Genomic DNA, 115343 nt, shown 5'->3' with positions numbered 1-115343 from the left:
GTAAACGACAGCAGCCGCCGTAAGCAGGATCAGTGCTTTTTCTGCTTTATTCCAGCATTTGCGGAACGCATCACAGGCTGTTTTTCCCTCCCGGCTGCTGTCCAATAGCCAGAAACAGACCGGCAGGAACAAGGCCAGACCTCCGGACATGGGAATATAAAACAACGCCTGCGAGGTTGCCACCATAAATACCGTGCACATCATGGGCAGCACCAGCAGCGCTGCTGTGCCATAGAAAGTGTTTTCCCAATCTTTCCGGCGTATGAGCCGAACCAGTCTGCACGCAAGCGCGGCACCCACCACACAAAAAATCAAAGCAAATACAACTGCAGTTTCCTGCAGCATATTGTGTTTTACAAGGGTACCAAAGAAATACCGATAAAAAAGCTCATAGCACTTTTCAACGCTGGAAGGAAGATTTTTCAGAATTCCAGACACTGAAATATCTGCACCACCCTGGTAATCGGCCATCGCCGTTCCCGTCGCCCACAGTGTAATCTTTAAGATCAGCAGATACAGCACTGCGCCGGATGCAGCACTTGCCAGGCTTTTGCAAATATATTCCCGAATCTTTTGTTTTTCTCCATTCTGGAAAAGTAGTAGGAGAAAATAGGCCAGCAGCACCAGACAGAAACAGGCAAGGTTCGTCTGGTACAGGCCAAGGCTCAGTGCCAAAAGCACCGCTGCCGGCACAATGCTGCTTACGGCTGATTTTCCCCGGATCACGTGCTCTGTAGCCAGCATTGCAAAGAAAAACGAAAATCCGTACTCCGGTGCAATGAAGTGAAACGAAAGATAGCACCCGACCACAACATTGGAAACATAGCATAAACCTGCGAGCCAGTCAATGCAGGATGTTCTCATCCATGCCGGTTTGAAGAGCATATGAAGCCTGGTGACTCCAAGAGAAACCAGCACCAAGCATACCACCGCATTGATGGGTTCTAGCTGCAGACTGAAACGCAGAAAACTGGTCACCAGCCAGAACCATCGCCCATTGGAAAGCTCCCATGCTCCCGCCATGTACTCAGCCGTTGTCCACAGACCATCCACTGTGTTCGTCAGCTTCAAGCTGATCAGCGGAAAATAGACCATCACCGCAAAGCCCAGCATCACAAAGAAATATTTCTTATCCAACTCCCGCAGCCAGTGTCTGATATCCGCTTTTATTTCTACAGACATGATATTCCTCCATCCATAAACTTCTGCTTTTCAGTATATCAAACTCTTCCACATGGTTCAATAAAAAAATCCCCTGCCGGGCAGTCGGCAGAGGATCTTGCGTTTTTTCCAGAGTGCTTTATTTTGCCACGATTTCTGCAGCCAGTGCATCCATCTGCGCTTCGGCAGCAGCATTGGCAGCACTGCGGATGGTGACCACAGTATCACACACGGCGATGTTCTTCATGCTTTCCAGCTCGGCGCGCATGAGCTTTGCGGCCATGGGTGCCCATGTGCCATTCTCCATCAGACCGACCGTGCGGTTCTGGAAGTTCTTGGTCTTGAGGTGGGTCAGCAGATTTTCCATCGGCGGGAAGAGGAAGCCGTCGTAGGTGGCGCAGGCCAGCACGATCTTTCCGCAGCGGAAGGCTTCGGTGACGGCATAGGACACATCCGTGCGGGTCAGGTCCATCTCCACTACCTTTGCGCCCTTTGCACGCAGCTTTTCTGCCATGAGGTGGGCTGCTGCACGGGTGTGGCCGTGGATGGAAGCACTTGCCACAAGGATCTTTTCCGGCTCCTCGGGCTTGTAGCTGGACCAGATGTCGTAGTAGTTCAGGTACTTGCCCAGATCTCCGGTCAGCACCGGGCCGTGCAGCGGGCAAATGGTCTGGATGTCCAGAGCCGCGGCCTTTTTCAGCAGCGCCTGCACCTGCGGGCCGTATTTCCCCACGATGTTCAGGTAGTAGCGGCGGGCTTCGCTGGCCCAGTCGGCCTTTTCGTCAAACTTTGCCACAGCGCCAAAGCGACCGAAGCCATCCGCGGAGAACAGCACCTTTTCGGTGGATTCATAGCTGACCATGACCTCCGGCCAGTGCACCATGGGGGCAAACACAAAGGTCAGGGTGTGGGTGCCAAGGCTCAGGCTCTCGCCGTCCTTCACCACTACACGGCGCTCCTTGGCAATGGCATCAGCGCCAAAGAACTGTTCCATATACAAAAAGGTCTTGGCGTTGCCCACCACCTGCATCTCAGGGTAGAGTGCCGCCAGCTTTGCAATGTTGGCACCGTGGTCCGGCTCCATGTGGGAGACCACCAGATAATCCGGCTTACGGCCTGCCAGAGCTTCGGTCAGGTTTTCCAGCCACGGCTCGGTAGCGCGGGCATCCACCGTATCCAGAACGGCGGTCTTTTCGTCCAGAATGACATAGGAATTATAGCTCACGCCGGTGGGCACCGGATACTGGCTCTCGAACAGGTCGATGGTGGTATCATCCACGCCAACGCCCAAAATGGCTTCACTGATCTTGTTTACGCTCATAATGCTCGGTCTCCTTATTTATATTTTTATGCAGTGCCGCGTTTCTGCGGCGATTGTTTCTGAGAACAGTTCCTATCATACCACATCGTCAGAAAAATCGCAAGGGATAACGTGGGAATATTCTGCACATCAGAGCTCTTCCCCATTCTCCGGCAGCTTTGCCGTTACCGGCCTGCCCGGCTCAGCATCCAGTTCCAGCAGAGCGGCAGCAGCGCTTTCGTCCATGGTCTGCACCGCGCGCAGCTTGCGGCTGATGGCACGGCTGCGCACGCCAATGAGATTATCCAGCTCTTCGTCGGTCTGGCGCAGGCGCTGCTGCATCTTGGAAAGCCCCTGCCCGAACTTGTCAAATTCGGTCTTCACCGCACCCAGCAGCTGCCATACCTCACCGGAGCGCCTCTGGATGGCAAGGGTCTTGAAGCCCATCTGCAGGCTGTTGAGCAGCGCTGCCATGGTGCTGGGGCCTGCAATGTTCACCTGATAGTCCCGCTGCAGCACTTCCAGCAGGCCCGCGTTCACCACCTCGGCATACAAACCCTCGAAGGGCAGGAACAGGATACCGAAGGCCGTGGTGTAGGGCGGCTCCACATATTTTTCCCGGATGTCCTTGGCCTCGGCCCGCAGCACCAGTTCCAGTGCGTGGCGGGCGTTCTCCACGGCCTGCGCGTCGCCGGATGCCTGCGCATCCTGTAAATGGGCATAGGTGTCGCCGGGGAACTTGGAGTCGATGGGCAGCCACACCGTGCCGCCGTCCGCGCCGGGCATCCGGATGGCGTACTCCACCCGCTGGGTGCTGCCCGGAATAGTGGCCACGTTGGTGTCGTACTGTTCCGGGGCAAGGATCTCTTCCAGAATGGCTCCCAGCTGGATCTCACCCAGAATACCGCGGGTCTTCACACCGGAAAGCACCTGTTTCAGCCCGCCCACATCAGCGGCAAGGTTCTGCATTTCGCCAAGACCCTTGTACACCTGTTCCAGCTGGTCGTTCACCGCCTTGAAGCTTTCGGTCACCCGCTTCTGCAACGCATCCTGCAGCTGTTCGTCCACCGTATGGCGGATCTCGTCCAGCTTCTGGGCGTTCTGGGCCTGCAGGGCAGTCATGCCCTCGGCAAGGGTGCGGCGCATCTCTTCCAGCTTGCGGGCGTTGGAGGCTTCCAGCCCCTGCAGGCGCTGCTCCATGGTCTGCTGCTGGGTGCCCTGCCCTGCGGCAAGGGCGGTGCTCATGCTCTGCACCGAAGCCTGCAGCGTTTCACTGATGTGGCCCATAGCGGCAAGGTTCTGCTGCGCCATCTCTGCCAGCTTTGCGTCCATCTGGCGGTTCTGCGCTTCCAGCTGCTGACGCAGCCATTCCTTCCGTTCTGCATCGTCCCGGTTTGCGGCAGGCTTTGCCGAGCGGTACAGCAGCAGGGCCATCATCAGGCAGATGGCCACCAGAAGCACCGTGTAAAGAAACGCTAAAAATTCCATAATGTCTCCTATTGCAAAATCCGGGCTTTGCAGCTGCACAGCCCGGATCTGCGTACTTTATATTATTTTGTCTGTTCTTCCCAGAAGGCAGCGGCTTCGTCCAGCCAGCCATCTGCAGCCGTGCCGCGGCCAAGGCCGATGCCATGGGCTGCGTGGTCATATACCACTTCTTTGTAAGGTACGCCATGCGCGGCCAGTGCCTTGCTGAGGGCCGGCCCCTGCAGCGGCCAACACAGCAGGTTCAAGGTCAGGTCATCCCTGCCATACCAGAAGTACACCGGCGGATAGTCCTCTGTGATCAGGTCGGCAAGGCTGTATTCATAGTAGAACCGGCCGCACACAAAGGGGTCGATGCCCACACGGTAGATCGGTGTGATCTCGGAAAACTGCACGATGGGATACGCCAGGATCACTGCGCCGGGCTTGGGCAGGCCATAGTTTTTATAGCCCAGAGCGTCCGATGCAAACAGGCCCGCCAGATGTCCGCCGGAAGAATAGCCGATCAGGGCGTAGCTTTCCGTCTGCACGCCGAACTGCTGTGCGTGGCCGATGATGTACTTCACCGCCCGTGCAATGTCCTCTATGGGTCCGTTGTTGTCGTTGTCCGGGTAGGCGCGGTAGCGCATCACGAACACCGCATAGCCTTTCTGGTGCAGCTGGTAAGCTGTGGAGATGCACTCCTTTAACTCCGCCGTGCGGTTGAAGATGTTGCCGGAGAGCACCAGCGCATACTTTGCATCCGGCGTGCTGGCCGGGTAGTAATAGAACTCCACATTGTTGCGGGAGCTGTCCTCGGCGATCTCCTGCTCCGAGTAGAGCTTATAGGTGATCTGCACGCCCGCATTGTAATTGCGGATGAGCAGGTTCAGACCATCGGCACAATCCTGTGCCACATGGCTGCTCACATATTTTTCCAGCGTCTGGTCATTGCACCAGTCCTCGGTGCCGGGCAGGTTCTGCTCCTTGGAATAGGTCCAAACGCCTGCGCCAAGGATGCTGGGGTTCGAGCGGATCTCGCCCATGGTGGTCTGCGGCGTGATATCCGGCTCGCCATACTCTGCTGCAAATGCGGGCAGCGCCATCATCAGCAGAAGACAGATACAGGCTGCTGCGGTGCATATCCTGTGTTTCAACTCAACATCTCCTTTTCAGCCGACCTGTTCCTCCCAGAAGGCAGCTGCTTCATTCAGCCAGCCATCCGCAGCCGTGCCGCGGCCAATCGAGACCGCATGGGGTGCATCCGCAAAGGCCGTTCTCTGGTACGCCACACCGTGTTTCTGCAGAGCCTGTTCAAACGCTTCGTAAAAGCTTGTGTCTGGCCCGAGGATCGTGTCATTGTCGCCCCGCCAGAAATAAATCGGCGGGTAATCGTCATCCACTGCCTGATTCAGGTCGGTCCAGTAATAGCGCCATCCGCATGCGGTCGGATCATATACGATGTGATACACCGGCTTTATAATAGAGAAATCAACGATCGGGTACCCCAGAATCAGTGCGCCCGGCTTCTGGGCACCAAAGGCTCCGTAGCCGCGCTTCTGGCTGGCAAATATGCCCGCGACCTGCGCGCCGGACGAGTAGGCAACGATCGCGTAATCCTCCGGCTGCACCCGGAGCTGTTCCGCATGGGCGGTAATAAAGTTCACCGCATTGCCAAGATCCTGCAGCGGTGCATTGTCGCCAAGGTCGGTCCATGCGCGGTAGCGCAGAACAAACACGGTATAGCCTTTTTCATGCAGTTCCCACGCTGTCGGCAGGCCCTCGCCAAATGTGCCGTTGATGGTCAGCGCATTGCCGCCCATCACGATCGCATATTTGCCATCGGGATCGCTTCCCGGAAAATAAAACAGCTGTACACATCCGAGCGAAGGATCCACCTCGGTCTCCTCCGGGCTGTAGACCTGCCACGTCACCTGAACTCCGTCCTTCACATTCTGTGCCGCAAGGTTCAGCGCCGCCGTTGTTTCCGGCACCGTCTGCCCCCATGCGTATTCCTGCAGGGTCTGGTTTTCCAGTCGGCTGCGGGTCCATTGGGTCCCCTCGCCGAAGGAGCCATACAAAAACAGCCCGCTCTGCTGCATCACAGGGTCGCTGCGGATCTCCTGCATCGTCATGTCCGGTGTGATGTTGGCCTGACCAAGCTTCTCCGCAAACGCCGGCTGTGCCAGCAGGATCATCAGGCCAATACCAAACATCACCGTGCGCAATCGTTTTCTCACAGCAATCCCCCGTTTATCTCTTTATTTGCACTGTTTTTCCCAGAATGCCGTTGCCTGCCGGATCCAGCCGTCCGCATCGGTGTGATGGCCCGGGCCAATAGCATGGGGTGCGTTCTCGTACACATGGCACTCATAAACAGCCCCGCTCTCCCGGAGCTTGCGCTCCAGCAGCGGCCCCTGCTGGGAGTAGCACATGCGCTGCATATAAAGATCATTTTTGCCGTAGAAGAAATAGGTAGGGGTAAAGTTTTCGTTCACCACATCCGAAATATCGGTCCAGTAGTAACGCCAGCCAAGCACCAGCGGGTCAATGGCCAGCTGATATAGCGGCTTCACCTCAAAGAAATCGTTGATGGGGTAACCCAGCAGCAGCGCTGCAGGCTGTGGGAGGCCAAATGCCTTATAGCCGAACTTTTCGTTGTCCGAGCCGATCAGGCCCACGATGTGTCCGCCGGAAGAAAAGCCCATCAGCGCATAGTTTTCGCGCTGAACGCCAAACTGATCTGCATTTTCGGTCAGGTACTTTACGGCATTGGCAATATCGTACAGTGGCGCATTGTCGGATGCATTCAGGAAAGAGCGGTACCGCAGCACAAAAGCCGCATAGCCCAGCTCGTGCAGCTGGTTGGCAATGGATGCGCCCTCGTTCAGCTCTGCGGTGGTGTTGCCGCCGTTGCCGGGCACCACGATGGCGTACTTTGCGTTGGCTGTTTTAGCCGGGAAATAATACAGCTGCACCATGCCCAGAGAAGAATTTTCCGCAATTTCTTCCGGGGTATACACCTGCCATGTGATCTGTACGCCCCTGTTGTAGTTTTCGATCACAAGGTTCATGCCTTCGGCGGCATCCTCGGCAGCCGCGTAGCTTACATAGCCCTCAATGGGCGTATCATCGTACTGCGTGCTGCCTTCGATCCATTCGTTGCAGTAGGTATAGTAGCCGGAGCCTTTGATGCTGGGGTTCTCCCGCAGCTCTTTCATGGTCGTCTCTGTTGTGATGTTCGGCTCGCCGTACTCTGCAGCAAATGCCGAAAGCGATACGCACGCCAGCATTCCCAGCGCACACACCATCGTTCTGATCCACTTCATTTTGGGACATCCTCCATTCTGCAGCGGCGTATCCTGCCGTGCTTTTCTTTGTTATGATTTATTGTATCACAAACCTTCCGCTTGTCAAAGAAATTTCTGTGCAGTACGGCGCTTGTACCGCACCGCAAATTCTGCTATACTGGAGCCGGATATTTTTGAGAGTTGAGGGCGCGGAAAGCTATGCACTTTCCGCCGGGATCGAAATATGAGTAAAATCGAGATCCGGCCCATGGAGCCGGAAGACTGGAGCGCTGTTTCCAGAATTTATTTGGAGGGCATTGCTACAGAACATGCCACTTTTCAGACCACCTGTCCGCCGTATTCTGCGTGGGATGCTTCCCACGCAAAAGAATGCCGACTGGTACTGCTGGCCGACGGCGTGATCGCCGGGTGGACGGCGTTGCGCCGGGTGGACCCGCGCTGGTGCTACCGCGGCGTTGCCGAGGTGAGTATTTACGTGGGTGAGCAGTTCCGGGGCCATGGCCTTGGCTATCATCTGCTGACCGAGCTGTGCCATCAGGCAGAAAAGGCCGGCTACTGGACACTGCAGTCCACCGTGCTGCAGGACAACGCTGCCAGCCGCGCCCTGCACACAAAATGCGGCTTTCGCTTAGTGGGCCGCCGGGAACGCATTGCCCGCGACTGTCACGGCCGCTGGCTGGACACATTCTTAATGGAATACCGCGCTGCCGCCAATGAACCGGAAGGCTATAAAAAGCTGTAAGATGCAAAAGAACTCCACACCCTGTGAGGTGCGGAGTTCTTTTTTGTCCATTGATAAAATGATAAAGGTAAAAACAAGCTTACCACTCTTCGCCGTCGATGTCCACGCTGCCGTCCACCACGGCACCGGCGCGGGAACGCTGGAACATGCTTTCCACCACGGCGCAGTACTTATCGGCCAGACAGACGATGACGGCTTCGCGGCAGGTGGGCACATGACGGAAGGTCAGCGGCCACATGTGGCTTGCAATGATGCTCTGTTCCTTTGTGGTAATGCTGAACACCCGCTTTGCATTGACGCAGGCATAACCCGGATGGGAGAAGCCGTGCATCTCAAACAGGCGGCGCAGGCCGTGAAAGGTACCGGTGGTGTGCCAGTCGTACAGATAAAAATCATGCAGCAGGGCACCCACTGCCAGCGAGGTCTCGTCAGCGTGCAGATGCAGACGGCGGTTGAGCCAGAAGCTCACCAGCGCCACATTCTTGCAATGCTGGTAGGTGGTGACAGAACCGTGCTGGATGTACTCCCGCATCCGCTGCACATCCGGGTGATGATCGTATTTTTCAACGATGGCATAAAGCTGTTCGCGCTCGATCTCAGAAAGCTGCATGCTGCAAAATTTCCTTTCGCTTTAAGGTGATGTTTTCAGGAGCGGAGCTGGACCGGATTGGAATTGCCGAAGTTCTCTGCACTGGAAGGGTTCTCCCGCTTGAGAGAAAGATCTACCAGATACTGCTTGCCGTCGCCCAGTTCTTCCAGCTGGGCCAGTTTTGCCTTTGCGGCGGCTTCGTCCGGGTACCACTGGATCAGGAAGAAATTTTCTTCCTCTACACCGTAGTACAGCCACTGGCCGTCGGCACGCAGCCAGTCGTCCAGATGATCCACTTCTTCGCCGTCCGGCAGGCCAAGGCCTTCTTCGGCATAAAGGTTTTCCGGTTCCACCTGCAGCATTTCGATCACCTGAATGGAGCTTTGCAGGTATTCGTCCTGCGAAACTGTCTTGTCCGAAAGCTCCCATCCAGTGAGAAAAGCCTGCATCATCAGGTCGCGCACAGAGATGCGCGGCAGGGTCGGGTCCATAACCATAGGTATTTCCTTCTTCCTTTAGTTTGTCCCTGCTGACCAGTATACGTCAAAGGCTTATGCAAGTCAACAGTTTAATTGTGAATTTTTTGTAGGTTCGTTCAAATATATCCAGACTTAACAGACGGAAAAGGCAAAAGTGTCTCCCAGCCATTCCACTGCCAGTTCCACCCAGTGATGCCGGTGGCGGCTGGGCTGGTCCACCTCTGCTGTGCTGATGCTGGTACCGTGCACCCCCTTTTCAAACAGATGCGCCTCGCATGGCACACCCGCCCGGTGCAGAGCGTTCACCAGCATCAGGGTGTTCTCCACCGGAACGGTGGCATCCTCCATGGTGGTCCATACGAACACCGGCGGCATCTGCGGCGTGATCTTATCCTCCAGCCCGAACACCTGCTGTGCCGCCGGGTCGGCGCTGCCCGCCAGCTGCACAAAGCTGCCGCGGTGGGCATACTGCCCTGCCGTGACCACCGGATAGCCCAGAATGACCGCATTGGGCCGGGGCTGGGCCGCTTCGCCGGGAATGTCCAGCACAGCACCGGAAAGGGCCAGGTGGCCGCCCGCTGAAAAGCCGCACACGGCAATTTTTTCCGGCAGGATATGCCACTGGGCCGCGTGCTGCCGCACAAGACCGATAGCCTCGGCCAGCTGGCGCAGCGGCATGTAGTCCTTTGCCTTTTCGCAGATGGCGTAGTCCAGCACAGCGGTGTGGTACCCCGCCGCCGCAAACTGCAGCGCCACCGGGTCGCCCTCACGGGCACTCACATGGGTATAGCCGCCGCCGGGCACCACCAGCACCAATGGCCGGTCAAACACATTCGGCATCCGCTCACAGCAATCACGCAGATAAACGGTCAGCGTCCCACCGCCGGCCAGTTCCAGCTGTTTCAGCTGCATGATATTTCCTCCTTTTACAGCATCCTTTGCGGTTCATTATAGCACAAAACGAACCATTTTTTAAACTTTTTATGAAAGCCCTTGATTTTTGCTTTTTGTCGGTGTATATTAGCACTCGAAAGTTACGAGTGCTAAGTATTCAAAAGTAATATCCTATTCCGAGTGCTTGGTGCCGAATACAGATAAAAAGAGGTTTTGCATTATGGCTAAGAAAGAATTTCAGGCTGAAAGCAAAAAGCTGATGGATATGATGATCAACTCCATCTACACCAATAAGGAAATTTTCCTGCGCGAGCTGATCTCCAACGCATCGGATGCCATCGATAAGCTCTATTATAAGAGCCTGACCGATCCTTCTGTGGGCATGAACAAGGGCGATTTCCGCATCCTCATCACCCGCGATCAGGAGAACCGTATCCTGACCATTGAGGATAACGGCATCGGCATGACCAAAGAGGAACTTGAGCAGAATCTGGGCACCATTGCTCACTCCGGTTCTCTGGACTTCAAGAAGGACAACAAGGACGAGAACATCGATATCATCGGCCAGTTTGGTGTCGGCTTCTACTCTTCCTTCATGGTAGCCGATAAAGTCACCGTCATTTCCAAGGCTTATGGCTCGGATGAAGCATGGCAGTGGGAGTCCTCCGGTGTGGACGGCTACGAAATGACCCCCGCCCAGAAGGACACCGCAGGCACCCAGATCATCCTGCACATCAAGCCGGATACTGAGACGGACCACTACGACAACTTCCTCGATGAGTACGGCATCGTGGCCATCGTGAAGAAGTACAGCGACTATGTGCGCTATCCCATCCAGATGGAGCGCCAGCACGAGCGCCAGAAGCCGGAACCCGATCCCAAGCCGGAGGACTATAAGCCCGAATGGGAGACTTACACCGAGCTGGAAACTCTGAACAGCATGGTGCCCATCTGGAAAAAGCAGAAGAGCGAAGTGACCGACGAGGAGTACGCGAACTTCTATAAGGAAAAGTTTGGCGATTATACCGACCCCGCCCGCGTCATCGTCAGCCGCACCGAGGGCACTGCAAATTATAATGCCCTGCTGTTCGTGCCCAGCCACCGTCCCTACGATTTCTACACCAAGGATTATGAAAAGGGTCTGGCCCTGTACGCATCCGGCGTGCTCATCATGGAGAAGTGCGCCGACCTGCTGCCCGATTACTTCAGCTTCGTCAAGGGCATTGTGGACAGTCAGGATCTGAGCCTGAACATCAGCCGCGAGATGCTGCAGAAGGACAACCAGCTCAAGCTGATCCACAACGCTCTGGAAAAAAAGATCAAGAACGAGCTGCACGCCATGCTGGCCAATGACCGCGAGAAGTACGAGGAATTCTGGAAAGAGTTCGGCCGTCAGATCAAGTTCGGTGCTTACTCCGACTACGGCATGCACGCCGAGCTGCTGCGCGACCTGCTGCTGTTCTGGTCTGCCAAGGAGCAGAAGATGGTCACTCTGCAGGAGTATGTGGACAAGATGCCCGCTGAGCAGAAGTATATCTACTTTGCTGCCGGTGATTCTACCGACCGTCTGGCAAAGCTGCCCGCCGCTGAGCTGGTCATGGATAAGGGCTATGACGTCCTGCTGCTGACCGAGGATGTGGATGAGTTCTGCCTGCAGATCCTGCGCACCTATCCCCGCAAGGATGCCGAGGGCAAGGACGGCACCGTGGAGTTCAAGAATGTCAACAGCGGTGATCTGGGCCTTGAGACCGAGGAAGAGAAGAAGGCCGCCGAGGACGCTACCGCTGAGAACAAGAACCTGTTCGATGCCATGAAGGACGCACTGGACGGCAAGGTGAAAGAGGTCAAGGTCTCTACCCGCCTGAAGGATCACCCTGTGTGCCTGAGTGCTGACGGCCCGCTGTCCATTGAGATGGAAAAAGTGCTGTCCAAGCAGCCCGGCAGCGAAGGCGTAAAGAGCGATAAGGTTCTGGAACTGAATGTCAACCACCCCGTGTTTGCCGTGCTGAAGGCCGCACAGGAGGCCGGTGACACCGACAAGCTCAAGAAGTACAGTGCTCTGCTGTACGCACAGGCTCAGCTGATCGAAGGCCTGCCGGTGGATGATCCCGCCGCCTACGCCGAGGCCGTCTGCAGTCTGATGAAGTAACTTTTTCCGGTAGGCAGCAGACTTACTCCCCTGCCGCTTCCACGCACATCAATATTTCCCCCTTAACAAAAAGGCCGTGCTCCGCTATAATAGAGTGGAACGCGGTCTTTTTCTGTTCTTTTGCCGGACAGTCAGGATAAATTGAGAGGTTTTTGCTCATGCAGCCCAAAAAACATTATTTTGCCCACATTCCCACCATTGCCATCTTTATTGTGTTTGCCATGTCGGCACCGCTGGGCGTGCTGCTGTTCATCTTAAAAAGCATCGATAAAAATGCTGAAAAAGAAGAAAGAGCCGCAGCACAGGCGCAGGCAGACTATCGTTCCGACCTCGGCCCCGCCCCTGCGCAGACGGCACCCCGGCAGGATCCCGAGGCCGCCTGCGGCACTGACCGCCCCACCGCAGAACAGAAGAGCGCTCAAAACTGGCACAAGACCATTGCCGTGATCTGCACCATTCTGGGTGCTGTCTTCCTGTTTACCGGTGCGGAGGAACTGATCGACTGCCTGTTCGACTTTCCGGACTTCGACGATCTGCTCCCTGCATTGGCCACGACCATTGGCGGAGCCGGCGCACTGCTGACCGGCCTGCGCATGGATCGTACCCGCAAGCTGGAACGCCTGTTGGACAAGATCGCAGGCGACCGCGACAATATTCCGCTGGACGAGCTGTTTGCTGCCGCGGGCATCGATGCCGCAAAGGGGCGCACCGTGGTGGAAAGTGCTATTTCCCACGGTTACTTCGGTGCAGATGCTTACATTGATAACCGCACCAATACTCTGGTAGTGCGCGGCGCGGCTCCCCAGCCGCCCCGGAAACCGAAGCCTGCGCCCGCCCCAGAACCTGCACCAGCGGACCAATATACCGCAATTCTGCAGCAGCTGCGGCAGGTCAACGATGCCATCCCGGACCCCGTGATGACCACCAAGATCAGCCGTCTGGAAGCGGTCAGTGCCCGCATCTTTGAGCTGGCAAAGCAGGACCCCGGCAAAAAGGCTCAGCTGCAGAAATTCATGGACTACTATCTGCCCACCGCCCTCAAGCTGCTGAACACCTACGCCAGCCTTCCTGCGCAGGATGTGCAGGGGGAAAACATCGCCGATGTCAAAAAGAACATCGAGCGCAGCATGGACCTGCTGGTGACCGCCTTTGAAAATCAGCTGGACAAGCTGTTCCAGTCCGACGCACTGGACGTTTCGGCAGATGTGGCCGCACTGGAAGGGATGCTGAACATGGACGGCCTGACCGGAAACGAGTTTACAAAATAATATTTGGGGAAACAGGGAAAAGGCCCATGCGCTTTTTCCCTGTTTTTTCAAAGCGCAAATCTCCATGTTGTGCAGGCCTCGTCCGTCCCACGCAAAGCCGTGGATTTGCAGGCATTTTCGCCAATGGTTTTTCCGTTTTATATCTAATTTTATTTCAACCGTCAAATTCCACTCTGTGCGCCAATTTCAGTCTTTTTGCAACTTTTCATCCAGATGCAACAATAACACATGGTTTTTTCTGTCCGGATTTTATATGATAAGGACAGAAGTGTGCAGAGCATCCTGTATGCGGCCCTGCACTGCAGTTCCAACCCGCTCAAAAGGAGGATTATCCTATGATGAAATCTGTTTCCGCATGGAAGCAGGAGCTTTCCAGCGGCGCTCACGCTGCCCGGCTGGCAGCACTTTACTGCTGTGCGCCCGACGAAACTCCTGCACAGGCTGCCCGCTACGAAGCTGTTCTGAATGGTCTGGATGCCACCTTTGGCCCCCATGCTGAAGCTGGTCTTTACAGTGCCCCCGGCCGCACCGAGATCGGCGGCAACCACACCGACCACCAGCATGGCCGCGTGCTGGCCGGCAGCGTGAATATTGATATGATCGCTGCCGCCGCGCCCAACACCCTGAACCAGCTGCGCGTGCAGAGCGAAGGCTACGACCTGTGTGTGATCGGCCTTGATGACCTTGCTGCCCGCAAGGAAGAGGAAAACACTACCCTCTCTCTGCTGCGCGGCGAATGCGAAGCCTTCCGTCAGCGCGGCGCAAAGCTGGCCGGTCTGGATGTGTACATTTCCTCCAACGTGCCCAAGGGCAGCGGCGTTTCTTCCTCCGCCGCCTTTGAAGTGCTGATCGGCGTGATCCTGAATGACTGCTTCATGACCGATAAAGTCTCCCCCATCGAGATCGCGCAGATCGGCCAGTGGGCAGAGAACGTCTACTTTGGCAAGCCCTGCGGCCTGATGGATCAGATGGCTTCCAGCGTTGGCAACATTATTACCATTGATTTTGCGGACCCTGCCCACCCGGATGTGGAGCCGGTGGCCGTGGATTTCTCCAAGGCAGGCCTTGCCCTGTGCATTCTGGATTCCTGCGCAGATCATGCCGACCTGACCGACGAATATGCCGCTGTGCCCGCCGAGTGCCGCGCCGTGGCTGCTGTGTGCGGCGGCGAAGTGCTGCGGGATGTGCCGTTTGAGACCTTCCTTGCAAAGCTTCCGGAGTGCCGCAAGCAGTGCGGCGACCGTGCCGTGCTGCGCGCCTTCCATATCTATGCTGATAACGACCGCGTGGCAAAACAGGTAGCTGCCCTGCGCGAGGGCGATTTTGACACTTTCCTGCGTCTGGTCAACGAGTCCGGCCACAGCAGCTGGGAATACCTGCAGAACGTGATCCCCGCCGGTTACAAGGAGCATCAGGAGATGGGCGTGACCATTGCAGCTGCCAAGCATTATCTGAACGGCAAGGGCGCTGTGCGCGTGCACGGCGGCGGCTTTGCCGGTACGGCTCAGGCCTTTGTACCGGTGGAAATGCTGGCCGACTTCAAGGCCCACATGGAAGCCATCCTTGGTGAGGGCCGCTGCCATGTGCTGAGCATCCGCCCGGAAGGAGGCGCAGTGCTGTGATTTCTACCGCCATTCAGCAGCTCGTGAATTACGGGCTGGACACCGGCCTTATCCTGCCCGATGATGAAATTTACATCCGCAACCAGCTGCTTATGACCATGCAGCTGGACGACTTTACCGCGCCGGAGGGCGAGGTGTGCTATACCGATCTGGAAAGCATCCTCAAAACGCTGGTAGATGATGCCGTTGCCCGCGGTGTGTGCGAGGACAACTCCACCGCCCGCGACCTGTTCGACACAAAGCTCATGGGCGTACTGACCCCGCGGCCCAGCATCGTGCGCGCCAATTTCGAGGAACGCTACGAAAGCGAAGGCCCGCAGGCCGCAACCGACTGGTTCTATAAATTCAGTCAGGACACCGATTATATCCGCCGCTACCGCATCAAGCGCGACCTGAAATGGGTCACCAAGACCCCCTACGGCGATCTGGATATCACCATCAACCTCTCGAAGCCCGAAAAAGACCCCAAGGCCATTGCCGCCGCCAAACTGGCTCCCCAGAGCGCCTACCCCAAGTGCCAGCTCTGCGCCGAGAACGAAGGCTATGCAGGCCGCATGAACCACCCCGCCCGCGAGAATCACCGCATCATCCCTCTCACCATCAACGACAGCGCTTGGAACCTGCAGTACAGCCCCTACGTCTACTACAACGAGCACTGCATCGTGTTCAACAACCAGCACACTCCCATGAAGATCGAGCGTGCTACCTTCCGCAAGCTGCTGGATTTCGTGGGCCTGTTCCCCCACTATTTCGTGGGCAGCAACGCCGACCTGCCCATCGTGGGCGGCAGCATTCTCAGCCACGACCATTTCCAGGGCGGCCACTATGAATTCGCTATGGCAAAGGCTCCCATCGAGAAGAAATGGGTCTTCCCCGGTTTTGAGGATGTGGATGCCGGTATCGTGCACTGGCCCATGAGCTGCATCCGCCTGACCAGCGAGGATGATGCCCGTCTTGTGGAGCTGGCCGATAAAATTCTGACCGCATGGCGCGGCTACTCGGACGAAAAATGCTTCATCTTTGCCGAGACCGACGGCGAGCCACATAACACCATCACCCCCATTGCCCGGATGCGGGACGGCAAGTATCAGCTGGATCTGGTGCTGCGCAACAACATCACCACCCCGGAGCATCCGCTGGGCGTGTTCCATCCCCATGCAAAGCTGCATCACATCAAAAAGGAAAACATCGGTCTGATCGAGGTCATGGGCCTTGCCGTGCTGCCCAGCCGTCTGAAAAAGGAGCTGTTTGAGCTGGCCGATGCACTGGTGGCCCGCACCCCGGTGAGCCAGTACCCGGAAGAACTGCAGAAGCACGCCGAGTGGGCCGAGGATATTCTTGCCCGCCACCCGGAACTGAACGGCGACACCGTGCACCTCATCCTGCAGGACGAGGTGGGCCATGTGTTCGCTCAGGTATTGGCCGATGCCGGTGTCTATAAAATGGACGAGGCTGGCCGCACAGGCTTTGTGCGGTTCCTTGCAAGCGTGCAATAATCTATTAAAAAACGCTCTCCCCCTTTCCCCCGCCGGTATGCCTTGCCGACGGGGGATTTTTATTGTTCAGCGGAGGTCCCAAGACGTTTTCCGTCCCGTAACATAGCACAAAAAAGCCGCCTTTCGTGCCAATTAGCACAAAAAGCGGCTTTTTATCGTCTTATTTCAGGAGCAAAGAGCCTTGCGGAAGGTTATTCCGGCAGATCCTCTTCGTTCTCCAAGCTGTGCCAGACGTTCTGGACATCATCATTGTCTTCCAGCGCATCCAGCAGCTTGCCCATCAGCTTCAGCTGGTCGGGGTCGGTCAGGCGGGTGGTGGTCATGGGCACCATGGCCAGATCGTCGGAGAGGATCTCGTAGCCCTTCTCCTCCATGGCCTTGACCACAGCAGAATAGTTCTCGGGATCGGTGGTGATCTCGGCTGCATCCTCGCTGGCATCGAAGTCCTCGGCACCAGCATCCAGAGCATCCATCATAGCCTCGTCGGCATCCTTATCTTCCAGAGAGATGTCAATGACACCCTTCTGGCTGAACAGGAAGCCCACGCAGCCCATAGCACCCAGATTGCCGCCGTTCTTGTCGAAGTAGTGGCGCAGGTCGGCAGCGGTACGGTTGCGGTTGTCGGTCAGGGTCTCCACCATGACAGCAACGCCGCCGGGGCCGTAGCCTTCGTAGGTGATTGCTTCGTACTCGGTCTTATCGCCGCCCTCAGCCTTCTTGATGATGCGCTGGATGTTATCGTTGGGCACGCTCATGCGCTTTGCCTTGGCGATCAGGTCAGCCAGCTTGCTGTTGGAAGCAGGGTTCGGGCCGCCGGTACGGACGGCAACGCTGATCTCGCGGCCGATCTTGGTAAAGACCTTTGCCTTTGCGCCATCGGTCTTTTCCTTCTTGCGCTTAATATTGTTCCATTTGCTATGTCCAGACATGGGAAAGAGCCTCCTGTATATTCTCAAATCTCCGCCTGCGGGCAGACGGGCTGTGGTCGCCCGCATTGTGGCAGCACACAAAATCTAACTCTATTATTGTAGCACAACCGGGCAGAGCGTTCAAGCCTTATCCGCCCGGTTTTCAGCATTCTGCGCGAAAAAATGCGCTTTTTCTGCCCGTTCACAGCAGCCGCAGCGCCTTGGGATAATGGTTTTTCACCCGCCCGCCGGATACCTTGCCGCCGCCCAGCGGCCAGCCGTCCACCGTCACGCAGCACCAGCCGTCAGCAGCGATGCGGGCTTCCACCTCACGGCCGGAAAGATACTCCACGCAGCGCGGGTCATCAAGGGTGAGTTCTTCGCGGTTTACGCACTGTGCGCCAAATGCCGTGAACAGATGGTGCTCCGGCACAAAGCGGCCTTTCTGCACGCTGCCCACAAATACGCCCGCCCGCAGCACATGCAGGTTCGTCTGCGGGAACGGCACCGGCAGCAGCACACCGCCGCCGTGCACCACAGCCGGGCGGTCTGCCAGCGCCGGGAAATACTGCCTGGCAAACGCGTGCCATGCTGCAAGGCTCTGGGCAGGACTTGTCTCCCCTGCCTGTGCTTCGCGGCTGCGCTTTTCACCCTGCACCGCTTCCCGGCAGGCACGGGCATTCTCGCGGCGGGCACTGCGGGCATCCGGGGTCTTGGCAGGCTTGCCGCCCTTCCCCTTGGCCTTTTTGCCCGCAGCTTCCGCTGCTGCCAGCCAGAGCTGTTCTTCGGCAGTGTACTCGCCCTCTGCGGGCAGAACGCGCGGAGTGCCAGCTTTGACGAGCCGGGCCATAAAGTGGCCCTCGCCGCCCTGACAGGGCCAGATACGGCGCACCTTGCTCACATCCAGCGGCAGGCCGCCGGTGCGGTTGGCTTCGCCCTCACTGCCAAAGGTGTAGTCCACATTTCCCAAGGCATCCGCAAGGGTGAACTCCGGGTGGCGCTGCAGGAACGCCGCCACCTGTCCCTCGTCCTCCTCGGGTGCAAAGGTGCAGGTGGAATACACCAGCTGCCCGCCCGGGGCCAGCACAGCGGCTGCACAGTCCAGAATTTCTGCACCCAGCTCAGCACACTGCTTCACCAGCGCTTCACAGTGCTGCTGACGGGCCACCGGCTCCTTGCGGAACATTCCCTCGCCGGAACAGGGCGCGTCCACCAGCACCCGGTCAAAAAATTCCGGCAGCGCATCCGCAATGCGGGCAGGTGCTTCGTTCAGCACCACTGCATTGGGCACGCCCATGCGTTCCAGATTGCTTTTCAGGATATCCGCACGAGCTGCAACGTATTCGTTGCTCACCAGCACACCCCGGCCCTGCAGCGCCGCCGCCAGCTGGCTGCTTTTGCCGCCGGGCGCGGCGCACATGTCCAGCACACGCATCCCGGGCTGCACGCCCAGCAGGGGTGCCGCCGAGGACGCAGACGGCTCCTGCGAGTAGAACACGCCCGCATGGTGGTACGGATGCCGCCCGGGCCGGAATTTCAAATCATCCGGCTGATGCACCACGAATGCCGCCTTGCAAAAGGGCGATGCTTCCAGTGGGAAATCGGCTTTTGCGGCAAACTGCTCCGGTGAGCTGCGCAGGGCCGACACCGTTACGCCGCGCTCCGCCGTTTCCTGCGGGGCTGCATACAGGACATCGAACCGGTCTCCCAGCAGAGCGCGCTCCCGCTGTTCAAAATATTCCATGGGCATTCTGCATTCCTCCTGTGGGATGTATAAAGCCGCCGTCTGCGGCCAAACTAGGTCTTGTGAGGGGCACACCGCCCCGCACGGAAAACCGAAAGGAGATCATTCACTATGGCAACCGAAAACCGCAGCAATAACTGCAAGAATCAGACCTCGAACCGCACGTCCAACCAGACCACCAACAGCGCCACCAACGAGCACAAGCATCCCAACCAGTACACCAAGGGTGCCGACGATGAGAGCGCCAAGAACTCCACGAGCAGCCGTTCCAGCAACGCCAAAAACAGCCGCTGACGCTGCCCTTCGCGCCTGATGGACCACGGGCGCGAACCTCTGATCTTTCTCAAATCGCAAAGCCCGCTGCCCTCCGGCACTGTTTTCCAGTGCGGAAAGCAGCGGGCTTTCGCGTCAGAAGTTGTTTTTATAGTCAGGGTGCGCCGAATGGGCGCGGCTTTTTGCCGCCAGCCAAGGCGGTTTTCCGCAGCAATCCTAATGGATTGCAAGGAAGAGCAACGCAGTATGGCAGCAAAAAGACCGTTCAGGCGGTGTGCAATGATTATGAAAGCAACTTCTCAGGTCTTGTTGGGGTCGAACTGCTGCCACAGTGTTTCAAACAGCTCGTGCACACGGCCCAGCTGACCGTTCAGATACAGCCAGCCCAGCAGGCACTCGAAGCCGGTGGAAGCACGGTATTCCTCCGGGGAAGCGTGTTTTGCCACGCTGGCCTTGCTGGCGTTGCGGCCTCGCTTGAACACGGCCAGTTCGTCCTCAGTGAACAGCGGCTCCAGCAGCTGTTCCTCCCGGAACTGTGCCCGGGCCGAGACGTATTTGACCTTTTCTGCGTTGAGCTTTCCGGCAGACAGGCGGTGGTGCTCCACCAGACGCTGTCTCACCAGCAGTTCCAGTACGCTGTCGCCCACAAAGGCCAGCGCCAAGGGGCTAAGCTCCCGCGGGTCGATCTTTTCAGGTTCGTTCATAAATATTCTCCAACCCTCTCAGACTCGCATCCGCTCGCCAGCTCCCCCGAAAGGGGGAGCTTTTATTGCACGTACTTTTTTGATGCGTGAAACCTCGCCCTTCGGAAGAGGTGGCAGCGCGGCAGCGTTGACGGAGAGGGTTCTTCTTTAGAAGATATAATCGAACTGGTAATCGCCAATGAGAATGGTGTCGTTCTCCTGCACGCCCTTTGCCACCAGAGCGTCCAGAATGCCGCTCTCGCCCAGCTGACGCTGGAAGAACTGCAGGCTTTCGTAGTCGTCCACATTGCTGCCGGCCAGAATGTATTCCAGCCACGGGGCTTCCACGCTCCATACATGGGCTTCCATGCGCTTGATCTCAAACGCACGGTCGTTGGCCTTGGGTTCGGGCTTCTTGTACTCGGGAGCAAACACCGGCACCGGCGGGATATCCTTCAGGCGGTTATACACGAGGCCCGGCAGTTCCTTCACGCCCTGCATCGTAGCGGCAGAGATAGGCACAAAGGTCAAGCCCTTGCCCTCCACATACTTGCGGAAAGCTTCGATCTGCTCCTCGGTGGCCAGATCGCACTTGTTGCCAATGACGATCTGCGGGCGCTCAGCCAGCACAGGGCTGAACTTTGCCAGCTCCTCGTTGATCTTTTCAAAATCTTCAATGGGTTCACGGCACTCGCTGCCAGAAACATCCACCACATGCAGCAGCAGGCGGCAGCGCTCCACATGGCGCAGGAAGTCATGTCCCAGACCGATGCCCTCGCTGGCACCCTCGATCAGGCCGGGGATGTCGGCGCAGACAAAGCTTGCACCCTCCGCCACGGATACAACGCCCAGCGTGGGCACCAGCGTGGTGAAGTGGTAGTTTGCGATCTTAGGCTTGGCTGCGCTGATGGTGGAAATGAGGGTGGACTTACCCACATTGGGGAAGCCGATCAGACCCACATCGGCGATCAGCTTCAGCTCCAGCGTCACCTGAATGTCTTCGCCGGGCATACCGGGCTTTGCAAACTTGGGGATCTGTCGGGTGGGAGTGGCAAAATGTGCATTGCCGTAGCCGCCGCGGCCACCCTTTGCAATGGTGACTGGGGTGTGGTCGGACAGGTCCGCAATGACAAGGCCGCTCTCGGCGTCCTTGATGACGGTGCCCAGCGGCACCTTGATGACAAGGTTCTCCGCGTTTTTGCCGTGGCACAGGCTTGCACCGCCCTTGCCACCCTCCGGGGCCACATACTTGCGCTTATAGCGGAAATCCATCAGGGTGGTCAGGTGATCGTCCACCACAAAGATGATATCGCCGCCGCGGCCGCCGTCGCCGCCGTCCGGGCCGCCAGCGGCCACGAATTTTTCACGGTGAAAGCTCACCGCACCGTCGCCGCCCTTGCCCGCGTGGAGCCATATCGTGGCGATGTCGATAAAGTTGGTTTGTGCTGCCATACAGCCCCTCCTTAGTTTTATATGTTCGTTTATTCCCCTTCCCTTGCCGGGAACTCCTTCCGGCATCGCTGCACGATGCCACCTCCCTCAAGGAGGGAGGCTTTAAGGCCCCCTCCCCGAGGGGGCTGTCGCCACAGGCGACTGGGGGAGTTTCTACCAGACAGTCAAAAAGAGAATTCTTCATCAAAAAGAGCCGGGCCACGAGGGTCCGGCTCTCTACGTTTTGCAGTTATCCGAAAGAAGTTACTGCTTGACGCTGCACTTCTTGCCGTCTTTACCCACGCGCTCGAAACGGACGGTACCGTCCACCAGAGCAAACAGGGTGTCATCGCTGCCCTTGCCAACGTTCTCACCCGGCATGATGTGGGTGCCACGCTGACGAACCAGGATGTTGCCGGCCAGAACGAACTGACCGTCTGCACGCTTGGTGCCCAGACGCTGTGCTGCGGAATCGCGGCCGTTCTTGGTGCTGCCTACGCCCTTTTTATGTGCCATTGTAATTTACCTCCTTAGCCGTTGATCGCAGTGATCTCAACCTTGGTGAAGGGCTGACGATGGCCCATACGGCGAGCACTGTGCTTCTTTGCGCGATAGGTGATGATGTTCAGCTTCTTGCCCTTGCCATTCTTGATGACCTTGGCAGTAACGGTAGCACCCTCAACAACGGGAGCGCCAACCTTCACAGAACCCTCCTCGCCAATAGCGAGAACCTGATCAAACTTCACTTCGGAGTCGGCCTCAACGTCCAGCTTTTCGATGTAGACGATGTCGCCCTGCTCCACGCGGTACTGCTTACCGCCGGTAACAATGATTGCGTACATTTTGTTCATTCCTTTTCGTTGTACTCGCTGGTCGTAAAGGCAGGCCCTTACACTGGGCCATTTCAGGCGCCCACACCACGCGGCTAGAATAGTATAGCAAAAAAACGATGGAAATGCAAGAGGAATTTTCCTCTTTCCGAAGGATTTTTTATTTTTCCGTCTTTCCGCTTTCCGCGATGGTGCGTTTTACTTCGGCATTATACGCTTCGGTGCGCTCCACGAAGAGCTTACGCGGGCTGGAGGCCAGCAGTTCAGTATCTGTATCCGTCATCAGACCGATAACAGCTTTTTCTTTGCTCAGCTTATTGACTGCGGCTTTGTTGTCCGCCGTCATTGCCAGCTTTACCATCAGGGGCTTGTCCTTGAACTTGTGGGTGAAGTAAATTTCCGCAGCCACACCGACTACCACAGCGATACCTGCCACCAGCTGGGATGCCCGCAGACCAATGGAGGGCACCAGCATCAGACTGTCGGTGCGCAGGGCTTCGATCCAGAAGCGGCCCGCGCCGTACCAGATCATATACCGCAGGGCAATGTCACCGTTGAACTTGCGCTTTTTAATGTAACGGAACAGCAGGAGAAAGCCCACGAAGCACCAGATGCTTTCGTACAGGAAGGTGGGATGCACCGGCAGATTCGGGTCAATGGTCACGCCGCTCTGGGCCGTGACTGTGCTGCCCATCAGGTAAGCGCGGGTCGTTTCGCTGAACATGCCCCACGGCAGGGTGGTGTTGCAGCCGAAGGCCTCCTGATTGAAGAAGTTGCCCCAGCGGCCGCAGCCCTGTCCCAGCAGAAAGCCCATAGCGGTCAGGTCGAACATGGGCAGCACCGGCACGCCCCGCCGTTTGCAGGCCAAGCCGCCGAACAGAAAGCCGCCGATGATGCCACCGTAGATGGCAAGGCCGCCATCCCGAATGGCGATCATCTCCCAGATGCTTTCGTATTTAAAGGGTGCCATGGCCACATAGTAGGCGCGGGCGCTGACAATGCCCAGCACGATGCCAATCAGGATCACGTCCACCATGCTGTCCGGGTCCACGCCGAACTCGATGCTGTGGCGGAACGCAAATACCAGCGCCAGACAGATGCCAAAGGCAATGCACACGCCATACCAGTAAATATTGAACCCGCCAATGGAAAGGGCCACGCGGTTGATCTCAAAGCTCAGGCCCAGCCCCGGGAACTGCACCAGATTTGTCATTCTGCTTCCTCCTCGTTCTCGGCCAGCGGCGCAGTGCCATCTGGCAAAATATCCATCACAGCCATGCGGTCGGTGCTGAGGATGTGCTGCAGCGCAGCGTCCGCATCCTCGGCAGTCAGCCCTGCCAGCATGGTGATCTGCTGCGCCACCGTCTGGCCGGAGAGGGCAAAGTCTGCCATCTGGCTGGCCGAGTCCTCCACATTTTCCAGATTTTCGATCAGCTGGCCGTACTTTTCGTTCTTGCACAGGGTAAAGATCTCCCGGTCCACACCCGCGGCACGGATGCGGGCGATCTCGTCCAGAAGCATCTGCTTCACGGCATCGGGGGCATCGCTCTCGCCGGTGAACAGGATGCAGCAGCAGCCGTCCACCCGCAGCACTTCCCCGCCAAAGCCGGGGTTCACAAGGCCACTGTCGTACAGGCGGCGGTACAGCGGCGACATGCCGCCTGTAATGCAGCTCAGGATCAGATCATACAGCGCTTCAGTACGCAGATCGTTCGGGGGCAACGGCTTCTCCTTGAAGCCCACGCCGAAGCAGGGCTTGGACACCGGCATTTTCAGGGTCTTATGGGCTGCCGCCAGCGTCATGGGTTCCGGCTTCCACAGCCGCTGCACCCTTTCGGTGCTGCGCGGTCTCATCAGGCCGTGGCGCTCACAGGCAGCCAGGATCTGCTCCATGGTAGTGTCGCCGGCAGCCGCCAGCACCATATTGCCCGGTGCATAGAAGGCTTTGCAGCTGTCGTAAAGCATCTCCGGCGTGATCTCAGCAATGCTCTCCACCGTGCCCGCGATATCGCTGCGGATGGGATGCTCGTGGTACAAGCACTCGAACAGGCCGGTGATAAGCCGCCAGTCCGGGCTGTCATCGTACATTTTGATCTCCTGTCCGATGATGCCCTGCTCCTTGGCGATGGTCTGCTCGGTAAAGTACGGATGAGTCACCATGCCCAGCAGCACATCCAAGCTTTCGTCCAGCTGCTGGGTCGCAGTGAACAGGTAGCAGGTGCGGTCAAAGCTGGTAAATGCGTTGGCATTGGCACCGGTCTTGGCATACTTTGCAAAGGCATCGCCGTCCTGATCTTCAAACATCTTGTGCTCGAGGAAGTGTGCCACGCCTGCAGGCAGATGCACCTCTTTGCCGTCCAGCCGGAAATCCCGGTCAATGGAGCCAAAGCGGGTAGCAAAAATGACATGGGTGCTGGAATAACCCGGCATGGGCCGCACGATAACGGTCAGTCCGGAGGGCAGGGTCTGCCACTGGTCAGCCACGGTCTTTTCCAGCAGGGTCTGGTTATTCTGCGGCATGAGCGGCCACCTCCTTTGTGAGCAGATAGCTGACCGAGAGGGTCAGTTTGCGCAGGATGGCGCGCACGTCGTCCTTGGTCACGGCCTGCAGAGCGGCGCGGGCTTCGGCGGGTGTCTGCACCTTGGCCGGGTCGCCGCCGCGCAGCACTTCAATGTAATACCATGTCTCGATGCCGCCCAAGGTATCCTCTACCCCCTGCATCCCGCTCAGCAGACCCCGACGGCAGTCCTCAAATTCATCGTCGGTGATGGGGCCATCGCACAGGTCGGCCAGTTCCTTCAAGATGGCCTGCTCTGCCCGGGCTGCGTCGGCGTGCTCCACGCCGCTGTTCACAGCCATGCTTCCGGTAAAGCTCTGGAACGAGGACGAGCAGTAGTAGCACAGATGGTCACGCTCGCGCACATTCAGGAACAGGCGGCTGGTCACACTGCCGCCGTACAGCGCCATGGCAAGGCGCACAGCAGCCAGCTGTTCGGTGCGCATGGGTTCGCCCAGCGTGAACAGCATACAGAGCTTCGCCTGCACCATATCATAGGTTTCGGTTTTGTGCACCGGCTCCCGGCGGGGCATGGCAATGTTTTCCGCCAGCGGCAGCGGTGCGCGGTCAATTGCCGCAAGCTCTGCCAGCAGTGCATCCTTTACCGCAGCGGTCTGCTCTGCCGTGCAGCCCAGCACAAGCAGTTCAATGTTGGCGGTGCGCAGCATCTCGTAATAGGCTGTGGTAAGCTGTTCCGGTGTCAGACCTTCCACCTCTTCCAGATAGCCCTCCTGCCGCACACCCGCCGGGCTGTCGCCAAAGAATTCCCGGTTGGCCTGATGCAGGCAGTAAAGGCGCTTATCGTTGATTTCATCTTCCAGCGCCTTTTTCAGCATCTGCTTTTCAATGCCCACGGCTTCCGGATCAAAAGTGCCGCCCACAAAATACGGGTGAAAGGCCGCACCCAGTGCAATGGATGCATATTCCCTTGTAAGGGTCTCCCCTTCCAGCGCAAACTGATCCTTGATGCCGGTAACACTAACACACAGGTTGTGGCTGCAGCCCATGGGCCGGGCATCCACTGTGAGGTCTGCACCGTAGAGCTTGGCCAGCTTTTTGGTCAGGCGGGTCATATCCGGACAGTCGGCATAGCCGCGCTCCAGCACCAGCGGCAGCAGCGCATGTGCTGTGGCCGTTTCCCGCTTTGCCGGAAAGGCAAAGTGGACGCTGATGCGGCAGCGGTTGAATTTTTCCGCCGGGTCACAGGAAAGATGCACGCCCGGCGCAATGAGAGTACGTTCCAATTTGTTCCTCCGCCCTGCTTTCACAGGGAGCTTTTATTTTTATGATGCCTTCTGCAAGGCAAGAAATTCTTCCAGACTCAGGCCGCTGGCACGGATGGCAAGGGCATTTTCAACGCCCACATACCGCCAGTGCCACGGCTCAAACACCACGCCGGTAGCAGCCTGCCTGTCCTGCGGATAGCGCAGGATAAAGCCGTATTCGGCGGCGTAGGCGGTGAGCCACTCGTAGGCGCGGGTCGTATCAAAGCCGGTATCACGGGTCGGGTAGTCCGTACTGAGGATATCCGCCGCATAGCCGGTGCCGTGATCGTTGCATTCCGCAGGCGGCTGGATATCTGCCGCAAGGCTGGCGGCTTCTTCCTCGGTTTTGCCCTTTTCCAGATACTGCTGCTTCTGCGTCTCATAGGCCGCGCTGCGGGCATCTGCGTCCTGATAGCCTGCCGTCAGCACCAGTGCAACGCCGTCCTCGGCCGCAGCCGCAGCCATTTTCTGGTAGGCTGCAGCTGCTTCGGCTTCCAGTTGGATACCGCTGGCTTCATCGGCATCGGCAAGGGCCGGAGAGGGTTCCTCGGCAAAAGGCAGATTGGTGTTCACCAGCACAAAGCGCTCATCGTCAGCATCAAAGCTGTAGCCGGTGCCATCGTAGCTGGCCGCTTCAAAGCTCTGCGGCCCTGCAAGCATGGCGTTCACCTTTGGCAGCAGCCAGAGGATGCCTTTGGTCATAAGCGCCACAATGGCGGCGCAGACGAGAATGAGAATGGCCCAGTTGCGGGCCAGACGCAGCCGCTTGCGGCGCTTCCACTGAGCGCGGGTCAGGCGGGGCTTTGCAGCATTTCTATCAGTCGGTTCCATGGTGCGTTGCAGCTCCTTTTGCAGAATTTGCAGCGCACTGCGCCGCACAGATACAGTGTATATTATACACCCCTTTGCATTTTGTGTAAACGCCGGAAGTGTAAAATAAGTATGACCGAAAAAACTCCTTCCGTCTGCTCGCACGCTCGCATCCACCTCCCTCAATGAGGGAGGCTCTGGCGAAACAGAAAAGTTTCCCGCTCTGCCAAAGGCCCCCTCTCAGAGGGGGCTGTCGCCGCAGGCGACTGGAGGAGTTTTCCACGCAAAAATGCCGCACCACCTAAAAGGCGATGCGGCATTCCTATATTTTTATTTAATCAAACAGCATATCGTGGATCGCAGAAACAGCCTTGTCGGCATCGTCGCGGTTGATGATGCAGGAGATCTTGATCTCGCTGGTGGAGATCATCTTGATGTTGATGTTGTTGTTGGACAGTGCCTCAAACATCTTGGAAGCAACGCCGCTGTGGCTCTGCATACCGGCACCCACAATGGAGACCTTGGCGCAGGTGGTGTCCACGCTCACATCGTTGAAGTGTGCGCTCTCCTTCAGCACGCGCATGGCCAGATCGGCTTCGCCCTCAGAGCAGGTAAAGCTGATATCCTTCTTGCCGTCACGGCCGGTGGACTGCAGGATGATGTCCACGTTGATGTTCTTCTGGGCCAGCAGACCGAAGATCTTGAAGCTCATGCCCGGCTCATCGGGAACGTTCAGAATCGTGATAACAGCAACATCAGTGTCTTTTGCGACACCCTTGATCAGCATACCTTCCATGTCTTTTGTAACCTCCTTGACCACCGTACCGGGCACGGGATTCAGGCTGGAGAGCACCTCCAGCTCCACATTATACTTTTTGGCCAGCTCCACGCTGCGGTTGTTCAGCACCTGTGCACCCAGAGATGCCAGCTCCAGCATCTCGTCAAAGGTGATCTCATCCAGCTTGCGGGTGTTGCGCACCTTGCGCGGGTCGGCCGTGTAAACGCCTTCCACATCGGTAAAGATCTGGCAGCGGTCTGCGTGCAGGGCTGCTGCAATGGCAACAGCGCTGGTGTCGGAGCCGCCGCGGCCCAGAGTGGTGATGTCATCCATCTTGTTCAGGCCCTGGAAGCCCGCCACAACAACCACACGGTTGCGCTCCAGCTCAGAAGAGATGCGCTCTGTCTCCAAGCGGGTGATGCGCGCCTTGGTATAGGCGCGGTCGGTGCGGAAGCCAGCCTGCCAGCCGGTCAGGCTGATGGCATGGCAGCCCAGCTCATTCAGTGCCATGGCCAGCAGCGAAATGCTGATCTGCTCGCCGCTAGCCAGCAGCATATCCATTTCACGGGCCGAAGGGTTGTGGGTGATCTCCCCAGCCTTGGCGATCAGGTCATCGGTGGTATCGCCCTGAGCGGACACCACCACAACTACGTCATTGCCCGCGTTGTGGGTGTTTGCCACAATGCGTGCCACGTTGAAGATACGGTCACGGTCCTTCACCGAAGAACCGCCGAACTTCTGTACGATCAACGCCATATCTTGTCACTCTCCTCTTTTTGTCCCTTTGTCAAAAGGGGGTACACCGGGCGGAAGCGGTCAGCAGCGCCTTGCACTTCCCTTACCCATTTATCATTCCACCGTTGCGCCGGTGTTATCGGCATCCAAACGCAGCAATGTAAATGCTTCACATCCGTCCAGACCTTCCAGCAGCTCCAGACCCTTTTCCAGCTTGGAATAGAACTTTTCGGCCTCCGCCTTTTCCGCTACGGCCATCACGGTGCTGCCCGCACCGGAAACGTAAACAGCCTTTGCACCGCACAGGCGTGCCATATCGAACACTTCCTTAGAGCCGGGCATCAGCGGCATACGGTAGGGCTGATGCAGCTTATCCTCGGTGGCAATGGCCAGCAGGTCGTGTCTGCCCTCGCAGAAGGCGGCGGGCACCAGCGCAGCGCGCGAAAGGTTATATACCGCGTCCTTGTGGGAGACTTCTTTGGGCAGGGCCGCACGAGCGGCTTCCGTCAGCAGCTTGTAGTCCGGCACGATGGCGGCAAAGCACAGCGTTTCATCCACATTGCGCTTGACCGAGTACACCTTGCCATCCTCGAACACGCTGCTGGTCAGACCGCCCAGAAGAGCCGGGGCCACGTTATCCGGGTGGCCCTCGATGGAGGTGGCCAGCGTGAGCAGCTCCTGCGTGTTGAGCACATCGCCCAGCATCCGGTTGGCACCCAGCAGTCCCGCAATGATGCAGGCCGAAGAAGAACCAAGGCCGCGCGCCATGGGGATGGGATTCGTCTGGGTGATCTTGAGGGGCGGGATCTGCTTGCCCACCTTCTCAAACAGCCCCTTTGCCGAACGGTACACGAGGTTCGATTCACCGCGCGGGATGCGGGTACCGTCCGCAGACGAGATATCCAGCACTTCGCTCTCTTCAAAGGTGACCGTATTATACAGCGTCACCGCCAGACCCAGCGCATCAAAGCCGGAGCCGATGTTTGCACTGGTGGCCGGGACAGAAACCTTGATCTTCATAGCTGCCGCACCTTTCCTTATTCCGTTATCAGTTTTCTTCCGGCAGACGCTTGAGCACCAGCTTCACGCTGCCGCCCACGGCTTCCACCTTGCGGGCTGCTTCGGCCAGTGCCTTTTCGTCGGCGCGCTCCACAAAGTAAGCGCAGCCTTCGTAGCGTTCGTCCACCACCCTGCCATAGCCGTAGATGGCTTCCACCACCGCCGGAGCAATGCCTGCTACACGCACATAATATGCAGCAGGAGCCGGGTCGGTGAGCATTCCCTCCACCGGCTCAGCAGGCTGCCAGAACAGGCTGTCGTGCACTTTGGAGCCATGCTTCAGGGCATCCACAACGTCGGCCACCACGGCGCTGGCGGTGGGCAGCTTGCCTGCGCCCTTGCCGTAGAACACCACGTCGCCCAGCATATCGCCCTTGACCAGCACTGCATTGAACACATCGTCCACGCTGGCCAGCTGGTTTGCCTTGGGCACCAGACACGGCTCCACACCGGCAGCCACGCTGCCGTCCTTGCCGCGCTTCATCCATGCGATCAGCTTGATCACACAGCCCAGCTTTTCCGCCGCTTCCACATCTGCCGTGGTAATGGCACGGATGCCGCGGGTGGGAATGTTCTGGGGGTAGATCTGATGGCCGCACACCAGCGAGGACAGAATGGCGATCTTGCGGCAGGCATCACGGCCGTCCACATCGTCGCTGGGGTCCTTCGTCTCGGCGTAGCCCAGCTCTTGCGCGATCTTCAGCGCATCGTCAAAGCCCAGATTTTCGCGCACCATCTTGGTGAGCATGAAGTTGGTGGTGCCATTCACGATGCCCTCCACCTCGGTGATGACGTTTGCCGCCAGACACTGGTGCATCGGGGTAATGATGGGCGTACCGCCGCCCACAGAAGCCTCGAACAGGAAGGCACAGCCGTGCTCTTTGGCAAGGCCCAGCAGCTCTGCGCCGTAGGTGGCCACCATCTCCTTGTTGGAGGTGCATACGCTGCGGCCGCTCTCAAGGCAGGCCTTTACATACGGATACGCAAAGCGGGTGCCGCCGATGGTCTCCACCACCACCTTGATCTCCGGGTCTTCCAGAATGGTATCGAAGTTCTTTATAAACAGGTGTGCATCCGGATGGTTTGAAAAATCCTTCGGGTCAAGGATGTACTTGACCTCCACCGGCTCACCTGCACGGCGGGAGACACCCGCAGCGTTGCGGCACAGTACCTCGTACACGCCGCTGCCCACCGTGCCAAAGCCCAGAATTGCAATTTTAGCCATTGTTGTTCTCCCTCGTTTTCTGAAGACTGCTTACAGATTGTACCCGCAGTGCACGCCTACCACCATACGCTGACGCGAAAGTTTTTCGGTCAGTTCTTCGGGGGTCATCTGCATGGTATCGGTGCGGATGGTGACTGCCACCAGTGCGGCACCGTTTTCCGGTGTGGACTGGTTGATGGTCACAATGCTTGCACCTGCGGCGCTGATGCCGGCCAGCAGGCTCTGCAGTGCACCGGTCTCGTCCCGCAGAGTAGCCATGACGGTGATCACCTCACGGCCATTCTCGGAGTCAAAAATGCAATCCTTATACTTATAAAAAGCGCTGCGCGAAAGATCGACTGCGCGGGTGGCTGCGGAAATGCTGCGTGCCTCCCCGCTGGCCAGAAGTTCCTTGGCACGCACCACCTTGAGAAAAACCTCAGGCAGCACCTGCGCATCTACCAGATAAAAGCGGCGTTCCAACTTGTTCACCTCACAAACACAAGTGTTCTTGCAGTGAATATAATAGCATCCGGCCCCCTGCAATGCAAGAGGTCGGATGCGTTTTTGTCAGATTATCCAGTTTTGCTGCGGCAAGCGCGGTATTTCCTTGCCGGATTCACTCCGCGCCGGTGCCGATAGTACGCCTTTTGTCCTTCATATGGCTACAGATCAGTCTGTATCCTGATTACCTGTATCCGCAGGAATGACAGCCTGCTCCGGTGCCGCAGTCTCCGCAGGTGCAGCCGCTGCAGGAGCTGCTGCATGGGAGTAGTTGCAGGTACCAGGCAGATCATCGGCGCGGTAGTAGCCCACGGCGGTGCTGGGGCAGGAGCCGCCTGCCAGCAGGCCGCTCTGGGTGCAGTAGCGGCGCTCCACCACACCGGCAGAGGTCGGGAATGCCTTATACGGCAGGTCTGCCTGCACCTGTTCCATCAGCGCCTTCCACGCCATAACACAGGTACGGGTCTTGGCCTGCTGCTTACCCAGCGTCTTGGTCATATCATAGGGTGCATCGTAGCCCCACCACACGGCGGTAACGTAGTACGGCGTGCCGCCCACGAACCACAGATCCTTTTCGTCGCTGGCGGTACCGGTCTTGCCAAAGGCTTCCATGCCGTTGGAGTTGGGGTAGCGGCCGCCGGCGGTACCCACGCTGGAGTACAGCACGTTCTTCAGCAGGCGGTTCATCACATAAGCGGTATCCGGGGTCAGGGCCTGATAGCTGGTGGAGTTGTTCTCCAGATAGATATTGCCGTCACGGTCCAGCACGCGGGTATACAGGTGCGGGGTGGTGTACTGGCCATCGTAGAAGATCTGGAACGCAGCTGCCAGCGCCGTGGGCGTAACGCCATGGGTCTGACTGCCCATGACCATCTGCGCCAGACCCACATCGTTTACCGGGTCCAGCGTGTTCAGCTGCAGGGTGTTGTACACAAAATTGAAGATGTTGCTTGCGCCCACCAGATCACCCACACGCACCGCAATGGTGTTCAGCGAGCGGGCCAGACCGTTCCACAGCGGCACATCACTGTTGTCGCCGTAGTTGCCGCCATAGTTGCGGGGCCAGCTGCGCCATGCGTTGGGATAAGCGCGCAGCTGCTTGTCGGAAAGGCCCATCAGGCCGTTCTTGCGGCAGTAATCTTCATCGCGGATCACCATATCCTGCTTCTGATACAAGGGCGAGTTGTTGAGCATGGTGGACCAGTTCACCAGACCATACTCTACACCCAGTGCATACGCACCGATAGGCTTGATGGTAGAACCCGTCTGACGAGTGACACTGTAGGCACGGTTCAGCGAGAGGCTCTTGTTCTTTTCGCCCAGACCACCCACAACGGCGATCACATTGCCGTCATAGTCCAGTGTGACCATGGCTGCCTGAGTACGCACATTGCGGTAATAGTAAACGGTACCGTCGTCGCCGGTGCGGGTTTTGGGCGTACCGTCCTCGTTCATCACCTGTACATCGTCGTCCGAGATAGAGGTCACCTCTTCCTCATGCCAGCCGGCCGGGAAGTAGGCATCATCCGTGTTGAGCATCAGGTTTTCCATGGCGGACTGCACCTTGGTGTTCACAGTCGACTCAACGGTAAAGCCGCCGGTGTACAGCAGCTTCTGTGCCTCGGATTCCGAAATGTTTTCCTTGTCCATGATGTCCTGCACCAGCTCGGTGAACAGTGCATCGGTAAAGTAAGAGGTAACGGAAGAATTCTTCTTGGTATCCTCTTCCTCGGCCAGTACCAGCGGCTGGGCCGCTGCGTTGCGGTAGTCCTCTTCGCTGATCACACCCTGCTGCCACATGTTGTACATGAGGAAGTTACGGCGGTTGATCAGGTTTTCGGGGTTGGTGTATGGGTTATAGTTGGTGGGATTTTTGGTGATGGACGCAATGGTCGCACACTCCCACAGGGTCAGCTGGCTGACATCCTTATTAAAGTATTCGTTGGCCGCAGTCTGCACGCCCTGAATGGTGCCGGTAAAGCTGATGGTGTTCAGGTACGCTTCCAGAATGGTCTCCTTGGAATAGCTGCGGCTCAGGCAGAGGGCGCGGTAGATCTCGCGCAGCTTGCGCAGTGCGCCTTCAATGCCGCTGGCGCTCTTGTCGTCGGTCAGGTTCTTGATCAGCTGCTGCTCCAGCGTGGATGCACCCTGCTTGGAGCTGTAGATGGGCAGCAGGTATTCGTTGACCATTGCGCCGATGGTGCGCTTGAAGTTGACGCCGGGCTCGTTGTAAAAGTCCTTATCCTCGGTGCAGATGAACGCATACTGCAGGTTCGTGGGGATCTGCTCCAGATCCGCCCACACGCGGTGGCTGTTGGAAGAGCGCAGCGTGGCATACTCCACCTGTGCACCGGTGTCCGGGTCGGTGGCCATCACCACACTGGACTGGCTCAGCTCAATGTTGTCCAGATCCAGCAGGTCGCCGTCGTTGGCGGTAGCCTGCACCACGTAATACACAGCACCCACTGCCACCAGACTGCCTGCCATGATGCCCAGACAAATCAGTGTAGCAATGGTTCGGCCAATGAAGCGCAGAATGGGATGTCTGCCCTTTTCACGGGGTTCCTTTGGTTCTTTGGGTTCCCGGCCGTGTTTGGGTTCCGGCTGGGACTCCCGGCGGCTGTTGCTCACATTTACCTTCCGCCCCGCCGGTGCCGGGGAATGCCCCTCACCGGCACGGTTGATCTTTCTCATATCGGAGATAGAAATCGCCTCCTAACATTCAGGCTGCTTTTTCAGCGCCATGCGCTGGTACTTTTCCATCAAAGCGCACAGAACTGCACGCAATACCATATTATAGCACGTGCACAGAACGCGGGCAAGAACCAATCTTCGGCCCTGATAGGTCTAATCATCTGTAGTATAACACAATCTGCCGGACAAAGTACAGCATTCCCGTGTGAAAATTGACTGCGCCCCCCTGTTTTGGGGCATACTTCAGCCGGAAAGGAGCGTGTTTCTCCATGCGCAAACTGTGCACCTGCCTGTTCTACGGGCTGTGCGTATTCACCATCGTGTTCAGCCTGTTCTGGATGGCCCTGCCCAAGCTCAGCCTTCCGGTGCCCGACCCCGGCAGCGAAGCACCGCCTTCCTCCGCAGCAGACCTTGCCGCACAGGCCATGCCGGAGCTTGCTGCCCAAAGCTACCGCCTGTGCGACAAAGGCGGGCGCGTGGCCGTTTACCGCTGCGGCACCAATGGCCAGCCGGATGTGCTTGTCACCGTCACCGGCATCTACACCAATCTTCTGCCGGAGAACGATGCCGTGCGCATCAAGCGCGGTGTGACCGTGTACAGCGAACGGGAACTGGACCTGCTGCTGGAAGATCTGGGCGATTGAGTGCAGAATGCTCAATTTTTATCTACTTTTGCTGATTATTTTTATTGACATCCCAATGTAAAAATTATATAATGATAATAGATGTAAAGTTTCTTAACCGCCTGCAGCGATCATAAAAGGAAGTGCGTCCTCATGTCAGAACAGATCACCCTCCATTACCAGTGCCGTCTTTGCGGCAAGCAGCTGGACCGCGGTATCCACCTCGGCCCGCCCAGCCCCGGCACCTGCAGCAAAGCCGCCAAGGTGGACGGCTTTCACGGGCCGCACCGCTGGGTCATTGTCTCTTTGCCCAAAAGTGCCTGATTTTTAACGCAAAAAAACCTCCGGGAAAAGCGTCCCGGAGGTTTTTCTTAGTTTCAGGCTTCCATTTCTTCCAGCGGAGCAAGGTAGGTCTTGCGGCACTCCTCGTATTCCAGCATGTAGTCCTTGGTGGGGTTGTGGTGCATGATGCTCTTGAGGGTGTGGGAGTCGTAGTCCTCGCCGGCATCCATGCCGATCAGGCGGGCAGCAACGTTGGAGCAGTGATCCGAGATGCGCTCTGCATTGTTCAGCACATCCAGGAACACGACACCCGTATCAATGGAGCACACGCCGTCCTTCAGGCGCAGGATGTGCTGGTCGCGCAGGCGCTCCGCCATCACATCGATCACCTCTTCCAGCGGTTCCACCTGAGCCGCCAGACGCATATCGCTGTTTTCAAAGGCATCGTTGGTCAGGTTCAGGATGCGGTTCAGCGCATTCTCCAGCAGCTGCAGCTCCTTGGTGGCGTTTTCACTGAAGGACGCTTCCTTTTCCTGCAGTTCTTCTGCCTTTTCCATAATGTTCACCGCATAGTCGCCGATGCGCTCGAACTCGGTAACAAAATTCAGCAGTTCGGTCACAGTGTGGCTCTCATCGTCGCCCAGCTCCTGATCGGTCATCTTGATCAGATAGTTGGAGATTGCCACCTCCATGCGGTCGATCAGGTTTTCACGCACCCGGATGGCGCTGACGGTATCCTCGTCCATCTTCAGCAGCAGCGGTGCAGCCAGATTCACATTGCGGGCAGCACGGCGGGACATCTTGATCACAGCGCTCTTAGCCTGCTGCAGGGCCACAGCCGGGCTCTTGAACAGGCGCTCGTCCAGCACCGGCATGCTCAGCTCCTGTGCTTCCTCGGCGCTGTCCGGCACAGTGAGCAGTGCCAGCTTGGACAGCACACCGCTGCAGGGCAGGAACAGCAGCATGGCGCACACGCTGGAAAGGGTGTGGATGTTTGCGATGGTGCTCTTGTTCATCACGTCGTTCCACATGGGGATGCCAACGGTAAACTGCACCGCATACACCAGCGCCAGCAGGATCACGCTGCCAATGATGTTGAAGTACAGATGGATCAGTGCAGCGCGCTTGCCGTCCTTGGAGGAGCCGCCAATGGTGAGCAGCGGCGTAAAGGCCGTGCCGATGTGTGCGCCCAGAATAATGGGGATGGCAGAGCTGAAGGTGACCAGACCCGTGCTGGACAGTGCCTGCAGGATACCCACCGATGCCGAGGAGGACTGGATGATCACCGTGACCACCACGCCCACCAGAATGCCCAGAACGGGATTCGTCATGGTAACGAACAGATTCTGGAACACAGCGCTCTCACGCAGAGGAGCCACACCGGTGTCCATCAGGCTCATGCCGGTAAACAGGATGCCGAAGCCCAGCATGATCTGGCCGATGTTCTTCCTTTTAGCGCTGCGCAGGAACACATAAAAAATGCAGCCGATAAACGCCACCACGGGCGCAAAGGTCTTGGGCTGGATCAGTGTCAGCCAGAGACTGTCACCGGAGATATCCGCCATGCGGATCAGCTGGCCGGTAACAGTGGTACCAATGTTTGCACCCATAATGACACCTACCGACTGCGTAAGGGTCATGATGCCGGAGTTTACCAGACCGACACAAATAACGACCGTGCCGGCCGAGGACTGGATGACACCCGTGATGAGGGTGCCAAAAATAACGCCCTTGAGCGTTGAGGAGGTCAGCTTTTGCAGCACGCCCTGCATTTTGCCGCCGGCCAGTTTTTCCAGACCAGCGCCCATAATGGACATGCCGTACAGAAACAGCGCAATTCCACCCAACAGAGAGGTAATGTGTGTGATATCCATAACGATACTCCTAAAAACGATCTTCCTTTTGATCCTTGTACATCTGCCCTGCCCGCACACCGGGCCTGCTTGATCCGGCAGATGCTGCGGCCTGCCGCTCTGCTGCACAGAACGGCGCACAATGACCGCGCTTGGATCTATTATATCATTTTTTATCCTGTCACAACAAGGTTTATTTTACAAGAAAATCACTTTTTCTACACATTTTTTCGTCTCTTAATGAATTCGTGCTCTTTCCTTTTCAATTATTTTACATCAATTTTACATTTGCGCTGAAATCCCTGCCTGTTTGCGGGCGCTTACTCTGCCAGTTCTTCCATTGCTTCCCGCACCGTATCGGCCGAAAACAGGAACACTCCGCTGCCGGTGTATACTTCCACATGGCTTCCGACATAACGCAGTTCAAAATCTTTCATCCGTGTTCCCTCCTGTATCTCGTTTTTTGCAGCTTTTCAGAACGTTTTTGTTCCATGGCTGTATTATCGCACACAGCAGGTACTATAAATCGGATTTTCAACGCATTTTACAGACAAAAAGCCGCCCGGCTTCAGATACGGAACCGGGCGGCTGGCCACCTATTTATATCGTTCAATGCACAGCGGCATATTCCGGGATGCGCTGCTCATGGGCCTGCTGCTCTGTGCGGGCCTTCTCATAGCAGTAACGGATGATCGCCTGCCTGCGCACGATGCCAATGAAGATGCCGCGGTCATCCACAACCGGCACAAAGTTCTGGTTCATGGCCGCTTCGATCAGCTGATCCATGCTGGTGGTCACGGTGACAGCCTTGTAGTCGCGCTTGTGCGGGAAGGCCGAAATGGGGACATCCTCAGCCGCTTCCAGATCCAGACCATGGAACTTTTTCAGCCCCCAGAGAATGTCGCCCTCGGTCAGGGTGCCCACATATTTTCCCTGCCGGTTGAGCACCGGAATGGACGCGTAGCGGTTATTCTCCCACTTTTCCAGCGTCTGCCGAAGGGTGAAATCGTCGTAAACATACATCAGATCCTGCTTGGGTGAAAGGAAAAACAGAATATTCATGACAACAGCTCCTAAACATTGTTCCACGCGCCGTGCGCAAAAAATAACGCAGTTCATCCGCACAAGCGGGACCCTGCGCCGCAGTCCCTATCCTTGTTTCTATTTTAGCACTTTTTCATAGTCGGATAAAGAGTTATCACCCACCTTTTATATTTTTTTAACAGATTGTTTGCTTTCTTTCGTCATACTTTCGGTTTTGATAAAAAACAATCAGTGTCCGTTATGCTATCACCTTCCCGGTGCGAAGCCGCCCGAACCATGCCGTCAATGCAGAAACCTGCGCAAAAAGTTGATATACCAGCATTTTGCGCTGTACAAGCGCGCCCCAAAGTTGTATAATAATGTGGGTGTTTCTCGGCGCAGTATGTGTATCTGTCCGCCGCTGCGCCCCAGACCTTGAATGTGTTTTATGAAAATAACATAAAGGAGCAGAGCGACTATGATCACTTCCCGTTTCCCTCTGGGGGATGTCAGCTTTACGTCCGGGTATTTTGCTACTCTGGTAGGTGAAGCAGCCAAACAGTGTTACGGTGTTGCCGCAATGGCACCCCGTGATATGACCGATGCCGTCAGAAGCATGGTGCACGGTTCTGATTACCCGGAAAAGGGTGTCCGTGTCACGCAGGAGGATGGTCGTCTGGTGATCGAACTGCACATTGCAGTGAGCTATGGCCTGAACATTTCTACCGCCGCACGCAGCATCTCTCACCGCGTCAAGGACGAGGTGGAGCAGGCTACCGGCCTGAAGGTTGCCCGCGTTGTGGTTTCGGTAGACGATGTGATCGCCTGATTTTTGTTGGTTCATCCGAATGCGCCGGGCTTTTCCGGCAAGTACAAGGAGTAAAAAAGAATGATTTCTGGTAAGATTTTGCGTGACGCCATTATCTCTGGCGCCAACAACATCAACAATCAGCGCTCCCGCGTGGACGAGCTGAACGTTTTCCCTGTTCCTGATGGCGACACTGGCACCAACATGGGCATGACCGTGGGTGCTTCTGTGCGCGAGCTGGAAGCATTGGACGACAGCTGCACCGTGGGTGAGGCTTCCAAGACCGCTGCTTCCGCCATGCTGCGCGGTGCACGCGGCAACTCCGGTGTTATCACCAGCCTGCTGTTCCGCGGCTTCTCCAAGGCGCTGGAAGGTAAGAAGGAAGCCACCGCTGCCGACATTGTCGAGGCCCTGAAGAAGGGTGTCGAGGGTGCTTATAAGGCCGTTATGAAGCCCACCGAGGGCACCATCCTCACGGTTGCACGCATTGCCTCTGAGGAAGCTGCTGCCTGCGGTGCCGAGGATGTGCCCGCTCTGTGGGATGTGGTGATGACCGCCGGCCAGAAGGCTCTGGAGGACACCCCCAACCTGCTGCCTGTTCTGAAGAAGGCCGGCGTTGTGGATGCCGGCGGTCAGGGCATCATGATTATCTTTGAGGGCATGGGCAAGGTGTTCCATGGCGAAGGCATCGTGGCAGGCGGCGAGGCTGCTCCCAATAAGGCAAAGCTCTCCACCGAGAACGCCGGCAAGGGCGTGTTCACCGACGACCTGATGAAGGTGGAGGACATCAAGAACGGCTACTGCACCCAGTTCCTGATCAACAAGTATGAGGGTGCAAGCGCCGCAAAGATGCGTGCCTTTGCAGAATCCAACGGCGACAGTGTGGTGTGCATCGAGGATGACGATGTAATCAACCTGCATGTGCACACCGCTGATCCCGGCAAGATCCTGAGCGAAGCCATCAAGTATGGCTACCTGACCAACTTCAAGATCGAGAACATGCACGAGCAGTTCCTGGCCCGCCAGAAGCAGGGCAAGAGCCTGGAAAAGCAGGCTTCTGCTGAGAAGGCTCCTTCTCAGTCCAGCGAGTTCGTCTACGCTGCTGTGGACCCCAGCCGTGACTATGGCTTTGTTGCCGTTGCCGCCGGTGAAGGCCTGAAGGCCGTGTTCACCGATCTGGCTGCAGACGCAGTGGTCTCCGGTGGTCAGACCATGAACCCAGCCACCGAGGATATCCTCGCCGCCATCCAGAGCGTGCCCGCAAAGACCGTGTTCGTGCTGCCCAACAACAAGAACATCATCATGGCTGCTGAGCAGGCCCAGAAGCTGGCCGACCGTCAGGTGGTCGTTCTGCCTACCCGCACCGTGCCCATGGGCATCACTGCCATGCTGAACTTTGATCCCTCTGTGAACGCCGAGACCAACACCATCAACATGATGGCTGCTGCCGACAAGGTGTCCACCGGTCTGATCACCTATGCTGCCCGCGACAGTGAGTACGACGGCAAGCGCATCAAGAAGGGCGAGATCATGGCTCTGGAGAACGGCAAGATCGTTTCCACCTCCAACGATATCACCAAAGCTACCTACCGTCTGGCACGCGGCATGTGCAAGAAGGATTCCAGCTTCGTCACCATCATCTCCGGCTGCGACGTGAGCGATGAGGATGCCGAGAAAGTGACCGAGATCGTAAAGGCAAAGTGCCCGAACCACGTTGAGGTCAGCCACATCCGCGGCGGCCAGCCCGTTTACTATTATATGATCAGCGTGGAGTAAACACTCCCCCGTTCTGCTGAATTTTTAAGCACCTGCGATTTTTGCCGCGGGTGCTTTTTTAAAGCAAAAGTGCCTGCACAGCTAAAGCCGTGCAGGCACTTTTGTTTTCAGAATCCTTAGAAGAAGCTTACCTGACTGCTCTCCGGCAGGTCGCCCAGAGCGCCCACCTGACGCAGACGGTCCAGAATGCTGCTGCCGACACCGGAAGCCTGCTGCAGCTCTTCCACCGAGATATATTCTTCGCCGTGGATGGTCACCTTTTCCAGTGCATCGGCGGCAGCACCGCCAAGACCCTTCAGCGAAGAGAAAGGCAGACGTACCTTGCCGTCCTCCACCACATACTTGGAGCCGCGGCTCTTGCCCAGCTCAATGGGCAAAAACTCGTAGCCGCGCACCAGCATCTCGTTGACGAGCTGCAGGCTGACCAGCACATCCTCGTCCTTGGCGTTCTTCTCTTCCTTCAGGCGGCGCTTGACCTCTTCCATGTGGGCGCGGGCCACTGCCGCACCGCCCACAGCGGCTTCGTAGTCGATGTCGTCGCCGCGTACGGTAAAGTATACCGCATAGAACTCCGGCGGACGGTAGATCTTGAACCACATCAGACGAATGGCCGACATCAGGTAGGCCACGGCATGGGCCTTGGGGAACATATACTTGATCTTGCGGCAGCTCTCGATGTACCAGTCCGGCACCTCGTGCTCCCGCATGGCTTCCTCCCAGCCATCCTTGAAGCCGCCCTTGGCCACCTTGCCCTTACGCACGGCCTCCATGATATCAAAGGCCATCTTGGGTTCCAGACCCTTGCGCAACAGGTACAGCATGATGCTGTCACGGCAGCCAATGACCTCCGCAATGGTGCAGGTGCCGCTGCGGATCAGCTCGTCCGCGTTGCCGGTCCACACATCAGTGCCGTGGGACAGGCCCGAGATCTGGATCAGTTCGGAGAAGTTCTTGGGCCGTGCCTCCACCAGCATACCGCGCACGAAGTTGGTGCCCATTTCCGGGATGCCGAAGGTTCCGGTCTGGCTGTCGATCTGCTCCGGGGTCACTCCCAGCGCTTCGGGGCTGGTCAGCAGGCTGTACACCTTGGGGTCGTTCATGGGGATGCTGTCGATGGGGATACCGGTGTACTCCTCAAAATACTTGTAGAAGGTGGGCATATCGTGGCCCAGTTCGTCCAGCTTGAGCAGGGTATCGTGCAGGTACTTGAACTCGAAGTGGGTGGTCAGCAGGCCGCCTGCCACATCATCCGCCGGGTGCTGGATGGGACAGAAATCGTAGATCTCGTAGGTGTCCGGCACAACGACCATGCCGCCGGGGTGCTGACCCGTGGTGCGCTTGACGCCGGTGCAGCCCAGAGTCAGGCGGTTCTCCTCCGCATGATTCACCGTGCGGCCGCGCTCATCCAGATATTTTTTGACATAGCCGTAGGCGGTCTTGTCCTGAATACCGGACACGGTGCCCGCCTTGAACACGTTGGCTTTGCCGAACAGCTCCTCGGTATAGCGGTGCACATTGGACTGATATTCGCCGGAAAAGTTCAGGTCGATATCCGGCTCTTTATCGCCGTAGAAGCCGAGGAAGGTCTCGAAGGGAATATCGTGGCCGTCCACCAGCATCCGGGTGCCGCAGTTGGGGCAGTTTTTATCCGGCAGGTCAAAGCCGTCGTCCACGCTGCCGTCGGTGATGAACTCGCTGTGCTTGCACTTGGGGCAGCGATAGTGGGGCGGCAGGCTGTTCACCTCCGAGATGCCGGAGAAGTGGGCCACGGCCGATGAGCCGACCGAACCACGGCTGCCCACCTGATAGCCGCCCGCGTTGGAATAGGCCACCAGTTTGACCGCAATGACGTACAGCACGGCGTAGCCATGGCCGCAGATGGAGTCCAGCTCCTTCTGCAGCCGCTTTTCCACAATTTCGGGCAGCGGGTCACCGTAATCGCGCTTGGCGTGTTCCCATGTAGCATCGCGCAGCTGCTGCTCTGCACCCTCGATGCTGGGCGGGTAGGTGCCGCGCGGGATGGCACGAACATTGTTGTCGATCATCGCCGCGATCCTGCGGGGGTTCTTCACCACTACCTCGTAGGCTTTTTCCTTGGGCAGATAGTAGAACTGCGCCAGCATATCCTGCGTGGTGCGGAAGAACAGCGGCGGCTGGTTGTCTGCATCCTTGAAGCCGTTGCCCGCCTGCAGCACGGCACGGTAAGCCGCGTCCTCCGGCTCGGTAAAGTGCACGTCGCCGGTGGCAATGACCGGCTTGTGCAGGTCCTCGCCCAGCTTGATGACCGTGCGGTTGAAGTTTTTGATGTCCTCTTCGCTGTCCACCTTGCCGTCCCGCACCATGTAGGCATTGTTGCCCAGCGGCTGGATCTCAAGAATATCGTAGTAGGACGCGATCTTTTTCAGTTCTTCATAGCTGGTGCCATCCACGATGGCCCGGTACAGCTCGCCGGCTTCGCAGGCGGAAGTGAGCAGCAGGCCGTCCCGGTATTTGTTCAAAAGGCTCCGGGGCACCCGGGGCTTTTTGAAAAAATAGTTCACATGGGCTTCGCTGACGATCTTGTACAGATTTTTCAGGCCCATCTGGTTCTTGACCAGAATGATGAGGTGGTAATACTTCTTTTTCAGCACCTCGCGGTTGCCGCCAAGGCCGGTGTTGATTTCACTGACCTTTGCTACCTGCTTTTCTTTCAGGTCGTTCAGCATGACCCCGAAGATGCGGCCCAGCGCAGCAGAGTCCTCGCAGGCACGGTGGGCCTCGTAGGCAGGCAGCTCCAGATGCTTGTTGATGGTGCCCTGCTTGTAGTTGTGCAGGCCGGGGTACATGGCCTGCGCCATGGTCAGGGTGTCGATATAGGTCGGCTCCAGCTTGATGCCGCTGCGCTTGGCGGCGGCGCGCAGGAAACGCATATCAAAGGCGTGGACGTTGTGGCCCACAAGGATGCGGTCTCCCGCAAATTTGAGGAAGGCTTCCAGTGCTTCCTTTTCGCCGGGAGCATCCGCCACCATTTCGTTGGTGATGCCGGTCAGCTCGGTGATCTTGGGGGTGATGGGCTTGCCGGGCTTGACAAAGGTATCAAATTCCTCCACCACTTCGCCGTTTTTCACGATGACGGCACCGATCTCGGTCATATACTCCACGCCGGGGTCAAGGCCTGTGGTCTCGGTATCAAACACGCAGAACTCCCCGTCCAGCGGCTGATCCTTCACACCGTATACACAGGGGATCATGTCGTCCACAAAGTAGGCTTCACAGCCGTAGATCAGCTTGAAGTCCGGGTCTGATTTATGGATATCGTCCGCTGCCAGCATGGCTTCCGGGTAACCCTGACACACACCGTGGTCAGTGATGGCAACGGCCGGATGTCCCATGCGGTGGGCCAGCTTGACGATGCCGCCGGGGTCACAGAAGCCGTCCATGCTGGAAAGCTTGGTGTGCAGATGCAGCTCCACACGCTTGACCGGTGCGGTATCCTCCCGCTTTTTGCGCTCCACGATGAGCACATCGTAGGGGTAGACGATATAATCGTGTTCGTACTTGTCGTAGGAGCAGTCGCCGCGCACGATGAGGGTGGTGCCTTTGCCAAGGCTCTCCCACTTGGAGCAGTCCTCACCTTCCTGCGCGCGGATCTTCAGGTTGATGGAGCCCTGATAATCGGTAATGGATACGGTATAAATTTTGCGGAAGTTTCCCTTGACCTCCGAGAAGAACACATCGCCCCAGATCGTGCACTTGCCGCCCTCGCCGCCAAGGTCTTTCAGCGGGGTGAGGTTCTTGGGGGTGAACATCTTGCCGTGGAAAATGGTGACGGGCTTATCGGTCAGGTCCAGACCATCCACCTTGATGGACGGTGCTGTGTTCTTTTTCTCGAACTTGACCACCGGTGGCGCGATCTTGCGCTCCAGCTTTTCTTCCATCTGGTGCTGCTCGGCTTCGCTTACAGCGCTTTGCAACGTTACCTGCGGCGTTACCCCGGTGTGGGCCGCAATGCGCTCTGCCAGCAGCTTTTCAAAGTGCATCTCCTGCAAAAACTTGGTGCCATGGCATACGCCGATGGTGATCTTCTGTCCGATGATGTTGATCTTGCACCGGTCCAGAAAGCCGTTGATGGGCACGCCGTCCCGCTTCATCTCTTCCATCAGATCGCGCAGGGCCGCTTCGTCCAGCATGGCATAGCCAAACAGGTTCTGGATGCGCAGCTCAAAGCCCTCATAATCCGGCTGCAGGGATGCCAGCAGCCGGGCACAGAGATTTTTGTCCAGCGGCGCACCGCTGCGCAGGGTAAAGATGACCTGCCGCTCCTGCCGCAGCATCTGCGCATGCTCCACAATGACCTGCCCGAAGCAGGCCGCAAATGCCGGGTCCACCATGAACTGCGGCCACAGGTTGGATACGAGTGGTGTCACAAATGGTACTCCTTTTTATACAGCACAAACTGCCGCACCCGTTTTTTGCAGGTGTGGCAGCTGTGAAAAAAGCCAAATTACAGTTTATAGATCTCATCCATGAACTGATCCAGGATGTTGTCTCCGGTCAGCTTTTTGATGGGCTTGCCGTGGATGAACAGCACCGCCTCGCCCTTGCCGCCGGCAATTCCGATGTCTGCTTCGCGGGCTTCACCGGGGCCGTTGACCACGCAGCCCATCACGGCCACCTTGATGGATTTTTTGCAGCCCTGCAGCCGCTTTTCCACCTCGTTGGCGATCTCGGTGCAGGGATACTGGGTGCGGCCGCAGGTGGGGCAGGTGATGACCTCCGGGCCTGCTACCGGGAAGCCCACGGCGCGCAGGATGTTGTAGCCCGCTTCCACTTCCTTTTCCGGATCTGCGGCCAGCGAGACGCGGATGGTATCGCCAATGCCTTCCAGCAGCATTCCGCCGATGCCCATGCCGCTTTTCAGCAGACCCATCTGGTAGGTACCCGCCTCGGTAACACCCACATGGAGCGGGTAATCCGTGACAGCGCTGAGCTGGCGGTAGGCCTCCATCATGCGGGGCACATTGGAGTTCTTGATGGAAATGACGATGTTGTTGAAATCGAATTTTTCCAGCAGGCGCACATGGTACAGTGCACTCTCCACCATGGCCTCCGGCGTGGGTGCGCCGTATTTTGCAAGGATGTGCTTTTCCAGACTGCCGCCATTCACGCCGATGCGGATGGGAGTGTTCTTGCGCTGACAGGCATCCACCACAGCCTTCACCCGGTCATCGTCGCCGATGTTGCCGGGGTTGATGCGGATCTTGTCCACACCCACATCTGCGCAGGCCAGAGCCGCCTTGTAGTCAAAATGGATGTCTGCCACAATGGGGATGTTCACCGCATTCTTGACGGCTTCGATGCACTTTGCATCCGCCGGGCTGGGGCAGGTCACGCGCAGGATCTGACAGCCAGCAGCTTCGCACCGCTTTGCCTGCGCCACATTGCCCTCAATATCCTCCACCGGCACGTTGAGCATCGTCTGCACCGCAACAGGATTCTTGCCGCCGATGGTCACATTGCCGATTTTCACTTCCCGTTTTAACTGCCGCATAAAGTTCCCCTTTCTGTTTTTGCTCACAATGCACCGGTCACAAGCCGGATGATATCATTATAGGTTGCAAAGAGCATCAGGCCAAACAGCAGTGCAAAGGCCGCAATGGTCAGTGTGCCCTGCAGCTTTTCCGGCACTGCATGGCCGGTAACGCCCTCAATGATCAAAAATACCACCTTGCCGCCATCCAGTGCCGGGAAGGGCAGCAGATTGAACACGCCCAGATTGATGGTGATAAGCGCCAGCAACTCCAGCAGATCCTGCCAGCCGTAGCTTGCCGCCTGACCGATCGCTGTCACGATACCCACCGGGCCGGACAGATTGTTGATGCTCTCACGTCCGCGCACAAGGTCTGCCAGCGAGATAAACGCGATGCGTCCGTAGTACAGGGTGCTGTTCCATGCTTCTTTTAACACATTGAGCGGTGTTTTTTTGATGCCGTACACCGTAAAGCCAAGGGTCATATGGGTCTGGCCGTTCTCGTCCTGCCAGGTGTCGAACTGCACGTCCGGCAGTTCCACCTTCTGGCCGTCCCGCTTCACGGTGAACCGGGCGCGATAGGCTTCGGTGCGCACCAGCTCATAAAGGATGTCGTTGGCCACAAAGCAGCGCCTGCCGTTCACGGCAACGATCTCGTCCCCCGCCTGCAGGCCGGTCTGGCCGCAGAGGGCATCGTTCTCAATGGAATAGATGGTCTTGCTGGTGATGGCTCCTTCCTGTGCTGCCACAAGAATGACCAGCACCACAAAGCCCAGCACGAAATTCATGAAGGCACCTGCCACCATCACAAGCACACGCTGCCATACCGGTGCCTCGTTCAAAGGGATGCCGGTGCGCTGCTCCGGCGGGACAGGGTTTTCGTCCTCTGCTTCCCGTTCGTCGCGGGCCGCCTCGGCCTGCTGGCTCTCGGGGCTTTCCTCGCCCTCCAGCGCCACATAGCCGCCTACCGGCAATGCACGCAGGCTGTACTGGGTGCCCTTGTAAATTTTCTTCCACAAAGCCGGCCCCATGCCGATGGAAAACTCGTTGACCTGAATGCCGCAGAGCTTTGCCACGGTAAAGTGCCCGAATTCATGAATGGCGATCACAGCGCTGAACACGATCAGTGCGGCGATCAGGGTGATAAAAATTGACATTGCGTCTCCTAAAGATCAAAGATGTGCGCGCACGAACTCTCGTGCCATGCGGTCGCACTCGTACACATCGCTGAGGGTATACTCGCCGCCAAGGCTGTCGCTGTCCACGACTGCTTCCACCAGACGGCCAATATCGAGGAAGCCAATTTTGTCCTCAAGGAAGAGCTTGACAGCTTCCTCATTGGCACCGTTGGCGGCACAGGGGCCGAGACCGCCCTTTTTGATGGCCTTTTTGCAGGCGGCAAGGCAGCGGAAGGTCTCGTCGTCTGCCACATCGAAGGTGAGCACCTTGAGTGCGGCAAAGTCCAGCTCCGGCACAACGCCGGGTACGCGCTTTGGGTAGGTGAGCGCATACTGGATGGGAATGCGCATATCCGGCACACCCAGCTGAGCAATGACCGAATTATCGCTGAACTGCACCGCCGAATGCACGATGCTCTGGCGCTGCACCACGATCTGGATCTTCTCCGGCGGCAGGCCGAACAGCCACACTGCCTCGATCAGCTCCAGACCCTTGTTCATCAGGGTGGCAGAGTCAATGGTGATCTTTGCGCCCATGTTCCAGTTGGGGTGCTTGAGGGCATCCGCCTTGGTCTTACCGCGCAGCTCCCCGGTCTTCATCCCGAAGAAGGGGCCGCCGGATGCCGTGAGCAGGATCTTGGTCAGGCTGGGGGCACTCTCCTTATCCTGCAGACACTGGAAGATGGCCGAATGTTCACTGTCCACCGGCAGCAGCTTTACACCATGCTTTGCCACGGCCTGTGTGACCAGATGGCCGCCGGTGACAAGACTCTCCTTGTTGGCAAGGGCCAGATCATGCCCGCTTTCGATCGCGCACAGGCTGGCACCAAGGCCTGCAATGCCCACCACGCTGTTCAGCACCACATCGGTGCCGTCCAGTGCGGCCAGCTGCTTGAGCCCTTCCGGCCCTACCAGCAGCCGGGGCGCATCTGCACGACCGGAAAGCTCCGCATCCAGCCTGCGGGCCGCATCCGGGTCGGTCATGCAGACATAGCGCGGATGAAACTCTTCGATCTGCTGCAGGATCTTATCTACATGGCTGTGGGCAGAAAGACCGAACACCTCATAGCCCTGTGCACGGATCACATCCAGACTCTGGGTGCCGATGGAACCGGTAGAACCCAGCAGAGTGATTTTTTTCGACATCACACGTTCCCCCTTTTAATAGTAGAACACCGCCGTAATGACCATGGTCACAAAGGGCGCAATGAACATCACACTGTCAAAGCGGTCCAGAATGCCGCCGTGCCCCGGGAAGATGGTGCCGTAATCCTTGATGCCGCACTGGCGCTTGACCACGCTGGCAAACAGATCGCCATAAATGCCCAGCACCGCCGCCACGCAGCCCAGCAGCGCAATGATCACGTACATGGAAACGCCAATGTTGGAGCGGGTGAAGGCTTCCATCCGGTTTGCCGCCACCGAATACACCAGTGTGATGATCACACCGAACACCATGGTGCCCAGAACACCGCCAATGGCACCTTCCACGGTCTTTTTGGGGCTGACCACCGGGCAGAGCTTGTGCTTGCCAAAGGCACGGCCTGCAAAGTAGGCACAGGTATCGCCGCCCCAGGCAAAGCAGAGGATGAGCAAGATAAAGAACACCGCATCGTAGCCGTACTGCTCCACCGGCAGCAGCTCCTTGAGCCGGATAAAGGAATAGAAGCAGAAGATCACGATGCCGGAGAACATCAGCAGGCCGCTGGCCTTCTGATAGCTGATGGTACCGTTGCGCACCACCAGATAGATGGCGTAAAAGGTGACCAGCAGAAAGGACATCGGCATCACCAGCCGCCGCATGACCTGATAGTTGCTCGTCATGACCAGCAGTGTATACGGCACCAGAACCGCATACATCAGCCAGTCCTTCTTTTCAAAGCCGAGGGCACTGTAGATCTCGTGAACGGCGATCAGCGTAATGGCCGCGATGACCAGATTAAAGATCAGAGTGTTGAAGGTGAACATCACGCCGATCAGTACGATGATGCCCACGATCGCAGTAATAACACGTGTTTTCATAGATTGGATCTCCTTTTCACCGGTCGGGTGCCGCGCCCCTCTGGATTAAGTTTGGCTCCGGCAAAGCCGCCGGGCCGTCCGGTCCCTGCACCGTGTGCAGGAGGTCTTGGGTTTTACAGTCCGCCAAACCGGCGGGAACGATGATTGAACTCCTCAATGGCAGCGTCCAGATCGCTGCGGGTGAAATCCGGCCACAGAACGTCCATTTCTACCAGCTCCGAGTAAGCTGCCTGCCAGAGCATGAAGTTGGACAGCCGCTTTTCTCCGCTGGGACGCAGGATAAAATCCGGGTCCTTCTGGCCAGCGGTATACATGGCATCGCTGAGCAGCTGTTCCGTGATTTCTTCGGGCTTTATCTCCCCTGCCGCCGCCTTTGTCGCCAGCTGCTGCGCCGCCCGCACGATCTCCGGGCGGCCGCCGTAGTTGATGGCAATGTTCAGGGTCATGCCGGTCTTGACCGAAGAATCTGCTTCCAGCTTGTTCATCAGCTGCTGCAGCTTTTCATCCAGCACCGTGCGGTCGCCCATGAACTTGATGCGGATATTGCGGTTCTTGTAGTCAAAGCCCTTCAGCAGATATTCGCCGAACAGCCGCATGATGGCGTTGACCTCTTCCAGCGGACGCTTCCAGTTCTCGGTGGAAAACGCATAGAAGTACACCGACGAAACGCCCAGCTCATCGCAGTAATCTGCGATATCGCTGAACACCTCTGCGCCTCTTTTGTGCCCGGCAGTGCGGGGCAGGCCGCGGTTCTTTGCCCAGCGGCCGTTGCCGTCCATGATGATGCCGATGGAAAGGCCCTCGGCAAATTCTTTAGGATGCGCCATTGTTTCCTCCCGGCAGCAACGCCGCCTTCAACAAAAGTGCCGCGCACTCTTCTTCAGCGCACGGCACCTCCAGTCTATTGCATCTGCGCAGATCAGACAGACATGATCTCCTTCTGCTTTTCTTCCACCGCAGCATCGATGTTCTTGATATACTTGTCGGTCAGCTTCTGGACATCCTCTTCCATGGTCTTCTGGCTGTCCTCGGTCAGCTCGCCGGCCTTCTTCATGGCCTTGGCCTTATCCATAGCCTCGCGGCGGATGTTGCGCACTGCCACCTTAGCCTCCTCGCCCAGCTTGGAAACTTCCTTTGCCAGCTGCTTGCGGCGCTCCTCGGTGGGAGCCGGGAAGTTCAGGCGGATGGTAGAGCCGTCATCAATGGGAGTGATGCCCACATCGCTGGCCATGATGGCCTTGCTGATGGGGCGCAGCAGAGTACGGTCCCACGGGGTAATGGTCAGGGTGCGTGCTTCGGCCACAGCCACGGATGCCACCTGCTGGATGGGAGTGGGGGCACCATAATAATCCACGCTGACCTTATCCAGCACAGCGGGATTTGCGCGGCCTGCGCGCACAGCGCCCAGTTCGCGGCCCAGATGTTCGACCGAGCTCTTCATCTTGTCTTCGTAAACCTTGGTGTTGCTGCTCATTGCGGTAGTCTCCTGTTCCTTTTTATCTTGGGGCTGCGCTGCAATGCGTCTGCCCTATAATGTATGTCGGCTGCAGGCGTTTCAGCCCTCGTAAACCAGTGTGCCCACATTCTCGCCCTGCACGGCACGGGCAATGTTGTCCGGGTCGGCCAGATCGAACACGAGGATGGGCAGCTTGTTGTCGCGGCACAGAGTGGCAGCAGTGCCATCCATAACAGCCAGCTGGTCTTCCAGCACCTTGGTAAAGGTGAGGGTATCATACTTCTTTGCGTCGGCGTACTTGTGGGGATCCTTATCGTAAACGCCATCCACCATAGTAGCCTTGAACATCACATCGGCGCTCACTTCCACAGCGCGCAGAGCGGTTGCCGTATCCGTGGAGAAGAACGGGTTGCCGGTGCCGCCGCCGAACACGGCGATCTTGCCCTCATCCATGGCGCGCAGGGCATCCTTGCGGGTAAAGGGCTGTGCCACCTGCGGCATGGTGATGGAGGTGAACACCTCAGTGGGTACACCCAGCTGTTCCAGCTTGTCGGAGACAGCCAGTGCGTTCATCACGGTTGCCAGCATACCGATCTTATCGGCCAGTGTGCGCTCCATCTTGCCGCTGGAACGGCCACGCCAGAAGTTGCCGCCGCCAACCACGATACCGATCTGTACGCCGAGGTCGTGTGCTTTCTTCACGCCGCCGCAGATCGCGTCCATGGTGGGTTCATCAAAACCCATGCCCTTTTCGCCGCCCAGTGCTTCGCCGCTGATTTTCAGAAGGATACGCTGATATTTCAATGCCATAATCCAAACACCACCTGTTTTTATCTTCCGTCAGGGCATAGGCATACCCTGGCATTTTTTACTATAGCTTATTTTACAATAAAACATCCATAAAGTAAACAGGAAATCTGCGCGGAAATCCGGAAGCTTTTATGAACGGCTGCGCAGACCGCGCAGCAGCTGCTTCATTCCGGGCGGAATGCGGCGGCTTTCCACCGCTTTCTGGATGGCTTTGTTGTGGGTCCACAGATCCAGCCGCTTTTCTGTGAGCCACGGCAGCGCGGCATCCGGCTGCTTTGCCAGTGCTGTGGCAAAATACCATGCCCGCATCATATTGATATAGTATTCCGTGCTGTGCACATCGGCCGCCCATTCCAGATATTCCGGCCGGAATGCATCATCCAGATAATAGCGCATCAGCATCTCCATGCCATAGCGCACGGTGTACACCTCGCCCGAATCCAGCCAGCGGCGAATGGGCACCAGCAGTTCCTTCTTGTGCTTTGCAAACACTTTGGGGCAAAAGCAGTCACAGGTGGCCCAGTTGTTGATGTAGGGCAGGAACGCTTCCGTTTCAGCCAGCGCCCTGTCGTAGTCCCGGATAAGTTCGATCAGAAACGCGTGGAGGTTGTTCTCTTCGTAGTATCCATGCGGCAGGGCCTGTAAAAACACCTCTGCCTGCGCTGTGCCCGCGAGCTGTTTTGCCAGCCTGCGCAGAGCCGGAACGCGCACGCCGATCACCGTTTCCGGTGGCACGGTGGGCATCAACGCACTGTGAAAGGTGCGGTATGCTTCATCCCGCAGGGTAAACAGCTGCGCACGAATGATCTCTGCTTCCGGCTCCATCCTCTCTCCCTCCGTTCTTTTCTATTGTAGCAGAGCCGTATGGAAAAGCAAGGCCGTTCCGGCATTCTTTTCCGGTGCTTTAAGGAACATACAAAAATTGGGCTGGACATTTGTGCCGGAACATGCTATAATATCGTTCGTAAATGCGGGCATCGTACATCGGCTAGTATATCAGCCTTCCAAGCTGAGGAGGTGGGTTCGATTCCCATTGCCCGCTCCATGCAAAAAAGCGCCGTGGCCTTTTGGGTCACGGCGCTTTTATTTTGCTTTATCGGTCCCACTTATCGCACAGGGCATTGATCTGGTCGGCAAACTTGGCAAGGTCTTTGTTTGCGCCGCCCTCGTTGTGCTCGATGACCCGCAGCAGGCGCTTGCCGGCGCTGACCAGCCGCTGGAACACACTGGCCGCACGGCTCTGGCCTTCATTAGCCTTGTGCTCAATGCGGACGCGCATGCCCTCCTGCAGGCATACGGCTCCCTCGGCTCCGATGGCCCACTGTGCGCCGTTGTAGGGTGCGCAGGCAGTGAAGCCCTGTTCCGTCAAGGTCTGCACAAAGTGGTCCTCGGTCTCATCTTCGCCGTGCATCACGAACACACGCTTTGGTTTCTGCTCAAAGGAGTTCACCCACCGCAGCAGACCTTCTCTGTCCGCATGGCCGGACATGCCGGTGAGCTGGCACAGTTCTGCCTGCACCTCAATAGGTTCACCGAACAGTTTTACCGTCGTGGCACCTTCCAGCAGGGTGCGGCCCAGCGTGCCCACCGCCTGATAGCCCACGAACAGAATGGTGCACTCCGGCCGCCACAGATTGTGCTTGAGGTGGTGGCGGATGCGGCCTGCCTCGCACATACCACTGGCCGAGAGGATGACCTTTGGCACGCGGTCTGCATTGATCATGCGGGATTCATCACTGGTCACCGTGACGCGCAGCCCCGGGAAGGTGATCGGATCAATGCCTTTTTCCAGCAGAGCGCGGGTGTCCGCATCAAAGCAGTCCGGGTCGGTATCTTTAAAGATGCGGGTCGCCTCGATGGCAAGCGGGCTGTCAATGTACACCGGGAAGTTGCCGTGCCCCTTCACAAGGCCCTTTTCCTTGATCTCACGGATAAAGTAGAGCATCTCCTGCGTGCGGCCCACCGCAAAGCTGGGAATGACCACATTGCCGCCCCGGTCAAAGGTGCGCTGCAGGATCTTCGTCAGCTCGCTCACATAGTCCGGCTTCGGGCCGTGGCTGCGGTCGCCGTAGGTAGATTCCATAAAGGCGTAGTCCGCCTCTTTGATGTAAGCAGGATCCTTGATGATGGGCTGATCCAGATTGCCGATATCACCGGAGAATACCAGCTTGGTCGTGGTCTCACCCTCGGTGATCCAAAGCTCTATGCTGGCCGAGCCAAGCAGATGGCCCACATCCACAAAGCGGGCTTCAATGCCCGGTGCAAGCTGGAAGCGCTGCTCATAGGCCTTGCCCACAAACAGCTTCATGGCTGCTTCAGCATCCTGCACAGTATACATCGGTTCCACCGGTTCTGCGCCGGAGCGCTGGCCCTTGCGGTTTTTCCACTCCGCTTCAAATTCCTGAATATGGGCCGAGTCCCGCAGCATGATGCCGCACAGCTCCACCGTGGGGTTCGTGGCATAGATCTTGCCGCGGAAGCCGTTGCGCACCAGCAGCGGCAGCATACCGGTATGGTCGATGTGTGCATGGGTGGCCAGCACCCAGTCGATCTCGCCGGATGCTACCGGGATGGGCTGGTTCTCGTATACGTCCTTGCCCTGCTCCATGCCGCAGTCGATCAAAAAGCGCTGCCCAGCCGCTTCGATCAAAGTGCAGCTGCCGGTGACCTCATGGTTCGCGCCCAGAAATGTGATCTTCATAAAAACACCTCCGGCTTTATTTCTTCTGTATCCTTAGTATAGCATATTCTAAAGGTACACGCCGCACAAATCGCATGGCTTTTCTCAGGCATTTTGCCGAAAGGTTGAAAAATTTTTTATACAATCTTGACAAACCACCCCTTCCTGTTATAAACTTAAACTTGTATGACGTTCGTTCGTATTTTATGAGTTTTAATAATAGAGAGGTTGAATTTTATGGTTCGTAACGATTTGCGCAACGTTGCCATTATCGCTCACGTTGACCACGGCAAGACCACCCTGGTGGACGCAATGCTGCGTCAGAGCGGCGCATTCCGCGATAATCAGGTCGTGGCTGAGCGCGTCATGGACAGCGGCGATATCGAGCGTGAGCGTGGCATTACCATTCTGGCCAAGAACTGCTCCTGCACCTACAAGGGTGTCAAGATCAATATTGTCGATACTCCGGGCCATGCCGACTTTGGCGGCGAGGTGGAGCGCGTGCTGAAGATGGTCAACGGCGTTCTGCTGCTGGTGGATGCCGCCGAGGGCTGCATGCCCCAGACCCGTTTTGTGTTGCAGAAGGCTCTGCAGCAGAACCTGAGTCTGGTGGTGGCCATCAACAAGATCGACCGCCCCGATGCCCGCATTAAGGAAGTCATCGACGAAGTTCTGTACCTGCTGATGGATCTGGGCGCTACCGATGAGCAGCTGGACTGCCCCATGCTGTTCTGCTGCGGCCGTGATGGCACCGCAAGCCTGGACCCCGATGTGCCCGGCACCGACCTGATCCCCCTGTTCGATACTCTGCTGAGCACCATCAAGCCGCCTGAGGGCGACCCCGAGGCTCCCTTCCAGATGCTGGTGTCCTCTGTGGACTACAACGACTTCGTGGGCCGCATCGGCATTGGCCGCATCCAGAACGGCGTTGCCAAGGTGGGCGAGGAAGTTGTCGTCTGTGACTGGCACAATCAGGATCTGAAGATGCGCGGTCGTCTGACCAAGCTGTACGACTTCCAGGCCAATGGCCGTCAGCCGTGCGATAACATCACCGCCGGCGATATCGTGGCATTCTCCGGCCTGCCCGACGTGACCATCGGCAATACCCTGTGCAGTCCCTCCAATGTAGAGCCGCTGCCCTTCGTGAAGATCAACGATCCTACCGTGGAAATGACCTTCTCCGTCAACGACAGCCCGCTGGCCGGCCGCGAGGGCAAGTACGTCACCAGCCGCCAGATCCGTGACCGTTTGCAGAAGGAACTGCTGAAGGATGTCGCTTTGAAGGTGGAGGATTCCGCCACCACCGATTCCTTCCGCGTTATGGGCCGTGGTGAGATGCACCTGTCCATCCTGATCGAGACCATGCGCCGTGAAGGTTATGAGCTGCAGGTCTCTCCCCCGCACGTTCTGACCAAGGTCATCGACGGCAAGACCTATGAGCCTATGGAGCATGTCGTCATCGATGTGCCCACCCAGTATCAGGGCGCTGTCATGACCGGTCTGGGCCAGCGCAAGGCTATCCTGCAGCAGATGGAATCTCTGGGCACCGACCGCGTGCGTCTGGAGTTCCGTATGCCCAGCCGCGGCCTGTTCGGCTACCGCAACCAGTTCCTGACCGATACCCATGGCGAAGGCATCATCAACCAGATCTTCGACGGTTACGATGTCTGGGCTGGCATGATTGCCAACCGCTCCACCGGTTCTCTGGTCAGCTTTGAGACCGGCGAGGCTGTCACCTACGGTCTGTTCAATGCTCAGCAGCGCGGCACCCTTCTGGTGGGCGCTGGTGAAAAGGTCTACGAGGGCATGGTCATTGGCTACACCGCTTCCGGCGAGGATGTGGATGTCAACGTCTGCAAGACCAAGCACCTGACCAACACCCGTGCATCCGGCTCCGATGATGCTCTGCGCCTGATCCCCATTAGCAAGCTCAGCCTGGAAGGCTGCCTGGAATTCTTGGCACAGGACGAGCTGCTGGAGGTCACTCCTGAAAATCTGCGCATCCGCAAGCAGATCCTGAACCACGAGCAGCGCATGAAGGCCAAGAGCAAGCTGAAATAAGCCTTTCCTTCTTTTATAATATGTACTTTACCGTCCTGCAGCGTTTCAAAACACTGCAGGACGATTTTATTTTGCCAAAAATGATTCATTTTTTAAAAAAAGGCTTGCAAAAGGCATTCTTATGCGGTATAATATCTCTCGCAGTCACAAATGTGATCTGCCTCTTTAGCTCAGTCGGTTAGAGCACCTGACTGTTAATCAGGGTGTCGCCTGTTCGAGTCAGGCAAGAGGCGCCAGAAGAAAAGGCAATGTTCCACAGAACATTGCCTTTTTTGTTTGTCCCATACTACACCCTTTTTCTGTACAGCCATGCAGTCGTGTTTCTCCTCTGTTTTTGGGCTTCTCTGTCCCAAAAACACAGCATTCATGCGAAAAAAGCATCAAGCATAATGATTTCTTAAAATTTGACTACTTGAAGAAGATGTCACATTGTGGTATACTGCTTATAAGCTTTGGGAATTTGTATCTGTTTTTCCAAAGTCCGGCACACAGATCAAAGGGTAGGTGCTCCCTTCTTTTGATAGCAGCCGACCGGTGTTTTGTCATGGTTCTCCGCAGGACAGGACAAAGCACCGGTCTCTGTGCTGTTGTTTCAGGCTCCGGCTCTTTTCACGTTGTCAGATCTGCGGCAGGCCGCTTCTTCAAAACGCCTGCCGCTGTTTGAATAAATTTGTATATGATCAAAGGAAGCATCTATGCGTTATACCTATGTCCGGCAGCACGACACCACTGACTGTGCGGCTGCCTGCCTCGCAATGGTGTGCCTCCATTACAAAAAGGAAGTTACCATCACCCGCTTACGCGATATGATGGGTACCGACCTGAAAGGCACGAACCTTGTTGGTTTGCAGAAAGCCGCTAATGAGTTGGGTTTCACCACTGCAGCGGTTCGCGTAGACCGTGAAAATTTCCTCAGCGATTTCTCGCTGCCCTGCATTGCGCAGGTCATCACCGATCAGGGTCTGGCCCACTTTGTGGTCGTCTTCAAAAAGACCACCATCAAAGACGACGGTGAGCGTCGTCGGCACATGCTGAAAGAAGCCGAAGCCGCCAAGGAAGATGAGAAGAACGGCAAAAAACACAAGTGCAAGGATTATGTCGTGATTGGCGACCCCGGCAGTGAGCTGAAAAAGATCTCTCTGGATGAGTTCTACAAGAACTTTACCGGTGTTCTGCTGCTGATGAACCCCACCTCGGAGTTCAAGGGTGGTAAGATCGAAAAGGGCGGCATGTTCAAGCGTTACGTCGACCTGTTGCTGCCCCAGAAAAAGCTCTTTGCCTATGCGATCCTGAGTTCTCTGATCGTTACGATCCTGGGCATTGCCTCCTCCATGTTCAACAAGATCCTGATGGACGAGGTCTTGCCATATGGCCTAGACAATCTGCTGGTCACGCTGATCCTTGTGTTCAGCATGGTCAGCATCACCAATACGCTGGTGGGCTTTGTCCGGCAGTGGGTTCTGATTCACCTATCCATCAAGATCGATATTCCGCTGATGCTGGGTTACTTCGGGCATATCTTCCGTCTGCCCATGAAGTTCTTTGCCACCCGCAAGACTGGTGATATCACCACCCGTTATTCGGATGCAAACACCATCAAATCCATCTTTACCAGCATTGCGCTGAGCCTGATCATGGATATCTCGATGGCCATTATCACCGGTATCATCCTGTTCCGCATGAATGCGATGCTCTTCTCGATCTCGCTGTTCATGGCTCTGGTCAGCATTCTGCTGGTGCTGATCTACAAGCAGCCTTACAAAAAGATCAACGAAGAGACCATGGTGCAGTCCGCTGCACTGAACAGCCAGATGATCGAAAGCCTGCGCGGCATTGAGACGGTCAAGTGCAACGCCAACGAGGATACCGAAATGGAGAACCTCGAGCGTGAGTACATCAAGAGCCTGAAGATCAGCCTGCGCTCCAGCAAGATCAGCACCACGCAGGGCCTGATTTCCTCCTTCATTTCCACCGGTTTCAGCATGCTGACCACCTATGTGGGTATCAGTCAGGTTCTGAAGGGGGAGATGACACTGGGCGGATTCATGGCCTTCAGCACGCTGTCCTCTTACTTTACTTCCCCGCTGAGCAACCTGATCGGTCTGCAGATGCAGATTCAGGAGGCCAGCATTTCCATGAAGCGTCTGGGCGAGATCATGGATTATCCCTCCGAGACGGTCGGCGACGAAGACCGCACCGATCTGGACAAGGTGGAGGGCGATATCGAGTTCAAGGATGTCACTTTCCGTTATGGCAACCGTGCCCCTGCACTGGATCACATCAGCTTTACCATTCCGGCCGGTAAAAAGGTCGCGCTGGTGGGCAGCAGCGGCAGCGGCAAATCCACGATCACCAAGCTTCTGCTCAAGTATTATGAGCCGGAAGATGGCGAGATCGACTTGAACGGTGTGAATCTGGCTGAATACACCAATGATTCTGTCCGCCGCGCAATTTCTTATGTGCCGCAGAACGTTGAGCTGTTCAGCAAGACCATTTATGATAACATCCGCGTTTCCCGTATGGACGCTACGATGGACGAAGTTAAGGAAGCAGCCAAGAAGGCAGATGCTCACGACTTTATCCGTCATCTGCCCTTGCAGTATAACACCTATCTGGAGGAAGCAGGCAACGGCCTGTCCGGCGGTGAAAAGCAGCGCATTGCGCTGGCACGCGCTTTCCTGAAAGATTCCAACCTCTACATTCTGGATGAATCCACCAGTAATCTGGACTTTGCTACGGAAAATCTGATCTTCAACATGATCTACGATCAGCTTGCAGATCGTTCCATGCTGATCGTAGCTCACCGCCTGTCCACCGTTCGTGACTGTGATCTGATCCTTGTGATGGATCACGGCAAGATCGTGGAACGCGGCACGCACGATGAGCTGCTTGCCAAGGAAGGCAAGTACTACGAGCTGTGGAACATGCAGCAGGGTATCTACCGCAGCAAAAAGGCAGAGCCCAAGCAGTCTGTCATGCAGGCCGTGGTGGAAGAGGATGACGACGGTGAGTCGATCACCTATTGATGTGTTGCAGCCGGGTGCGTACCCGGTTACATATGAAAGGGAGTCATTCATGATGGATAGCTTGATTTGACATAGTTTTACTGTGTCAGATAAAAAAGAGCTAGAAAGACTTTCTGTTTAGTAGAAGTAGATGGTGTTATCCCGAACAGGCCCCGCCTGCTCAGGTAACTATGCCTCACTATGGTGTGCCCGGAGGCAAAATGCCTCCGGGCACATTTTATTTGCAAGATCCCTATTACTTTTATAAGTAGTAGGCGATCGGGAGCGGAGAGGAAGCTGCTCTCTGCAGCGGTTTTCTCCCCTTTCTCGATTGCCTATTACTGCCTCTTCTGAGGTAAATCTGAAAAGGAACCGAGGTATTCAACATGAAAGAGATCAAAGTAGCCGAGAACAAGACCCTGAAGCTCACCAATGTGCTCTCCCGTGAGATCCATCCGGAAGAGATGGCCAGTCTGCCCGTGGTGCTGACCCAGATGCACAACTTTATCAAGAGCAACAACGCACAGCCCATTGGCCCCATTGTGCAGGCCATGGTGGTTGGTGAGGATCGTCAGATGCACCTGTACATGATGCAGCAGGCTACCCAGTTCATCGGCCAGATGGAGCAGGACTACCATATGGATGCTATTCTGCGCGTGAAGAACTGCCTGTATGCCCACTACACCGGCCCCATGCCCGAAAGCCAGCTGGCTTCCTACAAGCTGCAGGTCCACGCTTTTGAGAATGAGCAGAAACTGACCGGCACCTCCTATACCATCTATGTCAATCAGGATGAGGATGATGCCGTGGTCGATGTCTTTATGGAGACCAAGTAATTATGACGATTAAAGTTCAGAACCTTTCGGATCTGCAGGACCGCCGCATCATGATGGAAAAAAAGCTGCCACCTTATGGCTACGCTTTTGTCATTCTGGTGGGCATCTTCATGCTGTTTCTGGTGGTGTGGAGCACCCATACCAACCGCATTTATGTCAGCCAGAACGCAGGCACCGTGCAGGCCAGCAATAAAACCTATATCATGTCCAGTTATTCCGGCTCCATTACCGAGATGTATATTTCGGAGGGCAGCTATGTGAACGAGGGCGACCTCGTGGCCCACATCAAGAGCACGGATATCGACATGCAGCAGGATAACCTGGAAAGCCAGCTCAAGATCTACCAGACCCAGCTGGACCAGTACAACAAGCTGCTGCAATGCGTGCAGGATGATACCAACTACTTCAGCGAGACAAACCCCGAAGATCAGCCCTACTACTATCAGTACGAGACCTACAAGAGCCAGGTCTCCCAGAAGACCTTTGATGCCACGGCCTATCAGGCTGCCGGTTACTCCGATGCTCAGATCAAGACCATGATGGAGCAGAGCCAGAGCGAAGTAGAAGCTCTGTACTACTCCACCATGCAGTCCATCTCCCAGAGCATTACCAGCGCACAGAGCAACGTGGACAACGTTCAGGCTCAGCTCGATGCCTTGAACACCGGTGCCAACGATTACTACATCTACGCTCCCACCTCCGGTGTGATCCACATGGATACTCCTTACAAAGAGGGCATGGTGCTGAGCGCAGGCTCCCCGCTGGCCACTGTTGCCAGCGAGAACGACGATCTGGAGATCGTTGCCATGGTCACCGTGAATGACCGCCCGCTGCTTCATGTGGGTGACCCGTGCAAGATCGCCATTACCGGCCTTTCGGAGTATTCCTATGGCACCCTGACCGGCACTGTAACGGCCATTGACAGTGACGTGACGGCCAGCTCCAACGCTTCCTACTATAAGATGACCATTAAGCCCGACGCCACTTATGTGGTGAGCCGCAGCGGCGACAAGGTGGATCTTTCCAACGGCATGAGCGTTACTGCCCGCGTGGAGTACGATCAGGTCACCTATTTCGAGTACGCAATGGAAGCCCTGGGCGTTCTGTTCCGCTAAACCGGAGCTGTGCTGACTGCCAGCCGCCGTTATATCACCCAAAGAGGTACACTTACTATGAAATCAACCGCAAAAAAACTGGCCGTCTGTGCGGCAGCGCTCTGCCTGCTGGCCTGCGGCACAGCTGTGTCTGCGGCCGCAGCAAGCCCTGTCTCCGGCCTTGCCCTGAGCGGCGTTGCCATGCCGTGGGATCAGGACGTGCCTGCCGAAAGCATTGAGGCCGGCAGCTATACCGCCAACATGCTGCTGGGTTCCTCTCAGCAGCTGTCTCCTGTGGTGCGTCCGCGCAACTCTACCGACTCGGTTGTCTTTATCTCGGACGATACTTCCATTCTGACCGTGAGCAACTCCGGTGTCGTGCAGGCTGTGGGCGTAGGCACCACCCGCATCACCGCTGCCGCAGGCAACCAGATCTGTGCCTACACCATCGTTGTCTCCATGGATTCTTCCATGATCGTTACCGAGATGGACCTTTCCCTTTCCTCCAACACCATCTATGTTGGCAACTCGGTCTCGGCACAACTGCAGGTGCGGCCTACTTCGGCTTCCAACTATGCCACCGTCGCCCTGACCTCTTCCAATGAGAAGGTCGCCACGGTGAACAATTTCGGCCGTGTTACCGGCATTGCCCCCGGCACCGCCACCATTACCGCTACCTGCGGTTCGGTGACTGCTACCACCAATGTCACGGTCATGAGTATTCCCAACTCCAGCACCGGCACCGCCAGCACTGGTTCTTCCAACAGCGGTCAGGTCGTCACGGTGAATCCTTCCTACGTTGTGCTCAAGCCCGGTGCCACCCGCACCCTGACCGCCAGTGTCAAGCCTTCTTCCGCTTCCCAGAAGTTCACCTATAAGTCCGCCAACAGCAACATTGCCACGGTCAGCCCCAGCGGCGTGATCACGGCTGTGGGCACCGGCGCTACTTCCATTACCGTTTCCAACGGCACTGCATCCGCCATGGTCACGGTCATCGTCAACCGTTCGGCTGCATCTTCTTCCGATAATTCTTCGGACAGCAGCTCCACCGAACCGGATAACGATGCTCCCATCGAGATCGATCCCGTTGTGCAGGCCATTCAGGACAGTGAGGACAACGAGATCGTTTTCACACAGGCCGAGGTGCCTACCGTGACCGGTGATATCCTCAATGCGCTGCGCACCACCGGCAAGACCCTGTGCGTGGTGGGCGATGGCTACACCATGCAGATTGCAGGCAGCGGTGTCAAGAGCACCACCAGTGAGCTGGACACCATGCTCATCCTGACTGAGTCCGATCAGGGCATCGAGTTTGAGCTGGACAAGGGCAAGGCTCTTCCCTGCTCGGTGCGCATCGATCTGGATGTGAGCACCTATACCCGCCTGTATCTGTACAACACCGTCTCCAACAAGTGGCAGTACCTGAACAGCTACACCGACGGCATCATCACTGCCGATACTGCAGGCCGTTATCTGCTGACCAACCAGAACCTGAAATTTGCCAATATCAACTGGACCTTCTTCATTGCCGGTGGTGTTGTAGTGGTTCTGATCGGCATTGCATATGTTGTGCTGAAAAAGCGCTACTGGTTCTGGTAATTTTCAAAACCACTCTTTCATGAAACAGTAAGACCCTCTCTGAGTGTGATATGCTCCCCCTAGAGTAGACAGAGTAAAACAAAAACTCTGCGTACTCTGGGGGTATTTTTATATCAAGAAAGAACAATCACTTTTGCACAAAAAATTCGCCGTTTCCTTGTGGAAACGGCGAACAAAAACTTATATTATTTCTCTGTCTACTTGACGGAGCGCACTTCAATGGAACGCCTGGGCTTTGTTTGCATTATGATGTCTGCCTTCGTTACTTTTCAATGGGCTGCGAGGGCTTCCAGCCCTTGTAGTTCTCGTAGCGGCTCTCGCGGATCTTGGTGTGGGACCAGATCTCGTCCGCAGTTGGCTGCCAGTTGGCTGCATAGTTCTTGCACTTCTCGCACAGGTGCTCCACGCTCTCCGGCGACTGCAGGTCGGTGCTGTGGGCACCGGTCTCGTGCACCATCTTCTGCAGCAGTTCGGGGTTTTCCAGCATCGGGCAGGGACGCAGATGGTTCTTGTTGAAGGGCTGGCCGTTGTGATAAGCCATGAACAGCGGGCTGTGCAGAATTTCCAGAATGCTCTGGTCGTGGATATTGGCATTGGAGTAGTGGATGAACACGCACGGCTCTGCGTCACCGGCAGAGTTGATGTGGAAGTAGTTACGTCCGCCGGCAATGCAGCCGCCCACGAACTCGCCATCGTTCTGGAAATCCATCGGGTAGAACGGGATATCGCACTCTTCCGAGCGCAGATAGCGGATGCGGTCGATCATATATTTGCGCTGCTCCGGGGTAGGCATCAGTTCCGGTGCTGCCTCGTTGCCCACGGGCATGTAGTGGAAGTAGAAGCCGAAGTGTGCACCCTTCTCACACAGGAAACGCATGAACTCATCGTTGGTAACAGCTTCGATATTATCGCGGGTGTAGCAGATGGACGTGCCGAACACGATGCCGTGCTCCTTGAGCAGATCCATAGCATGCATAACAGCGGCATAGTGCCCCTCACCGCGGCGGGCATCGTTGGTCTCCGGGGTGCCCTCGATGGACAGCATGAAGGCAATGTTGCCCAGATGCACCACCTCTTTGCAGAACGGCTCATCGATGAGGGTGGAGTTGGTGTAGATGGCAAACTGCACATCATTGTGCTTCTCGGCCAGCTTCAGGATATCAGCCTTACGCACCAGCGGCTCGCCGCCGGTCAGCATGTACAGGTACACGCCCAGCTCCTTGCCCTCGGTAACGATCTTGTCCATATCCTCAAAGCTGAGGTTATTCTTGTGACCGTATTCACCTGCCCAGCAGCCCACGCAGTGCATATTGCAGGCGGAAGTGGGGTCGAACAGGATCAGCCAGGGGATGTTGCACTGATACTTCACGCGGTTCTCGCGGATGGTCTTGGTGCCGCGGAAGAAAGCCTCGTAGCCCAGATTCAGCGCCATGGTGCGGGCCACGTTGGGGTCGGTCTGATCCAGCACACAGTTGATGAGCTTGGACCACTTGCTGTCGGGGTCGGTCAGGGTCTGTCTGGCGTGTTCGTAGGCTTCAGCGCTGAACGAACTGCCATAGAACTGCTTTGCGACATCCACCAGCTGTCCCACGGTTTTCTGACGGTCTTTATCGGCATGAGAAAGCACCACGTCCACCATTTTGCCAACGGCAGCACGCTGCATTTTATGAGTCAGGCTCTCAACAGAAGTATTCATTATCCTTTTCCTCCAAACGGTATTTTTCGGAAATCTCTTTTTCTATTTCTATGCCATTACTCTACCATTCTATCCCACAAGTTGCCATAAACAGAAAAAGCGCCGTGATAGAAAACCCATCACGGCGCGGATTATGATAAAATTTTGTCGTTCTTCCGGTTCAACCGTCCTGTTCCAGATGGATCTTATTGCTGGCAAGGCGGCATAACGCGCGGCGCAGATCGCCCTGCAGCATCCGTCCCATACGTTCTACCATCACAGCGGGCTCGGTCTTCATATCCCGGCGGATCCATTCCAGCACCACGCCCACCAGCGCATATTTGTAAAAATCCACCACAAACTGCTTGTCATCGTCCTGCACGGTGATGTCACGGCATTCGCGATCCGCAAATTCCTTCAGCATGGGGTCCAGAAGCTTGTACAGATACTGCTCCACCTGTTCACGACCCACAGAGCGGTATACGTTCAGCACCAGTGCTTTGTTATCCCGGATCTGGTGCAGGATGTCCAGAAATGCTTCGGTCCATGTATCAAAGCTCTGGCAGCCTTCCATCGCCTTGATTGCATCTTCCGTCAGGATCCAGTCCACCAGATCGTAAATATCCTTAAAGTGGTAGTAGAAGGTCATGCGGTTCACGCCGCAGTCCTCAGTGATATCGTTGATTGTGATCTTATTGAGGGGCTTTTCCAGCAGCAGCTTTTTCAGCGATGCTTCCAGTGCCCGCTTCGTTGTTTGTGACACAAAAACCTTCCTTTCCCGACCGTAGAAATTTTTCCCGCTGCGTACGGTGATTGGCAGCTTCGTACATTATAATACCGCAAAAGCCGTCCCGATTGCAAGCATTGATTCTGTCCATTTTGTAAACAAAGAACGACTTCCTGCGTTTTCACTCCGGCAGTTTCTCGTTTCAAAAGCCGTTTCTCAGCCCTCCCAAACCCCTTCCGGCGGTGCGCAATGCCTGCAAAAGCGGCTTCTTCCGGCAAAAAAGCGGAAAAGGCCCTTGATTTTATATTCCTCTACGCTTAGAATGGGAGCAGACGGCTGTGATTGAAGTGCCGTTTTGAGGGAGGGTACAAACTATGATGGATACCATTGGTTTTCTGGGCTGCGGCAACATGGGTGGAGCCATCGCCCGTGCCGTTTGCAAAGCTGTTGACCCTAAGAAAGTTTTTCTGGCAAACCGCACTGCGGCCAAGGCACAGGCACTGGCCAAAGAACTGGGCTGCAAAACAGCCACCAATGCCGAGGTGGCCGGTGACTGCGACCTGATTTTTCTGGCGGTAAAGCCCCAGATGATGGAAGCTCTGCTCCAGCCGCTCAAGTTCACCTTTGACGAGCGCCCCAGCCGTTTTGTGCTGTGCAGCATGGCAGCGGGCCTTTCGATTGCCCGTATTCAGGAGATGGCCGGTGAGGACTTTCCTGTGATCCGCATCATGCCCAACACCCCGGCTTCGGTGGGCGAGGGTATGATCCAGTACTGTTCCAGCAATGTCACCGCTGAGGAAGAAGAAGCCTTCCTCAGGATCATGGCTCCTGCGGGCCGTCTGGATGCCGTGCCGGAAAGTCTGATCGATGCCGCCAGCTGCGTTTCCGGCTGCGGCCCGGCATGGGTGTACCAGTTTATTGAGGCTCTGGCCGACGGCGGCGTGGCCTGCGGCCTGCCCCGCGCCAAAGCGCAGGAATATGCCGCGCAGATGGTTCTGGGCAGCGCAAAGCTGGTGCTGGAAAGCGGAAAGCATCCCGGCGAACTCAAGGATGCTGTGTGCAGCCCCGGCGGCAGCACCATTCAGGGCGTGCGCGTGCTGGAAGAGCACGGCCTGCGCGGTGCGATGATGGATGCCGTAATCGCCTCGTACAATAAGACAAAGGAAATGGGAAAGGGTTAAGGATATCATGCGCATCGTTGTAAAAGTAGGCACTTCTACTCTGGCATACGCCACCGGACGGCTGAACATCCGCCACACGGAACAGCTGGTCAAGGTGCTCAGCGACCTGAAAAACGAGGGCCATGAGGTCATTCTGGTGTCCTCCGGTGCCATTGGCATGGGCGTGGGCAAGCTCTCACTGCCAACCCGCCCAAAGGACACCACCACCAAGCAGGCCTGCGCCGCTGTGGGCCAGTGTGAGCTGATGTACACCTACGACCGACTGTTCAACGCCTACAATCACACCGTGGCGCAGATCCTGCTCACCGGCGTGGACGTGGAGCACACCGAACGCCGCGTGAACTTTCAGAACACCCTGTCCCGCCTGCTGGAGCTGGGTGCCCTGCCCATCATCAACGAAAACGACACCGTTGCCACCGATGAGATCACCTCCATTGGCGACAACGACACGCTGGCGGCCATCGTGGCCTGCTGCGCCAAGGCTGACATGCTGGTGCTGCTGAGTGACATCGACGGCCTGTACACCGCCAATCCCCACACCCACACGGATGCAAAACTCATCCCGCTGGTGGAGGAGATCACCCCCGAGGTGATGGCTCTAGCCGATGGTGCCAGTTCGGCCCTTGGCACCGGCGGCATGGCCACCAAGCTGCGCGCTGCCCGCATGGTAACGGGCAGCGGTGCCGATATGGTCATTGCCAACGGCGCACACCCGGAGCTTTTGTACGACATTGCCGCAGGCAAATCCGCAGGCACCCGCTTTGCGGCCCGCAAGGAGGACTGAACACATGACCACACAGGAAATTCTGGAAGCCGCCCGCAGCGCCAAAAGTGCCCTTGCGCTGGCCGATAACACCGCCCGCAACGCGGCCCTGCTGGGCATGGCAGATGCGCTGTGCAGCGCAGACGATCAGGCGGCCATCCTTGCCGCCAACGCTGAGGACATGGCTGCGGCCAAGGGGCACATCAGCGATGTGATGCTGGACCGTCTGGCCCTGACCGCACCGCGCATTGAAGCCATGGCGCAGGGCATCCGCGAGGTTGCCGCTCTGCCCGACCCGGTGGGCCGGGTGCTGAACCGGGTGGAGCGCCCCAACGGGCTTGTCATTGAAAAGACGGCTGTGCCCATGGGTGTGATCGCCATTATCTACGAGAGCCGCCCCAATGTGACCAGCGATGCCACTGCCCTTGCCATCAAGAGCGGCAATGCCTGTATCCTGCGCTGCGGCAAGGAGGCCTGGCGCAGTGCCAACGCTATCGTCACCGTTCTGCGGCAGGGCCTGAAAAAGGCCGGTCTGCCCGAGACAGCGGTCTGCCTGATCGAGGACACCACCCACGCTTCTGCCAATGCTCTGATGACCGCTGTAGGCTATGTGGATCTGCTGATCCCGCGCGGCGGTGCCGGGCTGATCCGTGCCTGCGTTCAGAACGCCAAGGTCCCCTGCATCCAGACCGGCACCGGCATCTGCCATGTGTACGTAGACGATACCGCCGATCTGGACAAAGCTCTGGACATCATCGAGAACGCCAAGGCCAGCCGCCCCAGCGTGTGCAACGCCGAGGAGGTGTGCCTTGTGCACTCTGCCATTGCCGGGGAGTTTCTTCCCCGTCTGGCCCAGCGGCTTGGCCCGGACCGCATTGCAAAGGGTCTGCACCCGGTGGAGCTGCGGCTGGATAAGCGCGCAGCCGCCATCATCTCCGGCACCCCTGCCGGAGAAAAGGACTTTGACACCGAATTTCTGGACTACATCCTCGCGGTCAAGGTCGTGGACAGCGTAGAGGAGGCCATCGGGCATATTGCTGAGCACTCCACCGGCCACAGCGAGGCCATCCTGACCCAGACACAGGCCCATGCCGACCTGTTCACTGCCGCAGTGGACAGCGCCGCCGTGTATGTGAACTGTTCCACCCGCTTTACGGATGGCGGTGAATTCGGCCTTGGGTGCGAAATGGGCATTTCCACCCAGAAACTCCACGCCCGCGGCCCCATGGGACTGGCCGAGCTGTGCAGCTACAAGTATATCATCCACGGCAATGGTCAGATCCGCTAAAGCCCGCTGAACCCACCTTTCCAGTGCGGAAATCGGGAGTGAGCGTTTTCTCCATAATATTCATAATTTAGAAACGAAACTGAAAAGTTTTTTCCGAAACAGGCTGGTGCGATTTGCGCCAGCCTGTATTTTTGTTTTATTCCCATGAAATGTTCTTTCAGTAAAGACAAAAGCTGAATTATGTTTTCAATCTGCCTTTCCTGTTCGCTCACTGATATGGATGATTGTATCCCAGTTTTCTGCACTTCTCACAAAGATATAGTCTTACTTTCTCCATTTTGTTTTGTAAAAAGTACAAGGCCCCCCTTGACAACCCCTATTTCGATGCGGTAAAACTATATTGGAAAACTTGATAACGATTTCACTTCATTTCACTTTCCAATGAGAAAGTTGTTCGTCACACACAACACTATACTTGGAACAAAGGAGAGAGCAATATGACGATCGCCATTCTTGCACACGATTCCCGCAAAGAGCTTGCACTGCAGTTCTGCACTGCTTACAGCGCCATTTTGTCCAAAAACACAGTCATTGCTACCGGCACCACCGGACGGATGCTGGCGCAGACTACCGGCCTGCCCGTGCACTGTTATCTCTCCGGGCGTTTGGGCGGTGTGCAGCAGATCACTTCCCGCATTGCGTGCGACGAAGTGGATCTGGTGTTGTTCTTCCGTGACCCGCTGAAAGCGGATGCCGCCAGCATCACCGAGCAGAATCTGCTCCGCCTGTGCGATATGCACAGCGTACCCATTGCCACCAACATTGCCACCGCCGAGGTCTTGCTGCGCGGTATGGATCAGGGCGACCTGGACTACCGCGAGGGGATGCATCCCGCTCTTGTGGAGCCCATGCCCACCGTGCAGCGCCACGCCGTGTGATGAATCGTGTATAGAGTATCGGGAAAGAGACAGCGCCGCAGGAAACTTCCTGCGGCGCTGTTGTTTTTTGTTTTGCTTTTATTTCAGTAAAGCCTGCAGCTTTTCCAGCCGGCGGACGGCTTCGTCCAGCACATCGGTGCCGCGGGCAAAGTGCATCCGGATCAGGTGGTTCACCGGCTCCCGGAAGAAGCTGGAGCCAGGCACAGCGGCCACGCCCACTTCCCGGATCATCCACTCACAGAACTGCAGGTCGGTCCAGCCCTTGAACTGGGGCAGCGCCAGAAAATCGGAAATATCGATCATCACAAAATAGGTGCCCTGCGGAACATTGTGCTTCAGCCCCACACGGTCCAGTCCGGCCAGAAAATGATCGCGTTTTTCGGTGTAAAGGGCCTGCAGCTCTTCGTAATAGCTGGCGGGCATCTCCAAACCGGCCACAGCGGCCTCCTGCAGGGGTGCAGCCGCACCCACAGTGAGGAAGTCGTGCACCTTGCGCGCGCCCTCAATGACCTCTGCGGGTCCGATCAGATAGCCCAGACGCCAGCCCGTGATGGAGTAAGTCTTGGAGAGCGAGTTGCAGGTGATGGTGTGCTCAAACATGCCGGGCAGGCTTGCCATGCAGATATGCTCTGCGGGCGCATAGATGATATGCTCGTACACCTCATCCGTCACCACAAAGGCATCGTACTGGATGGCCAGCTTTGCAATGGCTTCCAGCTCGTCGCGGCGGAACACCTTGCCGCAGGGATTGGAGGGGTTGCACAGGATCAGCGCCTTGGCACCCTCGGCAAAGCCCTTTTCGATCAGGCTGATGTCAAACTCATAGGTGGGCGGCACCAGCGGGATATAGATGGGTTCCGCGCCCGAAAGAATGGCATCGGCACCGTAGTTCTCGTAGAACGGTGAGAAGATCATCACCTTGTCGCCGGGGTTGCAGATGGTCATCATGGCGGCCATCATGGCCTCAGTGCCGCCGCAGGTCACGCAGATCTCGGTGTTGGGGTCTACTTCGTGGTGCAGGGCAGGGCTGGTCTTTTTTGCCAGCGCCTCGCGGAAGTTTTGCGCGCCAAAGGTCACAGCGTACTGGTGCGGGCCTTTGTAAGCTGTTTCGGCCAGAGCGTCCAGCAGCTGCTTCGGCGGGTCAAAATCCGGGAAGCCCTGCGAGAGGTTGATGGAGTCGTACTGATTGTTGATGCGGGTCATGCGGCGGATGACAGAATCCGTGAAGGTACCCACACGGTCACTTAAAACAGGCATGCGCTCTCCCCTTTTCAGCCCTTAAAATAAGCCTTCTGGATGGCCAGCAGCACGCCTGCACGGCTGGCAGCAAAGTTCAGACCGCCCTGCAGGTAGCAGGTGTACGGCTCACGCAGCGGGCCGTCGCAGGAAAGCTCGATGGTGCTGCCCTGTGTAAAGCTGCCGCTTGCCATGACCACCTCATCGGTATAGCCCGGCTCCGGAGAAGGTTCCGGGGCGGCATAGCTGTCCACGGGACTTGCAGCCTGAATACCCTGACAGAAGCCGATGAGCGCATCCGCAGTGCCTGCATCGAAGCAGGTGACGATGTCGTTGTGGTCGTCGCAGTAGCGCGGCACTGGATTCTTGCCCAGCAGCTCCAGCATACACTGGGCGTAAATGGCGGTCTTGATGGCCTCGCACACCACGCCGGGCGCATAGTAGAAGCCCAGATACATATCACGGGGCGTTTCCAGCGTGCAGCCCAGATCCTTGCCGAGACCGGGCGCATTCAGGCGGTAAGCGCACAGCTCCACAAGGTCTTTGCGGCCCGCAATGTAGCCGCCGGTGGGAGCGATGCCGCCGCCGGGGTTCTTGATCAGGCTGCCCACCACAAGGTCTGCGCCCATCTGACAGGGTTCCTGCGTCTGGGTGAACTCGCCGTAGCAGTTATCCACAAAAATAATGATGTCCGGGTTTGCGGCGCGGGCGGTATCCGCAATTTTTCGGATCGTTTCCAGATCAAAGGCATTGCGCTGCAGATAGCCGCGGCTGCGCTGGATGTGGCACACCTTTGCACCGGGGGCCTTTTGGGCGATCAGGTCATAATCCGGGGTGAAGTCGGCTTTCAGCGGAGCTTCATCGTACCGGATGCCGTAATCCATCAGGGTGCCGGTGCCCCTGCCCTTGCCGTCCAGACCGATCACACCTTCCAGCGTATCGTAGGGACGGCCGGTGGCAGCCAGCAGGGTGTCCCCTGCCCGCAGCAGGCCGAACAGCGCCACAGCCAGCGTGTGGGTGCCGCTCTGGAACTGGCTGCGCACGAGGGCATCCTCTGCGCCCATCACCTCGGCAAAGATCTGCTCCAGCTTTGCGCGGCCGGTATCCCACAGGCCGTAGCCGGTGGTGCCCAGCATATCGGTGGAGGACATCTGGGTATCCGCAAAGGCTTTCAGCATTTTGAGCTGGTTAAAATCGCGGATCTCCTCCATATGGCGGAAGTAGGGCTGGCACAGCTCCATAGCCTTTTCGTCCAGCGCCAGAACTTCGGGTTTGTAATTGAAAAAGTGGTTCAGCATTGACATTATAACGGTTCCTTAATTTTATAGATTTTATAGAGCGCAGGCTTTCTGTCGGAATGACTCCTTCAGCCGCACTTCGTGCGCCAGCTCCCTCAGGGAGGGAGCTCCTGACGAAACCAGAACGTTTCACTTATGCAGAAAGCTTTTCCGTCCTGCCAAAGGCTCCCTCATTGAGGGAGCTGGCAAAACCGTCAGGTTTTGACTGAAGGAGTTTGTTCATATCTTGCATATTCCCCCAGCTTTTCAAAGCCAAGCCGGGTATAAAAGTGCACCCGCTCCGGGCTGCAGAGAAACACCGGGTGCTCCCCCTTGGCGGCAAGCTCGTTCGCCATCTGCACAATGAGCCGCCCGCCGATGCCCTTGCCCCGCAAAGGCTGGGCTGTCTGCCCGCAGGCCATGTAGGCCTGCCTGTTCGCAAGGGCATAGGCCCCTACCGTGCAGATTGTTTCACTCCCCTGCTGCAGCGCCCACACAAGGGCTTTGCCGCGGGTGCGCTTTGTGCAAAGCTCGGAGTAAAAGTCCTCCTGCTTTGCCGTATCCGCCGGGTAGAGCGCCCGTGCCACATCCATGGCAGAGGGTTCTCTGTCAAGGGTCAGTCCGGCCCAGAGCGTCTCGTCTGCAGCGGGCAGCGGCAGAGCCTTGCCGGGTGCAAAGCCGAATACGGTCAGCGTTTCAGCTTTGCACCACCCGGCAGGCGGTGGGCATTCGTTTTCGTCTAAAATGATGCTCTCACACCCGCAGAAAGCCAGAAAGCTGGCCAGCTCTTCCGGGTTTGCGTGCCCTGCTGCCCATGCGGTGCTGCCGCTGAGTTCCAGCGCCAGTGTAGGTCCTGCGTAGAATCGCCACGGCTGGCTTTTGCTAAAAAGGGCAAGATCCAGCGGCAGGGTCGCCCTCAGCACCCATTTCCCCCGGCAGGCATTTAAAAAGCGGGCGCGGTGGGCTTTTGTGCTGACCTGCGCGATCACTTCAGCTCGTTGACGATCTTCTTGAACTCGCGGCCGCGCACCTCAAAGTTGGGGTACAGGTCAAACGATGCGCTGGCCGGGGACAGGATGATGATGTCACCGGGCTTTGCGCAGGCACGGGCCAGCTCCACAGCGTGCTGCATGTTGTCGGCGTGCTGGATGGGCAGCTCTGCTTCGTTGAAGTTCGGGTCCTCGCGCACAGCCTTTTCGATGCGGGGGCCGGTGGCACCCATCAGCACAAGGTTCTTCACGTGGGCCACCACTTCCGGTGCCAGCGGCTCATAGGGAATGTGCTTGTCGTAGCCGCCAGCGATCAGAATGACCTTCTGGTTAAAGCTGCGCAGACCGGCAATGGTGCGCGTCGGGCTGGTGCCGATGGAGTCGTTGTAGTACAGCACGCCGTCCAGCGTGCGCACCGGCTCAATGCGGTGCTCCACACCGGTAAAGGTGCTGCCCACCTTCTGGATGGCTTCCACGGGCACCTCGCCCCACACGGCAGCGGCAGCAGCCAGCAGGTTTTCAATGTTGTGCAGGCCGCGCAGCTTCACGTCCTTCTGGGCCAGGAAGGGGGTCACAACGCCATCCTCGGCCATGCAGAGCATGTTGTCCTCCTTGCGCAGGAAGGCACCGTTGTCGGTATCGTGCAGGCGGGTGAACCACACCTGCTTGCCCTTGCAGTCGGACTGCATGGAACGGCTGATCTCATTCTCATAGCCCAGCACAGCGCGGCAGGGCTGCTTCTGGTACAGCAGGATGTTGCGCTTGGCATCAATGTACTCCTGCATGTCCTTGTGGTGGTCCAGATGGTTGGGGGTGACATTGGTCACCACGGCAATGTTGGGGCTGGAATGCATGCTGATGAGCTGGAAGCTGGAAAGCTCCACCACAGCCACATCCTCGGGAGCCACCTCGGGCAGCATGGGCAGCAGAGCTGCGCCGATGTTGCCGCCCAGATGCACCTTGCGGCCTGCGGCCTCGTAGAACTTGGAGATCAGGGTGGTGGTGGTGGTCTTGCCGTCGGAGCCGGTCACGGCTACGATCTCGCAGGGGCAGAAGTCGAAGAACAGCTCCACCTCACTGGTGACCATGGTGCCTGCGGCCATGGCATCCTGCAGGGGCTTTTCAAAGTAGCCCACAAAGCCCGGGGTGCGCATGATGATATCCTGACCCTTGAAGCCATCCAGATAGTTTTCGCCCAGACTCAGGTCGATGCCCAGCTCCTTGATGGTTGCAGCGTAATCGCCAAAGTCCTCCACGCTCTTTTTCTGGTCGCACAGGGTCACATGGGCACCCATCTCCACAAACTCCTTGATCAGGGTCTTGTGGCTGACACCGGCACCAATAAAGGCCACTTTTTTGCCTTTGATGAGTTCAATCAGTTTCTGCTGATCCTTCTGCATAAAAACAGTTCCTCCTCCATAATATCGTATTCAGAACGCACCTCAAAATAGGTGCAGAGATGTTTCGCTGTACCATTATAGTCCATTTAGCCGCAATTGGCAACGGAAAAACGCCCTTTTTGCCCCAAAAAGTAAGGTAAATTCACAATTCTGCAATTGTATTTTGCCGCTGTTTCTGCTACACTTGTCGAAGCAGAGTGTTTTTTGTATACAAGAAGCCTTTTTTCGCAAATACCATAGAATGAGGTCATCCCCTTGAAACAGTTCTTCCGTATTACCGCAGCAGTGCTTGCTGCTGCGTTCCTGCTTGCGCTCACCGGCTGCGGCAGCAGTTCCAGTGCGCCAAGCTTTACATGGTTCGTGGATACCATTCCCGCAAACCTCGACCCGCAGGTGGCTTCTGCTGCCCCGGACGTGATCGCCTGCGAGAACCTTTACAGCGGGCTTGTCCGCAAAAAAGCGGATGGCGAGATCGTGCCCGATCTGTCCGAGAGCTGGACGATCTCCTCCGATGGCAAGACCTACACCTTCCAGATCAAGGACGGCCTGACCTACAAGGCCGTCAAAGGCGCTTCCACGGATCACACCATCACTGCCGAGGACTTTGTGTTTGCATTCCGGCGCATATTCCAGCCGCAGACAAATTCCCCTTATGCCGTGGAGTTTGCCGCCCTTGAGAACAGTGCTGCCGTGCTGGCTGGCACAGCCGATGCCAGCACGCTGGGCGTTTCGGCCGCCGGCCCGCTGACGCTGGTGTTCCGCCTGAGTGAAAAGGACGACAACTTCCTTGCCAAGCTCACCCTGCCCGGTGCCATGCCCTGCGATGAAGCATTTTTTGAGAGCACCCGCGGCACCTACGGCCTGACCGCCAAGACCACCCTTTCCAGCGGCAGCTTCTATCTTTACAACTGGACGGCCAGCGGCCTGTTCCTGCACCGGGATGTCTCCTCCCCCATGATCGGCAGCCTGCGTCTGGTGCAGAACACCGGCAGCACCGGCAAGAGCGCCGCCCAGCTCATTGCAGACGAAAAATGCTCCGCCGCGCTGGACGACACCGGCGAGGATACCTCGCTGCAGTCGGTGGATTACTCCGACACCACCTGGGCACTGCTGTTCAACAGCGCCGAAGATTCTGTGTTTGCCGATCAGGAACTGCGGCAGGCGCTTGCCGGCATCGCCCGGGAGAATGTGGATGTGCCCTCTTCCGGTCTGTACACCGCTGCCGAGGGTCTTGTGCCCACCGGCCTTTCCGTGGACGGCATCGATTACCGCAAGTCTGCCAGGAACCCGCTGCCCACCATCACCGACCCCCGTACATTGTACCTGAATGCACGGCAGGGCATGGCCAGCTCGGATTTTTCCGGCGTGACCATCCTGCTGCCGAAGGAAGCCGGCCTGACCGAACTGGCCGAGCAGATCAACGGCGCATGGCAGAAGGATTGTTCCCTTTTCTTCTCGGTGGAAGAGGTTCCGCAGGAGGAGTTCGACAAACGCCTTGCAGCGGGCAGCTACACCATTGCGCTGGCTCCCATCCGCGCCGAAGGCGGCAGCGTATACCAGATGCTGCAGCAGTTCACGGCCGAGGGCGGCGGCCTGACCGGCTGGTCCGACCCCATCTACTCTCAGCGTCTGGCCGAGAGTGCCCAGCAGACCGGCAGCGCCCGCTGTGCCCTGCTGGCCGATTGTGAGCGCCAGCTGCTGGAAGGCTGCGCCGTGGTGCCGCTGCTGGGCCAGAACAGGCGTCTGCTGGTGGCGGACGGCATCACCGGCCTTGTGTTCGACCCCTTCACGCCGGTGCTGGACCTGACCGATGCCCAGAAAAACTGACATTCTCCGGCCCTTGACAATCCCGTCCCTCTTTGCTACAATAAATGAGCAACTTGCAGGGTTAGCTCATCCGGTAGAGCGGCTGCTTCCCAAGCAGCAGGCGGCGGGTTCGGGTCCCGTACCCTGCTCCAAAAACAAACGGCAAACCGTGGAATATCGGTTTGCCGTTTTTGCTTACAGCCGCCCCCTGCAAAATACGAAAGGACTCTGCCATGATCTTTGTTCCCCTGCTGCATTACTTCAAATGCAAAAATTCCTACAGCGGCAACGAATACGGCCTGCGATACCGGATGATCCCCGGCAAGCGCACCGTGCCGGACCCGGACGGCGGCGAGGGTGCCGTAAAGGAGGAAAGCATCCTCACCGTGGACTACTGGCCGGACCCCTGGACCATTGAAAAGACCGACCCTGCCCTGCGGGTGCAGAAGGTGTTTCCGCTCACCGACGAGGGCCGGGAGGCCACAGCCGCTTTTTTGCAGGACGCGTTCAATGCCGATCCTGACCGCTGGAAAAACTGTCCCAGCATGATGGACAGCGACCCGTGGGAGCCGCCTGCCGCCGAAGCCGAGCCGGACAAGCCGAAGGAATAAAACATGATCTATCGTTTAAAAGAACTCAAGGGCGATACCATTGCAGTGCCGCAGCTGGTGTTTTCCAAACTGGGCATCGCCGAAGAATACAATGTGCGCGTGGCTCTGTATGTGCTGGCGACCGGCATCACCGACCCGGACAAGATCTGTGCCGACCTCAAGCTGCGCAGCCGCATCAGCGCCGAGAGCGCCCTCTCCTTCTGGGCAGGCGCTGGCCTGCTGGAGCGGTACGAAGAGAACGCCGCACCGGGCGAGGAACCCAGCGCCCCCGCACCCATGACCTGGGCCGAGATCGCTGCGGCCAGCCGCACCGACCCCATGATCTCCAGCCTGATCGACTGCGCACAGACCGGCTTTGCCCGTCCGCTGACCCACAGGGAGATGGAAAAGCTGGTCAACCTTTATATGCAGGAGGGCTTTGCGCCGGAGACCGTGATGCTGTGCACCGCCTACGTTGCCAGCACCGGCCGCAGCACCATGGCCGCCGTAGCGCATGAGCTGAAGGTGTGGCGCACCGAGGGCGTGGAGACCGGTGAGCAGGCCGATGCCCACCTCAAACTGCTGGCACTGCGCCAGAGCCGCGAGCAGTATGTCAGCGGCCTTCTGAACATCCCGGAAAGCGAGCTGACCCTTGGCGGGCGCAAGGCCATTGCACGCTGGTACGAGGTTTACGGCTACGACGATGCCATGGTGCAGGAAGCTGCCGTGCAGGCCGGGGCCAAGCGCGACCTGTGGTACTGGAACAGTATCCTCAAAACATGGAACGCCAAGGGCCTGCGCACCGTGCACGATGTGCGCAGCCCGGTGGCCATTGCGGGTGCCAGCCGGAACCTCCGGGTAGACCGCGAAGCCCCCAGCGGCAACGATTTCCTCAAGAACGCTGCCCGCCGCCGTCCGTTGAAAAAGAAGCCGGAATAAGGAGGAGCCATGCGTACCAAAAACGAACTGTATCAGGAAGCCATGCGCACCGTGGCCGCCCGGCGGCAGATGGCCAGAGCCAGAGCCGAGGATGCCCGCGCCGAAGCCGAAGCCGCCATTCCCGCCCTGCGCCATGCAGAAGAAGAGGTGCGGGTGCGGGGCATCCGCTGCGCACTGGCCGGTGCTGCGGGCAAGGACCGCACCGAAGCTGCCGCCGCCCTTGCCGATGCAAAGCAGAAGCTGACCACCCTGCTGGCACAAAGCGGACGGCCCGCTGATGCACTGGAGCCGCGCTTTGTCTGCCCCAAATGTCAGGACACCGGCAGCGTGAATGGCCGCACCTGTGAGTGCGTGCACAAGGTGATGCAGCAGCTGCGCCGCAAGGAGATCGAGGCGCTGTCCAGCCTGTCCATTGCAAGCTTTGACACCATGGAGCTGCGCTATTACCCGAACCGTGCCGATGAAAAGGTGGGCGGTTCCATCCGCCCTTACATGGCCGATTTGCTGGCAGATCTGCGCAGCTACGCGGAAGAGTTTGACCACCACAGCGAGAGCCTGATGCTGTTTGGCAATGCGGGCCTTGGCAAGACCCACGCGGCCCTTGCCATTGCGGGCATCGTGCTGGAAAAGGGCTACGATGTGATCTATGTTTCCAGCCCGGACTTTTTCTCCAAGCTGGAAGGGCTGCACTTTGGTGCAGACCCGGCAGGCGAGGAGGAAACGCTGATGCAGACCGCTGCCGGGGCCGATTTGCTCATTCTGGATGATCTTGGCTCGGAGTTCAACTCCGCCTTCCTCATCAGCAGCCTGTACAGTCTGCTCAACAACCGGCTGGGTGCAAAGCTGCCCACCATCGTCACCACCAACATCACTGACGGTGCTCTGCTGGAAAAGCTGTATACCGAAAAAATTTCCAGCCGCCTTTCTGCCTTTGTCCCCTGCCTTTTTGCAGGTGATGACATCCGCACACAGAAAGCAGCTGAATAAAACAAACGGCAATGCAAATGCATTGCCGTTTGTTTTATTTAAAACTCTAATACAGGACTCATTTCGTTGCGGCGCTGTGCCTGCACGATGCAGTCCTTCTCCGGCACAACGCCCGCCGCGCCCAGCGTGTTGAACACGGTCTGCAGGGCAAGCGCAGGCGTGTTGTTCTCCTGCGAAAGATGGCACAGCGCAAACTTTTTGCACCCTTCCTGAATGAGTTCCAGCAGCTTTGCCGAGCACTCGTCGTTGGAAAGGTGGCCCCGGGTGCTTTCAATGCGTGCCCGTAAGTAATAGGGGTACGGCCCGCTGCGCAGCATGTGCAGGTCGTAGTTGCTCTCCAGTGCCACAAGGTCGCAGCCGGAAAGCGCCTCGTGCACCGGCGGCGTGAGCACGCCAAGGTCGGTTGCAATGGTCATGGTCTTGCCGTCCGGGGTGTGGATGCGGTAGCCCACACAGGGCACATCGTGGCTGGTGGGAAAGCTCTGCACGCCAAACGCGCCCACGTCCTCTTCCCTGCCTTCCAGCTCGTGCAGCTCACAGCTGGCCGGTACAATGCCGTTGCTGTCCAGAAAATCCAGCGTTGCCGCTGCACCGTACACCGGCAGCGTGTTCTTTTTGAGGAAGGTGGAAAGCCCCTTCACATGGTCGCTGTGCTCGTGGGTGACAAGGATGCCGTCGCAGTCACTGACGGCAAGGCCCAGCGCCTTGAGCGCCGCCGAGGTAGTGCGCACGCCCTTGCCCATATCCACAATGAGATACCGCTGCCCGCAGCGCACCACACTGCTGTTGCCGGAGGAACCCGAATATAACGAGATGAATTCTGCCATGAAAAACCTCTGATACACTCAAAAACAGCCCGCCGCATATGCAGCAGGCTGTTTGCTTTTTATAAGTTACAGTGCCTGATCCAGTGCAGCGGGCATACGCTCCACCTTGCTGATGTCTGCACCCAGACCGCGCAGCTTTTCCACGATATTCTCGTAGCCGCGCTCGATGTGGCCGATTTCCTCGATCTCACTGGTGCCGTCTGCCATCAGCGCAGCCACCACCATGGCAGCGCCTGCACGCAGATCCAGTGCGCGCAGCGGTGCAGGGGTGAGCTTATCCACGCCCTCAAACACAGCCACCTGACCGTCCACCTGCACGTTGGCACCCATCTTGCGCAGCTCGTCCACATAGCGGAAGCGGTTGTCCCACACGCTCTCGGTCACGGTGCTGGTGCCCTTGGCCACGCTCAGCAGCACGCCCATCAAGGGCTGCATGTCGGTGGGAAAGCCGGGATGCGGCATAGTGTTGATCTTCAGCGGCAGAATATCACCGGTGCGGCGCACACGCACAGCATCGTCAAATTCTTCCACCTCCACGCCTGCACGGCGCAGCTTTTCGGTAATGGGTTCCAGATGCTTGGGGGTGACGTTCTTCACCAGAACATCGCCGCCGGTGGCAGCAGCAGCCACCATGTAGCTGCCAGCCTCGATCTGATCCGGGATGATGCTGTAGGTGCAGCCGTGCATCTTTTCCACGCCGCGCACCTTGATCACATCGGTGCCTGCGCCGCGGATGTTCGCACCGCACATATTCAGGAAGTTTGCCAGATCCACCACATGGGGTTCCTTGGCACAGTTTTCCAGAATGGTCTGGCCCTTGGCCATTACAGCGGAGAGCATACCGTTCATGGTAGCGCCCACGCTGACCTTATCAAAGAAGATGTGTGCACCGTTCATCTCCTTGGCGCGCACGCTGATCATGCCGTAGTCCACGCTGTCCTCTGCGCCCAGAGCACTGAACACCTTCAGGTGCTGGTCAATGGGGCGGGGGCCGAGGTTGCAGCCGCCGGGCATGGCCACCTGAGCCTTGCCAAAACGGGACAGCAGTGCGCCCAGAAAGTAGTAGCTGGCGCGCATCTGGCGGGACAGGTCGTCCGGGACGTTGGTGCCGGTCAGATGGGTGGTGTCGATCTCGTAGGTGTTGCGGTTGATCATTTTGATCTGTGCGCCCAGAACGCTGAGGATCTTCAGGCTCACCGCCACATCACTGATATCCGGCAGATTCTCGATCACACAGACATCCGCTGCCAGAATGGTTGCAGGCAGGACGCCCACCGCCGCATTTTTGGCACCCGAAATGGTAACTTCGCCGTGCAGGGGCTTGCCGCCCGTAATAACAAATTTCTCCAATTTTATGATCTCCTTGTCGGAGGCCCGCAGCCGCAGGCCTGTTAAGGTTCCTGAAAGCATTTTCCATAAAAGCTGCCTGATGTGCATGGGCCATAAGGCCGTACACGTACAGCTATCTTATTATACACAACTTTCACAAAAAAGCAAAGCCCCGCTTGATGTTGTTTTATTATTTTCTGTTTTGCCCATTTTCGCGCAGGATATTCCAAAATTTTGATTTCTTTTTCAGGTATTTTACAAAAACCAGATACATTGCTGTTGCGCTTTCTTTACCAGATGTGGTCTTCGCACCGAGTCTCAGTGATCCAGCCCAGCTGATAGGCAGCCACCAGCTGCTTGAGGTCGTGCACACGCTCCCGCAGCACCTCGCCCTCGTCGGTATCCTCCACGAGAATGCGATGATTTTCGGTCTCCAGAATGTTTTTCTGGGAAATGATATCCAGATTATCCTTCACCGCTTTCTCAGCACTTTCAAAGGGCTGATGGGTGCGCAGGGACATGGTGCGGCTGGAATACACCAGCGTGTAGCCCGCAATGCCGGTCTTTTCGTGGTAGGCACGGCAGAAACCGCCGTCGATCACCACCAGCCGTCCGCCGCCTTTGATGGGGCTTTCGCCGTTCTTTTCCCGCACCGGCACGTGGCCGTTGACGATGTGGCTGGCACCGGGCAGGCCAAACTCGGCCAGAATGCGGCGGCAGACGGCCTCATCGTTATACCATGTATAATAGGGGTCCTTCACCTCGGTGTGGGTGGAAGCGTCCTCTACATAGAGCCGCTCAAAGGTGGTCATGGCACTGCGGCCAAACAGCGGCGAAAGCTTGCCGCACCACAGATACCACAAAAAATCCTGTCCACTCTGGCGGGCAGCGCTGCCTTCCGGTGCATAGTAGCCCCGGCGGGCGCGGGCATCACAGTAGTCCATCAGTGCGCGGCCGGAGTAGTAGCGGCCCTCAAAGCGCTCCATGGCAAAGGTGCCGCGGCTGGTCATGGGCACAGCGCCATGGTAGAGCAGGTTGCCGTTCTCAATGTGGTACACGCTGCCCTTTGCATAGAGAAATTCCACATGCTGCTGCAGTTTTTCGCTCTGGCGGAAGGACTGCACCAGCTTGCGCAGCACCAGCTGTTCATCCGGGTGCAGTGCGGCCGGGTCGGCGGGGTCCACCGTGGGGAACGAGGTATCCCGCAGCGGATACTCCTTTTCGCCGATCTTTACCGTGTGCTTTTCCCAGTCGATGCGGCGCAGATAATCTCGCTCCTGCATCTGGAAGTCCGGGTTGCGGTCGATGACATGGCACTCCAGCTTGAACATCAGAATGCTGATGGCCTTGTGCATCACGGCACAGCGGTGCAGCATTCCCCTGGTGTAGGGGCCGCGGGCTGCATCGGTATGAGGCATCCAGATGGAAAGATCATCATTGCCGTAGAACTGCTCGGCCATGCGCTGCAGATGGCGCAGGTTGATGCCGTAACAGTCCTCCAGCATTCCGTGGTTATGATAAGCCAGCGTGGTCTTGAGCACCGTGCAGATGCAGATGGGGCTGCCCGCAGCGGCACCCATCCATACTACATCGTGGTTGCCCCACTGGATATCCACATTGTGGTGGCGCATGAGCAGATCGAGGATGATATCCGGGCGTGGGCCGCGGTCGAACAGGTCGCCCACGATGTGCAGCTTGTCCACTGCCAGATGCTTGATCAGCTCGCACAGCCGCACGATAAAGTGGTCGGCGCGGCCATTTTCAATGATGCTGCCCACGATCTGGCCGTAGTACAGATCCTTGTCGTGGTCCTCAAAATGGGCGTGGAGCAGCTCGTCCAGAATGTAGCCGCAGCTGGCAGGCAGGCATCTGCGCACATGGTCGCGGGTATGCTTGGAGGACACCAGACGGCAGATATCAATGAGCCTCAGCAGCGTTTCGGTGTACCACTGATCCAGCGCTTCCTCGCTGGTACAGCGTGCCTTGAGCTGGGGCAGCTTTTCGTTGGGGTAATAGATCAGCGTTGCCAGCTCGGCGCGGGTATGCTTCGGCACGGTATCGCCCAGCACCTGATCCACTTTTTCGCGAATGACACCGGAAGCGGAATTCAGAATATGCACAAAAGCTTCATTCTCGCCGTGCAGGTCGCTCATGAAGTGCTCGGTACCCTTGGGCAGCTTGAGCAGTGCCTGCGTGCTGATGATCTCGCTGGCTGCCGCCGCCTGCGAAGGATAATCCCGCGAGAGCAGGGTCAGGTACTTGAGATTATCGCGGATCTCATCGGTTTCGGTGCGCATGGTCTCCTCCATCACAACGTTCTCTCCGCCGCAGTCCGCCACACGGACCTTGCAAAGATGTTGCTTTCCATATGTATTATTTTTTCCTTATCTTATAGTATAGCACGTCCGGGGCGAAAAGTGGTATACTGGGGCTGACAAACTTTCAGCAAAGGACTTTGGATATTATGCCGAAAAGCGATTTCGTCTCCGTTCCCTCTTCCTGCACCCTCTGCCCGCGCCGGTGCGGGGCCGACCGTGCTGCCGGACGCACCGGTTTCTGCGGCGCGGGCGGCACCTTAAAAGCTGCCCGCGCTGCCCTGCACTACTGGGAGGAGCCATGCATCAGCGGCACAAAGGGCAGCGGCACGGTGTTCTTTTCCGGCTGCACCCTCAAATGCTGCTTCTGCCAGAACTATCCCATCAGCGCCGAGGGCCTTGGCAAGGAGATCAGCGTGGAACATCTGGCAGAGATTTTCCTGAATCTGCAGGAGCAGGGTGCCAACAACATCAATCTGGTCACGCCCGGCCAGTGGCGGCCCTGGATCATTGCCGCGCTGGATATTGCCCGGGCTAAGGGCCTGCATCTGCCCATCGTATGCAACACCGGCGGCTACGAAACGGTGGAAAGCGTGGAAGCATGGCGCGGATACATCGACATCTGGCTGGCCGACCTGAAATACGTCTCCTCCGCCCTCTCGGCAGAGCTTTCCTCTGCACCGGACTATTTTGCGCAGGCAAAGCCCGCCATTGAAGCCATGATGGCACAGGCCGGGCACCCGGTGTTCAATGCAGAGGGCATCCTGCAAAAGGGGGTCATTCTGCGGCACCTTGCCCTGCCCGGCCATGTTGACGACAGCTTTGCGGTGCTTGACCAGATGGCCGCGTGGAACGATGCAGACCCCGAGTGCTTCATCCCCAGCGTCATGAGCCAGTACACACCGTTTTACAAAGCCGCAGAGCACGGCATCGGACGGCGCATTACCACCTATGAATACCGCCGGGTGGTCAACTATGCCATGGACAAGGGACTGGCGCAGGGCTACATGCAGCAGAAGAGCAGCGCAAAGGAAGAGTATACGCCTTCTTTCGATTTGACAGGGGTATGAATTCGTCAAATCTCCCAAAAAAGGCTGATTATTTTCTCTTGCATCCCCGCGGAAATGCTTGCAATCCCATCCGGGCCGGATTATAATGGATACAACGATGTGTTAACAGAACTCTGATGAGCTGTAAATATCAGGAGGAGCGTTATGGAACATTTTAACCCGATCCTTGGCAACGATACCACCGGCCAGAAATTCATCACCTGCGGTGAGATCATGCTGCGCCTGACCCCGCCGAACTACGAGAAGATCCGTATGGCATCCGGCTTTGAGGCCAGCTACGGCGGCAGCGAGGCCAACATTGCACTGGCACTGGCTAACCTTGGTGTGGACAGCACCTTCTTCAGCGTGGTGCCCAACAACAGTCTGGGCAAGAGCGCCGTGCGCTGGCTGCGTTCCAACGACGTGCACTGCACCCCTATGATCCTGACCGAGCCGAACGAGACTCCTTCCAACCGTCTGGGTACTTATTATCTGGAGACCGGCTACGGCATCCGCCCGTCCAAGGTCATCTATGACCGCAAGCACAGTGCCATTACTGAGTACGATTTCTCGCAGGTGGATCTGGATGCTTTGCTGGACGGCTACGACTGGCTGCACCTGAGCGGCATCACCCCGGCACTGGCACCCAACTGCCGCACCCTCATTCTGGATATGCTCAAGGTCGCCAAAAACAAGGGCCTGACCGTCAGCTTCGACGGCAATTTCCGCTCCACCCTGTGGAGCTGGGAAGAAGCCCGCGATTTCTGCACCGAGTGCCTGCCCTATGTGGATGTGCTGCTTGGCATTGAGCCGTACCACCTGTGGAAGGATGAGAGCGACCACTCCAAGGGCGACTGGAAGGACGGCGTGCCTCTGCAGCCCAGCTATGAGCAGCAGGACGAGATTTTCCAGCACTTCATCGAGCGGTATCCCAACCTCAAGTGCATTGCCCGCCATGTGCGTTATGCGCACAGCGGCAGCGAGAACAGCCTGAAGGCCTTCATGTGGTACGATGGCCACACCTTCGAGAGCAAGCTGTTCACCTTTAATATCCTTGACCGCGTGGGCGGCGGCGATGCCTTTGCCAGCGGCCTGATCTACGCCATGCTGCACAACTACAGAGCCATGGATATGATCAACTTTGCGGTGGCAAGCAGTGCCATCAAGCACACCATCCACGGCGATGCCAACATCACCGATGATGTGAGCACTATCCGCAACCTGATGAACATGAACTACGATATCAAGCGGTAAGTTTTATCGCCGTACAGAGAACGCCCGCCGGGTCTCCCCGGCGGGCGTTGCTTTTTCTATCAGATATACCGCCCAGTGATGCTCTCCGGGTTCTGTCTTACCTGTTCCGGAGTACCTGCCGCCACGATGCGTCCGCCGGCATCGCCGCCGCCCGGCCCCATATCCACAAGGTAATCCGCATTGCGGATCACATCCAGATCATGCTCAATGACCACCACGGTGGCACCGTTCCCGATCAGCTTCTGGAACACACCCAGCAGGGTCTGTACATCCAGCGGATGCAGGCCGATGGTGGGTTCATCGAACACGAACACACTGTCTGCCTGCCCCTTGCCCATCTCGCTGGCAAGCTTCAGCCGCTGGGCTTCGCCGCCGGAAAGGCTGGGTGTCTCCTCGCCAAGGGTCAGGTAGCCAAGGCCCAATTCTTTCAGTACCTGCAGGCGCTGGCGCACAAGCTTGCAGTCCGCACAGGCTTCCAATGCAGTGGACACATCCATGTCCATCAGGTCGGCCATGGAGGCTGGCTCGCCGTTCGCCGTGGGCAGCTTCACTGCCGCCGCTTCCCGGCTGTAACGCGAACCGCCGCAGTCCGGGCAGGGCACTTCTACATCCGGCAAAAACTGCACATCCAAACTGATGACACCGGTGCCGTCACAGGTGGGGCACCGCAGCTTACCGGTGTTGTAGGAGAAATCGCCCGCCTTATAGCCGTGGTCTTTGGCATCCTGCGTTTTGGCAAACAGCTTGCGCAGCTCATCGTGCACATTGGCATAGGTGGCCACGGTGGAGCGCACATTGATGCCGATGGGCGTTGCATCGATCAGCTTCACCTGCGCGATTTCCTCGGCCTCCACGCTTTTCACATGCGCTGGCAGGGCTGTGCCGTTCACCTTTGCCTGCAAGGCCGGGACCAGGCTTTCCAAAATCAGGGTGGTCTTGCCGCTGCCGGACACACCCGTAACCACGGTCAGCCGCCCCTTGGGCAGTTCCAGTTCCAGCGGCTTCACAGTATGGATGGCCGAGGTTGCCAGATGGATGCGGCCCTGTGCAAACAGTTCATTTTCCGGCACATGAGGCCGGGCGTTCACCCCCGCCCTGCCTGCAAGAAACGGGCCGATCTGAGAAGCCGCGTTCTGTTCAATTTCCGGAATACTGCCCTGCGCGATCACATGTCCACCCTTTGCACCGGCTTCCGGCCCCATCTCGATCAGCCAGTCAGCTTCCTTTAAAATTTGGGTATCGTGATCCACCAGCACCACCGAGTTGCCGTCGGCCACAAGGTCGTGCATCACATCGGTCAGGCCTTCAATGTTAGAAGGATGCAGGCCGATGGACGGCTCGTCCAGCACATAGAGCACACCGGTGGTACGGTTGCGCACCGCACGGGCCAGCTGCATCCGCTGGCGCTCACCGGTGGAAAGAGTGGACGCGGAGCGGTCCAGCGTCAGGTAGCCAAGGCCCAGCGAGAGCAGCCGTGCCGCTGCCGTCTGGAAGGATTCGCAGATATTGCGGGCCATGGGCCGCATCTCTTCCGGCAGACTGTCCGGCACACCCGCCACCCAATCGGTAAGCTGCACAAGAGTCATCTGACAAGCCTTGTCCAGTGTGATGCCCCGCAGCTTTGGGGTACGAGCCGCATTACACAGCCGGGTGCCGCCGCAGTCCGGGCAAATGCCTTGCCGCAGGAACTTTTCCACCCGCTTCATGCCCTTTTCATCCTTGACCTTGGAGAGGGCGTTCTCCACGGTATAGGTGGCATTGAAATAGGTAAAATCCAGCTCCCCGGCCTGATTGGAATTTTTGTTATGATAAAAAATGTGCTTCTTCTCCGCCGGGCCATGGAAAACGATATCCTTTTCCCGGTCGGTCAGGTCGCGGAAGGGCACATCGGTGCGCACGCCCATCTCCCGGCAGATATCCACCATCAGCGACCACATCAGGCTCTTCCACGGGGCCACGGCACCTTCGTCGATCGTAAGAGAATCGTCCGGCACAAGGGTGCTCTCGTCCACGGTCATCACCATGCCGGTACCGCTGCAGGTGCGGCAGGCACCCTGACTGTTGAAGGCAAATTCTTCAGCGGAAAGCGCGCGCACGCTGGCACCGCACTGCGGGCAGAGCAGCGGCTTTTCTGCCGCCACGGCAAGGCTGGGTTCCAGCCAGTGGCCGCACTGCGGGCAGGGATAGCTGGAAAGACGGGAGAACATCAGGCGCAGACTGTTCAGCAGTTCCGTGCCGGTACCAAAGGTGCTGCGGATGCCCGGCACAGCGGGCCGCTGATGCAGTGCCAGTGCAGCCGGAACATACAGCACTTCGTTCACCGATGCCTTTGCCGCCTGCGTCATGCGGCGGCGCGTATAGGTGGAAAGTGCGTCCAGATACCGGCGGGAGCCTTCGGCGTAAAGCACGCCCAGCGCAAGGCTGGACTTGCCCGAACCGGACACACCCGCCACACCCACGATTTTGCCCAGCGGCACATCCACATTCACGTTTTTCAGGTTGTGCACCCGCGCGCCGCGGATCCTGATATGGTCGACCATCTTCTTTTCCCCCTGCTGTCACTGCTTCTTTTTTAAATAGTATCCAATGCCAATGGCATCTGCCAGCGCCCAGCCGATGGGCACGCTGAGCCAGATGCCGGTAACGCCCATCGGCGTGGCCGAAAGCAGATAGACCAGCATCAGCGGCAGAGCAAACAGCAAAATGCTGCCGGTGATGGGGCGTTTGGTCAAACTACGCTGCATTGTTTCCGATTCTCCTTTTTATAACGCTGTTTCAGCCGGTGCACTGGCTCTGCCGCCGTCCCGCCTTGAAAGAGACTGCTCTCTTCCTGCAAACTTCTGACGGTACTCTCTGGGCGTGCAGTGCTTGATCTCCCGGAAGGTCTTTGTAAAGTAGCTGGTATCCGAAAAGCCGCAGTCGGCACCGATCTCGCCGATCTTCATGCTGGTGGAAAGCAGCAGCTCGGCGGCCTTTTCAATGCGGTACTGCTTGACATACTGGATGGGTGTGATCCCCAGAAGCTGCCGGAAGCTGCGCAGGCAGGCGCTCTCACTCAGGGCCACGCAGTCGGAAATGCGCTCCACGTTCAGTTCCTCAGCATAATGCTCTTCCACAAAACGCAGCATCTGTTTCATGCGCTGGGCCGCGATCTGCTCCTGCTGAGAGACCTTTGTTTTTCCACCCTCGCACTGCATTCCCAGCAGATGCACCGCCGCCGAAAGATGGTACCGCGCCTGATTCTCATAGTCAAAGACCTCTTGGGCCACTGCGTCCCAGACTTCCCGCAAATGGCAGAGCACGGCCTTCTGCCCGTCGTCTGCCTCGTCCAGCAGAAAGAACGCCGGTGCTCCCGGCTGAAGCAGCGGGTGTACGAGCTTTTGCCAAAAGATGGTATCCATGCCGCCGATCAGGCGCGGATGGAATACCCCGGAATGCAGTAGGGCATCCCCGGTCTCAGCCTGCTCCACCGCATGGAACACTCCGGAATTGACAAACACGCCCTGCCCGGTCTGCAAAACCAGACGGGCTTTGCTCACGTCCACCGCCAGCGGGCCTTTTACGGCAAGGATGTATTCAAACTCTTCATGCCAATGCCATGCTACCGAGTAGCTTTTGAGGTCCTCTTCATAGCAGGCAATAGGAAACAGTGCGCTGCCGTGCTGCACCAGTTCCCTGCCCTCGTCATCCGCCACAACATCCGGCAGGCAGTTGAGCCCGCCCGCTGCTGCACAGCTGGTGTGAAATGCCACGATCAGCCATCTCCTTTCCGTCAAGGTGCACATCCGCATCCGCGCCGGTTTTGTTGTATCAATCGGGCGTTTTTATCCTAATATTCCGCTCCGATGTGTGATATTATTACATCAGCAAAGTACAAGATGCATTGCAAGTATAACACGCTTCCCGGAGGAACTCAAGATTTATGGTACAGCTTCTGCTTCCGATCATTTACATCTCGTTCATCAGTCTGGGCCTGCCGGATTCCCTGCTGGGGTCGGCGTGGCCCTCCATGTATCCGGCGCTCGGTGTGCCGGTGTCCTATGCGGGGCTGATCTCCATGATCATCTCCTTTGGCACCATTGTTTCCAGCCTGAACAGCGACCGGCTCACCCGTGCGCTGGGTACCGGAAAAGTGACCGCCCTCAGTGTGGCCATGACAGCTGCCGCGCTGTTCGGCTTTTCGGTCTCCACACAGTTCTGGATGCTCTGCCTGTGGGCCGTGCCCTATGGGCTGGGTGCAGGCAGCGTGGACGCGGCCCTGAACAACTATGTTGCCTTACATTATAAAAGCCGCCACATGAGCTGGCTGCACTGCATGTGGGGCATCGGCACCATGATCAGCCCCATGGTCATGGGCCGGGTGCTGGCAGGCGGCGGGCCGTGGACATCCGGCTACCGGTACATTGCCCTGTTCCAGATCCTGCTGAGCGCAGTGCTCTTTTTCAGTTTGCCGCTATGGCAGAGCCGTACTGCAGGCACCGACACCGAAACTGCTTCGACGCATGCGTTGAGCCTTGGACAGGTATTCCGTCTGCCGGGTGCCAGAGAGGTGATGCTGTGCTTCTTCTGCTACTGTGCATTGGAGACCACGGCCGGTCTATGGGCCAGCAGCTACCTCACACTGACGAAAGGCGTTGCCGCCGGCACTGCCGCCAGCTTTGCCAGCCTGTTCTACATCGGCATCACTGCCGGGCGCGCCGCCTGCGGCTTTTTGACCCTGAAATTCAACGATACGCAGATGATCCGCATGGGTCAGTGCATTCTGGCCGCAGGGGTGCTGGCTCTGCTGTTGCCCGGGCCGCAGATCCTTGCCCTGAACGGTCTTGTTCTGGTAGGGCTGGGCTGTGCGCCCATCTATCCCAGTATCATCCACTCCACGCCGGAACACTTCGGCGCGGACAGATCGCAGGCGGTCATCGGCATCCAGATGGCAAGCGCCTATTTGGGCAATCTGGCCATGCCGCCGCTGTTCGGCCTGCTGGCAAACAACATCACTCCGGCACTGTTCCCTTTTTACCTGCTGGCACTGCTGGTGCTCATGGTATTCATGCACGAACAGCTGGTGCGCAAAACAAGCCGCTGCTAATTCTGCCATTCTCCTATTTCATATACAGCAAAAGGCTCCCTGTCCGGTCTCGGGCGGGGAGCCTGCTGTTTTAAAGGAGTTATTTACAGGATGCACCGGCTGATGGCGTTGGCGACCGCAAACAGTTCCTGCTGGCCGATAAAGCCGAACTTTGCCTCGTGTGCGTCCGCAAAGCAGACGGTCAGCTGCGATGCCTGCACCGGGTCGCCAAAGCCTGCCGTCTGGATCCCGAAGTGCAGCACCTTGCGGTACGGCAGCACAAAGATCTGCTGCCGGGTTCCGGTAACGCCCTGCATATCCACCATGATGATGCGGTGGGTGGTAAAGATCACCTGATCGCGCACCGTCTTGTAGGCACCCACGATGCTCTCACCGTCCAGCAGCAGCGCGCGGGCATTTTTGCAGATGTCCTTTTCCTGAAGGCGGATGAGGTTTTCCATTGGCTTATCACGGAATTCCATGGTTTTTGTCCCCTTTCCTGCGTGGTTTTCTGCCCTTATTGTAGCATTCCTGCAGGCGGTTTACAAGATGTGCTCTCGCCTTTTGGGCCGGGCTGTGCTATACTGTATGCCAAAGAGATTCTTATAAAAACGAGGTAACTCCCATGGAGATCATCATTCATCAGGCCATTCTGCACGTGCTGGACACCACCATGGATGCGCCTGTACTCAGCGGCAGCGGCATGGAAATGACCGCCGAAAAGACCGCCTATTTCCAGTACCACATCGAAAAGCTGCTTGCCAGCGACGATATCCGCCAGTGCCGCCCGCTGCCGGATTCCGCCTTTAAAAACGAGCTGGAGCACAACCACGATTTTGTGGACCTTTCCTGCCGCATCGCGGGCGTTCTGTTCGACTACATGCACGCGCACACCACCATTCCGGGGGCAGACCTTGCCGTGGTGGATTTTACCCGCGATGGTGAGCCGTGGCTGGGCATCCTGAAGTTGAACTACAAAAACGGCTACACCCACTACACCGAGAATGTGGAGGGTGCCCCGGTGAACTCCATCATCCAGCAGCGGGCCTGCCTGCCCAGCCAGAGCGGCAAGGTGGAGGAAGGTGCCCTTGTCAATCTGACCGACTACTCCATGAAGCTGCTGGAAAAAAAGTTCGACATCGACGGCCACAAGGATTTTTACCTTTCCACGGTAGTGTTCCAGTACACCACCGCCCAGCCGGAAAAGAAAAAGCTACAGGCCATTCAGGAAGCCGCCGTGCAGGCCGTGCAGGAAAACTACGCAGATCAGCCCCACGTAGAGGCTCAGGTCGCGATGCTGATCGCCAATCAGGCCGCAGACAACGACAATCAGGTATCCATCCAGCAGGTGCGTCAGCAGTTGGAAGAGGAATATCCCCTTGCCGCCGTGCCCTTTGATGATTATGTGGAAAAGAGTGATGTGCTGGAAGCGCCTGAGCAGCCCGTGACCGTGACCCCTGCGCGCATCCGCCGCATGGAGAGCCGCAGCATCCACACCGCCAACGGCATTGAGGTGAAGATTCCCACCGAACTGCTCAACTCGGACAACGAGGTGGAATTTCTGCACAGCGACGACGGCAGCATTTCGCTGCTCATTAAAAATGTGATCCTGTAAGAAACGATTTAAATTGTCTCCGCGCACGGATCGCACTCCGACAATATCAGCGGAATCATTATTTTCATATTTGCAAAAGCCGAAAAATCTGCGGATTTTCCGGCTTTTCTTTTTTCACAGGAAGGAGCCGTAACGGGAAACAACAAAAAAGCCATCGTTTTTGCATTTCTGCATCAACGATGGCTTCGTATTGGAGCGGCCGACGAGGCTCGAACTCGCTACCTCCACCTTGGCAAGGTGGCGCTCTACCAGATGAGCTACGGCCGCATATTGGAAACCCTGCTGGGTTTCCTTGACTGGTGCCTCCGATCGGAATCGAACCAATGACACGGGGATTTTCAGTCCCCTGCTCTACCGACTGAGCTACAGAGGCATAAGCGGTGCAATTATCCCTGCACCCTCCCGAGCGATTCTCGCGAATTTCGGGGCCCCCGCGAAAGCTTGCGAAGCAAGATTTTGTGGGGAAGAGGAGAAAGTCTGGCGTTCATCACGGCAGTCTTGCTTGCAAGACCGCCCGATGAACTGCAGGACTTTCGACGAAGCGACCCGGATCGGGCTCGAACCGACGACCCCCAGCGTGACAGGCTGGTGCTCTAACCAACTGAGCTACCGGGCCAAATGGTGGAAGTTAACGGGCTCGAACCGCTGACCCTCTGCTTGTAAGGCAGATGCTCTCCCAGCTGAGCTAAACTTCCACAAAATGGAGCGGCCGACGAGGCTCGAACTCGCTACCTCCACCTTGGCAAGGTGGCGCTCTACCAGATGAGCTACGGCCGCACATTCCATGTACTTGTGCCGGGCTGTTTACCGGCGACGCTGATTATTATACCGTACCGCCCGGCAATTGTCAACCACAAATTTGCATTTTCCGCAAAAAAAGTTGGAAACCCGCCTGTCTGTATTCAAAAAGCTTCACTTTTGCGGGCTTTACCTGTGTCATCATTCAAGTTTGCCACGACATACACGAAGAAAATTGATTTGCTTTCCCTTTTGTAAACCATTATAATGGAAAGTGTCATTTTGTCGCCTGTAAGAGCTGCGTCTGTTATGCCGCTGAGGGCATACAGGCGCGTTTTCGTGCGCAGAAATAGGAAAAGCCAGCATAAAGGAGCAAACACAATGTATAAGATCACTGAAAAAGTCGCGCTGAATCCCACCGTGACGAAGATGGTCATTGAAGCCCCGCTGATCGCCAAAAAGGCAAAGCCGGGCCAGTTTATCATTGTGCGCCCGTTTGAGGACAGCGAGCGCATCCCCCTGACCGTGGCCGGTTACGACCGCGAAAAGGGCACTGTGGATATCATTTTCCAGATCGTGGGCGGTACCACGATGGAGCTGAACAGCCTGCAGGTGGGCCAGAGTGTCCACGACTTTGTAGGCCCGCTGGGCCGCGCCACCGAGGTGGAAGGCCTGAAGAAGGTATGTGTCGTGGGCGGCGGCGTAGGCTGCGCCATCGCTCTGCCCATTGCCCGTGAGCTACACGAGCAGGGCTGTGTGGTGCACAGCGTGGTGGGCTTCCGCAATAAGGACCTGCTGATCCTTGAGGACGAGTTCAAAGCCTGCAGCGACGAACTGCGCATTATGACCGACGACGGCAGCTATGGCACCAAGGGTGTTGTTACCGCTGCACTGGACGAGCTGGTGGCCGCCGGCAACCAGTACGATCTGGTCATCACCATTGGCCCGCTGATCATGATGAAGTTCGTGGTCAAGACCTGCCAGAAGCATGGCCTGAAGAGCATCGTTTCCATGAACCCCATCATGATCGACGGCACCGGCATGTGCGGCGGCTGCCGCCTGACCGTTGGCGGCGAGACCAAGTTCGCCTGCGTGGACGGCCCCGACTTTGACGGCGATCTGGTGGATTTTGATGAGGCAATGGCCCGCGGCACCATGTACCGCCCGTTTGAGGCACACGCCCGTGAAGCGGCATGCAATCTGCTCAATCAGGAGGTAAAATAAGATGGCTTTCAATATGGACCCGAAGAAGTGCCCCATGCCCACGCAGGACCCCAATGTGCGCAACAAGAACTTTAAGGAAGTTGCACTTGGCTACACCGAAGAAATGGCCGTGAACGAAGCAAAGCGCTGCGTGCACTGCAAGAACAAACCCTGCCAGACCGGCTGCCCTGTGGGCATCGATATCCCCGAGTTCATCGGCCATGTGGCCGAGGGCGACTTTGAAGCCGCTTATCAGGTGATCAACCGTTCCTCTTCCCTGCCCGCTGTCTGCGGCCGTGTATGCCCGCAGGAGAGCCAGTGCGAGGGCAAGTGCACCCGCGGCATCAAGAACGAGCCGGTGGGCATCGGCCGCCTGGAGCGCTTTGTTGCCGACTGGCACCGTGAGAATGTGCACACCGCCCCCATCGTGCCCGAATGGAACGGCCACAAGGTGGCCATCATCGGTGCAGGCCCTGCCGGCCTGACCGCCGCAGGCGATCTGGCAAAGCTTGGCTACAAGGTCACCGTTTACGAGGCCCTGCATGTGGCCGGCGGCGTGCTGATGTACGGCATCCCTGAGTTCCGTCTGCCCAAGGCCATCGTGCAGCAGGAGATCGACGGCCTGAAGAAGATGGGCGTTGATTTTGAGTGCAATATGGTCATTGGCAAGGTGCTCACCATCGACGAGCTGATGGACGAGTACGGCTACGAGGCCGTGTTCGTAGGCTCCGGTGCCGGTCTGCCCCGCTTCATGGGCATCCCCGGCGAGAGCCTGAAGGGCGTCTACTCTGCCAACGAGTTCCTGACCCGCTCCAACCTGATGAAGGCTTATCTGCCCACCAGCAAGACCCCCATCCGCACCGGCAAAAAGGTCGCCGTTGTGGGCGGCGGCAACGTGGCTATGGACGCTGCCCGCAGCGCCCTGCGTCTGGGTGCCGAGACCGTGTACATCGTCTACCGCCGCGGCATGGCTGAGCTGCCCGCCCGTAAGGAAGAGGTGGAGCACGCCGAGGAAGAGGGCATCATCTTCAAGACCCTGTGCAACCCTGTGGAGATCCACGCCAACGACGAGGGCTTTGTCAAGTCCATCACCTGCATTGAGATGGATCTGGGCGAGCCGGATGCTTCCGGCCGCCGCCGCCCCATCGAAAAGAAGGGCAGCGAGTTCGAGCTGGATGTGGACACGGTCATTATGAGTCTGGGCACCAGCCCCAACCCGCTGATCCGCTCCACCACCCCGGGTCTGGAGACCAACAAGCACGGCTGCATCGTTACCGACGGCGACGACGGCAAAACCAGCCGCGATGGTGTGTACGCCGGCGGCGATGCCGTGACCGGCGCGGCCACCGTCATTAAGGCCATGGGCGCAGGCAAGGCTGCTGCAAAGGCCATTGACGAGTACATTCAGAGCAAGTAATCCCCTGTGAAGGTGGGCACCGTCCACTGAATACCGGATATGAAAAATCCCCTGTGCCAGTGCACAGGGGATTTTTTGCATCTTATTCTGCGGTCTCCGTTGTGAGCGCCGGGTAACCCGTCCGCACGCACCGCACAGCGCACCGGGCGCTGCCGCCGGTGGTACAGGTAAAGAGGGTCAGATCCCATTCATCGGACTCCTCCGTCTTTTCGGTCATTTCCTCAATTTGCGTGGGCTGCAGGTTTTCCACATAGGAGACCTCGTAGGTCCAGCGCATACCGTCCATATCCGTAAAATAGACCTGCGCGCCCTCGGTCAGCCACTTGATGGGGCTGAAATGCTTTGCATAGTTGTGGGCGCAGACCACCATGTTATCCGCATAGGTGGAACCGGAGTAACGGCCCGGTGCGATTTTCAGGCCCGCATAGCTCCACTGGCTCATCACCGGCAGTTCCAGCCCGATGGACGGAATGGACAGATAGCCGATGTAATCCCAGCCGTTCAGTTCGGTCACGGTCATTTCCTGCGTGGGGTCCAGCTCCGGCTGCAGCGCCACGGTATCCGATTTTGCCTTTTCCTCAATGGCAGCGTTCAGGGTCTGCTCCAGCTCGCCCAGCACCTCCTGCGAGGCCTTGTCTGCACGGGATGCATCCCACTTGTTATAGGCCAGCAGGGCTGCTGCCGCAAGGATCAGCAGCGCGCCCAGCACCATACACACTCTTCCGATTTTCTGTCGCATAGCAATGTTTCCTTTTTGTTCCGCGGTAGGTTTCATCCCTTTCAGTATATGCGCAATTGGTATGTTTGTCCAGTAAAAACTTACCGCACTGCCCGGTCCGGCACAAGGCGGCACACAAACCGCACCATCAGTGGGGTCAGCGGCAGCCACACCAGCGTGCACGCCACATTGAACAAGGTGTGCGCATTCGCGATCTGCCGGGCGATCACGGCAAGCTCCGGCCCTTTGGGCGAAAGTGCAGCCGTCAGCCGCACATACAACGGCAGACCGGCGCAGAACACCGCCGCGCCGGTCAGATTGAACACTGCATGGGCCGCAGCCACCCGCTTTGCGTCCCGGCTTGCGCTCAAGGATGCCAGCACTGCCGTGATGGTGGTGCCGATATTATCGCCCAGCAGCACTGGCAGCGCACCCGCAAGACCCAGCAGACTGCTGCCGTCCAGCCCGGGGCGGGCTGCAAAGTTCTGCAGCAGGGCAATGGTAGCCGAGCTGCTCTGCACTGTCAGGGTCATGCCAAGCCCCGCCAGCAGCCCCAGCCATGGGTGCTGCCGCACCCGACCCAGCCAGTGCACAAACACCGGGCTTTGCGCCAGCGGTTCCATGGCAGTGCCCATATCGGCAATGCCCTCGAACAGCAGGCCAAAGGCGAACACCGCCCGGCCAATAGCCCGGGCCTTCCGCCCCGCACAGACAAAGCAGAGCAGCAGCCCGGCCAGCAGCACAAGGCCGCGCACATCTTCCAGCCGGAAGGCCAGCAGCTGTGCGGTAACGGTGGTTCCGATGTTGCAGCCAAAGATCACCGGGACCGCCTGCCGCAGGGTCAGCAGGCCCGCACTTACAAAGCCCAGCACCATCACCGTGACTGCCGAGCTGCTTTGCAGCACCGCCGTGACCGCAGCCCCCGCCAGCACGCCCCGCACCGGGCTGCCGGTCACAGCGGCCAGCAGGCTTTTCAGGCGGCTGCCTGCCGCTGTTTCCAGACTGTGGCTGAGCGCATCCATGCCGTATAAAAACAGTGTCAAGCCGCCAAAAAGTGTAAAAATTCTTGTCAGGTTCTGTTCCACTGCCGCCGCCCCTCCCGCAGAAACGTTTCTTATTCTATTTATGCAGCTGCCGGGCGGTTCAGGCTTTCTGCCGCCCTCCCCTTTTTGTGAACTTTTTTAAAATTATCCTAAACTGCCCTTGCATTCTGGGTGCGGGAGGAATATTATTGTCAGGCGTTAATAGTTAACAGCTGTTAAGCATTTTGCAATGAGGAGGGATAAAATGTTGAACGAGACCGAAGCCGCGGCGAGCTTTCACGGCCTGTGCCATTTTTTCGGACGGCTGAGCAAGGCGTCCCGGGCCGGCATGAAGGCGGCTCTGCGGGGCTGTCCCAAGTGCCACTTTCCCATGCTGGAGGGTCTGGCTCACACGATCAGTACCCGCGGGCAGAACGGAGCGGTGTATGTTTCCGATTTTGCCCGGGAGGCACACCAGCCGCTGCCGGCCATCAGCCGCAGCCTGCGCCAGCTGGAACAGGACGGCCTTGTTCTGCGCGAAGCGGACCCGGCTGACCGGCGCAAAACGCTGGTGCGCATCACGCCGGAGGGCTACGCCGCCTGTGCCCGGTGTGAAGATGCACTCAGCGATTATTTTGCCTGCGTGATGGCCCGGCTGACACCGGAGCAGGTGCAGCAGATGAACGTTTTGCGCGGCGCACTGATGGACGCCATCCTTGCGGAAAACGCTTCCCGTGAAGCAAAAAACAACGAAGGGAGAACCGAACTATGACGAAAATTTTCAAGCAGCTGGCCCGGCACTGGGCCGTCTGTCTTGTGGTGTTCGCGCTGCTGTTCGTGCAGGCGTACTGCGATCTTTCGCTGCCGGACTACACCAGCAGGATCGTGGACACCGGCATCCAGCAGGGCGGCATTGAAAGCCCCCTGCCGGAAACGATACGCCAGAGCACGCTGGATGCCCTCACGCTTTTGATGAGCGAAGAGGACGCCGATGCGCTCCAGAACGCCTACGGGTATTATCTTCAGGACGACGGCGTGCTGAAGCTGCGCACCGACCTGACCGATGACGAGCGCACCGCGCTGGAGGATGCCGTCACCACGCCGGACATCGTGCTGTATATGGCCGCCGCGCAGGCAGCGAACGCCCCCGCCGGGCAGGACACCATGGGCATGACCGGCCTTGCTGACATGCAGGCGGCATCCTCTGAGAGCACCACCACGGATAGCGAGACCGTCACCCCCACTGCCGAAGATCTGGACACCGTATGCGCCCAGTTTGCCGCTATGAGCCAGATGCCCGGCTTCACCCGCGAAGCTGTCCAGCAGCAGCTGGCCGGTGCTTTTGCCAGTCTGGATGATACCCTGATGGAGAACCTCAAAAGCCAGTCCATGCTTCTGGTGCAGCTGGAATACGAGGCTCAGGGCATTGCCCACGATGTGCAGATGCGCTATCTTTACCGCGTAGGCGGCCAGATGCTGGGCCTGACTTTGCTGATGGTGGCTGTGTCCATTGCGGTGGGCTTCCTCGCCTCTCGTGTGTCCGCCGCCATTGGCCGCGACCTGCGCCGGGAGACCTTTGCCAGCGTCATCGGGTTCTCCAATGCAGAGATCGAGAATTTTTCCACCGCATCTCTCATCACCCGCACCACCAACGACATCCAGCAGGTGCAGTTCGTCTGCGTCATGCTGCTGCGCATGGTGGCCTATGCGCCCATTCTGGGCATTGGCGGCGTGCTGCATGTGCTGAACAGCAGCACCGGCCTTTCCTGGATCATCGTGCTGGATGTGGCCGTTCTGCTGCTGCTCATCCTCTTCCTGATGAGTGTGGCCATGCCCAAGTTCAAGATCATGCAGAAGCTGGTGGACCGGTTGAACCTCGTCAGCCGCGAGATTCTGACCGGCATCATGCCGGTGCGTGCCTTCAGCCGTGAAAAGTTTGAGGAGGAGCGCTTCGACAAGGCCAACAAAGACCTGATGAGCACCCAGCTGTTCACCAACCATGCCATGGTTGCCATGATGCCCTTTATGACCCTCATCATGAACGGCACCAGCCTGCTGATCGTCTGGTTCGGCGGCAAGGCCATGGACAACGGCACCATGCAGGTGGGCGAGATGATCGCATTCATCACCTACACCATGCAGATCGTCATGTCCTTCCTGATGCTGGCCATGGTGGCCGTCATGCTGCCCCGCGCCGGTGTGGCTGCGGAGCGCATCGACGAGGTGATCCGCACCAAAGCCACCATCAACGACCCGGACGAAGCTGTTGCAAAGCCCGCGCAGGAGCACGAAAACTGGCAGGGTGAGGTAGAGTTCCACGATGTGAGCTTCCGCTTCCCGGGTGCGGACAGCGATGCGCTGGAGCACATCAGCTTTACCGCAAAGCCCGGCGAGACCACCGCCATCATCGGCTCTACCGGCTGCGGCAAATCCACCCTGCTCAACCTCATCCCCCGCTTTTATGATGTCACCGGCGGCAGCGTGACCGTGGATGGCATCGATGTGCGCAATATGCCGCAGGCACAGCTGCACGACCTGCTGGGCTATGTGCCCCAGAAGGGCGTGCTGTTCAGCGGCACCATCGACTCGAACCTGAAGTTCGGCGGGGAGCACATCACCGATGCCGATGTAAAAAAGGCTGCTGCCATTGCGCAGGCCACCGAGTTCATCGACGCAAAGCCCGAGGGCTACCAAAGCCCCATTGCACAGGGCGGCTCCAATGTGTCCGGCGGACAGAAGCAGCGCCTTTCCATTGCACGCGCCATTGCCAAGGACCCCAAAATTTATCTGTTCGACGACAGCTTTTCTGCCCTCGACTTTAAGACCGATGTTGCCCTGCGCCGTGCACTGAAAGCCCAGACCGATAACGCTACCGTTATCATTGTGGCACAGCGCATCTCCACTGTGCTGCATGCAAACCAGATCCTGGTTCTGGACGAAGGCCGTCTGGTGGGCAAGGGCACCCATGCCCAGCTGATGGCTTCCTGCCCGGAGTATCAGGAGATCGCCCGCAGCCAGCTGAGCCAGAAGGAGCTGGACCTCAAATCTCTGAATACCGAAAAGGAGGGTGAGTGATATGCCAAGACCCGGACGCATGACGACCGAACGCGCCAAGGACTTCAAGGGCACCCTGCTGCAGCTTGTGCGCACCCTTGGCCGCTACCGCCTTTCGCTCGTTACCGCCATTGTATTTGCCATTCTTTCTACCATCTTCAACATTGCAGGCCCCAAGGTGCTGGCAAAGGCCACCACGGCTCTTGCCACCGGCTGGATCGCCAAGCTGCGCGGCACCGGCAGCATCGACTTTGTGTATATCGGCCGCATCCTGCTGTTTTTGCTGGGCATGTACCTGCTGAGCAGCGCCTTCAGCTTTATTCAGGGCTGGCTCATGACCGGCCTTTCCCAGAAAGTCTGCTACGACTTCCGCAAGCAGATCAGCGAAAAGATCAACCACCTGCCCCTTGCCTACTTTGAAAAGCGCACCGTGGGCGAGGTGCTGTCCCGCATCACCAACGATGTGGACACGCTGGGCCAGAGCCTGAACCAGAGCATCACCCAGCTCATCACCAGTGTGACCACCATGATCGGCGTGCTGGTCATGATGCTGTCCATCAGCCCGAAGATGACCCTGATCGCCCTGCTGATCCTGCCGGTCTCGCTGGTGCTGGTGCTCATCGTGGTCAAGTTCAGCCAGAAATACTTCAAGGCACAGCAGGCCATTCTGGGCGTCGTGAACGGTCAGGTGGAAGAAGTCTACTCCGGCCACAACGTGGTCAAAGCCTTCAACCGCGAGGCCGTGGTGCTGAACGACTTCAACGCCGCCAACGATAAGCTGTACGAATCCGCATGGAAGAGCCAGTTTCTCTCCGGCCTGATGATGCCCATTATGAACTTTGTGGGCAATCTGGGCTATGTGGCAGTGGCCATCGTGGGCAGCATTTTTGCGTCAAACGGCACCATTACCATCGGTGACATTCAGGCCTTCATCCAGTACGTCAAGAACTTCACCCAGCCCATCCAGCAGCTTTCTCAGGTGTCCAACATGCTGCAGAGCATGGCCGCTGCCGCTGAGCGGGTGTTCGAGTTTCTGAACGAGCCGGAAGAGGATCAGCAGGCAGACCCAGCCCGCCGGGCCGACCCCGGCTGCATCAACGGTCAGGTGACATTCAGTCATGTCCGCTTCGGCTACACCCCGGACAAGACCGTCATCCACGATTTCAGCTGTGAGGTCAAGCCCGGCCAGAAGGTGGCTATCGTCGGCCCTACCGGCGCGGGCAAAACTACCATGGTCAAGCTGCTCATGCGCTTCTATGATGTGGATTCCGGTTCCATCACCCTGAATGGCCACGATGTGCGTGACTTTGACCGCAGCGCCCTGCGCGAGGGCTTCGGCATGGTGCTGCAGGACACATGGCTGTTCAAGGGCACCATCATGGAGAACATCCGCTATGGCCGTCTGGATGCTACCGACGAAGAAGTGATTGCCGCCGCCAAGGCTGCCAATGCCGACCACTTTATCCGCACCCTGCCCGGCGGCTACCAGATGGAGCTGAACGAGGACGCTTCCAACGTGAGTCAGGGCCAGAAGCAGCTGCTCACCATCGCCCGCACCATTCTGGCAGATAACCGCATCCTGATTTTGGACGAGGCCACCAGCAGTGTGGATACCCGCACCGAACAGCGCATCCAGACCGCCATGGACCGCCTGATGGAGGGCCGCACCAGCTTTGTGATCGCACACCGTCTTTCCACCATCCGGGACGCCGACCTCATCCTTGTGATGCGAGATGGCGACATCGTGGAGCAGGGTACCCACGACCAGCTGATCGAAGCAGGCGGCTTCTACGCCGACCTGTACAACAGCCAGTTCGAGGACGTGGTGGAGTAAGCTGCCCGTCATCGCAGTATAAGCACAAAAAGAGCACCTGCTGCCTTCGGAAAGGAAGGCAGCAGGTGCTCTTTGTTTACCCTCTCAGTCATCGCTACGCGATGCCAGCTCCCCCGAGAGGGGGAGCTTTTCAGCAGTTACCGGTCAGCTGCAATAGAGCTCTCCCTTCGGGAGAGCTGGCGCGAATGCGCCTGAGAGGGTTTTCTTTTTTCTTTATTCCTCCACCGCTTCCAGCTTCAGGCCGAACAGCTTTTCCGAGAGGGACGGCAGCAGCTGCTGCAAAGCGCGGACATAGGCCATTACCACCGGGTCCTCGCGCTTTTGTCCCAGCACGACGCCGAACCGGTGTCCCCTGCCCCAGTCCAGCACCCGCGCAAAGCTGAGATCCGGTCTGCGGTAATAGACTGCAGGAACCATCTTGAGCGCAGGATCCCCATAGGATGCGCTGCGGATGCCGCCCACCGGCGTAAAGTTCACTCCGCGCTCCAGCCCCTCCTGCAGCAGGCTGGTCTCGTAGACGGTCTGGTACATCTCTTTGACGGGCAGCCAGCGGTATTGCAGCGCCTGCTCCAGACTCAGCCTGCCCACCGGCATATCGGCGGGCGGGTGGATGGGAATGCACAGCTCTGGCGCATAAAGCAGCGGGATGAAAGTGAACCCCTGCGCGTAAAATTCCGAACTTTCCAACTGGAAAGAAAGGTCCGCGTCCCCTTTTTTCAGACTGCGCCAGACCTCGCTGCGACTGGCGCACTGCATCATAATAGACGTGTATTGCAGACACAGCTCGTTCGTCAGAGAAAACAGGTCGTACCCGAACATCCGCATCGCCTCATGGCTCCATGCAATGACCAGATGCCGTTCCGGCGGATTTTCCTGCTGCTGTACCGCACGGGCATGGCGCACTGCCTCCTGATATAAGGCCGTCAACTGCTTTGCCTTGGGGTAAAAGTCCCGGCCTGCCGGGGTCAGGATCACCCGGCGCGGTACATGCTGGAACAGTTCAAACTGCAGTTGCCCTTCCAGCGTGCGGATCTGCTGCGAAAGCGCCGACTGCGAAAGATACAGTGCCTCTGCTGCTGCCGAAAAACTGTCCATCTCTACGATCTTCACAAATCCTTCCAGTGCACTCTGGTTCATCTGCGCATCCTCGCTTTCTTACATTAGGATTTCCTAAATTATAATATAACATAATTGAATTGTAAAGTGCGTCACTCTACGCTACAATTGTTAAAGATTCAGCAAAGTGGTTTTTACCCTGCTGCACGATAAGAAGAGAAAAGAGAAAGAGAGCGTACCTATGAACAAGATTTCCCGCAAGGGCTTTCTGATGATCGCCGCTGCCGCCGCCATGAGCGGTGTCACTGCCGGCGCACTGGCTGCCTGCAATTCCGCCTCCAGCTCCACTGCCTCCGGTGCTGCCGGTCAGTACATCCCCGGCACCTACGAGGGCACCGCCGAGGGCATCTCCTCCACCGTCAAGGTCACCATGACCTTCTCTGACAGCGCTGTCACCGACGTGGTGGTGGACACCTCCGGCGAGACCGCTTCTTTCGGCGCTGCCGCTGCCGATGAGCTGCGTGAGCAGCTGATGGCTGCCGGTTCTGCCGAGATCGACGGCGTTTCCGGCTCTACCATCACCTCCGATGCCGTGATGAAGGCTGCCAAGAGCTGCTACGCACAGGCAAAGGGTGAGGCCGTGGTGTCCAGCGTGCAGCTGCCCACAGGCGACGCAAACGACTGGCTGGGCAAAGAGCCTGATATCGACGAGACTGCCATCACTGAGACCGTGGACACCGACATCCTCATTGTGGGTGCAGGCAACGGCGGTATGTTTGCTGCCGCCTATGCAGCTGCGAACGGCCTGAATTTCCGCGTTATTGAGCAGAACGCCAACGTACAGGACACCCGCCACTGGTACGGCGCTATCGACTCCGCTGCCGCCAAGGAGGCCGGTGAAAAGCCCGCCGACCGCGCCAAGCTGCTGAGCGAGATCTCCCGCTACGCCTCCGGTAAGTGTGACCAGCGCGTCGTCAAGACCTGGATCAATGAGTCTGCCGCTATGCACGACTTCATGCGCAGCATTCTGGAAGATAAGTACGGCTGGGTGTGCGATTTCACCTCCGGCAGCGAGGCTGCATGGCCCACAGAGAATGCTGAGCACAATACCGACTACCTCTTCCCTGTGCAGGAGCATAACTACATGGCCAGCGAAAGCGCATCTGGTCTGGCCCGCAACGAGCTGCTGCTGCAGTACATTCAGGAGCTGGGCTACGATGTGGACTTCAAGACCAGTCTGGCCAAGCTGGAAAAGAACAGCGAGGGCCGCATTACCGGCATCATCGCCCAGAGCACCGAAGATGACCACTTTATCCGCTACAACGCCAACAAGGGCGTGCTGCTGGCCTGCGGCGGTTTCCCCGGCAACCCCTACATGATGGAGCAGCTGGACCCGCTTGGCACCAGCGTGACCACCGCCTGCTCCTACTCCCCCGCCGACAAGGGCTACGGCATCCGCGCTGCTGTATGGGCCGGTGCCAATCTGGACAAGGAAGCCGCTCCCATGCTGTTTGACCGCGGCGTTGTTGCCCCCGGCGTGGATGGCGGCTATGTGGATAGCGACACTGCCTTTGGCGGCAAGGCCTTCCCCGGCAAGATCCGCCAGTACAACCCCGGTACCCAGCCCTTCCTGAAGGTGAACCGCAACGGCGAGCGCTTTGCCAACGAGAGCTGCCCCTACAACGATATCGTCTACGCTGCTGCCCACCAGCCGGGCCGCGTCTACGCACAGATCTGCGATGCCAACATTCTGGAGGACGCAAAGCGTTTCCACACCATCGGCTGCTCTGCCCAGACCCGCAACGGCGGCGAGAAGTACATTCAGGGTAAGATGGACGAGGCTATTGAGGCCGGTGCATTGTTCAAGTGCGATACGCTGGACGAGCTGGCTGACAAGATGGGCTTTACCGGTGCTGCCAAGGACACCTTCCTTGCTACCGTGGAGCGCTACAATGAGCTGTACGACAAGCAGAACGATGAGGATTTCGGCAAGCCCGCTTACCGCCTGAGTGCCATCCGCACCGCGCCCTTCTATGGCTGCTGGCTGGGTGCCTCTCTGCTGACCACCGAGCAGGGCATTGCCATCAACGAAAAGGGTCAGGCGCTGGACAACAACAACCAGCCCATGGAGGGCCTGTATATCACCGGTGATATGTCCGGCAGCTTCTTTGCCAACAACTACCCCTGCCTGATGGCTGGTGTGGCCATGGGCCGCACCCTGACCTTCGCCATGAAGGCCGTCAAGCAGATGGCGGGTCTGGATAACGCCTGATCCAGCGCGGTTTTCCGGCACAACTTAAGCGTTTTTCCATTTCTTCTTTCTTCATGAAGAGAGGCGGTCCCTGTTTGGGGCCGCCTCTCTTTGCTATTTTTTCGCCACGTGCCCCCTACACAAATCCCCACGATTGTGCTATGATAAAGCTGAACAGCCGGTTTGTGCCAGACAACCGGCAAAATCGAGGTGTTTGTACAAATGTCTGATCTCCTTGAAACTCTGCAGCAGGAAGGGGTAGACCCCGCTCTGCTGGAAGCAGTCCAACAGTACCGCGCTGCCCATGCCCTGCCGGACGCACTGCGCCCGCGCATTCCTTCCCCTGCCTTTACCTACTACGGCAAACAGGTGTGGGAGCAGGCGCTGGCGGCGCTGCTCTGCGGCGAAAACCTGCTGCTGGCAGGCGGAAAAGCCACCGGCAAAAACGTGCTGGCCGAGAACCTTGCCGCCGCCTTTGGCCGTCCCGCATGGGACATCTCCTTCCATGTGAACATGGACGCAGCATCCCTCATCGGCATGGACACTTTTGTGGACGGTCAGGTGGTGTTCCGGCCCGGCCCGGTATACCGCTGCGCCCAGTGCGGCGGCTTTGGTGTGCTGGATGAGATCAACATGGCCAAAAACGAAGCGCTGGCCGTGCTGCACGCGGTGCTGGACTTCCGCCGTGCCATCGATGTGCCCGGCTACGACCGCATCCCGCTGGCGGAGGAGACCCGCTTTATTGCCACCATGAACTACGGTTATGCCGGCACTCGTGAGCTGAACGAGGCCCTCACCTCCCGTTTCGTGGTCATCCAGATGCCCACCATTACGCAGGACGATCTGGAAAAGCTGCTGCGGACGCAGTTCCCCGATCTCGCTTCCAAGTATGTGCGCCAGTTTGCACTGCTGTTCCTTGACCTGCAGAAAAAATGCGACAGTGCAGAAATTTCCACCAAGGCGCTGGATCTGCGCGGTATGCTGGATGCCCTGCGGCTGATCCGGCGCGGCATCCCGGCAGGCGCGGCACTGGATATGGGCATCACCAACAAGGCCTTTGACTCCTACGAGCAGGGCCTGATCCGTGATGTGATCGCAGCGCGCATTCCGGCCAAGCTGGATGCCGCCAAGCTCTTTGGCTGATGGACGCCCAGAGTTACACCGCGCAGGAGCGGCGTGCGGCCAATCAGGTCTGGGCTGCTGCAGGAGCCTATGGCTTTGAGCCGCTGTTTCTGGCCCGCTATACCGACGGCACCACCGATTTTTACATGAACACGGTCGTGGGCCTCATCCACAAATATTACGGTGACGCGCTGATTCGCAGCATCTTTGATGCATGGGACGGTGATCTGCGGCAGACCATGCTGGACGACATGACATGGCTGTATCTGGAAAATGCAGCCTATCGGCTGGAGCTGCCCCGCCGCCCGGTGCTGGAAGCGCTGCGCCATGCCCATGCAGATTACTTTTTTGCGATTCAATACAAGCTCTCCCGTCAGGAGTGGATGGCAAAAAATCAGCTGGTGTACACCATGCAGGCTGCACGCTGGCGGCGTGTGCTGGGCCGTGCCGACCCGGTGATGACCCCTTATGAGTCCGGCCTTGCTGCGGCTCTTTCCCCGGAAAAAGCGCCGGCAGCGGAACAGCTGAAAGCCGAAATTTTATCGATCTACGCAAAATTCAACCTGTTCGACGGCACTGTGCACCAGAGAGCAGCTTTGCATCTGCATCTGGACGGCCTGCTGGCAAAGCTTGCCACCAAAGCCATGCCCACCCAGATGATCAAAACGGACCGCGTGACCGTGGAACACTCAAGCTCCGTGGATGCTGTGGGCGGCGGGCTGGCGGTGGACAAGCGCCGGGCCCACATCACCCTGAAGCAGAATGCCGCGCAGGACAGAGCCTACATCGAAAGCTGCTTCGGCCGCTCTCTCTACCCGCCGGAACGGCTGCGCAAGGCTGAGCAGGAGCTTTGCGTGGGCGACCATCTGGGGTGCCATTTGTGGTTCAGTGCCGGTGTGCCCAGCCCGGAGCAGGCTCCCACACCGGAAGCAAAGCATCTGGCTGAACAGGCTGAGCTGCAGGCCGACCGCAACCGCGCTTATTACGCCAAAAATCGGGAACTGCACCGCAGTGTGGTGCTGCGGCTTACCGAGCAGATCCGCAACTGCATCCTTGTGCACCAGCAGCCCAACGCCCGTGTTGCCCGCAGCGGCAACCTGAACGCTGGGCGCATCTGGCGCGCACCACTTTTGAACGATGACCGGGTGTTTTTGTGTGCCGAGGAAGAGAACCAGCCCTCTTTTACGGTAGACCTTTTATTGGACGCATCCGCTTCCCGCCTGCACTGTCAGGAAGTGATCGCGGCTCAAGGATCCATTTTGGCCCAGAGCCTTGCGGCCTGCGGGATCCCGGTGCGGGTGTCCAGCTTCAGCAGCCTGCGGGGCTACACCGTACTGCGGGTGCTCAAAGGCTTTGCAGACAAAAACCTGCAAAACATCAACCGATATTTTGCTTCCGGCTGGAACCGTGACGGCCTTGCTCTGCGGGCCGCAGGCGACCTTTTGCAGTATGCGCCCGGTCCTGCGCCGCGGCATCTGCTCATCGTGCTGACGGACGCTTCGCCCAACGACAGCCGCCGCATCCCGCCCAGTGCAGAAAACCCGCTGGGCTGCGGTTACGAGGACGCTGCCGGTGTGGCTGACACTGCCGCGCAGGTGCGTGCGCTGCAGCGCATGGGCATCCGGGTGTCGGCTGTGTTCATGGGTGAGGACAGCTCTGCCGGTGCCGCTGCACAGATCTACGGCAAAAACATGGCCCGTATCCGCGGCATGGACCAACTGGCCCGCGCGGCCGGGCGGCTGATCCAGAACGAGATCCGTGAACTGGGCGATTGAACCATATTTTACCAGAACAGCCCACAGATGGGAGGCTTTGGCCTTGCCGTCTGTGGGCTGTTTTTGATACAGAACACAACTGATTCACTCTTGCAACAACCATGTTTCGGGTCACTATTGCAGGATGCGCGGAAATATTTTGTTTTTCTGCAAACTTATAGTTGTTTTTTGTTGTGAAGTATGCTATACTATGTTCAGTCAATAAAACATTCCTGCGTAAGCCGCCTGCTGTGCACCGGGTCGTTTGGCGCAGTGCCCATCCGTTATACAACGAACTGCTGTGTTATAGTTTCAGGAGGGAACCGATCATGGATGCCAACCGTTATTTTGATGCCATGCACAACGCTATGTCAGCTCAGCACCCCGGTGCGCAGCTGCTGTTAACGGTAAAGCTGCAGGACACCTGCGGCAACGATGCCTGCCTGGAGCTGAAGCAGCTGCCCGGTGAGAGCACCTCCATTCTGTGCTACTCCACCATGGGTCGCCGCTGCCTGAACTTCCAGCTGTTCCGCAAGGGCTGGCAGCTGTGCCACAACGCCGATGGCCAGCTGGTGGGCCGCTTCCCTTCCAGCGCCGACGGCCTGATTGACGAGACCGATTTCCGCGCCTACTGCCGTGAGGACCGGCTGGATCTAGCACGCACCCAGCGCATCACCGCCGAGCTTCGCCAGTGCGCCGGTATCAATTATCAGGGCAGCATCCCGCAGAACGCCCGCACCGGCGCTGTAATCACGGTAGAAAGCCATGTAGGGGCCGGTGCCCGCTGGACCTACTGGAGTCAGGATGTTCTGCCCAGCCTGCCGCTGGGTGCCATCCTCTACTGGCTGGCGGATCATCTGGCCGGTGCCGAGCGCCGCACCCTGCAGGCCGACCCGCAGGCAGCCCGCCTTGCCGCCCAGTGGCTGGCCGGTGATACAGCCGTATTCTTCCATCCGTCGGTGCCGATGACTGCCATGAATACGGTCTCTTCCGGCTCTGCACCCGCACGCCGCCGCACCACTGTGCCCGCTGCCCGCAACAAGAGCTGGCAAAGCATCATGGCCGTGATGGCAGGCATGTGAACGAAAAAGCAAGGAAAGACCGATCGTCTCTCCTTGCTTTTTCAGTATTATTCGAGGTACGGGTCGAGCAGGGCATCCACCGTTTTGTTCCGCTTGGGGTTCGGCTTTTTGATCACATGGCCGCGGCAGACCACCAGTTCCAGATGCTGCAGCGCACGCAGGTCTTCCAGCGGGTTGTGCTTTGTCACAATAAAATCTGCGCTCTTGCCCGGCTCAATGGAACCGGTTACGTCTCCTACTCCGGCCAGCTGAGCATTGCGCAGGGTGGCCGTGTACAGGGCGAACCGATTGCTCACACCGCAATACTTATGGAAATAGCACAGCTCCCGCCAGAAATCGTACTGGGTGATGTACGGGCAGCCTACATCGTTGCCCAAGGCCACCGGGATGCCGTTGGCAAGGGCGGTCTTTGCGCTTTCCACCACACCGTCAAACACGATCTTGCCGTTATACTGGTCCTTTTCCGATGCACCGGAAACCGCCGTATCAAACAGTGCGTAGGGCAGCGCCGGGGAGATGGTGGTGCACACAAAGGCTCCCCGCTCCTTGTAAAGCCGGATGGTCTCATCGTCCATCTTTGCGCCGTGCTCAATGGAATCCACGCCGTTTTCCAGCGCCACCTTTACGCCTTCTGGCGACTCGGTGTGTGCCGCCACGGTATAGCCCAGCTTGTGGGCCTCGTCGCAGACGGCTTTGACCATTTCCGGCTTCATCTTCAGCTCGCCGGGGGTTCCCTTTTCGGTGGCATCCAGCACGCCGCCGGTGATCATCAGCTTGACAAGATCCACCTTCTGTCCGCTGGCCTTTTTGAGCTGAGCAAGTGCTTCGGCATTGTTATGGGCCGCAACTGCCACCGAGCCTGCCATATGTCCGCCCGGCACCGAAATGCCTTCGTTGGCAGCAAGGATGCGCGGTGCCAGCAGCTTGCCAGCTGCAGCATCATCACGGCAGCGGGTGTCAAAATCTGCAATGCCGCCCACGGTGCGGATGGTAGTCACGCCACCCAGCAGTTCCAGCTTCGCGTAGCTGCATACCAGCCTGTAGGCCACCGCACGGGTCAGGCCATTGCTCAGAATTTTGCGCACCAGCGCAGCATTATCCCGCGGCTTTGCGCTGGGCTTGCCGTTGCCTGCCAGATGCACATGCAGATTGATCAGGCCCGGGCACAGATAGCCTCCGTGCAGATCGATCACCTCATAACCGTCCAGATCCACGCCCTCATCGACAATGGCAATGATCTTATCATCCTCGGTCAGCAGGATCTTGTGCGCTTCCGGCTGCATCTGCTCGGTGCCATCCAGCAGGATCCCGTTCGTATAGGCACGTTTCATTGGGAACATCCTCTCTTTTTCAGATTTTTCGGACAGGAGTTGTTTTGTTCCAGTATAGCACGTTCCGGCAGATGGTGCAATGCAAAAACGGGCAGGAAAGGTTCAGCCCTCTCCTGCCCGCTCGGTGTTTTTATTTACTGTGCGGCTGCGCTGGAAGCTACTTCGGAAGCAGCAGCCTCAGAAGATGCGGCTTCCGAAGAAGCAGCTTCGCTGGATGCGGCATCTGCGCCGCCGGTCACGCCGCCCTCAACGACCAGCTCATCCTCATAGTCAAGGCCGTAGGTATCCACCAGAGTCTCCTCATAGTCCTTGTGGAAGAAGTTCTCCTCGCCCAGAGCCTTGATCTCCTCGTTCAGCCAATCCAGAACGGTGGTGTTGCCCTGGCTCACAGCAGGAGCAATGGTGTCCTGACTGCCCAGAGAGGGAATGCCGACCGTGTAGCCGGTGTTCTGCTTTGCAAATGCAATGACCTCGGTGTTATCGTTGGCCCATGCCACGCCGTTGCCGTTCTCCAGTGCATTCTTGGCCGTTGCATAGGAATCGTACTTCTGCAGCGGAATGTCGGGGTACTCCTTGGTCAGGTAGGTCTCGGCGGTGGTGCCGGAAATGACGATCATCTGGTCGTCAGCGTTCCAGTTGTCCAGAGTGGTGATAACATTGCTGTCCGGAGAAATGACACCCAGAGCCACGTTCATATAAGGCAGAGCAAAGTCCACTTCCTCTGCGCGCTCCGGGGTCACGGTGAAGTTTGCCAGGATCACATCCGCCTTGCCGGTCTGCAGGTACTCGATGCGGTTTGCAGCCTCGGTGGAAACGAAGTTGATCTCCACGCCCAGATCCTCGCCCAGACGGCGTGCAAAGTAGACATCATAGCCCTGATATTCGCCGTTCTCGTCCACATAGCCGAACGGGTTCTTATCGGAGAACACGCCGATGTTGATGGTACCGGACTCCTTGATCTGATCCAGAGTGCGGTAGACCACGCTGCTGCCGGATGCTGCAGTTGCAGTAGAAGCAGAAGAAGAGCCGCCGCATGCGGTCAGAACAGCGGCAGCGGAAACTGCGCCCAGACCCAGCAGGAAGGAACGACGAGAGATCTTAGACTGTTTCATAATGATTACTCCTTTACAAAATCTTTCCCATTTGGCTGCGGAACACCCGCAGCCTTTATCTTGATCTGTGACTCATTTCACAGCATCAAACGTGAAGGTGCGCAGGAAGCGTTGCGCGCGCTCGGTCTTGGGCCGGTCAAAGAACTCGGCCGGTGCAGCTTCTTCCACGATCTTGCCGCCATCCAGAAAGATGACGCGGTTGGCAATGGCGCGGGCAAACTGCATTTCGTGGGTGACAATGATCATGGTCTTGCCCTGCTTGGCAAGGTCCAGCATAACGTCCAGCACCTCGCGCACCATTTCCGGATCAAGGGCAGCGGTCACTTCGTCAAACAGAAGGATCTCCGGGTGCATACACAGTGCGCGCACGATGGCAACGCGCTGCTTCTGTCCGCCGGAAAGCTCCCGCGGGTAGCTGTTTTTCTTGGCAAGCAGGCCCACACGGTCCAGCAGAGCTTCGGCCTCCTGCTGCACTTCCGCTTTGGGGCGCTTCTGCACCTTGGTGGGTGCCAGAAGCACATTGTCCAGCACCGTCATGTGCGGAAACAGCTCGTAGCTCTGGAACACCATGCCGATGCGCTGGCGCAGCTGAGTCAGATTTTTACCGCCGTAGGCAACGGTCTCATTGCCCAGCCGCACCCGGCCGCTCTGGGTGGGCTCCAGACCATTCAGACAGCGCAGCAGGGTGCTTTTGCCGCAGCCCGAAGGGCCGACCACCACGATGACCTCGCCGGGCTTGACAGCAAAGCTGATATCATCCAGCACGGGGGTCTCGCCATAGGCCTTGATCAGATGTTCAACAGTCAAAATAGGTTCTGCCATGTACGGTCACTTCCATTTCTTTTCGAGATAGGATGCCAGCAGACTGATGGGCCAGCATACGAAGAAATATAACACGAAAACCGTGAGATAAATGCCAAACGCTGCGTTGGGGCTGGCGGTGCGGTTGGCCTCGATGATCTGCTGTGCTACCTTGATCACTTCCACCACACCGATCATCAGCACAAGGCTGGTGGTCTTGATCATGCGGGTGATCAGGTTGATGGACAGCGGGATCAGGCGGCGCACCGTCTGCGGAATGATGATGTACCAGTAGGTCTGCGCACGGCTCATGCCAAGGGCCTCGGCGCTCTCATACTGGTGCTTCGGAATGGCGATCAGCGCACCGCGCACAAGGTCGCTCATTTCTGCGGTGCCCCACAGCACAAACACGATGATGGATGCCGTCTCGCCGGAAAGGTTCCACCCAAAGGCACGGGTGGTGCCGAAGTAAACGAGGAACAGCAGCACCATCTGCGGCATGATGCGGACGAACTCCAGATAAAGCCGCAGGATTGCCTTGATAATGGGGTTGCGGGAGGTCATGAGCACGCCCAGCAGGATGCCCAGCGGCAGGCTGATGATCACCGAGACGGCGCTGATCTTGAGTGCAACGCCAAGGCCGCCCAGCAGGCGGGCCATGTTTTTGCCCTTGAACAGGACATCAAGACCCAAATCCAGCATAGCGCAGCCTCCTTTCGATCAGGCTGCCCACAATGGACACCGGCAGCAGAATGATAAGGTAGAACACCACCAGCAGGAACAGACATTCGATGGTTTTGGAGTACATGCCGATGAGGTCCTTTGCCGTGAACATCAGGTCCATCAGGCTGATGGCGCTGAACACGCTGGTCTCCTTGAGCAGGAAGATCACATTTGCCATGAAAGCCGGCATACTGGTGGACATGGCCTGCGGCAGAATGATGTAGCGCATGGTCTGCCAGCGGTTCATGCCAAGGCTGTAGGCACTCTCGGTCTGGATGGGCTCAATGGCTTCCAGACCGCTGCGGAACGCTTCGGCCATGTAACTGCCGCCCAGAAACGCCAGACCGGCAATGCCGCAGATCTCGGCATTGGTGCGGATGCCCACCTTGGGCAGGCCATAATAAATGAAGAACAGCTGCACCAGCAGCGGTGTGTTGCGGGACAGCTGGATGTAAACACCCACGATCTGCCGCAGAACGGGCACCTTTTCATACTGGATCACTGCGCAGGCAAGGCCAATGATGATGGCAAAAATGATGCCTGCAACGCCCAGCCGCACGGTAAGTACAGCGGCCTTCTGGTAGAGCGGCAAATATTGCTGGATCGCATTCCAGTCCATTGCCGGATTCCTCCCTTGTATCCTGATTTGCGGGTCAAAACAAAACGCCCGGAAGCTCCCTCTTCAAGTAAGCTCCCAGGCGGTCAGCGACAGATCCTTCTGCGTGTTCCCACACAGAATATGCAGATATGCTCACACGGCATACCATACTGCAGGGCGGCCGGTCCGGGAAGCGTTTGCGGTACAACAACACATTGCGCAACAACACATCATAGCCGTTTCCTCCCTGAATGATCTCAATTTTCAGATTTGCTCGACCCGATGCACGTAGTTTACACCCTATTACCCATTATGTCAATATGATTATGGGACTTCTTTCGATTCTTTGCTCATTCAGCCTAAAATCATATCATTCTATGTGTAAATTTTATTCATTTTTCAACTTGACCGTATGCGTCGTGCGGACAGCAAAAAGCCCTCCCGTCGAGGGGAGGGCCGGGCCGGATAAAGATTTTTTAGGAAAGTTTAAGAAACAGCCGGTTTTGCTTTCTGCTGCCATATGCTCCCCTCCTGCCTTTTCTTTTATAAATAAGTATCATGATTTCCCGGGAAAAGTGCAATCAAAAGGCACCGGCTTGTGCAAAAAAGTCGGTGCCTTGGGGCAGGAATATTTTACAGGTTCAGCAGCACATTGGCCCGGAAAACGTTGCCGCCCGTTTCCACCGTCAGATTGCCGTGATACCTGTGCACGGCAGTTTCGACGGAAACAAGGCCGATGCCCTGTCCGTCATGCTTGGTGGAATGCAGAACGCCGCCCTGCTTTTTCAGCACGCCGTCATAGCGGTTCTCCACCATCAGGCCCATCATGGCCGGGCTGAGCATCCGGGCCAGCACCTTGACCTGCCGTTCTTCCGGCGGCAGCTTCTGGCTGGCATGGAGCGCATTTTCCAGCAGGTTGCCAAGAATGGTGCACAGGTCGGCCTCCGGCAGGGGCAGGAGCTTGGGCAGTTCCAGCTTCCATTCGATCTGGATGCCCTGTTTCCGGGCCTCATAGTCGTAGTGGCCGGCAAGCGCATCCACCGCGGCGTTGACGCACAGGGTGGGTCTGGCATCGCTGAGTTCGCTCTCGTACTGGCTCAGGTAGCTTTTCAGTTCATCCAGCCGCCCGGCCTCGGTCAGGCCGGAGATCACATGCAGGTGCTGGCGGAAATCGTGCCGCAGGTGGCGGGTCTGTTCCAGATAGCTGCGCAGCTCCATATAGCGGCGGGACTCCACGGCCAGCAGCTGGTTTTCGCGGTCCAGCTGGGAGCTGCGGGCATACTCCTTTGCCACGCGGTACATCTCGTACAGCAGCAGAAAGATGCCCAGCAGCGAGATGCTCACTGCCAGCACCGCGATGATGCGGATGGCTCAAAGGCGAATACATTCCTAAAAATGCTTACCGATTTATCTTGTTTGAAAAACGCTATATGCTTATCTTCCAGATCGTAGATCATACGGTTTATGCAGATCATGTGGTAGATTGCAGACAGGATTACGGCTGGCTCATCCGATGATCAACAAAGGCGGTGGCTTTCCCTTTTGTGGGAAGCTCCCGCCTTTTTCTGCGTCTGTATAAAAAGAAAAGCACCATACTTCCTACGAAGTACAGTGCTTTTTTGGTGGAGAATACCGGGCCGATTCTGATCACGGTGACCCTCTTGCAGTCCATGCACGGCGCTCTCCTGGGTGAGCTAAGCCCTCACTCGTTTGGCAACAACAAAAAAGCACCACACGTTTCTGTGTAGTGCTTTTTCCTTCTGGTGGAGAT

General features: G+C 57.6%; 96 protein-coding genes and 8 tRNA genes (1 of these 104 only partly in view). 40 read left to right on the top strand and 64 right to left on the bottom strand.

Annotated elements, in window-relative coordinates; all coding sequences use genetic code 11:
- From DWY76_RS05545 to DWY76_RS05520, 6 genes are all read right to left on the bottom strand, one after another.
- Nucleotides 1–1182, bottom strand: partial view of a glucosyltransferase domain-containing protein gene (locus DWY76_RS05545; protein WP_120080274.1) — the 5' portion only. The gene continues 444 nt to the left of window position 1, outside the view; only the first 1182 of its 1626 coding nucleotides appear in the window; its start codon is at nucleotides 1180–1182; its stop codon lies off the left edge, out of view.
- A gap of 118 nt (nucleotides 1183–1300) precedes the next feature.
- Nucleotides 1301–2482 carry an MBL fold metallo-hydrolase gene (locus DWY76_RS05540; RefSeq protein WP_120080272.1) on the bottom strand — a complete coding sequence of 394 codons (1182 nt, stop codon included), beginning with the start codon at nucleotides 2480–2482 and terminating at the stop codon, nucleotides 1301–1303.
- Between the two features lie 129 nt (nucleotides 2483–2611).
- A complete protein-coding gene (rmuC, locus tag DWY76_RS05535) occupies nucleotides 2612–3949 on the bottom strand; it encodes a DNA recombination protein RmuC (RefSeq protein WP_120080270.1) in 1338 nt (445 codons plus the stop codon).
- A gap of 62 nt (nucleotides 3950–4011) precedes the next feature.
- Nucleotides 4012–5082, bottom strand: coding sequence for an alpha/beta hydrolase (locus DWY76_RS05530; RefSeq protein WP_243111946.1), 1071 nt, complete (start codon nucleotides 5080–5082; stop codon nucleotides 4012–4014).
- A gap of 15 nt (nucleotides 5083–5097) precedes the next feature.
- Nucleotides 5098–6141, bottom strand: coding sequence for an alpha/beta hydrolase (locus tag DWY76_RS05525; protein ID WP_120080298.1), 1044 nt, complete (start codon nucleotides 6139–6141; stop codon nucleotides 5098–5100).
- Nucleotides 6142–6186: 45 nt separating this feature from the next.
- A complete protein-coding gene (locus tag DWY76_RS05520) occupies nucleotides 6187–7254 on the bottom strand; it encodes an alpha/beta hydrolase (protein WP_243111944.1) in 1068 nt (355 codons plus the stop codon).
- 205 nt (nucleotides 7255–7459) lie between these two features.
- Between DWY76_RS05520 and DWY76_RS05515 the strand changes: the two genes are divergently transcribed.
- Nucleotides 7460–7978, top strand: a complete 519-nt coding sequence (locus tag DWY76_RS05515; protein ID WP_005945939.1) for a GNAT family N-acetyltransferase — start codon at nucleotides 7460–7462, stop codon at nucleotides 7976–7978.
- A 79-nt stretch (nucleotides 7979–8057) separates the two neighbouring features.
- Here the strand turns inward: DWY76_RS05515 and DWY76_RS05510 are convergent, their stop codons facing one another.
- The 3 genes from DWY76_RS05510 to DWY76_RS05500 form a co-directional block, all read right to left on the bottom strand.
- Nucleotides 8058–8588: an HD domain-containing protein gene (locus DWY76_RS05510; protein ID WP_097777640.1), complete on the bottom strand. Its 531-nt coding sequence runs from the start codon at nucleotides 8586–8588 to the stop codon at nucleotides 8058–8060.
- A gap of 35 nt (nucleotides 8589–8623) precedes the next feature.
- Entirely contained in the window at nucleotides 8624–9064 is a 441-nt protein-coding gene (locus DWY76_RS05505) for a hypothetical protein (RefSeq protein WP_097775383.1), read from the bottom strand.
- A gap of 114 nt (nucleotides 9065–9178) precedes the next feature.
- Entirely contained in the window at nucleotides 9179–9958 is a 780-nt protein-coding gene (locus DWY76_RS05500) for an alpha/beta hydrolase (protein WP_120080268.1), read from the bottom strand.
- A 202-nt stretch (nucleotides 9959–10160) separates the two neighbouring features.
- Here DWY76_RS05500 and htpG point away from each other — a divergent pair, with 202 nt between their 5' ends.
- From htpG to galT, 4 genes are all read left to right on the top strand, one after another.
- The gene (gene htpG, locus DWY76_RS05495) at nucleotides 10161–12089 is read left to right on the top strand and encodes a molecular chaperone HtpG (protein WP_097777638.1); all 1929 of its coding nucleotides are present in this window, start codon (nucleotides 10161–10163) and stop codon (nucleotides 12087–12089) included.
- A gap of 158 nt (nucleotides 12090–12247) precedes the next feature.
- On the top strand, nucleotides 12248–13357 hold the full coding sequence (locus DWY76_RS05490) for a 5-bromo-4-chloroindolyl phosphate hydrolysis family protein (protein ID WP_120080266.1): 1110 nt from the start codon (nucleotides 12248–12250) through the stop codon (nucleotides 13355–13357).
- Nucleotides 13358–13692: 335 nt separating this feature from the next.
- Nucleotides 13693–14979: a galactokinase family protein gene (locus tag DWY76_RS05485; protein ID WP_120080264.1), complete on the top strand. Its 1287-nt coding sequence runs from the start codon at nucleotides 13693–13695 to the stop codon at nucleotides 14977–14979.
- Nucleotides 14976–16475: a UDP-glucose--hexose-1-phosphate uridylyltransferase gene (gene galT / locus DWY76_RS05480; protein WP_120080262.1), complete on the top strand. Its 1500-nt coding sequence runs from the start codon at nucleotides 14976–14978 to the stop codon at nucleotides 16473–16475. The genes DWY76_RS05485 and galT overlap by 4 nt, the downstream gene beginning before the upstream one ends.
- A gap of 191 nt (nucleotides 16476–16666) precedes the next feature.
- Here the strand turns inward: galT and DWY76_RS05475 are convergent, their stop codons facing one another.
- Together DWY76_RS05475 and DWY76_RS05470 are read right to left on the bottom strand one after the other, a co-directional pair.
- A complete protein-coding gene (locus tag DWY76_RS05475) occupies nucleotides 16667–17404 on the bottom strand; it encodes a YebC/PmpR family DNA-binding transcriptional regulator (protein WP_044954219.1) in 738 nt (245 codons plus the stop codon).
- A gap of 181 nt (nucleotides 17405–17585) precedes the next feature.
- Nucleotides 17586–19133, bottom strand: a complete 1548-nt coding sequence (locus tag DWY76_RS05470) for an RsmB/NOP family class I SAM-dependent RNA methyltransferase (RefSeq protein WP_120080260.1) — start codon at nucleotides 19131–19133, stop codon at nucleotides 17586–17588.
- A 105-nt stretch (nucleotides 19134–19238) separates the two neighbouring features.
- Here DWY76_RS05470 and DWY76_RS05465 point away from each other — a divergent pair, with 105 nt between their 5' ends.
- A complete protein-coding gene (locus DWY76_RS05465; protein ID WP_097775376.1) occupies nucleotides 19239–19421 on the top strand; it encodes a hypothetical protein in 183 nt (60 codons plus the stop codon).
- A gap of 278 nt (nucleotides 19422–19699) precedes the next feature.
- Here DWY76_RS05465 and DWY76_RS05460 read toward each other — a convergent pair whose 3' ends face one another.
- From DWY76_RS05460 to DWY76_RS05400, 13 genes are all read right to left on the bottom strand, one after another.
- Complete coding sequence (locus DWY76_RS05460) at nucleotides 19700–20104, bottom strand: ribonuclease III domain-containing protein (protein ID WP_120080258.1); 405 nt, start codon at nucleotides 20102–20104, stop codon at nucleotides 19700–19702.
- Nucleotides 20105–20251: 147 nt separating this feature from the next.
- Entirely contained in the window at nucleotides 20252–21535 is a 1284-nt protein-coding gene (gene obgE / locus DWY76_RS05455; RefSeq protein ID WP_097777632.1) for a GTPase ObgE, read from the bottom strand.
- A 243-nt stretch (nucleotides 21536–21778) separates the two neighbouring features.
- On the bottom strand, nucleotides 21779–22030 hold the full coding sequence (gene rpmA / locus DWY76_RS05450; RefSeq protein ID WP_005945908.1) for a 50S ribosomal protein L27: 252 nt from the start codon (nucleotides 22028–22030) through the stop codon (nucleotides 21779–21781).
- Nucleotides 22031–22044: 14 nt separating this feature from the next.
- Complete coding sequence (rplU, locus tag DWY76_RS05445; protein WP_044954216.1) at nucleotides 22045–22356, bottom strand: 50S ribosomal protein L21; 312 nt, start codon at nucleotides 22354–22356, stop codon at nucleotides 22045–22047.
- A 148-nt stretch (nucleotides 22357–22504) separates the two neighbouring features.
- On the bottom strand, nucleotides 22505–23557 hold the full coding sequence (gene lgt / locus DWY76_RS05440; protein WP_097777631.1) for a prolipoprotein diacylglyceryl transferase: 1053 nt from the start codon (nucleotides 23555–23557) through the stop codon (nucleotides 22505–22507).
- Complete coding sequence (locus tag DWY76_RS05435) at nucleotides 23554–24864, bottom strand: pitrilysin family protein (RefSeq protein ID WP_120080256.1); 1311 nt, start codon at nucleotides 24862–24864, stop codon at nucleotides 23554–23556. The genes lgt and DWY76_RS05435 overlap by 4 nt, the downstream gene beginning before the upstream one ends.
- A complete protein-coding gene (locus tag DWY76_RS05430) occupies nucleotides 24851–26146 on the bottom strand; it encodes an insulinase family protein (protein WP_243111942.1) in 1296 nt (431 codons plus the stop codon). Before DWY76_RS05430 ends, DWY76_RS05435 begins: the two co-directional genes overlap by 14 nt.
- A gap of 39 nt (nucleotides 26147–26185) precedes the next feature.
- The gene (locus DWY76_RS05425; protein ID WP_120080252.1) at nucleotides 26186–26998 is read right to left on the bottom strand and encodes a M15 family metallopeptidase; all 813 of its coding nucleotides are present in this window, start codon (nucleotides 26996–26998) and stop codon (nucleotides 26186–26188) included.
- 313 nt (nucleotides 26999–27311) lie between these two features.
- A complete protein-coding gene (locus tag DWY76_RS05420; RefSeq protein ID WP_005945897.1) occupies nucleotides 27312–28511 on the bottom strand; it encodes an aspartate kinase in 1200 nt (399 codons plus the stop codon).
- Between the two features lie 93 nt (nucleotides 28512–28604).
- Nucleotides 28605–29510 carry a homoserine kinase gene (gene thrB, locus DWY76_RS05415; protein WP_005945895.1) on the bottom strand — a complete coding sequence of 302 codons (906 nt, stop codon included), beginning with the start codon at nucleotides 29508–29510 and terminating at the stop codon, nucleotides 28605–28607.
- Nucleotides 29511–29538: 28 nt separating this feature from the next.
- Nucleotides 29539–30774, bottom strand: coding sequence for a homoserine dehydrogenase (locus DWY76_RS05410; RefSeq protein ID WP_005945893.1), 1236 nt, complete (start codon nucleotides 30772–30774; stop codon nucleotides 29539–29541).
- Nucleotides 30775–30804: 30 nt separating this feature from the next.
- Nucleotides 30805–31245, bottom strand: a complete 441-nt coding sequence (locus tag DWY76_RS05405) for an ACT domain-containing protein (RefSeq protein WP_005945891.1) — start codon at nucleotides 31243–31245, stop codon at nucleotides 30805–30807.
- Between the two features lie 180 nt (nucleotides 31246–31425).
- A complete protein-coding gene (locus DWY76_RS05400; RefSeq protein ID WP_120080250.1) occupies nucleotides 31426–33951 on the bottom strand; it encodes a transglycosylase domain-containing protein in 2526 nt (841 codons plus the stop codon).
- Between the two features lie 269 nt (nucleotides 33952–34220).
- Between DWY76_RS05400 and DWY76_RS05395 the strand changes: the two genes are divergently transcribed.
- Both DWY76_RS05395 and DWY76_RS13950 read left to right on the top strand, forming a co-directional pair.
- A complete protein-coding gene (locus tag DWY76_RS05395) occupies nucleotides 34221–34595 on the top strand; it encodes a hypothetical protein (RefSeq protein ID WP_120080248.1) in 375 nt (124 codons plus the stop codon).
- A 132-nt stretch (nucleotides 34596–34727) separates the two neighbouring features.
- Nucleotides 34728–34898, top strand: a complete 171-nt coding sequence (locus tag DWY76_RS13950) for a hypothetical protein (protein ID WP_154255643.1) — start codon at nucleotides 34728–34730, stop codon at nucleotides 34896–34898.
- 53 nt (nucleotides 34899–34951) lie between these two features.
- Here the strand turns inward: DWY76_RS13950 and DWY76_RS05390 are convergent, their stop codons facing one another.
- Together DWY76_RS05390 and DWY76_RS05385 are read right to left on the bottom strand one after the other, a co-directional pair.
- Entirely contained in the window at nucleotides 34952–36730 is a 1779-nt protein-coding gene (locus DWY76_RS05390; protein WP_120080246.1) for a Na/Pi cotransporter family protein, read from the bottom strand.
- 588 nt (nucleotides 36731–37318) lie between these two features.
- Nucleotides 37319–37771, bottom strand: coding sequence for a CBS domain-containing protein (locus DWY76_RS05385; protein ID WP_097775366.1), 453 nt, complete (start codon nucleotides 37769–37771; stop codon nucleotides 37319–37321).
- Nucleotides 37772–38210: 439 nt separating this feature from the next.
- Between DWY76_RS05385 and DWY76_RS05380 the strand changes: the two genes are divergently transcribed.
- Nucleotides 38211–38561, top strand: coding sequence for an Asp23/Gls24 family envelope stress response protein (locus tag DWY76_RS05380; RefSeq protein WP_005945874.1), 351 nt, complete (start codon nucleotides 38211–38213; stop codon nucleotides 38559–38561).
- 60 nt (nucleotides 38562–38621) lie between these two features.
- Nucleotides 38622–40316: a DAK2 domain-containing protein gene (locus DWY76_RS05375; RefSeq protein ID WP_005945873.1), complete on the top strand. Its 1695-nt coding sequence runs from the start codon at nucleotides 38622–38624 to the stop codon at nucleotides 40314–40316.
- A gap of 116 nt (nucleotides 40317–40432) precedes the next feature.
- On the opposite strand, the gene DWY76_RS05370 is transcribed toward DWY76_RS05375, so the two are convergent.
- The 9 genes from DWY76_RS05370 to DWY76_RS05330 form a co-directional block, all read right to left on the bottom strand.
- Nucleotides 40433–44722 carry a PolC-type DNA polymerase III gene (locus DWY76_RS05370; protein ID WP_243111940.1) on the bottom strand — a complete coding sequence of 1430 codons (4290 nt, stop codon included), beginning with the start codon at nucleotides 44720–44722 and terminating at the stop codon, nucleotides 40433–40435.
- Nucleotides 44723–44799: 77 nt separating this feature from the next.
- A complete protein-coding gene (ispG, locus tag DWY76_RS05365; RefSeq protein ID WP_279221593.1) occupies nucleotides 44800–45873 on the bottom strand; it encodes a flavodoxin-dependent (E)-4-hydroxy-3-methylbut-2-enyl-diphosphate synthase in 1074 nt (357 codons plus the stop codon).
- Nucleotides 45870–46982, bottom strand: a complete 1113-nt coding sequence (locus tag DWY76_RS05360) for a site-2 protease family protein (protein ID WP_120080242.1) — start codon at nucleotides 46980–46982, stop codon at nucleotides 45870–45872. Before DWY76_RS05360 ends, ispG begins: the two co-directional genes overlap by 4 nt.
- A 15-nt stretch (nucleotides 46983–46997) precedes the next feature.
- Complete coding sequence (gene dxr, locus DWY76_RS05355; protein WP_120080240.1) at nucleotides 46998–48149, bottom strand: 1-deoxy-D-xylulose-5-phosphate reductoisomerase; 1152 nt, start codon at nucleotides 48147–48149, stop codon at nucleotides 46998–47000.
- A gap of 15 nt (nucleotides 48150–48164) precedes the next feature.
- Nucleotides 48165–49025, bottom strand: coding sequence for a phosphatidate cytidylyltransferase (locus DWY76_RS05350; protein ID WP_005945868.1), 861 nt, complete (start codon nucleotides 49023–49025; stop codon nucleotides 48165–48167).
- 113 nt (nucleotides 49026–49138) lie between these two features.
- On the bottom strand, nucleotides 49139–49852 hold the full coding sequence (uppS, locus tag DWY76_RS05345; protein WP_005945867.1) for a polyprenyl diphosphate synthase: 714 nt from the start codon (nucleotides 49850–49852) through the stop codon (nucleotides 49139–49141).
- A gap of 92 nt (nucleotides 49853–49944) precedes the next feature.
- Nucleotides 49945–50499, bottom strand: a complete 555-nt coding sequence (gene frr, locus DWY76_RS05340) for a ribosome recycling factor (RefSeq protein WP_005945866.1) — start codon at nucleotides 50497–50499, stop codon at nucleotides 49945–49947.
- A gap of 81 nt (nucleotides 50500–50580) precedes the next feature.
- A complete protein-coding gene (gene pyrH, locus DWY76_RS05335; protein ID WP_005945864.1) occupies nucleotides 50581–51291 on the bottom strand; it encodes a UMP kinase in 711 nt (236 codons plus the stop codon).
- A 129-nt stretch (nucleotides 51292–51420) separates the two neighbouring features.
- A complete protein-coding gene (locus DWY76_RS05330; protein WP_120080238.1) occupies nucleotides 51421–52116 on the bottom strand; it encodes a DNA alkylation repair protein in 696 nt (231 codons plus the stop codon).
- Nucleotides 52117–52261: 145 nt separating this feature from the next.
- Between DWY76_RS05330 and DWY76_RS05325 the strand changes: the two genes are divergently transcribed.
- Nucleotides 52262–52336 (top strand) — tRNA-Gly (locus DWY76_RS05325).
- A 48-nt stretch (nucleotides 52337–52384) separates the two neighbouring features.
- Here DWY76_RS05325 and DWY76_RS05320 read toward each other — a convergent pair.
- Nucleotides 52385–53992 (bottom strand): MBL fold metallo-hydrolase, encoded by a 1608-nt coding sequence (locus DWY76_RS05320; protein ID WP_120080236.1) that lies wholly within the window; start codon nucleotides 53990–53992, stop codon nucleotides 52385–52387.
- A gap of 216 nt (nucleotides 53993–54208) precedes the next feature.
- Here DWY76_RS05320 and typA point away from each other — a divergent pair, with 216 nt between their 5' ends.
- From typA to DWY76_RS05290, 6 genes are all read left to right on the top strand, one after another.
- Nucleotides 54209–56032 carry a translational GTPase TypA gene (gene typA / locus DWY76_RS05315; RefSeq protein WP_005945857.1) on the top strand — a complete coding sequence of 608 codons (1824 nt, stop codon included), beginning with the start codon at nucleotides 54209–54211 and terminating at the stop codon, nucleotides 56030–56032.
- Between the two features lie 159 nt (nucleotides 56033–56191).
- A tRNA-Asn gene (locus DWY76_RS05310) sits at nucleotides 56192–56268 on the top strand.
- A gap of 459 nt (nucleotides 56269–56727) precedes the next feature.
- Nucleotides 56728–59058: a peptidase domain-containing ABC transporter gene (locus DWY76_RS05305; protein WP_005945852.1), complete on the top strand. Its 2331-nt coding sequence runs from the start codon at nucleotides 56728–56730 to the stop codon at nucleotides 59056–59058.
- Between the two features lie 365 nt (nucleotides 59059–59423).
- Entirely contained in the window at nucleotides 59424–59873 is a 450-nt protein-coding gene (locus DWY76_RS05300; protein ID WP_097777610.1) for a hypothetical protein, read from the top strand.
- Nucleotides 59874–59875: 2 nt separating this feature from the next.
- Nucleotides 59876–60988 (top strand): HlyD family efflux transporter periplasmic adaptor subunit, encoded by a 1113-nt coding sequence (locus DWY76_RS05295; RefSeq protein ID WP_005945848.1) that lies wholly within the window; start codon nucleotides 59876–59878, stop codon nucleotides 60986–60988.
- A gap of 57 nt (nucleotides 60989–61045) precedes the next feature.
- Complete coding sequence (locus DWY76_RS05290; RefSeq protein WP_120080234.1) at nucleotides 61046–62566, top strand: Ig-like domain-containing protein; 1521 nt, start codon at nucleotides 61046–61048, stop codon at nucleotides 62564–62566.
- Nucleotides 62567–62828: 262 nt separating this feature from the next.
- On the opposite strand, the gene DWY76_RS05285 is transcribed toward DWY76_RS05290, so the two are convergent.
- Both DWY76_RS05285 and DWY76_RS05280 read right to left on the bottom strand, forming a co-directional pair.
- Nucleotides 62829–64262 (bottom strand): radical SAM protein, encoded by a 1434-nt coding sequence (locus DWY76_RS05285; RefSeq protein WP_120080232.1) that lies wholly within the window; start codon nucleotides 64260–64262, stop codon nucleotides 62829–62831.
- Nucleotides 64263–64422: 160 nt separating this feature from the next.
- Nucleotides 64423–65004, bottom strand: a complete 582-nt coding sequence (locus DWY76_RS05280; RefSeq protein ID WP_120080230.1) for a TetR-like C-terminal domain-containing protein — start codon at nucleotides 65002–65004, stop codon at nucleotides 64423–64425.
- Between the two features lie 338 nt (nucleotides 65005–65342).
- Between DWY76_RS05280 and proC the strand changes: the two genes are divergently transcribed.
- From proC to DWY76_RS05260, 4 genes are all read left to right on the top strand, one after another.
- Nucleotides 65343–66149, top strand: a complete 807-nt coding sequence (proC, locus tag DWY76_RS05275) for a pyrroline-5-carboxylate reductase (RefSeq protein WP_120080228.1) — start codon at nucleotides 65343–65345, stop codon at nucleotides 66147–66149.
- Between the two features lie 7 nt (nucleotides 66150–66156).
- Nucleotides 66157–66933: a glutamate 5-kinase gene (gene proB, locus DWY76_RS05270; protein WP_120080226.1), complete on the top strand. Its 777-nt coding sequence runs from the start codon at nucleotides 66157–66159 to the stop codon at nucleotides 66931–66933.
- Between the two features lie 4 nt (nucleotides 66934–66937).
- The gene (locus DWY76_RS05265) at nucleotides 66938–68200 is read left to right on the top strand and encodes a glutamate-5-semialdehyde dehydrogenase (RefSeq protein ID WP_120080224.1); all 1263 of its coding nucleotides are present in this window, start codon (nucleotides 66938–66940) and stop codon (nucleotides 68198–68200) included.
- A 437-nt stretch (nucleotides 68201–68637) separates the two neighbouring features.
- Nucleotides 68638–69078, top strand: a complete 441-nt coding sequence (locus DWY76_RS05260) for a methylglyoxal synthase (RefSeq protein WP_005945815.1) — start codon at nucleotides 68638–68640, stop codon at nucleotides 69076–69078.
- 78 nt (nucleotides 69079–69156) lie between these two features.
- Here the strand turns inward: DWY76_RS05260 and DWY76_RS05255 are convergent, their stop codons facing one another.
- From DWY76_RS05255 to murD, 4 genes are all read right to left on the bottom strand, one after another.
- A complete protein-coding gene (locus DWY76_RS05255; RefSeq protein ID WP_097781690.1) occupies nucleotides 69157–70335 on the bottom strand; it encodes a pyridoxal phosphate-dependent aminotransferase in 1179 nt (392 codons plus the stop codon).
- Between the two features lie 14 nt (nucleotides 70336–70349).
- The gene (locus tag DWY76_RS05250) at nucleotides 70350–71612 is read right to left on the bottom strand and encodes a methionine gamma-lyase family protein (protein ID WP_097775352.1); all 1263 of its coding nucleotides are present in this window, start codon (nucleotides 71610–71612) and stop codon (nucleotides 70350–70352) included.
- A gap of 194 nt (nucleotides 71613–71806) precedes the next feature.
- Nucleotides 71807–72580, bottom strand: coding sequence for a GNAT family N-acetyltransferase (locus DWY76_RS05245; RefSeq protein ID WP_120080222.1), 774 nt, complete (start codon nucleotides 72578–72580; stop codon nucleotides 71807–71809).
- Nucleotides 72577–73980 carry a UDP-N-acetylmuramoyl-L-alanine--D-glutamate ligase gene (gene murD / locus DWY76_RS05240; RefSeq protein WP_120080220.1) on the bottom strand — a complete coding sequence of 468 codons (1404 nt, stop codon included), beginning with the start codon at nucleotides 73978–73980 and terminating at the stop codon, nucleotides 72577–72579. Before murD ends, DWY76_RS05245 begins: the two co-directional genes overlap by 4 nt.
- Before the next feature lie 255 nt (nucleotides 73981–74235).
- Between murD and DWY76_RS05235 the strand changes: the two genes are divergently transcribed.
- The 5 genes from DWY76_RS05235 to DWY76_RS05215 all read left to right on the top strand — a co-directional run bounded on the left by DWY76_RS05235 (nucleotide 74236) and on the right by DWY76_RS05215 (nucleotide 78302).
- Nucleotides 74236–75807, top strand: a complete 1572-nt coding sequence (locus tag DWY76_RS05235; protein ID WP_120080218.1) for a peptide ABC transporter substrate-binding protein — start codon at nucleotides 74236–74238, stop codon at nucleotides 75805–75807.
- Nucleotides 75808–75862: 55 nt separating this feature from the next.
- Nucleotides 75863–75938 (top strand) — tRNA-Gly (locus DWY76_RS05230).
- Between the two features lie 81 nt (nucleotides 75939–76019).
- A complete protein-coding gene (locus DWY76_RS05225) occupies nucleotides 76020–76397 on the top strand; it encodes a hypothetical protein (protein ID WP_118526057.1) in 378 nt (125 codons plus the stop codon).
- Nucleotides 76398–76400: 3 nt separating this feature from the next.
- Nucleotides 76401–77315 carry a DnaD domain protein gene (locus DWY76_RS05220; RefSeq protein WP_097781686.1) on the top strand — a complete coding sequence of 305 codons (915 nt, stop codon included), beginning with the start codon at nucleotides 76401–76403 and terminating at the stop codon, nucleotides 77313–77315.
- Between the two features lie 9 nt (nucleotides 77316–77324).
- Nucleotides 77325–78302 carry an ATP-binding protein gene (locus tag DWY76_RS05215; protein WP_120080216.1) on the top strand — a complete coding sequence of 326 codons (978 nt, stop codon included), beginning with the start codon at nucleotides 77325–77327 and terminating at the stop codon, nucleotides 78300–78302.
- Nucleotides 78303–78340: 38 nt separating this feature from the next.
- Here DWY76_RS05215 and DWY76_RS05210 read toward each other — a convergent pair whose 3' ends face one another.
- The 3 genes from DWY76_RS05210 to DWY76_RS05200 all read right to left on the bottom strand — a co-directional run bounded on the left by DWY76_RS05210 (nucleotide 78341) and on the right by DWY76_RS05200 (nucleotide 82767).
- Complete coding sequence (locus tag DWY76_RS05210) at nucleotides 78341–79129, bottom strand: MBL fold metallo-hydrolase (protein ID WP_005945796.1); 789 nt, start codon at nucleotides 79127–79129, stop codon at nucleotides 78341–78343.
- Between the two features lie 66 nt (nucleotides 79130–79195).
- Entirely contained in the window at nucleotides 79196–80479 is a 1284-nt protein-coding gene (locus DWY76_RS05205; protein WP_242702968.1) for a UDP-N-acetylglucosamine 1-carboxyvinyltransferase, read from the bottom strand.
- Nucleotides 80480–80748: 269 nt separating this feature from the next.
- The gene (locus tag DWY76_RS05200; RefSeq protein WP_120080214.1) at nucleotides 80749–82767 is read right to left on the bottom strand and encodes a fructose-1,6-bisphosphatase; all 2019 of its coding nucleotides are present in this window, start codon (nucleotides 82765–82767) and stop codon (nucleotides 80749–80751) included.
- A 155-nt stretch (nucleotides 82768–82922) separates the two neighbouring features.
- Here DWY76_RS05200 and DWY76_RS05195 point away from each other — a divergent pair, with 155 nt between their 5' ends.
- Together DWY76_RS05195 and DWY76_RS05190 are read left to right on the top strand one after the other, a co-directional pair.
- The gene (locus tag DWY76_RS05195; RefSeq protein ID WP_097781681.1) at nucleotides 82923–83843 is read left to right on the top strand and encodes a radical SAM protein; all 921 of its coding nucleotides are present in this window, start codon (nucleotides 82923–82925) and stop codon (nucleotides 83841–83843) included.
- Nucleotides 83844–83987: 144 nt separating this feature from the next.
- Nucleotides 83988–85076: a sugar kinase gene (locus DWY76_RS05190; RefSeq protein WP_005945787.1), complete on the top strand. Its 1089-nt coding sequence runs from the start codon at nucleotides 83988–83990 to the stop codon at nucleotides 85074–85076.
- Between the two features lie 59 nt (nucleotides 85077–85135).
- On the opposite strand, the gene DWY76_RS05185 is transcribed toward DWY76_RS05190, so the two are convergent.
- Genes DWY76_RS05185 through DWY76_RS05175 form a run of 3 tightly spaced genes read right to left on the bottom strand, consistent with a single transcriptional unit; the run spans nucleotide 85136 to nucleotide 88828 of the window.
- On the bottom strand, nucleotides 85136–87616 hold the full coding sequence (locus tag DWY76_RS05185; protein WP_005945785.1) for an excinuclease ABC subunit UvrA: 2481 nt from the start codon (nucleotides 87614–87616) through the stop codon (nucleotides 85136–85138).
- An 18-nt stretch (nucleotides 87617–87634) separates the two neighbouring features.
- Nucleotides 87635–87820, bottom strand: a complete 186-nt coding sequence (locus DWY76_RS05180) for a hypothetical protein (protein WP_005945783.1) — start codon at nucleotides 87818–87820, stop codon at nucleotides 87635–87637.
- An 18-nt stretch (nucleotides 87821–87838) separates the two neighbouring features.
- Entirely contained in the window at nucleotides 87839–88828 is a 990-nt protein-coding gene (locus tag DWY76_RS05175; RefSeq protein ID WP_082210877.1) for an AraC family transcriptional regulator, read from the bottom strand.
- A gap of 170 nt (nucleotides 88829–88998) precedes the next feature.
- Here DWY76_RS05175 and DWY76_RS05170 point away from each other — a divergent pair, with 170 nt between their 5' ends.
- Nucleotides 88999–90162, top strand: coding sequence for an MFS transporter (locus DWY76_RS05170; protein ID WP_120080212.1), 1164 nt, complete (start codon nucleotides 88999–89001; stop codon nucleotides 90160–90162).
- Between the two features lie 83 nt (nucleotides 90163–90245).
- On the opposite strand, the gene DWY76_RS05165 is transcribed toward DWY76_RS05170, so the two are convergent.
- Complete coding sequence (locus tag DWY76_RS05165; protein WP_097775338.1) at nucleotides 90246–90623, bottom strand: PH domain-containing protein; 378 nt, start codon at nucleotides 90621–90623, stop codon at nucleotides 90246–90248.
- Nucleotides 90624–90766: 143 nt separating this feature from the next.
- Here DWY76_RS05165 and DWY76_RS05160 point away from each other — a divergent pair, with 143 nt between their 5' ends.
- A complete protein-coding gene (locus DWY76_RS05160) occupies nucleotides 90767–91756 on the top strand; it encodes a nucleoid-associated protein (protein WP_005945773.1) in 990 nt (329 codons plus the stop codon).
- A gap of 191 nt (nucleotides 91757–91947) precedes the next feature.
- Here the strand turns inward: DWY76_RS05160 and DWY76_RS05155 are convergent.
- The 5 genes from DWY76_RS05155 to DWY76_RS05135 form a co-directional block, all read right to left on the bottom strand.
- A tRNA-Gly gene (locus tag DWY76_RS05155) sits at nucleotides 91948–92023 on the bottom strand.
- 30 nt (nucleotides 92024–92053) lie between these two features.
- Nucleotides 92054–92129, bottom strand: a tRNA-Phe gene (locus DWY76_RS05150).
- Between the two features lie 169 nt (nucleotides 92130–92298).
- Nucleotides 92299–92372: transfer RNA gene (locus tag DWY76_RS05145), tRNA-Asp, on the bottom strand.
- A 3-nt stretch (nucleotides 92373–92375) separates the two neighbouring features.
- Nucleotides 92376–92451: transfer RNA gene (locus DWY76_RS05140), tRNA-Val, on the bottom strand.
- A 6-nt stretch (nucleotides 92452–92457) separates the two neighbouring features.
- Nucleotides 92458–92533: transfer RNA gene (locus tag DWY76_RS05135), tRNA-Gly, on the bottom strand.
- Between DWY76_RS05135 and DWY76_RS13945 the strand changes: the two genes are divergently transcribed.
- The 3 genes from DWY76_RS13945 to gltA all read left to right on the top strand — a co-directional run bounded on the left by DWY76_RS13945 (nucleotide 92519) and on the right by gltA (nucleotide 95114).
- Nucleotides 92519–92752 carry a hypothetical protein gene (locus DWY76_RS13945; RefSeq protein ID WP_165852572.1) on the top strand — a complete coding sequence of 78 codons (234 nt, stop codon included), beginning with the start codon at nucleotides 92519–92521 and terminating at the stop codon, nucleotides 92750–92752. The genes DWY76_RS05135 and DWY76_RS13945 overlap by 15 nt on opposite strands.
- A gap of 123 nt (nucleotides 92753–92875) precedes the next feature.
- On the top strand, nucleotides 92876–93718 hold the full coding sequence (locus DWY76_RS05130; protein WP_044954207.1) for a sulfide/dihydroorotate dehydrogenase-like FAD/NAD-binding protein: 843 nt from the start codon (nucleotides 92876–92878) through the stop codon (nucleotides 93716–93718).
- A gap of 1 nt (nucleotide 93719) precedes the next feature.
- Nucleotides 93720–95114 (top strand): NADPH-dependent glutamate synthase, encoded by a 1395-nt coding sequence (gene gltA / locus DWY76_RS05125; RefSeq protein ID WP_120080210.1) that lies wholly within the window; start codon nucleotides 93720–93722, stop codon nucleotides 95112–95114.
- Nucleotides 95115–95196: 82 nt separating this feature from the next.
- On the opposite strand, the gene DWY76_RS05120 is transcribed toward gltA, so the two are convergent.
- Both DWY76_RS05120 and DWY76_RS05115 read right to left on the bottom strand, forming a co-directional pair.
- Nucleotides 95197–95853 carry a sortase gene (locus DWY76_RS05120; protein ID WP_097775336.1) on the bottom strand — a complete coding sequence of 219 codons (657 nt, stop codon included), beginning with the start codon at nucleotides 95851–95853 and terminating at the stop codon, nucleotides 95197–95199.
- Between the two features lie 80 nt (nucleotides 95854–95933).
- On the bottom strand, nucleotides 95934–96917 hold the full coding sequence (locus DWY76_RS05115; protein WP_120080208.1) for a Na/Pi symporter: 984 nt from the start codon (nucleotides 96915–96917) through the stop codon (nucleotides 95934–95936).
- Nucleotides 96918–97119: 202 nt separating this feature from the next.
- Here DWY76_RS05115 and DWY76_RS05110 point away from each other — a divergent pair, with 202 nt between their 5' ends.
- Genes DWY76_RS05110 through DWY76_RS05100 form a run of 3 tightly spaced genes read left to right on the top strand, consistent with a single transcriptional unit; the run spans nucleotide 97120 to nucleotide 101742 of the window.
- The gene (locus DWY76_RS05110) at nucleotides 97120–97626 is read left to right on the top strand and encodes a MarR family transcriptional regulator (RefSeq protein WP_242959997.1); all 507 of its coding nucleotides are present in this window, start codon (nucleotides 97120–97122) and stop codon (nucleotides 97624–97626) included.
- The gene (locus DWY76_RS05105; protein WP_097775333.1) at nucleotides 97623–99929 is read left to right on the top strand and encodes an ABC transporter ATP-binding protein; all 2307 of its coding nucleotides are present in this window, start codon (nucleotides 97623–97625) and stop codon (nucleotides 99927–99929) included. The genes DWY76_RS05110 and DWY76_RS05105 overlap by 4 nt, the downstream gene beginning before the upstream one ends.
- A 1-nt stretch (nucleotide 99930) precedes the next feature.
- A complete protein-coding gene (locus tag DWY76_RS05100) occupies nucleotides 99931–101742 on the top strand; it encodes an ABC transporter ATP-binding protein (RefSeq protein WP_120080204.1) in 1812 nt (603 codons plus the stop codon).
- Between the two features lie 213 nt (nucleotides 101743–101955).
- On the opposite strand, the gene DWY76_RS05095 is transcribed toward DWY76_RS05100, so the two are convergent.
- Entirely contained in the window at nucleotides 101956–102879 is a 924-nt protein-coding gene (locus DWY76_RS05095; RefSeq protein WP_120080202.1) for a LysR family transcriptional regulator, read from the bottom strand.
- Nucleotides 102880–103039: 160 nt separating this feature from the next.
- On the opposite strand from DWY76_RS05095, the gene DWY76_RS05090 reads away from it, so the two are divergent.
- From DWY76_RS05090 to DWY76_RS05075, 4 genes are all read left to right on the top strand, one after another.
- Nucleotides 103040–105070 (top strand): FAD-binding protein, encoded by a 2031-nt coding sequence (locus DWY76_RS05090; RefSeq protein ID WP_120080200.1) that lies wholly within the window; start codon nucleotides 103040–103042, stop codon nucleotides 105068–105070.
- A gap of 201 nt (nucleotides 105071–105271) precedes the next feature.
- Nucleotides 105272–106192 (top strand): MoxR family ATPase, encoded by a 921-nt coding sequence (locus tag DWY76_RS05085; protein ID WP_120080198.1) that lies wholly within the window; start codon nucleotides 105272–105274, stop codon nucleotides 106190–106192.
- Nucleotides 106192–107946, top strand: a complete 1755-nt coding sequence (locus DWY76_RS05080; RefSeq protein ID WP_120080196.1) for a hypothetical protein — start codon at nucleotides 106192–106194, stop codon at nucleotides 107944–107946. Before DWY76_RS05085 ends, DWY76_RS05080 begins: the two co-directional genes overlap by 1 nt.
- A 308-nt stretch (nucleotides 107947–108254) precedes the next feature.
- Entirely contained in the window at nucleotides 108255–109007 is a 753-nt protein-coding gene (locus tag DWY76_RS05075) for a hypothetical protein (RefSeq protein WP_097781668.1), read from the top strand.
- A gap of 47 nt (nucleotides 109008–109054) precedes the next feature.
- Here DWY76_RS05075 and DWY76_RS05070 read toward each other — a convergent pair whose 3' ends face one another.
- The 7 genes from DWY76_RS05070 to DWY76_RS05045 form a co-directional block, all read right to left on the bottom strand.
- Nucleotides 109055–110338 (bottom strand): amidohydrolase family protein, encoded by a 1284-nt coding sequence (locus DWY76_RS05070; RefSeq protein WP_120080194.1) that lies wholly within the window; start codon nucleotides 110336–110338, stop codon nucleotides 109055–109057.
- 134 nt (nucleotides 110339–110472) lie between these two features.
- Nucleotides 110473–111450 carry a substrate-binding domain-containing protein gene (locus tag DWY76_RS05065; protein WP_097775326.1) on the bottom strand — a complete coding sequence of 326 codons (978 nt, stop codon included), beginning with the start codon at nucleotides 111448–111450 and terminating at the stop codon, nucleotides 110473–110475.
- Between the two features lie 72 nt (nucleotides 111451–111522).
- Nucleotides 111523–112272, bottom strand: a complete 750-nt coding sequence (locus DWY76_RS05060) for an amino acid ABC transporter ATP-binding protein (protein ID WP_005945732.1) — start codon at nucleotides 112270–112272, stop codon at nucleotides 111523–111525.
- A gap of 6 nt (nucleotides 112273–112278) precedes the next feature.
- Entirely contained in the window at nucleotides 112279–112953 is a 675-nt protein-coding gene (locus DWY76_RS05055) for an amino acid ABC transporter permease (RefSeq protein WP_120080192.1), read from the bottom strand.
- The gene (locus DWY76_RS05050) at nucleotides 112934–113593 is read right to left on the bottom strand and encodes an amino acid ABC transporter permease (protein WP_120080190.1); all 660 of its coding nucleotides are present in this window, start codon (nucleotides 113591–113593) and stop codon (nucleotides 112934–112936) included. Before DWY76_RS05050 ends, DWY76_RS05055 begins: the two co-directional genes overlap by 20 nt.
- A 367-nt stretch (nucleotides 113594–113960) precedes the next feature.
- Nucleotides 113961–114092, bottom strand: coding sequence for a hypothetical protein (locus DWY76_RS14500; protein WP_275541414.1), 132 nt, complete (start codon nucleotides 114090–114092; stop codon nucleotides 113961–113963).
- A gap of 113 nt (nucleotides 114093–114205) precedes the next feature.
- Entirely contained in the window at nucleotides 114206–114916 is a 711-nt protein-coding gene (locus DWY76_RS05045; protein WP_133300792.1) for a GHKL domain-containing protein, read from the bottom strand.
- Between the last annotated feature and the right edge of the window lie 427 nt (nucleotides 114917–115343).

The organism is Faecalibacterium sp. AF27-11BH (genome assembly GCF_003603005.1).
In the GTDB taxonomy this organism is placed as follows: Bacteria; Bacillota; Clostridia; order Oscillospirales; family Ruminococcaceae; genus Faecalibacterium; species Faecalibacterium taiwanense.
The sequence above is the reverse complement of the archived record's forward strand: the minus strand, read 5'-3'. Positions and strand labels throughout refer to the sequence as shown.

Bases quoted from the DNA above. Each gene is read 5' to 3' on its own strand.
- murD (WP_120080220.1), bottom strand. From the start codon at position 73,980: ATGCAGAAGGATCAGCAGAAACTGATTGAACTCATCAAAGGCAAAAAA.
- DWY76_RS05260 (WP_005945815.1), top strand. From the start codon at position 68,638: ATGACGATCGCCATTCTTGCACACGATTCCCGCAAAGAGCTTGCACTG.
- proC (WP_120080228.1), top strand. From the start codon at position 65,343: ATGATGGATACCATTGGTTTTCTGGGCTGCGGCAACATGGGTGGAGCC.
- DWY76_RS05465 (WP_097775376.1), top strand. From the start codon at position 19,239: ATGGCAACCGAAAACCGCAGCAATAACTGCAAGAATCAGACCTCGAAC.
- DWY76_RS05090 (WP_120080200.1), top strand. From the start codon at position 103,040: ATGAACAAGATTTCCCGCAAGGGCTTTCTGATGATCGCCGCTGCCGCC.
- DWY76_RS05295 (WP_005945848.1), top strand. From the start codon at position 59,876: ATGACGATTAAAGTTCAGAACCTTTCGGATCTGCAGGACCGCCGCATC.
- DWY76_RS05065 (WP_097775326.1), bottom strand. From the start codon at position 111,450: ATGAAACAGTCTAAGATCTCTCGTCGTTCCTTCCTGCTGGGTCTGGGC.
- DWY76_RS05510 (WP_097777640.1), bottom strand. From the start codon at position 8,588: ATGCAGCTTTCTGAGATCGAGCGCGAACAGCTTTATGCCATCGTTGAA.
- DWY76_RS05095 (WP_120080202.1), bottom strand. From the start codon at position 102,879: ATGAACCAGAGTGCACTGGAAGGATTTGTGAAGATCGTAGAGATGGAC.
- DWY76_RS05385 (WP_097775366.1), bottom strand. From the start codon at position 37,771: ATGAATATTCTGTTTTTCCTTTCACCCAAGCAGGATCTGATGTATGTT.
- htpG (WP_097777638.1), top strand. From the start codon at position 10,161: ATGGCTAAGAAAGAATTTCAGGCTGAAAGCAAAAAGCTGATGGATATG.
- DWY76_RS05360 (WP_120080242.1), bottom strand. From the start codon at position 46,982: ATGTCAATTTTTATCACCCTGATCGCCGCACTGATCGTGTTCAGCGCT.
- rplU (WP_044954216.1), bottom strand. From the start codon at position 22,356: ATGTACGCAATCATTGTTACCGGCGGTAAGCAGTACCGCGTGGAGCAG.
- DWY76_RS05085 (WP_120080198.1), top strand. From the start codon at position 105,272: ATGTCTGATCTCCTTGAAACTCTGCAGCAGGAAGGGGTAGACCCCGCT.
- DWY76_RS14500 (WP_275541414.1), bottom strand. From the start codon at position 114,092: ATGGCAGCAGAAAGCAAAACCGGCTGTTTCTTAAACTTTCCTAAAAAA.
- DWY76_RS05395 (WP_120080248.1), top strand. From the start codon at position 34,221: ATGCGCAAACTGTGCACCTGCCTGTTCTACGGGCTGTGCGTATTCACC.
- DWY76_RS05225 (WP_118526057.1), top strand. From the start codon at position 76,020: ATGATCTTTGTTCCCCTGCTGCATTACTTCAAATGCAAAAATTCCTAC.
- DWY76_RS05525 (WP_120080298.1), bottom strand. From the start codon at position 6,141: ATGTTTGGTATTGGCCTGATGATCCTGCTGGCACAGCCGGCGTTTGCG.
- DWY76_RS05320 (WP_120080236.1), bottom strand. From the start codon at position 53,992: ATGAAGATCACATTTCTGGGCGCGAACCATGAGGTCACCGGCAGCTGC.
- proB (WP_120080226.1), top strand. From the start codon at position 66,157: ATGCGCATCGTTGTAAAAGTAGGCACTTCTACTCTGGCATACGCCACC.
- typA (WP_005945857.1), top strand. From the start codon at position 54,209: ATGGTTCGTAACGATTTGCGCAACGTTGCCATTATCGCTCACGTTGAC.
- DWY76_RS05060 (WP_005945732.1), bottom strand. From the start codon at position 112,272: ATGGCAGAACCTATTTTGACTGTTGAACATCTGATCAAGGCCTATGGC.
- DWY76_RS05500 (WP_120080268.1), bottom strand. From the start codon at position 9,958: ATGCAGCTGAAACAGCTGGAACTGGCCGGCGGTGGGACGCTGACCGTT.
- DWY76_RS05380 (WP_005945874.1), top strand. From the start codon at position 38,211: ATGATCACTTCCCGTTTCCCTCTGGGGGATGTCAGCTTTACGTCCGGG.
- DWY76_RS05475 (WP_044954219.1), bottom strand. From the start codon at position 17,404: ATGTCTGGACATAGCAAATGGAACAATATTAAGCGCAAGAAGGAAAAG.
- DWY76_RS13945 (WP_165852572.1), top strand. From the start codon at position 92,519: ATGAGCTACGGCCGCACATTCCATGTACTTGTGCCGGGCTGTTTACCG.
- DWY76_RS05070 (WP_120080194.1), bottom strand. From the start codon at position 110,338: ATGAAACGTGCCTATACGAACGGGATCCTGCTGGATGGCACCGAGCAG.
- pyrH (WP_005945864.1), bottom strand. From the start codon at position 51,291: ATGGCATTGAAATATCAGCGTATCCTTCTGAAAATCAGCGGCGAAGCA.
- DWY76_RS05485 (WP_120080264.1), top strand. From the start codon at position 13,693: ATGATGAAATCTGTTTCCGCATGGAAGCAGGAGCTTTCCAGCGGCGCT.
- obgE (WP_097777632.1), bottom strand. From the start codon at position 21,535: ATGGCAGCACAAACCAACTTTATCGACATCGCCACGATATGGCTCCAC.
- DWY76_RS05210 (WP_005945796.1), bottom strand. From the start codon at position 79,129: ATGGCAGAATTCATCTCGTTATATTCGGGTTCCTCCGGCAACAGCAGT.
- frr (WP_005945866.1), bottom strand. From the start codon at position 50,499: ATGAGCAGCAACACCAAGGTTTACGAAGACAAGATGAAGAGCTCGGTC.
- DWY76_RS05520 (WP_243111944.1), bottom strand. From the start codon at position 7,254: ATGAAGTGGATCAGAACGATGGTGTGTGCGCTGGGAATGCTGGCGTGC.
- gltA (WP_120080210.1), top strand. From the start codon at position 93,720: ATGGCTTTCAATATGGACCCGAAGAAGTGCCCCATGCCCACGCAGGAC.
- rpmA (WP_005945908.1), bottom strand. From the start codon at position 22,030: ATGGCACATAAAAAGGGCGTAGGCAGCACCAAGAACGGCCGCGATTCC.
- DWY76_RS05285 (WP_120080232.1), bottom strand. From the start codon at position 64,262: ATGAATACTTCTGTTGAGAGCCTGACTCATAAAATGCAGCGTGCTGCC.
- DWY76_RS05390 (WP_120080246.1), bottom strand. From the start codon at position 36,730: ATGGATATCACACACATTACCTCTCTGTTGGGTGGAATTGCGCTGTTT.
- DWY76_RS05050 (WP_120080190.1), bottom strand. From the start codon at position 113,593: ATGGACTGGAATGCGATCCAGCAATATTTGCCGCTCTACCAGAAGGCC.
- DWY76_RS05420 (WP_005945897.1), bottom strand. From the start codon at position 28,511: ATGGCGTTGATCGTACAGAAGTTCGGCGGTTCTTCGGTGAAGGACCGT.
- DWY76_RS05220 (WP_097781686.1), top strand. From the start codon at position 76,401: ATGATCTATCGTTTAAAAGAACTCAAGGGCGATACCATTGCAGTGCCG.
- DWY76_RS05300 (WP_097777610.1), top strand. From the start codon at position 59,424: ATGAAAGAGATCAAAGTAGCCGAGAACAAGACCCTGAAGCTCACCAAT.
- uppS (WP_005945867.1), bottom strand. From the start codon at position 49,852: ATGGCGCATCCTAAAGAATTTGCCGAGGGCCTTTCCATCGGCATCATC.
- DWY76_RS05170 (WP_120080212.1), top strand. From the start codon at position 88,999: ATGGTACAGCTTCTGCTTCCGATCATTTACATCTCGTTCATCAGTCTG.
- DWY76_RS05435 (WP_120080256.1), bottom strand. From the start codon at position 24,864: ATGCCGCAGAATAACCAGACCCTGCTGGAAAAGACCGTGGCTGACCAG.
- DWY76_RS05105 (WP_097775333.1), top strand. From the start codon at position 97,623: ATGACGAAAATTTTCAAGCAGCTGGCCCGGCACTGGGCCGTCTGTCTT.
- DWY76_RS05490 (WP_120080266.1), top strand. From the start codon at position 12,248: ATGCAGCCCAAAAAACATTATTTTGCCCACATTCCCACCATTGCCATC.
- DWY76_RS05185 (WP_005945785.1), bottom strand. From the start codon at position 87,616: ATGGTCGACCATATCAGGATCCGCGGCGCGCGGGTGCACAACCTGAAA.
- DWY76_RS05305 (WP_005945852.1), top strand. From the start codon at position 56,728: ATGCGTTATACCTATGTCCGGCAGCACGACACCACTGACTGTGCGGCT.
- rmuC (WP_120080270.1), bottom strand. From the start codon at position 3,949: ATGGAATTTTTAGCGTTTCTTTACACGGTGCTTCTGGTGGCCATCTGC.
- DWY76_RS05255 (WP_097781690.1), bottom strand. From the start codon at position 70,335: ATGCCTGTTTTAAGTGACCGTGTGGGTACCTTCACGGATTCTGTCATC.
- DWY76_RS05460 (WP_120080258.1), bottom strand. From the start codon at position 20,104: ATGAACGAACCTGAAAAGATCGACCCGCGGGAGCTTAGCCCCTTGGCG.
- DWY76_RS05410 (WP_005945893.1), bottom strand. From the start codon at position 30,774: ATGGCTAAAATTGCAATTCTGGGCTTTGGCACGGTGGGCAGCGGCGTG.
- DWY76_RS05375 (WP_005945873.1), top strand. From the start codon at position 38,622: ATGATTTCTGGTAAGATTTTGCGTGACGCCATTATCTCTGGCGCCAAC.
- DWY76_RS05110 (WP_242959997.1), top strand. From the start codon at position 97,120: ATGTTGAACGAGACCGAAGCCGCGGCGAGCTTTCACGGCCTGTGCCAT.
- DWY76_RS05100 (WP_120080204.1), top strand. From the start codon at position 99,931: ATGCCAAGACCCGGACGCATGACGACCGAACGCGCCAAGGACTTCAAG.
- DWY76_RS05250 (WP_097775352.1), bottom strand. From the start codon at position 71,612: ATGCTGAACCACTTTTTCAATTACAAACCCGAAGTTCTGGCGCTGGAC.
- DWY76_RS05215 (WP_120080216.1), top strand. From the start codon at position 77,325: ATGCGTACCAAAAACGAACTGTATCAGGAAGCCATGCGCACCGTGGCC.
- DWY76_RS05075 (WP_097781668.1), top strand. From the start codon at position 108,255: ATGGATGCCAACCGTTATTTTGATGCCATGCACAACGCTATGTCAGCT.
- DWY76_RS05180 (WP_005945783.1), bottom strand. From the start codon at position 87,820: ATGCAGCGTAGTTTGACCAAACGCCCCATCACCGGCAGCATTTTGCTG.
- thrB (WP_005945895.1), bottom strand. From the start codon at position 29,510: ATGAAGATCAAGGTTTCTGTCCCGGCCACCAGTGCAAACATCGGCTCC.
- DWY76_RS05120 (WP_097775336.1), bottom strand. From the start codon at position 95,853: ATGCGACAGAAAATCGGAAGAGTGTGTATGGTGCTGGGCGCGCTGCTG.
- DWY76_RS05470 (WP_120080260.1), bottom strand. From the start codon at position 19,133: ATGCCCATGGAATATTTTGAACAGCGGGAGCGCGCTCTGCTGGGAGAC.
- DWY76_RS05190 (WP_005945787.1), top strand. From the start codon at position 83,988: ATGGAACATTTTAACCCGATCCTTGGCAACGATACCACCGGCCAGAAA.
- DWY76_RS05160 (WP_005945773.1), top strand. From the start codon at position 90,767: ATGGAGATCATCATTCATCAGGCCATTCTGCACGTGCTGGACACCACC.
- DWY76_RS05080 (WP_120080196.1), top strand. From the start codon at position 106,192: ATGGACGCCCAGAGTTACACCGCGCAGGAGCGGCGTGCGGCCAATCAG.
- DWY76_RS05330 (WP_120080238.1), bottom strand. From the start codon at position 52,116: ATGGAGCCGGAAGCAGAGATCATTCGTGCGCAGCTGTTTACCCTGCGG.
- DWY76_RS05290 (WP_120080234.1), top strand. From the start codon at position 61,046: ATGAAATCAACCGCAAAAAAACTGGCCGTCTGTGCGGCAGCGCTCTGC.
- DWY76_RS05200 (WP_120080214.1), bottom strand. From the start codon at position 82,767: ATGGAGGAGACCATGCGCACCGAAACCGATGAGATCCGCGATAATCTC.
- DWY76_RS05165 (WP_097775338.1), bottom strand. From the start codon at position 90,623: ATGGAATTCCGTGATAAGCCAATGGAAAACCTCATCCGCCTTCAGGAA.
- DWY76_RS05425 (WP_120080252.1), bottom strand. From the start codon at position 26,998: ATGGAACCGACTGATAGAAATGCTGCAAAGCCCCGCCTGACCCGCGCT.
- DWY76_RS13950 (WP_154255643.1), top strand. From the start codon at position 34,728: ATGTCAGAACAGATCACCCTCCATTACCAGTGCCGTCTTTGCGGCAAG.
- dxr (WP_120080240.1), bottom strand. From the start codon at position 48,149: ATGTCGAAAAAAATCACTCTGCTGGGTTCTACCGGTTCCATCGGCACC.
- DWY76_RS05350 (WP_005945868.1), bottom strand. From the start codon at position 49,025: ATGAAAACACGTGTTATTACTGCGATCGTGGGCATCATCGTACTGATC.
- DWY76_RS05055 (WP_120080192.1), bottom strand. From the start codon at position 112,953: ATGCTGGATTTGGGTCTTGATGTCCTGTTCAAGGGCAAAAACATGGCC.
- DWY76_RS05515 (WP_005945939.1), top strand. From the start codon at position 7,460: ATGAGTAAAATCGAGATCCGGCCCATGGAGCCGGAAGACTGGAGCGCT.
- DWY76_RS05130 (WP_044954207.1), top strand. From the start codon at position 92,876: ATGTATAAGATCACTGAAAAAGTCGCGCTGAATCCCACCGTGACGAAG.
- DWY76_RS05400 (WP_120080250.1), bottom strand. From the start codon at position 33,951: ATGAGAAAGATCAACCGTGCCGGTGAGGGGCATTCCCCGGCACCGGCG.
- DWY76_RS05265 (WP_120080224.1), top strand. From the start codon at position 66,938: ATGACCACACAGGAAATTCTGGAAGCCGCCCGCAGCGCCAAAAGTGCC.
- lgt (WP_097777631.1), bottom strand. From the start codon at position 23,557: ATGACAAATCTGGTGCAGTTCCCGGGGCTGGGCCTGAGCTTTGAGATC.
- DWY76_RS05540 (WP_120080272.1), bottom strand. From the start codon at position 2,482: ATGAGCGTAAACAAGATCAGTGAAGCCATTTTGGGCGTTGGCGTGGAT.
- DWY76_RS05195 (WP_097781681.1), top strand. From the start codon at position 82,923: ATGCCGAAAAGCGATTTCGTCTCCGTTCCCTCTTCCTGCACCCTCTGC.
- DWY76_RS05505 (WP_097775383.1), bottom strand. From the start codon at position 9,064: ATGGTTATGGACCCGACCCTGCCGCGCATCTCTGTGCGCGACCTGATG.